The 115,343-nt window shown below is 43.8% G+C and carries 93 protein-coding genes, 9 tRNA genes and 6 rRNA genes (1 of these 108 cut by a window edge); 32 read left to right on the plus strand and 76 right to left on the minus strand.

The window, feature by feature from the left end; translation table 11 throughout:
* Both DXX94_RS09620 and DXX94_RS09625 read right to left on the minus strand, forming a co-directional pair.
* A protein-coding gene (locus DXX94_RS09620; protein WP_116015469.1) for a DUF2145 domain-containing protein crosses the window boundary here: on the minus strand, positions 1–565 show its 5' portion. The gene continues 206 nt to the left of window position 1, outside the view; only the first 565 of its 771 coding nucleotides appear in the window; the start codon lies at positions 563–565; the stop codon falls past the left edge of the window.
* An 81-nt stretch (positions 566–646) separates the two neighbouring features.
* Complete coding sequence (locus DXX94_RS09625) at positions 647–1,015, minus strand: hypothetical protein (protein ID WP_116015471.1); 369 nt, start codon at positions 1,013–1,015, stop codon at positions 647–649.
* Between the two features lie 136 nt (positions 1,016–1,151).
* Here DXX94_RS09625 and DXX94_RS09630 point away from each other — a divergent pair, with 136 nt between their 5' ends.
* Together DXX94_RS09630 and yiaA are read left to right on the plus strand one after the other, a co-directional pair.
* Positions 1,152–1,919, plus strand: a complete 768-nt coding sequence (locus DXX94_RS09630; protein WP_116015473.1) for a helix-turn-helix domain-containing protein — start codon at positions 1,152–1,154, stop codon at positions 1,917–1,919.
* 181 nt (positions 1,920–2,100) lie between these two features.
* Complete coding sequence (gene yiaA / locus DXX94_RS09635; protein WP_116015475.1) at positions 2,101–2,544, plus strand: inner membrane protein YiaA; 444 nt, start codon at positions 2,101–2,103, stop codon at positions 2,542–2,544.
* Positions 2,545–2,677: 133 nt separating this feature from the next.
* On the opposite strand, the gene DXX94_RS09640 is transcribed toward yiaA, so the two are convergent.
* From DXX94_RS09640 to DXX94_RS09705, 14 genes are all read right to left on the minus strand, one after another.
* Positions 2,678–3,097: a hypothetical protein gene (locus DXX94_RS09640; RefSeq protein WP_181901528.1), complete on the minus strand. Its 420-nt coding sequence runs from the start codon at positions 3,095–3,097 to the stop codon at positions 2,678–2,680.
* Positions 3,098–3,211: 114 nt separating this feature from the next.
* On the minus strand, positions 3,212–3,808 hold the full coding sequence (locus tag DXX94_RS09645; protein WP_116015479.1) for a substrate-binding domain-containing protein: 597 nt from the start codon (positions 3,806–3,808) through the stop codon (positions 3,212–3,214).
* 333 nt (positions 3,809–4,141) lie between these two features.
* Positions 4,142–4,390 carry a 30S ribosomal protein S17 gene (gene rpsQ / locus DXX94_RS09650; protein WP_115998809.1) on the minus strand — a complete coding sequence of 83 codons (249 nt, stop codon included), beginning with the start codon at positions 4,388–4,390 and terminating at the stop codon, positions 4,142–4,144.
* Positions 4,390–4,581 (minus strand): 50S ribosomal protein L29, encoded by a 192-nt coding sequence (gene rpmC / locus DXX94_RS09655; protein ID WP_115998808.1) that lies wholly within the window; start codon positions 4,579–4,581, stop codon positions 4,390–4,392. Before rpmC ends, rpsQ begins: the two co-directional genes overlap by 1 nt.
* Positions 4,581–4,994, minus strand: coding sequence for a 50S ribosomal protein L16 (gene rplP / locus DXX94_RS09660; RefSeq protein ID WP_115998807.1), 414 nt, complete (start codon positions 4,992–4,994; stop codon positions 4,581–4,583). The genes rpmC and rplP overlap by 1 nt, the downstream gene beginning before the upstream one ends.
* A 10-nt stretch (positions 4,995–5,004) precedes the next feature.
* Positions 5,005–5,697 (minus strand): 30S ribosomal protein S3, encoded by a 693-nt coding sequence (rpsC, locus tag DXX94_RS09665; protein ID WP_116015481.1) that lies wholly within the window; start codon positions 5,695–5,697, stop codon positions 5,005–5,007.
* A gap of 11 nt (positions 5,698–5,708) precedes the next feature.
* Complete coding sequence (gene rplV / locus DXX94_RS09670) at positions 5,709–6,041, minus strand: 50S ribosomal protein L22 (protein WP_115998805.1); 333 nt, start codon at positions 6,039–6,041, stop codon at positions 5,709–5,711.
* Positions 6,042–6,052: 11 nt separating this feature from the next.
* The gene (gene rpsS / locus DXX94_RS09675; RefSeq protein ID WP_115998804.1) at positions 6,053–6,331 is read right to left on the minus strand and encodes a 30S ribosomal protein S19; all 279 of its coding nucleotides are present in this window, start codon (positions 6,329–6,331) and stop codon (positions 6,053–6,055) included.
* Between the two features lie 31 nt (positions 6,332–6,362).
* On the minus strand, positions 6,363–7,187 hold the full coding sequence (gene rplB / locus DXX94_RS09680; protein ID WP_115998803.1) for a 50S ribosomal protein L2: 825 nt from the start codon (positions 7,185–7,187) through the stop codon (positions 6,363–6,365).
* 11 nt (positions 7,188–7,198) lie between these two features.
* Positions 7,199–7,501: a 50S ribosomal protein L23 gene (gene rplW, locus DXX94_RS09685; RefSeq protein ID WP_115998802.1), complete on the minus strand. Its 303-nt coding sequence runs from the start codon at positions 7,499–7,501 to the stop codon at positions 7,199–7,201.
* Positions 7,498–8,103, minus strand: a complete 606-nt coding sequence (gene rplD, locus DXX94_RS09690) for a 50S ribosomal protein L4 (RefSeq protein WP_115998801.1) — start codon at positions 8,101–8,103, stop codon at positions 7,498–7,500. The genes rplW and rplD overlap by 4 nt, the downstream gene beginning before the upstream one ends.
* 18 nt (positions 8,104–8,121) lie before the next feature.
* On the minus strand, positions 8,122–8,760 hold the full coding sequence (gene rplC / locus DXX94_RS09695; protein WP_115998800.1) for a 50S ribosomal protein L3: 639 nt from the start codon (positions 8,758–8,760) through the stop codon (positions 8,122–8,124).
* Positions 8,761–8,774: 14 nt separating this feature from the next.
* A complete protein-coding gene (rpsJ, locus tag DXX94_RS09700; protein ID WP_115998799.1) occupies positions 8,775–9,086 on the minus strand; it encodes a 30S ribosomal protein S10 in 312 nt (103 codons plus the stop codon).
* Positions 9,087–9,347: 261 nt separating this feature from the next.
* The gene (locus DXX94_RS09705; RefSeq protein WP_116015483.1) at positions 9,348–11,324 is read right to left on the minus strand and encodes a RecQ family ATP-dependent DNA helicase; all 1,977 of its coding nucleotides are present in this window, start codon (positions 11,322–11,324) and stop codon (positions 9,348–9,350) included.
* A 430-nt stretch (positions 11,325–11,754) separates the two neighbouring features.
* Here DXX94_RS09705 and fusA (DXX94_RS09710) point away from each other — a divergent pair, with 430 nt between their 5' ends.
* Both fusA (DXX94_RS09710) and DXX94_RS09715 read left to right on the plus strand, forming a co-directional pair.
* On the plus strand, positions 11,755–13,839 hold the full coding sequence (fusA, locus tag DXX94_RS09710; protein ID WP_116006517.1) for an elongation factor G: 2,085 nt from the start codon (positions 11,755–11,757) through the stop codon (positions 13,837–13,839).
* Between the two features lie 219 nt (positions 13,840–14,058).
* Entirely contained in the window at positions 14,059–14,535 is a 477-nt protein-coding gene (locus tag DXX94_RS09715) for a Crp/Fnr family transcriptional regulator (RefSeq protein WP_116015485.1), read from the plus strand.
* Positions 14,536–14,553: 18 nt separating this feature from the next.
* Here DXX94_RS09715 and DXX94_RS09720 read toward each other — a convergent pair whose 3' ends face one another.
* The 14 genes from DXX94_RS09720 to DXX94_RS09785 all read right to left on the minus strand — a co-directional run bounded on the left by DXX94_RS09720 (position 14,554) and on the right by DXX94_RS09785 (position 33,764).
* Positions 14,554–15,570: an energy transducer TonB gene (locus DXX94_RS09720; protein ID WP_147302265.1), complete on the minus strand. Its 1,017-nt coding sequence runs from the start codon at positions 15,568–15,570 to the stop codon at positions 14,554–14,556.
* 730 nt (positions 15,571–16,300) lie between these two features.
* Positions 16,301–17,485, minus strand: a complete 1,185-nt coding sequence (tuf, locus tag DXX94_RS09725) for an elongation factor Tu (protein ID WP_115998782.1) — start codon at positions 17,483–17,485, stop codon at positions 16,301–16,303.
* A gap of 171 nt (positions 17,486–17,656) precedes the next feature.
* Entirely contained in the window at positions 17,657–19,753 is a 2,097-nt protein-coding gene (gene fusA / locus DXX94_RS09730) for an elongation factor G (protein WP_116015489.1), read from the minus strand.
* Between the two features lie 198 nt (positions 19,754–19,951).
* Positions 19,952–20,425: a 30S ribosomal protein S7 gene (rpsG, locus tag DXX94_RS09735; protein ID WP_115998793.1), complete on the minus strand. Its 474-nt coding sequence runs from the start codon at positions 20,423–20,425 to the stop codon at positions 19,952–19,954.
* A gap of 76 nt (positions 20,426–20,501) precedes the next feature.
* Positions 20,502–20,876, minus strand: a complete 375-nt coding sequence (rpsL, locus tag DXX94_RS09740) for a 30S ribosomal protein S12 (RefSeq protein ID WP_116006511.1) — start codon at positions 20,874–20,876, stop codon at positions 20,502–20,504.
* A 414-nt stretch (positions 20,877–21,290) separates the two neighbouring features.
* A complete protein-coding gene (gene rpoC / locus DXX94_RS09745; RefSeq protein WP_116015491.1) occupies positions 21,291–25,526 on the minus strand; it encodes a DNA-directed RNA polymerase subunit beta' in 4,236 nt (1,411 codons plus the stop codon).
* Between the two features lie 102 nt (positions 25,527–25,628).
* Entirely contained in the window at positions 25,629–29,657 is a 4,029-nt protein-coding gene (gene rpoB / locus DXX94_RS09750) for a DNA-directed RNA polymerase subunit beta (protein WP_116015493.1), read from the minus strand.
* A gap of 344 nt (positions 29,658–30,001) precedes the next feature.
* Positions 30,002–30,370 carry a 50S ribosomal protein L7/L12 gene (rplL, locus tag DXX94_RS09755; protein WP_116015495.1) on the minus strand — a complete coding sequence of 123 codons (369 nt, stop codon included), beginning with the start codon at positions 30,368–30,370 and terminating at the stop codon, positions 30,002–30,004.
* Positions 30,371–30,454: 84 nt separating this feature from the next.
* Positions 30,455–30,949: a 50S ribosomal protein L10 gene (gene rplJ, locus DXX94_RS09760; protein WP_115998789.1), complete on the minus strand. Its 495-nt coding sequence runs from the start codon at positions 30,947–30,949 to the stop codon at positions 30,455–30,457.
* 354 nt (positions 30,950–31,303) lie between these two features.
* A complete protein-coding gene (gene rplA / locus DXX94_RS09765) occupies positions 31,304–31,999 on the minus strand; it encodes a 50S ribosomal protein L1 (protein ID WP_116015497.1) in 696 nt (231 codons plus the stop codon).
* Positions 32,000–32,003: 4 nt separating this feature from the next.
* A complete protein-coding gene (gene rplK, locus DXX94_RS09770) occupies positions 32,004–32,432 on the minus strand; it encodes a 50S ribosomal protein L11 (RefSeq protein WP_115998787.1) in 429 nt (142 codons plus the stop codon).
* A 208-nt stretch (positions 32,433–32,640) separates the two neighbouring features.
* Positions 32,641–33,219 carry a transcription termination/antitermination protein NusG gene (gene nusG / locus DXX94_RS09775; protein WP_115998786.1) on the minus strand — a complete coding sequence of 193 codons (579 nt, stop codon included), beginning with the start codon at positions 33,217–33,219 and terminating at the stop codon, positions 32,641–32,643.
* Positions 33,220–33,222: 3 nt separating this feature from the next.
* Complete coding sequence (gene secE, locus DXX94_RS09780; RefSeq protein ID WP_116015499.1) at positions 33,223–33,603, minus strand: preprotein translocase subunit SecE; 381 nt, start codon at positions 33,601–33,603, stop codon at positions 33,223–33,225.
* A gap of 84 nt (positions 33,604–33,687) precedes the next feature.
* Positions 33,688–33,764 (minus strand) — tRNA-Trp (locus DXX94_RS09785).
* A 267-nt stretch (positions 33,765–34,031) separates the two neighbouring features.
* Between DXX94_RS09785 and DXX94_RS09790 the strand changes: the two genes are divergently transcribed.
* The gene (locus DXX94_RS09790; RefSeq protein WP_116015501.1) at positions 34,032–34,655 is read left to right on the plus strand and encodes a YrbL family protein; all 624 of its coding nucleotides are present in this window, start codon (positions 34,032–34,034) and stop codon (positions 34,653–34,655) included.
* 75 nt (positions 34,656–34,730) lie between these two features.
* On the opposite strand, the gene DXX94_RS09795 is transcribed toward DXX94_RS09790, so the two are convergent.
* From DXX94_RS09795 to DXX94_RS09900, 22 genes are all read right to left on the minus strand, one after another.
* Positions 34,731–35,768 (minus strand): prolyl hydroxylase family protein, encoded by a 1,038-nt coding sequence (locus DXX94_RS09795; RefSeq protein ID WP_116015503.1) that lies wholly within the window; start codon positions 35,766–35,768, stop codon positions 34,731–34,733.
* Positions 35,769–36,214: 446 nt separating this feature from the next.
* Positions 36,215–37,399: an elongation factor Tu gene (gene tuf / locus DXX94_RS09800; protein ID WP_116015505.1), complete on the minus strand. Its 1,185-nt coding sequence runs from the start codon at positions 37,397–37,399 to the stop codon at positions 36,215–36,217.
* Between the two features lie 73 nt (positions 37,400–37,472).
* Positions 37,473–37,548: transfer RNA gene (locus DXX94_RS09805), tRNA-Thr, on the minus strand.
* A gap of 20 nt (positions 37,549–37,568) precedes the next feature.
* A tRNA-Gly gene (locus DXX94_RS09810) sits at positions 37,569–37,643 on the minus strand.
* A gap of 30 nt (positions 37,644–37,673) precedes the next feature.
* Positions 37,674–37,758: transfer RNA gene (locus DXX94_RS09815), tRNA-Tyr, on the minus strand.
* Between the two features lie 42 nt (positions 37,759–37,800).
* Positions 37,801–37,876, minus strand: a tRNA-Thr gene (locus tag DXX94_RS09820).
* A gap of 193 nt (positions 37,877–38,069) precedes the next feature.
* The gene (locus tag DXX94_RS09825) at positions 38,070–38,834 is read right to left on the minus strand and encodes a type III pantothenate kinase (RefSeq protein WP_181901529.1); all 765 of its coding nucleotides are present in this window, start codon (positions 38,832–38,834) and stop codon (positions 38,070–38,072) included.
* Complete coding sequence (gene birA / locus DXX94_RS09830) at positions 38,824–39,822, minus strand: bifunctional biotin--[acetyl-CoA-carboxylase] ligase/biotin operon repressor BirA (RefSeq protein WP_116015509.1); 999 nt, start codon at positions 39,820–39,822, stop codon at positions 38,824–38,826. Before birA ends, DXX94_RS09825 begins: the two co-directional genes overlap by 11 nt.
* Complete coding sequence (gene murB, locus DXX94_RS09835; protein WP_116015511.1) at positions 39,822–40,847, minus strand: UDP-N-acetylmuramate dehydrogenase; 1,026 nt, start codon at positions 40,845–40,847, stop codon at positions 39,822–39,824. Before murB ends, birA begins: the two co-directional genes overlap by 1 nt.
* A 113-nt stretch (positions 40,848–40,960) precedes the next feature.
* Positions 40,961–43,123 carry a GumC family protein gene (locus tag DXX94_RS09840; protein ID WP_116015513.1) on the minus strand — a complete coding sequence of 721 codons (2,163 nt, stop codon included), beginning with the start codon at positions 43,121–43,123 and terminating at the stop codon, positions 40,961–40,963.
* On the minus strand, positions 43,120–43,602 hold the full coding sequence (locus tag DXX94_RS09845) for a polysaccharide biosynthesis/export family protein (protein ID WP_116002254.1): 483 nt from the start codon (positions 43,600–43,602) through the stop codon (positions 43,120–43,122). Before DXX94_RS09845 ends, DXX94_RS09840 begins: the two co-directional genes overlap by 4 nt.
* Before the next feature lie 50 nt (positions 43,603–43,652).
* Entirely contained in the window at positions 43,653–44,849 is a 1,197-nt protein-coding gene (locus DXX94_RS09850; protein ID WP_116015515.1) for an outer membrane beta-barrel protein, read from the minus strand.
* Between the two features lie 387 nt (positions 44,850–45,236).
* A 5S ribosomal RNA gene (gene rrf, locus DXX94_RS09855) occupies positions 45,237–45,351 on the minus strand.
* A 129-nt stretch (positions 45,352–45,480) separates the two neighbouring features.
* Positions 45,481–48,356, minus strand: a 23S ribosomal RNA gene (locus tag DXX94_RS09860).
* Between the two features lie 400 nt (positions 48,357–48,756).
* A tRNA-Ala gene (locus DXX94_RS09865) sits at positions 48,757–48,832 on the minus strand.
* A gap of 43 nt (positions 48,833–48,875) precedes the next feature.
* Positions 48,876–48,952 (minus strand) — tRNA-Ile (locus DXX94_RS09870).
* Between the two features lie 107 nt (positions 48,953–49,059).
* A 16S ribosomal RNA gene (locus tag DXX94_RS09875) occupies positions 49,060–50,602 on the minus strand.
* A 421-nt stretch (positions 50,603–51,023) separates the two neighbouring features.
* Positions 51,024–51,138: ribosomal RNA gene (rrf, locus tag DXX94_RS09880) — 5S ribosomal RNA — on the minus strand.
* A gap of 179 nt (positions 51,139–51,317) precedes the next feature.
* A 23S ribosomal RNA gene (locus DXX94_RS09885) occupies positions 51,318–54,193 on the minus strand.
* 399 nt (positions 54,194–54,592) lie between these two features.
* A tRNA-Ala gene (locus DXX94_RS09890) sits at positions 54,593–54,668 on the minus strand.
* Between the two features lie 43 nt (positions 54,669–54,711).
* Positions 54,712–54,788 (minus strand) — tRNA-Ile (locus DXX94_RS09895).
* Positions 54,789–54,895: 107 nt separating this feature from the next.
* Positions 54,896–56,438 (minus strand): 16S ribosomal RNA (locus tag DXX94_RS09900).
* Together the 16S, 23S and 5S rRNA genes with 4 tRNA genes alongside form the textbook arrangement of a ribosomal RNA operon.
* A gap of 820 nt (positions 56,439–57,258) precedes the next feature.
* Between DXX94_RS09900 and DXX94_RS09905 the strand changes: the two genes are divergently transcribed.
* Positions 57,259–57,756: an RNA recognition motif domain-containing protein gene (locus DXX94_RS09905; protein ID WP_116015517.1), complete on the plus strand. Its 498-nt coding sequence runs from the start codon at positions 57,259–57,261 to the stop codon at positions 57,754–57,756.
* A gap of 97 nt (positions 57,757–57,853) precedes the next feature.
* On the opposite strand, the gene purD is transcribed toward DXX94_RS09905, so the two are convergent.
* The 6 genes from purD to prmA all read right to left on the minus strand — a co-directional run bounded on the left by purD (position 57,854) and on the right by prmA (position 64,564).
* Positions 57,854–59,140 carry a phosphoribosylamine--glycine ligase gene (gene purD / locus DXX94_RS09910; protein ID WP_116015519.1) on the minus strand — a complete coding sequence of 429 codons (1,287 nt, stop codon included), beginning with the start codon at positions 59,138–59,140 and terminating at the stop codon, positions 57,854–57,856.
* A gap of 123 nt (positions 59,141–59,263) precedes the next feature.
* Positions 59,264–60,094 carry a class I SAM-dependent methyltransferase gene (locus DXX94_RS09915; protein ID WP_181901603.1) on the minus strand — a complete coding sequence of 277 codons (831 nt, stop codon included), beginning with the start codon at positions 60,092–60,094 and terminating at the stop codon, positions 59,264–59,266.
* Between the two features lie 193 nt (positions 60,095–60,287).
* Positions 60,288–61,913 (minus strand): bifunctional phosphoribosylaminoimidazolecarboxamide formyltransferase/IMP cyclohydrolase, encoded by a 1,626-nt coding sequence (gene purH, locus DXX94_RS09920; RefSeq protein WP_116015523.1) that lies wholly within the window; start codon positions 61,911–61,913, stop codon positions 60,288–60,290.
* Between the two features lie 280 nt (positions 61,914–62,193).
* The gene (gene fis / locus DXX94_RS09925; RefSeq protein ID WP_115998772.1) at positions 62,194–62,490 is read right to left on the minus strand and encodes a DNA-binding transcriptional regulator Fis; all 297 of its coding nucleotides are present in this window, start codon (positions 62,488–62,490) and stop codon (positions 62,194–62,196) included.
* Positions 62,491–62,503: 13 nt separating this feature from the next.
* The gene (gene dusB / locus DXX94_RS09930; protein WP_116018439.1) at positions 62,504–63,472 is read right to left on the minus strand and encodes a tRNA dihydrouridine synthase DusB; all 969 of its coding nucleotides are present in this window, start codon (positions 63,470–63,472) and stop codon (positions 62,504–62,506) included.
* Positions 63,473–63,682: 210 nt separating this feature from the next.
* On the minus strand, positions 63,683–64,564 hold the full coding sequence (prmA, locus tag DXX94_RS09935) for a 50S ribosomal protein L11 methyltransferase (RefSeq protein ID WP_116015525.1): 882 nt from the start codon (positions 64,562–64,564) through the stop codon (positions 63,683–63,685).
* Between the two features lie 108 nt (positions 64,565–64,672).
* On the opposite strand from prmA, the gene DXX94_RS09940 reads away from it, so the two are divergent.
* The 3 genes from DXX94_RS09940 to DXX94_RS09950 all read left to right on the plus strand — a co-directional run bounded on the left by DXX94_RS09940 (position 64,673) and on the right by DXX94_RS09950 (position 68,050).
* Complete coding sequence (locus DXX94_RS09940; RefSeq protein WP_116015527.1) at positions 64,673–65,452, plus strand: substrate-binding periplasmic protein; 780 nt, start codon at positions 64,673–64,675, stop codon at positions 65,450–65,452.
* Positions 65,452–66,417: a siroheme synthase gene (locus DXX94_RS09945; RefSeq protein ID WP_115998769.1), complete on the plus strand. Its 966-nt coding sequence runs from the start codon at positions 65,452–65,454 to the stop codon at positions 66,415–66,417. The genes DXX94_RS09940 and DXX94_RS09945 overlap by 1 nt, the downstream gene beginning before the upstream one ends.
* A gap of 376 nt (positions 66,418–66,793) precedes the next feature.
* A complete protein-coding gene (locus tag DXX94_RS09950) occupies positions 66,794–68,050 on the plus strand; it encodes a hypothetical protein (RefSeq protein WP_115998768.1) in 1,257 nt (418 codons plus the stop codon).
* A 92-nt stretch (positions 68,051–68,142) separates the two neighbouring features.
* Here the strand turns inward: DXX94_RS09950 and DXX94_RS09955 are convergent, their stop codons facing one another.
* Positions 68,143–68,391, minus strand: coding sequence for a DUF6482 family protein (locus DXX94_RS09955; protein WP_115998767.1), 249 nt, complete (start codon positions 68,389–68,391; stop codon positions 68,143–68,145).
* Positions 68,392–68,568: 177 nt separating this feature from the next.
* Between DXX94_RS09955 and zur the strand changes: the two genes are divergently transcribed.
* From zur to DXX94_RS09975, 4 genes are all read left to right on the plus strand, one after another.
* Positions 68,569–69,003: a zinc uptake transcriptional repressor Zur gene (gene zur, locus DXX94_RS09960; RefSeq protein WP_116015529.1), complete on the plus strand. Its 435-nt coding sequence runs from the start codon at positions 68,569–68,571 to the stop codon at positions 69,001–69,003.
* Between the two features lie 187 nt (positions 69,004–69,190).
* The gene (locus tag DXX94_RS09965; RefSeq protein WP_116015531.1) at positions 69,191–71,557 is read left to right on the plus strand and encodes a M1 family metallopeptidase; all 2,367 of its coding nucleotides are present in this window, start codon (positions 69,191–69,193) and stop codon (positions 71,555–71,557) included.
* The gene (locus DXX94_RS09970; protein WP_116015533.1) at positions 71,538–72,062 is read left to right on the plus strand and encodes a DUF6702 family protein; all 525 of its coding nucleotides are present in this window, start codon (positions 71,538–71,540) and stop codon (positions 72,060–72,062) included. The genes DXX94_RS09965 and DXX94_RS09970 overlap by 20 nt, the downstream gene beginning before the upstream one ends.
* Before the next feature lie 75 nt (positions 72,063–72,137).
* Entirely contained in the window at positions 72,138–72,599 is a 462-nt protein-coding gene (locus DXX94_RS09975; RefSeq protein WP_115998763.1) for a chemotaxis protein CheX, read from the plus strand.
* Positions 72,600–72,694: 95 nt separating this feature from the next.
* Here DXX94_RS09975 and soxR read toward each other — a convergent pair whose 3' ends face one another.
* Positions 72,695–73,150 (minus strand): redox-sensitive transcriptional activator SoxR, encoded by a 456-nt coding sequence (gene soxR, locus DXX94_RS09980; RefSeq protein ID WP_116015535.1) that lies wholly within the window; start codon positions 73,148–73,150, stop codon positions 72,695–72,697.
* 379 nt (positions 73,151–73,529) lie between these two features.
* Here soxR and DXX94_RS09990 point away from each other — a divergent pair, with 379 nt between their 5' ends.
* The 4 genes from DXX94_RS09990 (at position 73,530) to DXX94_RS10005 (ending at position 75,767) form a co-directional block, all read left to right on the plus strand.
* A complete protein-coding gene (locus DXX94_RS09990) occupies positions 73,530–73,718 on the plus strand; it encodes a hypothetical protein (RefSeq protein ID WP_116015539.1) in 189 nt (62 codons plus the stop codon).
* A 63-nt stretch (positions 73,719–73,781) separates the two neighbouring features.
* On the plus strand, positions 73,782–74,201 hold the full coding sequence (locus DXX94_RS09995; protein ID WP_116015541.1) for a VOC family protein: 420 nt from the start codon (positions 73,782–73,784) through the stop codon (positions 74,199–74,201).
* 247 nt (positions 74,202–74,448) lie between these two features.
* Positions 74,449–75,330: a LysR substrate-binding domain-containing protein gene (locus DXX94_RS10000; RefSeq protein WP_116015543.1), complete on the plus strand. Its 882-nt coding sequence runs from the start codon at positions 74,449–74,451 to the stop codon at positions 75,328–75,330.
* 17 nt (positions 75,331–75,347) lie between these two features.
* Positions 75,348–75,767 (plus strand): secondary thiamine-phosphate synthase enzyme YjbQ, encoded by a 420-nt coding sequence (locus DXX94_RS10005; protein ID WP_116015545.1) that lies wholly within the window; start codon positions 75,348–75,350, stop codon positions 75,765–75,767.
* 9 nt (positions 75,768–75,776) lie between these two features.
* On the opposite strand, the gene alr is transcribed toward DXX94_RS10005, so the two are convergent.
* The 6 genes from alr to rpmE form a co-directional block, all read right to left on the minus strand.
* Entirely contained in the window at positions 75,777–76,877 is a 1,101-nt protein-coding gene (alr, locus tag DXX94_RS10010; protein ID WP_116015547.1) for an alanine racemase, read from the minus strand.
* Between the two features lie 5 nt (positions 76,878–76,882).
* Positions 76,883–78,313 carry a replicative DNA helicase gene (dnaB, locus tag DXX94_RS10015; protein ID WP_116015549.1) on the minus strand — a complete coding sequence of 477 codons (1,431 nt, stop codon included), beginning with the start codon at positions 78,311–78,313 and terminating at the stop codon, positions 76,883–76,885.
* Positions 78,314–78,438: 125 nt separating this feature from the next.
* A complete protein-coding gene (locus DXX94_RS10020) occupies positions 78,439–79,416 on the minus strand; it encodes a DUF4097 family beta strand repeat-containing protein (protein ID WP_116015551.1) in 978 nt (325 codons plus the stop codon).
* A gap of 129 nt (positions 79,417–79,545) precedes the next feature.
* A complete protein-coding gene (locus DXX94_RS10025) occupies positions 79,546–80,052 on the minus strand; it encodes a hypothetical protein (protein ID WP_258872141.1) in 507 nt (168 codons plus the stop codon).
* Positions 80,053–80,054: 2 nt separating this feature from the next.
* Positions 80,055–80,612: an RNA polymerase sigma factor gene (locus DXX94_RS10030; RefSeq protein ID WP_115998753.1), complete on the minus strand. Its 558-nt coding sequence runs from the start codon at positions 80,610–80,612 to the stop codon at positions 80,055–80,057.
* Positions 80,613–80,830: 218 nt separating this feature from the next.
* Complete coding sequence (rpmE, locus tag DXX94_RS10035) at positions 80,831–81,043, minus strand: 50S ribosomal protein L31 (RefSeq protein WP_116015555.1); 213 nt, start codon at positions 81,041–81,043, stop codon at positions 80,831–80,833.
* Between the two features lie 309 nt (positions 81,044–81,352).
* Here rpmE and priA point away from each other — a divergent pair, with 309 nt between their 5' ends.
* The 5 genes from priA to DXX94_RS10060 all read left to right on the plus strand — a co-directional run bounded on the left by priA (position 81,353) and on the right by DXX94_RS10060 (position 86,779).
* Positions 81,353–83,686 (plus strand): primosomal protein N', encoded by a 2,334-nt coding sequence (gene priA, locus DXX94_RS10040; RefSeq protein WP_258872142.1) that lies wholly within the window; start codon positions 81,353–81,355, stop codon positions 83,684–83,686.
* Positions 83,687–83,866: 180 nt separating this feature from the next.
* Positions 83,867–84,334, plus strand: a complete 468-nt coding sequence (locus tag DXX94_RS10045; RefSeq protein WP_258872143.1) for an SPOR domain-containing protein — start codon at positions 83,867–83,869, stop codon at positions 84,332–84,334.
* Between the two features lie 112 nt (positions 84,335–84,446).
* The gene (gene hslV / locus DXX94_RS10050) at positions 84,447–84,980 is read left to right on the plus strand and encodes an ATP-dependent protease subunit HslV (RefSeq protein WP_115998751.1); all 534 of its coding nucleotides are present in this window, start codon (positions 84,447–84,449) and stop codon (positions 84,978–84,980) included.
* A gap of 9 nt (positions 84,981–84,989) precedes the next feature.
* Entirely contained in the window at positions 84,990–86,318 is a 1,329-nt protein-coding gene (gene hslU / locus DXX94_RS10055; RefSeq protein ID WP_116015559.1) for an HslU--HslV peptidase ATPase subunit, read from the plus strand.
* Between the two features lie 44 nt (positions 86,319–86,362).
* Positions 86,363–86,779 (plus strand): gamma-butyrobetaine hydroxylase-like domain-containing protein, encoded by a 417-nt coding sequence (locus DXX94_RS10060; RefSeq protein WP_116015561.1) that lies wholly within the window; start codon positions 86,363–86,365, stop codon positions 86,777–86,779.
* Between the two features lie 8 nt (positions 86,780–86,787).
* Here the strand turns inward: DXX94_RS10060 and DXX94_RS10065 are convergent, their stop codons facing one another.
* Positions 86,788–88,647 (minus strand): methyl-accepting chemotaxis protein, encoded by a 1,860-nt coding sequence (locus DXX94_RS10065; RefSeq protein WP_116015563.1) that lies wholly within the window; start codon positions 88,645–88,647, stop codon positions 86,788–86,790.
* A gap of 317 nt (positions 88,648–88,964) precedes the next feature.
* Entirely contained in the window at positions 88,965–90,962 is a 1,998-nt protein-coding gene (locus tag DXX94_RS10070) for a putative bifunctional diguanylate cyclase/phosphodiesterase (protein WP_116015565.1), read from the minus strand.
* 178 nt (positions 90,963–91,140) lie between these two features.
* On the opposite strand from DXX94_RS10070, the gene rraA reads away from it, so the two are divergent.
* The gene (gene rraA / locus DXX94_RS10075; protein ID WP_115998746.1) at positions 91,141–91,626 is read left to right on the plus strand and encodes a ribonuclease E activity regulator RraA; all 486 of its coding nucleotides are present in this window, start codon (positions 91,141–91,143) and stop codon (positions 91,624–91,626) included.
* A 133-nt stretch (positions 91,627–91,759) separates the two neighbouring features.
* Here the strand turns inward: rraA and DXX94_RS10080 are convergent, their stop codons facing one another.
* Together DXX94_RS10080 and hutI are read right to left on the minus strand one after the other, a co-directional pair.
* Positions 91,760–93,988: an EAL domain-containing protein gene (locus DXX94_RS10080; RefSeq protein WP_116015567.1), complete on the minus strand. Its 2,229-nt coding sequence runs from the start codon at positions 93,986–93,988 to the stop codon at positions 91,760–91,762.
* 99 nt (positions 93,989–94,087) lie between these two features.
* Positions 94,088–95,317, minus strand: a complete 1,230-nt coding sequence (gene hutI, locus DXX94_RS10085) for an imidazolonepropionase (RefSeq protein ID WP_116015569.1) — start codon at positions 95,315–95,317, stop codon at positions 94,088–94,090.
* Between the two features lie 224 nt (positions 95,318–95,541).
* Here hutI and hutC point away from each other — a divergent pair, with 224 nt between their 5' ends.
* The 6 genes from hutC (at position 95,542) to DXX94_RS10115 (ending at position 103,054) form a co-directional block, all read left to right on the plus strand.
* Entirely contained in the window at positions 95,542–96,249 is a 708-nt protein-coding gene (gene hutC / locus DXX94_RS10090; protein WP_116015571.1) for a histidine utilization repressor, read from the plus strand.
* A 46-nt stretch (positions 96,250–96,295) separates the two neighbouring features.
* Positions 96,296–98,005: a urocanate hydratase gene (gene hutU, locus DXX94_RS10095; protein ID WP_116015573.1), complete on the plus strand. Its 1,710-nt coding sequence runs from the start codon at positions 96,296–96,298 to the stop codon at positions 98,003–98,005.
* Between the two features lie 170 nt (positions 98,006–98,175).
* Positions 98,176–99,720 carry a histidine ammonia-lyase gene (gene hutH / locus DXX94_RS10100; protein WP_116015575.1) on the plus strand — a complete coding sequence of 515 codons (1,545 nt, stop codon included), beginning with the start codon at positions 98,176–98,178 and terminating at the stop codon, positions 99,718–99,720.
* A 419-nt stretch (positions 99,721–100,139) separates the two neighbouring features.
* Positions 100,140–101,021: a flagellar motor protein MotB gene (locus DXX94_RS10105; RefSeq protein ID WP_115998741.1), complete on the plus strand. Its 882-nt coding sequence runs from the start codon at positions 100,140–100,142 to the stop codon at positions 101,019–101,021.
* An 83-nt stretch (positions 101,022–101,104) separates the two neighbouring features.
* Positions 101,105–101,890, plus strand: coding sequence for a MotA/TolQ/ExbB proton channel family protein (locus DXX94_RS10110; RefSeq protein ID WP_181901530.1), 786 nt, complete (start codon positions 101,105–101,107; stop codon positions 101,888–101,890).
* A gap of 426 nt (positions 101,891–102,316) precedes the next feature.
* Positions 102,317–103,054: a helix-turn-helix domain-containing protein gene (locus DXX94_RS10115; protein WP_116015577.1), complete on the plus strand. Its 738-nt coding sequence runs from the start codon at positions 102,317–102,319 to the stop codon at positions 103,052–103,054.
* Positions 103,055–103,176: 122 nt separating this feature from the next.
* Here the strand turns inward: DXX94_RS10115 and DXX94_RS10120 are convergent, their stop codons facing one another.
* The 3 genes from DXX94_RS10120 to DXX94_RS10130 all read right to left on the minus strand — a co-directional run bounded on the left by DXX94_RS10120 (position 103,177) and on the right by DXX94_RS10130 (position 105,421).
* Positions 103,177–103,473, minus strand: coding sequence for a hypothetical protein (locus DXX94_RS10120; RefSeq protein ID WP_147302266.1), 297 nt, complete (start codon positions 103,471–103,473; stop codon positions 103,177–103,179).
* A gap of 131 nt (positions 103,474–103,604) precedes the next feature.
* On the minus strand, positions 103,605–104,498 hold the full coding sequence (locus tag DXX94_RS10125; protein WP_116015581.1) for an NAD(P)-binding domain-containing protein: 894 nt from the start codon (positions 104,496–104,498) through the stop codon (positions 103,605–103,607).
* A 32-nt stretch (positions 104,499–104,530) separates the two neighbouring features.
* Entirely contained in the window at positions 104,531–105,421 is an 891-nt protein-coding gene (locus DXX94_RS10130; protein WP_116015583.1) for a bifunctional GNAT family N-acetyltransferase/hotdog fold thioesterase, read from the minus strand.
* A 40-nt stretch (positions 105,422–105,461) separates the two neighbouring features.
* On the opposite strand from DXX94_RS10130, the gene DXX94_RS10135 reads away from it, so the two are divergent.
* Positions 105,462–106,217 carry a hypothetical protein gene (locus tag DXX94_RS10135; RefSeq protein ID WP_116015585.1) on the plus strand — a complete coding sequence of 252 codons (756 nt, stop codon included), beginning with the start codon at positions 105,462–105,464 and terminating at the stop codon, positions 106,215–106,217.
* Positions 106,218–106,272: 55 nt separating this feature from the next.
* Here the strand turns inward: DXX94_RS10135 and DXX94_RS10140 are convergent, their stop codons facing one another.
* A complete protein-coding gene (locus DXX94_RS10140) occupies positions 106,273–109,380 on the minus strand; it encodes a response regulator (RefSeq protein ID WP_116015587.1) in 3,108 nt (1,035 codons plus the stop codon).
* A 274-nt stretch (positions 109,381–109,654) separates the two neighbouring features.
* On the opposite strand from DXX94_RS10140, the gene DXX94_RS10145 reads away from it, so the two are divergent.
* Both DXX94_RS10145 and DXX94_RS10150 read left to right on the plus strand, forming a co-directional pair.
* Positions 109,655–110,098 (plus strand): hypothetical protein, encoded by a 444-nt coding sequence (locus DXX94_RS10145; RefSeq protein ID WP_116015589.1) that lies wholly within the window; start codon positions 109,655–109,657, stop codon positions 110,096–110,098.
* The gene (locus DXX94_RS10150; protein WP_116015591.1) at positions 110,091–111,179 is read left to right on the plus strand and encodes a porin; all 1,089 of its coding nucleotides are present in this window, start codon (positions 110,091–110,093) and stop codon (positions 111,177–111,179) included. Before DXX94_RS10145 ends, DXX94_RS10150 begins: the two co-directional genes overlap by 8 nt.
* A 240-nt stretch (positions 111,180–111,419) precedes the next feature.
* On the opposite strand, the gene DXX94_RS10160 is transcribed toward DXX94_RS10150, so the two are convergent.
* A protein-coding gene (locus DXX94_RS10160; RefSeq protein ID WP_116013626.1) for an IS3 family transposase occupies positions 111,420–112,570 on the minus strand; the annotation gives its coding sequence in 2 pieces (ribosomal slippage) (positions 111,420–112,324 and positions 112,324–112,570; 1,152 coding nt in all).
* A 29-nt stretch (positions 112,571–112,599) separates the two neighbouring features.
* On the minus strand, positions 112,600–115,335 hold the full coding sequence (locus tag DXX94_RS10165) for a hypothetical protein (RefSeq protein ID WP_116015595.1): 2,736 nt from the start codon (positions 115,333–115,335) through the stop codon (positions 112,600–112,602).
* Positions 115,336–115,343 lie beyond the last annotated feature (8 nt).

Consider the following 115,343-nt stretch of genomic DNA (forward strand, 5'->3'; position numbering starts at 1 on the left):
GCTTGTCAGTCGTTTGGTAAATCGCAGCATTAATAATATCAAGCGTATGTTCGGTACAATTTTGATACTGACTGTTAAACGGATTCGCAATTAACGAATATTTAGGGTTATGTAGTAACTGATTCTTACCACTGGTAATAACTTCAATAATCTTGGTTTGCAGCTCAGGTGTCGGAATAATTATGCCGGCTTTTAGGTCGTAAGCACCCCAGAAAAAATCAACTGGGTAATCTGTTACCAATGCGCTTTCCCCACCATTTTCACCATCTTGATAAAGGTTGTGAATGGCATAACCATTTACCTTTTCACCATTATCTACAGTGATTTGGGAGTACACTGCAATTGCCGTATGAGTAAACTCAATGCCTTTTGGCAATTTCGATTGGGGCTGCCCAACTCTAGCAATAATAAAGGCTCTAGCACCTTGTTTGGCCGCATACTTTTCAACGTCTTTGGCAAACTTAGCGATTTGCTCAGGTTTAAATCTCGCTTCGGCGACTTGGTTGCTGCCAGCAAACGCGTTAAACGCCAATAACGTTAACACGACTAAAAATAAGTTTTTCATATCTGCTTCCTGCTACTCATAAATAATTGACGACTGCCTTTCACTACGGTTTCGTTAGGTAGACTCTACTAAACGAAGGCGTTATTGCTTTTTCATTGCTTCAGTGGGAGAACGATCAACGGTGATCGTGATTTCTGTGACTTCTAACTCCACTGGGTGGTGATGTTTGACGCTACGAGCACTGCTAGTTGCCGCGTCTGACATTCCCTCTGCCAGCTCAACACTCGCAACGCCTGCGCTAACCGCTACACTCCCCCCGACGAGCAATGGCACTGCCACTACTGCGCTGGCAACTTGCGCACTGCCAGCCGCACCATGGGAAAGCGCTAAAGCAGAGTGTTTACTTGCTTCACTACCATGATTAGTTGATGGCTCTGCATAAGCTGCAATAGGCGCTAGTAATGTAGTTGCTAATAATGCACAAACAGCTGAGTTGATTAATGTGTTCATCAGTTTTTCCTTAACAGTTGAATTGTTATTTAACTTAGTCGGAGGCGAGCGACCTGTAAATCCAGCTGTTTGATGTATTACTTAAAACAACTTAAAGTATTAAATTCTGATACTTCAGCGTGATATGGGACAAGGAATGAGCCAGATAAAACAGGTAACGGATACACTTAAGCTGCTACTCAAGCAACATAGTATTACCTATCGTCATATTGCTGACGTGCTAGATATGAGCGAGGCAAATATCAAACGCGTATTTGCAAATCACAGTTTTTCGCTCGAACGGCTAGAACAAATTTGCAATATCATCAACCTAACCCTGTCAGACCTTTTCGCTCTCTCAGCAAAGCAACAACAAGAAAAAATCACAGAGCTCACCTTTGAACAAGAACAGGAGCTTATCGACAACCCCAAACTCCTTTTAATGGCAGTACTAGTGAGAGACTACTGGAAGTTTGAGGAAATTATTGAGCACTATGATATCGAACTGCATGAAGCCATTCGGTTAATGGTAAAGTTGGATAAAATCAAATTGATTCAGCTATTACCTAATAACAACTACAAGTTGCTTATCGCTCAAGATTTTCGTTGGATTAGTAACGGGCCGTTAGAAAGGTTTATGGAAAAGGAAGTACTTAATCGCTTTATGGCCAGTAAGTTTGATAGCGAAGACTGCTTTCGCTTTTACCTACGTGGCCGTTATTCGCAAACGTCGATTGATATTATTCAACGGAAACTAAACCAATTAACCAAAGAAGCTGCCGAACTCAATATCGAAGACAGTAGCCTGCCACTCAACAAGCGTAAACATATGGGGATGCTCTTCGCCATGCGCCCATGGGAGCCATCGCTATTTGAACAGTTCAGAAAGCCAAGCCCAAGCCATAGCATGCCAAAACCGCTATAACTTAGCATTTAGCAACGCCCGAGCAGTTCATAAAGGGACTAAGTCTAGCTTATTGCTACTTGCAGTCTTATCAGCCTAGCCTTTGGAGATGCAGATTTACTTTTGTTCACTGGCAACCAACACTCATTGCCGTCAACACACGTGGTTTTAGCCAATTTAGAATAAATAAGGAGAAAAGAACATGAACGGAAAACCCACCAAAGCATTTGTTTTAGTATCTATCGCAATGTTAATTTCAGGTATAGCAAGTTTTTGTATCGGCTTACTAAACGCTCAAATGGAACTTAATGAAAAAGGCTACTACTTCGCTATTCTTATTTTTGGCCTGTTTTCCTTTGTCTCGCTACAAAAAACGGTGAGAGATAAATTGGAAGGTCAAACCATTTCAAAACCCTATGTGCTGATGTGCTGGGTAGCGGCAGCCGCCGCAATTGCTCTGCTAACTATAGGTTTAATAAATGCTGACTTACTGCTAAGTGAAAAAGGCTTTTATGCCATGGCTTATTTGCTCAGTGGATTCGCGGCGATTACTGTACAGAAAAATGTTAGGGATAGTATTGCTGTTTCATCACACGTAGCGACAGCAATTGAACAACAAGAGTCCGCAGAAGAACAATCGATATAGTCTACTGTAAATACTGACATTGCTTTGTTGCACGGTATACATCACAGCAACTAAGCGATTTTAATCTGACAAATCTAGCAAGGTTTTATAAAACCTTGCTAGTGAAGCGTTATAGATAAACTAACTAATTTATTCAAGTGCAGTTACCTTTGAGCAAAGCATTATCAGTTGATGGCTCTATAGGTAAAGGTAGGTAAGTTTGTGAGATAAATGTTTCTAGGCTAAAAAGTGCAGTTTCGGGATGCCTTTGAGAAAAGCGCGAGAAGTCTATTTTATGTAGGCTATCATCTACAAGGTTTTTCAAAAAGCGACTCATATTCCCTTCTAAACTCGATTGAAAAATGTCGATTACAACATTCATCTCGCAGGGCTGTATATCCTGTTGGTGATAGTCAGATAGCATGTCAAGTGCTTTAGCACCCAAAACGACATGTCCGCCCAATGAAACGTCGAGCGTAGAATTTAGGTTGGTTTCGTCCCAGTTCATTCCACCTACCGTTACAGGATAAGGTAAGTTTGCGTCTTGTACTGCTTCCAATGCACCAAAAGCCATAGGGTCATTAGCCGACCAAATTATATCGACACGGGCGCGTTGAAGAATGCCCTTTACCTTTATATATGCTTCGGCCTTTGACCAATTAGCAACTGGATAATCTATTAACCTGACCTACTTATGTGCTGATAAGACCTGCTGTAGACCATGCGCTCTTTCAATAGCCGCGGCAGAAGCAAAGTCCCCTCTCAAGGCAAGTAAATTTATTGATTCCGAGTTTTTATCATGCAAAGAAATCAACTCACTCAATAAATATTCACCTGCTTTCCTGTTATCTGGTACAACACTGCCAATTAGAGACTTTTGCTCTGACTCAGATAAGCTCTCACGCTCTTTATTGTTAAATCCATTTAATAGCGCAAAAACGGGAATTTCATGTTTAGCAAATAGTTTTAGTTGCGCTATCCCGCCCCCTTTTTCGTTAACGATAATGGCGTAATCAGGATTGTGCTCCAATGCTTTATTCGCTAATGACTTCATTTGAATATGATTCCTGTTAGCGAAAAGACTAATTAATTCAATATTCAAATCATCGGCAGCAGCTTGCATGATTTTACTGACATTCGACCAAAAGCGCCCAGTCTCATCTCCTTGAGCATGCCCTGGGTTGATGAATACAACTTTAAAGTCTTTTTTAATCTCTTGCGCTGCAGCTACAGGGCTGCAAAGTAAGAAGGATATAATTGAGTTCCAAAGGGTGTACCTTTTCATGACAAGAATCGTTTGTAGATCAGCCAGTAACGCGTTTGCTAATTGTTAACTATAGACCATCTATCTATAGGCTTCTGCTTGTCGCGATTACAAGCTCAATCGAGAGCGCTGCATTCGCCACTATGTTTAAGCCCCATTAATAAAATAAAGACGCTCAATAGTCACATATGAAAGTATTATCTTTTCAATAGGTTTTTCATTTTTATACAGACAATTGACGCTTAAGGGTTCTAATACATTATACAGCTATCAAAATGCCCAAAAACAAAAAGGCTCCGCTAAATAAATAGCAGAGCCTTTTAAGTGTCACTAAAGTGAACTAGAAAAAACTAATTAAGCTTTCTCTACTACGTCAACCAAAGTCCAAGACTTAGTCTTAGAGATTGGTGCACATTCACGAATAGTTACTACGTCGCCCGCGTTACATACGTTAGCTTCATCGTGTGCTTTCAACTTAGTTGAACGCGTAATGAATTTACCGTAGATAGGGTGTTTTACACGACGCTCAATCAACACTGTGATCGACTTGTCCATCTTGTCGCTAACTACGCGACCTTGTAATGTACGGATTTTATCAGTCATTACGCACCTGCCTTCTCAGTGATGATGGTTTTAACGCGTGCAATGTTGCGACGCACTGTACGTAGCATGTGTGTTTGAGCTAACTGGCCAGTACTTGCTTGCATACGTAAGTTAAATTGCTCACGTAGTAAGTTAAGTAATTCAGCATTAAGCTCTTCAATGCTTTTTTCTTTAAGTTCGTTAGCTTTCATTACATCACCGTTCTAGTTACGAAGGTTGTTTTGAACGGAAGTTTAGCTGCTGCAAGCTCGAAAGCTTCGCGTGCTAATTCCTCTGGAACACCTTCCATTTCATAAAGAACACGACCAGGTAGAATTTGACATACCCAGTATTCTACAGAACCTTTACCTTTACCCATACGAACCTCAAGAGGCTTCTTGGTAATTGGCTTGTCTGGGAATACACGGATCCAGATTTTACCTTGACGCTTAACGTGACGTGTCATTGCACGACGAGCTGCTTCGATTTGACGAGCTGTCATACGACCACGCTCAACAGATTTCAAACCGTAAGTACCGAAGCTAACTGTGCTACCAGTGTGTGCAAGACCACGGTTACGCAGTTTCATTTGCTTACGGAATTTAGTACGTTTTGGTTGTAACATTACTTAACTCCTACTTGCTCTTGCGGTTGTTGCGCTTCTTAGGCTTAGCTGGTGCTTCAACCTGTGCAGGCATACCACCGATAACTTCACCTTTGAAGATCCACACTTTGATACCGATAGTACCGTAAGTAGTTTCACCACGTGCAGTTGCGTAATCGATATCAGCACGTAAAGTGTGTAATGGTACACGGCCTTCACGGTACCACTCTGAACGAGCGATGTCCGCGCCGCCTAAACGACCACTAACTTCAACTTTGATACCTTTAGCACCTAAACGCATAGCGTTTTGTACGGCACGCTTCATCGCGCGACGGAACATAACACGACGCTCTAGTTGGCTAGCAATGCTGTCAGCAACTAGTTGTGCATCCATCTCTGGCTTACGTACTTCAGCAATGTTGATTTGCGCAGGTACACCAGCGATTTTAGATACGTGTACACGTAACTTTTCTACGTCTTCACCTTTCTTACCGATAACAACACCCGGACGAGCCGTGTGGATAGTTACGCGGATAGACTTAGCTGGACGCTCGATTACGATCTTCGATAACGAAGCACGCTTTAACTTTTCAGTTAAGTATTGACGTACTAAGTGATCACCATGAATGTTATCTGCAAACTCTTTAGTGCTTGCAAACCATGTAGACGCGAAAGGCTTGGTGATACCTAAGCGAATACCGGTAGGATGTACTTTTTGACCCATACTAATATCTCCTAGCTATCAGCTACAATCACAGTGATGTGACTAGTACGCTTAAGGATACGATCCGCGCGACCTTTCGCACGTGGCTTGATACGTTTCATCGTAGGACCATCGTCAACCATAATAGTTTTAACGAATAATTCATCGATGTCTGCACCTTCGTTGTGCTCTGCATTAGCGATCGCTGAGTTTAGAACTTTCTTAACTAAAACAGCAGCTGATTTGTTGCTGTATTCTAAGATTTCTAACGCTTTTTCAACGTGAAGACCACGGATTTGGTCTACCACTAAACGTGCTTTTTGCGCAGAACCACGGGCAAATTTATGTTTAGCAATTGCTTCCATTTAACTTCCCCTTACTTCTTCTTCGCTTTCTTGTCCGCAGCGTGACCGCGGTAAGTGCGAGTTGGTGCAAATTCACCTAATTTGTGACCGATCATTTCATCAGTTACAAATACAGGTACGTGTTGACGGCCATTATGGACAGCAATGGTCAATCCGATCATGTTAGGGATGATCATTGAACGACGAGACCAAGTCTTAATAGGTTTCTTGTTCCCGCTTTCCAGAGCTTTCTCTACCTTCGTCAACAAGTGTAGGTCAATAAATGGACCTTTCTTGAGAGAACGTGGCATGGTATTTCCTCTTATTTAATAACTAGTACTATTACTTAGTACGACGACGTACGATGAACTTATCAGTACGCTTGTTCTTACGAGTCTTGTAACCCTTAGTAGGTACACCCCAAGGTGATACTGGGTGACGACCACCTGAAGTACGACCTTCACCACCACCGTGCGGGTGATCAACCGGGTTCATCGCCACACCACGTACGGTAGGACGAACACCACGCCAGCGCGAAGCACCAGCTTTACCAAGAGAACGTAACATGTGCTCTGCGTTACCGATTTCACCTAAAGTTGCACGACATTCCGCTTCAACTTTACGCATTTCGCCTGAACGAAGACGTAGAGTTACGTAAGCGCCGTCTTTAGCAACTAATTGTGCATAAGTACCAGCAGCACGCGCGATTTGAGCACCTTTACCAGGCTTCAATTCGATTGCGTGGATTACACTACCTAGCGGCATGTTGCGAAGTGGCAACGTGTTACCTGCTTTGATAGGTGCATCTACACCAGACTGGATTGAATCGCCAGCTTGAACACCTTTAGGTGCTAAGATGTAACGACGCTCACCGTCTGCGTATAATACTAAAGCGATGTTTGCGCTGCGGTTTGGATCATATTCCAAACGCTCAACTTTTGCAGGGATACCGTCTTTAGTACGCTTAAAGTCAATTACGCGATAGTGATGCTTGTGACCACCACCAACGTGACGAACTGTAATACGACCAGTATTGTTACGACCGCCAGACTTAGAGTTTTTCTCTAAAAGTGGTGCGTAAGGCTTACCTTTGTACAAGTCCGGGTTAACCACTTTAACGACGTGGCGACGACCCGGAGAAGTTGGTTTACATTTAACTACAGCCATTTGTACTTCTCCTATGCTTCTGCGCCAACGAAGTCGATGTCGCTACCTTCAGCAAGAGTAACGTACGCTTTCTTCCAGTCGCTACGACGACCAAAACGAGCACCTGTACGCTTTGTTTTACCCTTGACATTTAGAGTACGAACACCATCAACTTTTACTTCGAAAAGTTGCTCAACAGCGGCTTTGATTTCAGCTTTTGTAGCAGTAGTAGCTACTTTGAAAACAACCGTGTTGTTTGCTTCAGCAGCCATTGTTGCTTTTTCAGAAATGTTTGGTGCCAATAGCACTTTCAACAAACGTTCTTCGCTTATCATGCTAACATCTCCTCAATTTGCTTAACCGCACCAGCAGTCATTAATACTTTTTCGAAACCAACTAAAGAAACTGGGTCGATGCCTTGTACGTCACGAACGTCAACTTTGTATAAGTTGCGAGCAGATAAGAATAAGTTCTCGTCTACTTCTGGTGTAACGATTAATACATCTTTAAGTTCTAAACCTTTAAGCTTAGCAACTAATTCTTTAGTTTTAGGTGTATCTACTGCGAAGTCGTTAACAACCACTAAACGGTCTTGACGAACTAACTCAGAAAGGATGCTTTGGATCGCACCGCGATACATCTTACGGTTTACTTTTTGGCTGTGGTCTTGAGGACGTGCAGCGAATGTTACGCCACCAGTTCTCCAGATTGGACCACGAGTTGTACCAGCACGTGCACGGCCAGTACCTTTTTGACGCCATGGCTTTTTACCACCGCCGCTAACTTCAGAACGGTTCTTTTGCTTAACAGTACCTTGACGAGCACCTGCTGCGTAAGCAACAACTACTTGGTGTACTAAAGCTTCGTTGAATTCACGACCGAACGTTGCTTCTGAAACTTCAACAGCGCCTGACGCGTCTTTTAATGCTAATTCCATCAAAATTCTCCTCAGACGTTAGGCTTTAACAGCTGGCTTGATGATTACGTCAGCGTTTACGTGACCCGGAACTGCACCTTTAATAAGAAGCAAGTTACGTTCAGCATCTACGCGAACTAACTCAAGGTTTTGCGTAGTAACTTTCGCAGCACCCATGTGACCAGACATTTTTTTGCCTTTAAATACGCGACCTGGTGTTTGACATTGACCGATTGAACCGTTTGAACGGTGAGACAATGAGTTACCGTGTGACATATCTTGAGTACGGAAATTCCAACGCTTGATACCGCCTTGGAAACCTTTACCCTTTGAAGTGCCTGTCACGTCTACTAATTTAGTATCGTTGAATAGCTCAACAGTGATTTCGCTACCAGTTGCTAATTCTGCACCTTCGCCTTCCGCTAAACGGAATTCCCATAAACCACGACCTGCTTCGATACCTGCTTTCGCAAAGTGACCAGCTGCTGGCTTGTTTACACGGTTAGCTTTTTTAGCACCAGTTGTAACTTGAATCGCTGAGTAACCATCGTTGTCTACAGTTTTTACCTGAGCAACACGGTTAGCTTCAACTTCTAGGACAGTTACTGGAGTTGAAACGCCATCTTCAGAGAAGATGCGAGTCATACCAACTTTACGTCCAACTAGACCTATAGTCATGTTAAAACCCCCTATTAACCCAAGCTAATTTGAACGTCGACACCAGCTGCTAAGTCTAAACGCATTAATGCATCAACAGTCTTTTCAGTTGGTTCTACGATATCAATTAAACGCTTGTGAGTACGAATCTCGTACTGGTCACGCGCATCTTTGTTAACGTGTGGAGAAATCAAAACAGTGAAACGCTCTTTGCGCGTTGGTAATGGAATAGGACCACGAACCTGTGCACCAGTGCGTTTAGCAGTGTCAACGATCTCTGCTGTAGATTGATCAATCAAACGATGATCGAACGCTTTCAAACGAATGCGAATTCTTTGATTTGACATTTATCAAATCCCCTAATAAAAGAACGAACAAAGTACAGCCCATCGCCTTCATAGTGATTGAAGGGGGGTGTACCGATTATTTCATTCGACTCCCAATCGGAGTCGCTGTATAGCAAGAATTACTTGGCTTTGGCCGAAACCAGAAACTAAATAATCTTTACATCTCACGTAGGCATTCGCCAACGTGGACGCGCATTATACTTAAACTGCTTAAAAGTGCAACACTTAATTTGAATGCCAGTTTCCGGTGAGCGAATAAAACTATGTGCTAAGTAAATGATTCAGTTTTTGTTTAACCTCGGCATAAGGCAATTGCTGACACAAACCAAAACCGCTCAGTGATTTAACTTTATGGCGACCGAAAAGTGGCACTGTCATGCCAGCGAGGAATCGACTTATCGTGGTGATTGAAATTGGTTGGTCAACTTTAGGGGATAAATGCGTTACCAATTCATTAGCCACAGCTTTGATCACGCTATCTTCTGGCCACATGCTTTGTGTAGATAGTGTAAGGTTTGCCACCTGACCTCGACAGACGCTGCAATGACCACACTGATCAGGCGCTTGGTTATCATCAAAGTAATTGGCGAGTTGCGCGGTTAAACAATCAGCAGAATTGAAAAACGCCACTAATCGGCTTAAACGCGCAATCTCTTTGCTTTCGTTACTGGCAAAGTAATCAGCCAAGTAGCCAGCTAATCCTTCATTATTTAAAGCCTGCTGATTAACCCGATAAACATCGGTCACTTGTTTGGTTTCGATAACGATTAAACCTTTATCGGCTAGATACTCAAGTGCCGTTAAAATACGTTTGCGATCACTACCGCTATGGTGGCTGATGGCATCAAAATCAGGCTGATACCAAACTTTTTTACCAGCAGAATAATCGAAAACGGTTTGTAAAAACTGCTGTCGCTCGCCCTCAAACATGGCGACGATTTCTTGCGCTGTGCTAACAAACTTAAACTTTACTTCCGCAAAGTAGCTATAACTCGCCTGCAGTACACCCGCTAGCTCAAGTTGCACTAATAAAGTTTTGAGTGGTAGCTGTTTAATATTACTGGCAGTCGATAATCGATGTAATTGTAAAGACCAATTACCATGTTCCTGCTCTTCGCGAATATCATTAAGTACATGTTCGATACCGGTTTGCTCGGGCGTGTCACCATAAACGAAGTTTTCCAATACGGTTAAACCATCAAGATTTGCTAGCACAATGCAATTGCTTGGCTGACCATCTCGCCCTGCACGACCAATTTCTTGGCTATAGTTTTCAATCGACTTGGGCAGGTCATAATGAATCACGAAGCGGATATCACTTTTATCCACCCCCATACCAAAGGCAATGGTGGCAACGACCACTTGAGTTTCCCCAGCCATAAACCGTTGCTGAATATCACTGCGTACTTCATTGTCTAATCCAGCATGATAAGCTTTAGCATTGATACCTTGCAGGATAAGAAAACTTGCCACCTGCTCGGCGGATTGTTGCAAGGTGACATAAACGACACCATTTACGAAACCATTGGGGTTTTGCCCTTTTGATTGCTGCTGTTGTTTCTGCTCCGCGACTACCTTTAACAATTGCGCCTGCTTTTGTTCCTCAACACAAGCAACCACAGATAAATCCAAGTTTTGGCGATAAAAGCCGGTTTGTACGATATGCTCAGGTGCGATGGCAAAGCGCTCTGCCATATCTTGTTTCACTTGTTTGGTTGCGGTTGCAGTTAATAGTAGCGTTAACGGAATATTTAGCTCTTTGGCGTAAGTGGGCAGCTTTAGATAGTCCGGACGAAAGTTATGCCCCCACTCGGAGACACAATGTGCTTCATCCACGACGAGCATAGAAATAGGTAAACGATGAATCAGTTGCCGAAAGCGTTCATTCTTAAAGCGTTCGACCGATACCATCAATATTTTGATTTCGCCGTTATTTAGCCCCTGCACTACACCTTGATGTTCTTCATAGCTTAGCGTTGAATCAATACTCGCAGCATTAATACCTTTACTGCGTAAAAATCCTAATTGGTCTTTCATTAACGCTAATAAAGGTGACACCACTAAAGTTAGGTGCGGTAAATGCAGTGCCGCTAATTGATAACATAAGGACTTACCCGAGCCGGTTGGAAATATCGCCAATGAAGAATTGCCAGCCAAAAGTTGCTGAACCACTTGCTCTTGCCCTGCCCTAAATTGGTCAAAGCCGAAATACTGTTGTAATGAGGGGGTTAAATTCATCACAAATTCCTTTTGCTATTGTTATGCGCAATTATTTTGCCGTGCTTAAACGCGACGTTCTTATTTTGCTCAGTTAATACTTGTGCCATTAAGCTTTTATCATTTTGGATATTGTAAGGGTGCATTGATGAAGTGATCATCCGATCAACCATACCTATATAAGCACATATTATAGGGTTAGTACTGAGCCACAGTGTTATCAGTTTAACGCAGTCCATAGCGTAAATAGTTAACTAATTACTATAACATTAGCTGAAACCTGGTTAGCACTTATTTACCTGCAAGAATACGCTAAATTGACACAGTTCAGTGACGAAAAGATTAATTTCAACTTTTTCTATGTTGGTTTTCGTTAAGTTCTGGTATACTCGCGCGGTTTTTAATCACTAACCCCTAATTGATTTTAATTAGGTACAAGCAGAGCAAGAAAATGGCAGATTTATCAAAATACAGAAATATTGGTATTTTCGCTCACGTTGATGCTGGTAAAACCACAACAACTGAACGAATTTTGAAACTTACAGGTATGATCCACAAGATCGGTGAAGTTCACGATGGTGAATCTACTACTGACTTCATGGAGCAAGAAGCTGAGCGTGGTATTACTATCCAGTCTGCTGCTGTTACTTGTGAGTGGAAAAAGCACCGTTTTAACGTAATCGACACCCCGGGTCACGTTGACTTCACAGTTGAAGTTTACCGTTCTCTTAAAGTTCTTGATGGTGGTATTGGTGTATTCTGTGGTTCTGGTGGTGTTGAGCCGCAATCAGAAACTAACTGGCGTTACGCGAACGAGTCAAAAGTTGCTCGTTTGATCTTCGTTAACAAGTTAGACCGTTTAGGTGCAAACTTCTTCCGCGTTAAAGACCAAGTGAAAAACGTACTTGGCGCTAACCCACTAGTTATGACTTTACCAATTGGTGAAGAAGATAACTTCGTTGGTGTTGTTGACGTATTAAGCCAAAAAGCTTACGTATGGGATGATTCAGGTCAACCAGAAAACTACGAAGTTCAAGACATTCCAGCAGACATGGTAGACCAAGCTGCTGAGTACCGTGAAATGTTAATCGAAACTGCACTAGAAGCAGACGATGACTTATTAATGGAATACATGGAAGGTGTTGAGCCTTCTGAAGAGCAAATCAAAGCCTGTATCCGTAAAGGTACAAACGAGTTATTGTTCTTCCCTACATACTGTGGTTCTGCGTTCAAGAACAAAGGTATGCAATTGCTTCTTGACGCTGTTGTTGACTACTTACCGTCACCAACTGAAGTACCACCTCAGCCATTAACTGATGAAGAAGGTGAGCCTACTGGTGAACACGCTATTGTTGACGCTGAAGAGCCGTTCCGTGCATTAGCATTCAAAATTATGGATGACCGTTTCGGTGCACTTACGTTCGTACGTGTATACTCTGGTCGCATCAAGAAAGGTGATACAGTACTTAACTCGTTCACTGGTAAAACTGAGCGTATCGGCCGTATGGTTGAGATGCAAGCGGAAGACCGTACTGAGCTTACTGAAGCACAAGCGGGTGACATTCTTGCTATCGTAGGTATGAAGAACGTTCAAACAGGTCACACATTATGTGATGTGAAACAACCTTGTACGCTTGAAGCGATGGTATTCCCAGAGCCAGTAATCTCAATCGCTGTTTCTCCAAAAGAGAAAGGTGGTGCTGAGAAGATGGGTATCGCGATCGGTAAGATGGTTGCAGAAGATCCAACGTTCCAAGTTGAAACTGACGAAGATTCAGGTGAAACCATCCTTAAAGGTATGGGTGAACTTCACTTAGACATCAAAGTTGACATCCTTAAGCGTACTTACGGTGTTGAACTAGAAGTTGGTAAGCCACAAGTAGCGTACCGTGAAACGATCACACAAGCGATTGAAGATTCTTACACGCATAAGAAACAATCTGGTGGTTCTGGTCAGTTCGGTAAGATCGACTACCGCATCAAGCCAGGTGAGCCAAACTCAGGCTTCACATTTAAGTCTACCGTTGTAGGTGGTAACGTTCCTAAGGAATTCTTCCCTGCAATCGAGAAAGGCTTTAAAGGAATGATGGATCAAGGTGTTCTAGCTGGCTTCCCAGTATTAGACGTTGAGATCGAATTATTCGACGGTGGTTTCCACGCAGTTGACTCGTCAGCAGTAGCGTTCGAAATCGCAGCGAAAGGCGCTTTCCGTCAATCAATTCCAAAAGCTGGTGCACAACTTCTTGAGCCAATCATGAAAGTTGACGTGTTCACGCCAGAAGACAACGTTGGTGACGTAATTGGTGACCTTAACCGTCGTCGCGGTATGATCAAAGACCAAGAAGCTGGTACTACTGGCGTTCGCATTAAAGCAGACGTTCCATTATCAGAAATGTTTGGTTACATCGGTCACTTACGCACAATCACTTCAGGTCGTGGTCAATTCTCTATGGAATTCAGCCACTACGCAGCAGCACCACAGAACGTTGCTGAAGAAGTTATCGCTGAAGTTAAAGCACGTAACGAAGCTAAGTAATTTAGTTTTTTAAAGTGTTTCGAAAAGCCTCGCTAATGCGGGGCTTTTTTATATCTGTTTTTCAACTACACAATGGAAGCCAGAAATTTCAATTAGCGCTGCTTCTGGCAATGTTATCTATTTTGGAATAGTAAAATTACACTCACTAATTAGCATAGCCATTGACTAATCAATTTAGCTCGGCAAAATAAGCTGCTAGTGATGTAATGGTTTAACGCTATGTTACCACTTAATAAAATTTCCAAACTAAAACTACTTGAGATAATTGGTCGCATAAATTTCTTTAAGGGCTTTACCATAGCGCAGCGTGAGTTACTGCTCCAAAAAAGTAAAGTCTATAACTGTAAGCCAAATCAATTTGTGCAATCTGAGTTAGATCACAACAGTCATTTCTATATCGTGCTATCCGGTGAAGTAGAAATACTTAAACAAGGAGGCTCTCAAGCGCTTGGTGTTATCAAAGCAGGTCAGTTTATAGGTGAAGGTAGCTTTATTAAGAAAAGGCCTAAAAGTGCTACTGCTAAAGCCTTAAACGAAGTTATTGTGCTTTGTATGGATCAAGACACCTTGCATGGCCTGCCACATGCTTTGAAGGGCAAATTTAAAGATGCCGTTATTGAAGGAATGGCAGAGCGAATTGTATACCTTAGCGGACAAATCCAAGATTTTCATCACAAGTACTCCCCTGAAAGCTGATCGCACTTAGCGATCACCCTAATCCAATATCTCGCCTAACTTAATATGCACAGCCCCGCTTTCAACTATAGTTAGCTCGGTGTCTTCCGTTGCTCGGATAAGCAAGCGACAATCAATTGCTGTTGAAGGAATTAATAGCATTTCTGTTATGGAAACATTTTCGACATGGTTTTTACAGCGAAGTTGGGCTTCCACATTATCACTAACTGTTTCTAGTTGAACTTCTCGCCTGGTGATAGCGTGATAAGCAGGAGACTCTTCACTGATAGAATAGCGCTTGGTTATTTCCTTGTGCTGCTCGATACTCTGCTGCACGCTATCATAATAAGACTGGTAAACCTGAGCAGATATCTCAATTCCTGATAAGGTTTTAAAGGAGTTAGCGACTTCCAGTGCAAGCCGATGATCTTGCTTGTAAAGTGCATAATCGAATAAGTTTTTTGTTGCCGTGTAAGCCGAGTGATTATCTAAGAAGTCTTTTAGCATCCAAGCATCAAACACGTGCTCGCCATAGCGAGGCCAATCCTTTGCCTGTGCATAAACAAAACTACTAATAAATGCGTAAAATGCTTGTTCAGTTAAGTTCTTCGTAGCTTGCTTTACGTTGTTCAACTCATGTTCTGCCTTAACGGCATTGTCTTTGACTAATGACTTAGTTTTCTCATATGACTGAGCAAAGCGAGGTGATATTCCATCGTTAGAGCCACTACTTAGCGCTTTGTCATAACGCCATAGTAGTCTTTGCTCACTATTGATAGGCTTATCATAAATTCTCGCTGGCTGGTAAGTTAGGTTTTTAAGCCATTGCTTTGCCACCCCCGAAATATCTCTAAAGTCACTTTTGTTCAAAACGACTATGTCAGTTGCTTTGCCTTCTTTATTGATAACAAAACTTATGTAAGCATACGATTCTACTCGAGACGCAAAGCTATCTTCACGATACTTTTTATTGGCATTCTCCAATAACTTGGCAGGGATAAAGACTTGCGAGGAGCAAGTAAAAGAAAAGAACAATAAACAAAGAACATAGCGCATTAATCATCATCCATGAGTAAAAGGTGCGACAAGCAAAACAATAGCCTACTTTACAGGTATCCTAACACCAGATAAAAAACTGGTTAAAATCAGTTTTTATTCTTCAAGCCTAGGCAATTGAACCAATATTGGCATTATTCCAACACTAGAACCTTGGTGTTTCTATGATTACGCTCTAATAATTGGCGTACACCTTTACAACCCCAAACGCAAAAGACTGCTCTTACGAGCTTTTCCGTTTTGTATTCTAGAGTCTAACGATATTAGTTGATGCATGTCTTAGATATAGCGATACAACACCAGCACCTAGCATCAGCGTATTCTTTCAGCCGCTTTAAATAGCACCACAGCTTTACTTTATCCTAAACGCAAAAAAGGCCGCTTGCGCGACCTTTCTCAACGTGTATTCTAGCATCTATCGATATTGGTTGATGCATGTCTCAGGTGCAGCGATACAACGCCAGCACCTAAATTGTCTGCTTTGGGTTCACCAAAAAATTTGCTAAACCCCAAACGCAAAAAAGGCCGCTTTCTCGACCTTCTCAACGTGTATTCTAGCATCTATCGATATTGGTTGATGCATGTCTCAGGTGCAGCGATACAACGCCAGCACCTAGCATCAGCGTATTATTTCAGCCGCTTTCAATAGCACCACAATTTACTAAACCCCAAACGCAAAAAAGGCCGCTTGCGCGACCTTTCTCAACGTGTATTCTAGAATCTATCGATATTAGTCGATGATTTTAGATACAACACCAGCACCTACTGTGCGGCCACCTTCACGGATAGCGAAGCGTAAACCTTCGTCCATCGCGATTGGGTTGATTAGCTCAACAACAAACTTCAAGTTGTCGCCAGGCATTACCATTTCTACACCTTCTGGAAGCTCTACAGCACCAGTGATGTCAGTTGTACGGAAGTAGAACTGTGGACGGTAGCCTTTGAAGAATGGCGTGTGACGGCCACCTTCGTCTTTAGTTAATACGTAAACTTCAGACTCGAACTTAGTGTGTGGAGTGATTGAACCAGGCTTAGCTAGTACCTGACCACGTTGTACTTCATCACGCTTAGTACCACGAAGAAGAACACCACAGTTCTCACCCGCACGACCTTCGTCTAGAAGCTTACGGAACATTTCAACACCAGTACAAGTAGTCGTCGTAGTTTCTTTGATACCTACGATTTCTACGTCGTCACCTACTGTGATGATACCACGCTCAACACGACCTGTTACTACAGTACCACGACCTTGGATTGAGAATACGTCTTCGATTGGTAAGATGAAGTCACCGTCGATTGCACGCTCTGGCTCTGGAATGTAAGTGTCTAACTGGTTAGCAAGCTCAAGGATTTTCTCTTCCCATTGTGCTTCACCGTTAAGTGCGCCTAATGCAGAACCTTGGATTACTGGTAAGTCGTCACCTGGGAAGTCGTATTCTGAAAGAAGTTCACGAACTTCCATCTCTACAAGCTCAAGTAGCTCTTCGTCGTCTACCATGTCACACTTGTTTAAGAATACGATGATGTAAGGTACACCTACTTGGCGAGAAAGAAGGATGTGCTCACGTGTTTGTGGCATAGGACCGTCAGTAGCAGCACATACTAAGATTGCACCGTCCATTTGAGCAGCACCAGTGATCATGTTTTTAACATAATCGGCGTGACCTGGACAGTCTACGTGTGCGTAGTGACGTGTTTCTGTGTCGTACTCGATGTGAGAAGTATTGATTGTAATACCACGCTCACGCTCTTCTGGAGCGTTATCGATTTGAGCGAAATCACGAACTTCACCACCGTGAGTTTTTGTTAATACTGCAGAGATAGCAGCTGTTAAAGTAGTTTTACCGTGGTCAACGTGGCCGATAGTACCAACGTTTACGTGCGGTTTCGAACGTTCAAATTTTTCTTTAGCCATTTTACATGTACCTTAAAGATTACCAATTAAATTTAATTTTTAGCACTTAGCGACTGTTGACCACTGAGCAGCAAGGCACTGATTGTAGAGAATGCGAATTCTCTTGTCAAAGCAATGCCAGTGCCTTGTGCACCACCACTAAAGTGCGAGAAAGTTCACCTTTAAAAAAGGCTAGCCCCCTCGGGATTCAATAACTGAGTCAGCTACTGCTTTTGGAGCCTCTGCATACTTAGAAAACTCCATAGAATAAGAGGCGCGACCTTGAGTTGCACTACGTAAATCAGTTGCGTAGCCAAACATCTCTGCCAATGGCACAAGCGCGTTAACGAGCTTCATACCAGCAGGGCCTTCGTCCATCCCATCGATCATGCCGCGACGACGGTTTAAATCGCCTACCACATCACCCATGTTCTCTTCTGGCGTTGTCACTTCTACTTTCATCATTGGCTCTAACAGTGCAGGATTGGCTTCCATTGCACCTTTCTTAAAGCCCATAGACGCAGCGATTTTAAACGCCATTTCGTTAGAGTCAACGTCGTGGAATGAACCATCGTATAACGTGACTTTAACACCAAGCAGCGGGTAGCCGGCTAATACGCCAGATTCCATCTGCTCTTTACAACCTTTTTCAACTGCTGGGATGTATTCTTTTGGAACCACACCACCAACAATCTCATTAACGAATTCGAAACCATCGCCTTCGATTGGTTCCATTTTCAACCAAACATGACCGAATTGACCACGGCCACCTGATTGGCGAACAAATTTGCCTTCAGCTTCAACCGTTGAACGAATGCTTTCACGGTAGGCAACTTGTGGCTTACCAACGTTACAATCAACTTTGAATTCACGCATCATGCGGTCGACAATGATATCTAAGTGTAGCTCACCCATACCAGAAATGATGGTTTGGCCTGACTCTTCATCTGTCTCTACGCGGAATGATGGATCTTCTGCCGCTAGCTTGCCTAACGCGATACCCATTTTCTCTTGGTCAGCCTTCGTTTTTGGCTCTACAGCAACAGAGATCACTGGCTCTGGGAATTCCATACGCTCTAACGTGATAATGTTGTTATTATCACAAAGTGTGTCACCAGTAGTGACATCTTTTAAGCCAATTGCTGCTGCGATATCGCCAGCGCGAACTTCTTTAATTTCTTGACGGTCATTTGAGTGCATTTGCACGATACGACCAAAGCGCTCTTTCTTACCTTTCACTGGGTTGTAAACACTGTCGCCAGTTTGAACAACACCAGAGTAGGTACGGAAGAAAGTTAATGTGCCCACAAATGGATCTGTGGCGATTTTAAATGCAAGCGCAGCAAATGGCGCATTGTCATCAGCTTCACGAACACCTTCAGACTCGTCTTCGTTGATACCTTTGATCGCTTCAACTTCGGTTGGTGCTGGTAAGTACTCAATTACGGCGTCAAGTACCGCTTGCACACCTTTGTTCTTAAACGCTGAGCCACAAGCACATAAGACGATTTCGTTAGCAAGTGTACGTTGGCGAAGACCAGCTTTAATTTCTTCCTCTGACAGATCACCTTCTTCTAGGTATTTCTCCATCAAGTCATCATTAGCTTCAGCCGCTTCTGAAACTAGGTTCTCACGCCATTCTTCGGCAAGTTCAACCATATCTGCTGGAATATCTTCATAAGTGAAGGTCATGCCTTGATCGGCTTCATTCCAGTTAATGGCTTTCATTTTCGCTAGGTCAACAACGCCAGTAAAATCTTCTTCACTGCCAATGGCAAGCTGCATAGGCACGGCATTGGCACCTAAGCGGTTTTTAATTTGATCAACAACATTTAGGAAGTTTGCGCCCATACGGTCCATCTTGTTGACGAATACCATACGTGGCACAGAGTATTTTTCCATTTGGCGCCAAACCGTCTCGGTTTGTGGTTGTACACCTGAAGACGCACATAGTACTAGTACTGCACCATCAAGCACACGTAATGAACGCTCTACTTCGATAGTGAAATCAACGTGACCCGGAGTATCAATGATGTTTACGCGGTGATCTTCAAATTGCGCATCCATACCTTTCCAGAAACAAGTGGTTGCAGCTGAGGTAATAGTAATACCACGCTCTTGCTCTTGTTCCATCCAGTCCATGGTTGCGGCACCATCGTGCACTTCACCGATTTTGTGAGATAGACCCGTGTAGAAAAGTACACGTTCTGTTGTTGTTGTTTTACCTGCGTCAACGTGAGCACAAATACCGATGTTACGGTAACGCTCAATAGGTGTTGTACGAGCCACTTATGTATCCTCTGTGCTAGGGCAACATTTAAACGATTAATGATCATCGCTAATGTGTTGCCTTAAACTAACTTTAAAAAGTACTCAATGCAGATAAACACTTTTGAAAATTAGTCGCCGGTAAAGACGTCAATAACTCCCTATGGGAAGTATAGAAAAGCGTAGTGACAATAAGATGTCACTACGCTTGCCTTTATATTACCAACGGTAATGTGCGAACGCTTTGTTCGCTTCGGCCATACGGTGAACGTCTTCACGTTTCTTAACCGCTGAACCTTTGTTCTCAGCTGCATCTAACATTTCGTTAGCTAGACGCTGAGCCATTGATTTTTCACCACGTTTACGAGCTGCTTCAACTAACCAACGCATGGCTAGCGCGTTACGACGTACTGGACGAACTTCAACTGGAACTTGGTAAGTAGAACCACCAACACGACGAGACTTAACTTCAACCGCTGGGCGGATGTTTTCTAGCGCTTCTTCGAAAAGGTCTAGATGTTCTTTCTCGTTGTTTTTTTCCGCTAAGATGTCTAGTGCACCATAAACGATTTTTTCTGCAACAGCTTTTTTACCATCAACCATAAGGATGTTGATGAATTTTGCTAATAGTTCATTACCGAACTTAGGATCTGGCAATATTTTACGTTGCCCTACGACGCGTCTTCTTGGCATCTTGAATTCTCCGTTTAATTCAGGGATTTCCCAAAATTGTTAAATGTTAAAATTTGGCCTTACTTCACGGAAACCGTTAAGATTTAGGGCGCTTAGCACCGTACTTAGAACGGCCTTGTCTACGATCGTTAACGCCTGAACAGTCAAGTGCGCCACGAACAGTGTGATAACGTACACCAGGTAAGTCTTTAACACGACCACCACGGATTAAGATTACGCTATGCTCTTGTAAGTTGTGACCTTCACCACCGATGTATGAAGTAACTTCAAAGCCGTTTGTTAAACGAACACGAGCTACTTTACGTAGTGCTGAGTTAGGTTTTTTAGGTGTAGTAGTATATACACGAGTACATACACCACGACGCTGTGGACAAGCTTGTAACGCAGGTACGTTACTTTTTTGTACTTGTCTGACACGTGGTTTACGTACCAATTGGTTAATAGTTGCCATTATAGCTCCTGATTAAGTTGAAACATGTGCGAACATCAGTAGTACCTACCAACTTCACACCCTCTTAAACGTGTAAAAATCAAACCTTTTAAAAACTACGCAACTAGGCACAGATTAAAAGGTCGCAGAATTCTAATGGTCAAGCTTTGAACTGTCAAGCAAAAAGCGATTAAGGATCCTTTTTGGTGATAATTAAGGATCTTTGGGGAAATGAATGGTGAATAAAGGGTGATAGGCAGTGCTTGAATTAGTTACGACTTAGCAACATCAGGCATCTTTTCATAAGCACGAGAAAGCGCATTTGAAATACTTGTAATACTTAAATAACCAAGCTTTGGTGTAAAAGAGATATTCACATATAAAAAAAGGCCGCTCAGTTGAGCGGCCTTTTCAATCATCATTCAGTGCTATGGTTTATAACACTGGATCGTTTTGATCGTTTGACTCTGCGTCTAAGTCAGCGTTTAGTGCGTCACTTAGTGCTTGTGCTGCTTCGTCAGCTGATACTGTTACTTCTTCTTCCATCGCCGCGTTACGCTTGCGCATACGGTCTTGGTGGTAAGCGTAACCTGTACCTGCTGGGATTAAGCGACCAACGATAACGTTCTCTTTCAGACCACGTAAACCGTCTTTCTTACCTGCTACAGCAGCTTCAGTAAGAACACGCGTTGTCTCTTGGAACGATGCCGCTGAGATAAATGATTCAGTTGCAAGTGATGCTTTAGTAATACCCATCATTTGCATCTCGTATTCAGCTGGTTGCTTGCCTGCGGCTTCAAGTTCACGGTTTGCGATGTTCACGCGTGCCACTTCAACTTGTTCACCTTTCAGGAATTCTGAATCACCACCATCAACGATTTCACACTTACGGATCATCTGACGAACGATAACTTCGATGTGCTTATCATTGATTTTTACACCTTGTAGACGGTAAACGTCTTGAACTTCGTTCACGATGTAGTTAGCAACATCTGCTACGCCACGTAGACGCAAGATATCATGTGGCGACTCTGGACCATCGGCAATAACTTCACCTTTCTGTACAGATTCACCTTCGAACACGTTAAGTTGACGCCACTTAGGAATCATCTCTTCGTATACTGTACCGTCAGGTTGCGTGATCAATAGACGACGCTTACCTTTCGTTTCTTTACCGAATCCAATAATACCAGTCTTCTCAGCAAGAATTGCAGGCTCTTTCGGCTTACGCGCTTCGAATAAGTCAGCAACACGCGGTAGACCACCGGTAATATCACGAGTCTTAGAAGACTCTTGTGGAATACGTGCTAATGCGTCACCGATACCAACTTCTGCACCATCTTCTAGGTTAACGATTGCGTTACCTGGTAAGAAGTATTGCGCTGGAATATCAGTACCTGCGATCATCACATCGTTACCTGCCGCATCAACTAGCTTAACCATTGGGCGCATTTCTTTACCCGCAGAGCTACGTTGGTTTGGATCAGTAACAACAGTGCTAGATAGACCCGTTAACTCATCCGTTTGACGCGTCATTGTTAAACCTTCGATTAGGTCAACAAATTTGATCTTACCTGCTACCTCAGTGATGATTGGATGCGTATGTGGATCCCAGTTTGCTACTGTTTCACCTGCTTCAATCGCTTCACCGTCTTTCTTCGCTAGTACAGCACCGTAAGGCACTTTGTAACGCTCTTTCTCACGACCTAACTCGTCAATAACTGTCAACTCAGAAGAACGTGAAGTAATAACTACGTGACCTTCAGAGTTACTAACGAACTTAGCGTTTTGCAGTTTAAGCGTGCCTGTGTTCTTCACTTGTACTGAGTTTTCTGCAGACGCTCGTGATGCCGCACCACCGATGTGGAACGTACGCATGGTTAGCTGTGTACCTGGCTCACCGATTGACTGCGCTGCAACAACACCAACCGCTTCACCTTGGTTGATCATATGACCACGTGCTAGGTCACGACCGTAACAGTGGGCACAGATACCAAAGTCTGTCGAACAAGTAATAATTGAACGTACTTTTACTTGGTCAACTGAGTGCTCTTCCAACACATCACATAATTTTTCATCAATTAGTGTGTTACGCGGTAGTAATACGTCTTCAGTACCTGGAATTAGTACATCTTCACAAACTACACGACCTAGTACACGCTCACGTAATGGTTCAACAACGTCACCACCTTCGATTAGTGGTGTCATGGTTAGACCGTCGTGTGTGCCACAATCATGCTCTGTTACAACTAAATCTTGTGCAACATCTACTAGACGACGTGTTAAGTAACCTGAGTTCGCTGTCTTAAGTGCGGTATCCGCTAGACCTTTACGAGCACCGTGAGTTGAGATGAAGTACTGAAGTACGTTTAGACCTTCACGGAAGTTCGCAGTAATTGGCGTTTCGATGATTGAACCATCTGGTTTTGCCATTAGACCACGCATACCCGCTAGCTGACGGATCTGAGCGGCACTACCACGAGCGCCCGAGTCAGCCATCATGAAGATAGAGTTGAATGAGTCTTGCTCTTCCATCTCACCGTCACGGTTTTCAACGCTTTCTTTCGATAAGTTGTCCATCATTGCTTTCGAAACTTTTTCGTTAGCTGATGACCAGATATCGATTACTTTGTTGTACTTCTCACCCGCAGTTACAAGACCTTGGTCGAACTGCTCTTGGATTTCAGCAACTTCTTCTTCCGCACCGTCGATGATAGTGTACTTCTCATCTGGGATAACCATGTCGTCGATACCAACAGACGCACCCGCGATCATCGCGTAGTGGAAACCTGTGTACATGATGTGGTCAGCAAAGATAACTGTCTCTTTCAGACCTAGGTTACGGTATGCATGGTTAATTAAGCGTGAAATTGGCTTTTTACCTAAAGGCTGGTCGATTAGCTCGAACGGTAAACCTTCAGGACAGATTTGCCATAAAATAGTACGACCAACAGTGGTGTCTTTTAACGTAGTTTGTGCAACTAACTCACCCGCTTCGTTGCGAACGTGTTCAGTGATACGCACTTTAACGCGAGCGTGAAGCTCAGCAACACCTGTACGGTACGCTTTTTCTGCTTCAGCAGCTGAAGCGAAAACCATACCTTCACCTAAACCGTTAACACGATCACGCGTTAGGTAGTAAAGACCTAATACAACGTCCTGTGAAGGAACGATGATTGGGTCACCATTCGCTGGTGATAATACGTTGTTCGTAGACATCATTAACGCACGCGCTTCTAATTGCGCTTCTAACGTTAACGGTACGTGAACCGCCATTTGGTCACCATCGAAGTCAGCGTTATACGCCGCACAAACTAATGGGTGTAAATGGATCGCCTTACCTTCGATAAGTACCGGCTCGAATGCTTGGATACCCAATCTGTGAAGTGTTGGCGCACGGTTAAGCATTACTGGATGTTCACGAATAACTTCGTCTAATACATCCCATACTTCTGCGCCTTCGCGCTCAACTAATTTCTTAGCCGCTTTAATCGTTGTTGCTAAACCACGTGCTTCTAATTTGCCGTAGATAAATGGCTTGAATAACTCAAGTGCCATTTTCTTCGGAAGACCACATTGGTGAAGACGTAACGTAGGACCTACAGTAATTACAGAACGACCTGAGTAGTCAACACGCTTACCAAGAAGGTTTTGACGGAAACGACCTTGCTTACCTTTGATCATGTCAGCAAGTGATTTCAATGGACGTTTGTTAGAACCCGTGATTGCACGACCACGACGACCGTTATCTAATAACGCATCAACAGACTCTTGAAGCATACGCTTCTCGTTACGTACGATGATGTCTGGTGCTACTAAATCAAGAAGACGCTTCAAACGGTTGTTACGGTTGATTACACGACGGTAAAGGTCGTTCAAATCAGACGTTGCGAAACGGCCGCCATCTAGTGGTACTAGTGGACGTAGATCTGGTGGAAGAATTGGCAGAACAGACATGATCATCCACTCTGGCTTGTTGCCAGACTGAGCGAATGCTTCCATTAACTTCAAGCGCTTAGTGATTTTCTTACGCTTAGTTTCTGAGCCGATTTCTGGTAACTCTTCACGCATTTGTGAAATTTCACCTTCCAAATCGATTTGTTGAAGAAGTGCTAATACCGCTTCAGCACCCATTTTCGCGTCGAACTCGTCACCGTGCTCTTCTAGTGCGTCTAGGTACTCTTCTTCTGTTAAGATTTGGCTCTTTTCAAGCGTTGTCATACCAGGTTCTGTTACTACGTATGATTCGAAGTAAAGAACACGCTCGATGTCACGTAATGTCATGTCTAAAAGAAGACCGATACGTGATGGTAATGATTTTAAGAACCAGATATGCGCTACTGGGCTTGCTAGTTCGATGTGACCCATACGCTCACGACGAACTTTAGTTAATGTAACTTCAACGCCACATTTTTCACAAATTACACCACGGTGCTTAAGGCGCTTGTACTTACCACAAAGACATTCGTAGTCTTTTACTGGGCCGAAAATACGGGCACAGAATAAACCGTCACGCTCTGGCTTGAACGTACGGTAGTTAATTGTTTCAGGCTTTTTTACTTCACCGAATGACCAAGAACGGATCAAGTCTGGTGATGCCAATCCGATGCGAATACCATCGAATTCTTCAGTTTGATTTTGTTGCTTAAGAAACTTAAGTAAATCTTTCACACTCTATCTCCTGTCGGAGTTAACCTTTTTAGAGGGGAATGACTCCCCTCCTCGTATGCTAACGGTAATGTTTATACCAGTCAGCTAGTAGCTCTTGGCCAGTTATTCTGCGTCCAACTCAATGTTGATACCTAAAGAGCGGATCTCTTTAAGTAATACATTGAATGATTCAGGCATACCTGGTTCCATACGGTGATCGCCGTCAACAAGGTTTTTGTACATTTTAGTACGACCGTTAACGTCATCCGACTTAACCGTAAGCATTTCTTGTAGCGTGTAGGCAGCACCGTATGCTTCAAGTGCCCATACCTCCATCTCACCGAAACGCTGACCACCGAACTGAGCTTTACCACCTAGTGGTTGCTGAGTTACTAGTGAGTAAGAACCAGTAGAACGGGCGTGCATCTTGTCGTCCACTAAGTGGTTTAGTTTCAGCATGTACATATAACCTACGGTTACAGGACGCTCAAACTTACGACCAGTACGACCGTCAGTTAGCGTGAATTGACCGCTTTCTGGCATGTCTGCTAACTTGAATAAGTCTTTAATTTCGCGCTCGCTCGCACCATCGAATACTGGTGTTGCGATTGGTAAACCTTCACGAAGGTTTTGCGCTAGACGCATGACTTCATCATCAGAGAAGTTGTCGATATCCACGTCTTGGCGAGATTCACCTAAGTTGTAAACTTCTTTTAGGAAGCTACGTAGTTTCTCAACTTTTTGTTGCGCCTTGATCATGCGATCAATCTTCTCACCGATACCGCGTGCCGCCATACCTAAGTGAGTTTCTAGGATCTGACCGATGTTCATACGCGACGGTACACCTAGTGGGTTAAGCACGATATCAACTGGTACACCGTTCTCGTCGTATGGCATATCTTCTACCGGTACAACGTTTGAGATAACACCCTTGTTACCGTGACGACCCGCCATTTTATCACCAGGCTGGATGCGACGTTTAACGGCTAAGTAAACCTTAACAATCTTAAGTACGCCTGGCGCTAAGTCATCACCTTGAGTGATTTTACGGCGCTTAGTTTCGTACTTCTTGTCGAATTCCGCTTTGATGGTTTCGTGCTGCTCAGCGATTTGCTCAAGCTCAGATTGCTGACCTTCATCGCTAAGGTTTTGTACCAACCACTTGTCGCGTGACATGCTGTTAAGCTCAGACTCGTTCATGCCAGCAGCTAGTAATAGCTTCTTAGCACGTGCGTAGATGCCGTCTTCTAAAATAGAGAACTCGTCACCTAAGTCTTTCTTAACTTCTTTCAGCTGCATTTCTTCAATTTCTAATGCACGCTTGTCTTTTTCTACACCGTCACGAGTGAAGATTTGTACATCGATGATAGTACCTGATACTGAGTTAGGTACACGTAAAGAGCTGTCTTTAACGTCAGCTGCTTTCTCACCGAAAATTGCACGTAAAAGTTTTTCTTCTGGCGTTAATTGCGTTTCACCTTTAGGCGTTACTTTACCTACTAAGATGTCACCGCCTTTTACTTCCGCACCAATGTAAACAACACCAGACTCATCTAGCTTGCTTAACGCTGACTCACCAACGTTTGGAATATCAGAAGTAATTTCTTCAGAGCCAAGCTTAGTATCACGAGCGATACAGCTTAATTCTTGAATGTGAATTGTCGTGAAACGGTCTTCTTGCGCAACGCGCTCAGAAAGCAACATCGAATCCTCGAAGTTGTAACCATTCCAAGGCATGAACGCCAAACGCATGTTTTGACCAAGAGCTAATTCACCCATGTCTGTTGATGGGCCGTCAGCTAACACGTCACCACGTACAACTGGGTCACCCATGTGAACGTTTGGACGTTGGTTAATACAAGTGTTTTGGTTAGAACGTGTGTACTTAGTTAAGTTGTAGATGTCGATACCCGCTTCACCTGGGATCATTTCGTCTTCGTTAACTTTTACAACGATTCGAGAAGCGTCAACGTAATCGATAACACCACCGCGCTTAGCAACGGCTGTTACACCAGAGTCAACCGCTACGATCTTCTCCATACCTGTACCAACAAGTGGCTTGTCCACTTTTAAGGTAGGTACAGCTTGGCGTTGCATGTTCGAGCCCATCAAGGCACGGTTAGCATCATCGTGCTCTAGGAATGGGATAAGTGATGCGGCAACAGAAACGATTTGCTGTGGCGATACGTCCATGTACTGAACTGTATCTTTCGACATTAGCGTGAATTCGTTTTTGTGGCGACACGGTACTAAGTCACTGGTTAAACGACCTGCTTCATCACGCTCAGCATTTGCCTGTGCGATTACATAGTTACCTTCTTCAATTGCAGATAGGTAATCTACTTCATCAGTTACTACGCCATCGACAATCTTACGGTATGGTGTTTCTAGGAAACCATAATCGTTAGTGCGCGCATAACATGATAATGAGTTAATTAGACCGATGTTTGGACCTTCCGGCGTTTCGATAGGACAAACACGACCGTAGTGCGTTGGGTGAACGTCACGTACTTCGAAGCCTGCACGCTCACGTGTTAAACCACCTGGGCCTAAGGCAGAAATACGACGCTTGTGCGTAACTTCTGATAACGGGTTGTTTTGGTCCATGAACTGTGAAAGTTGTGATGAACCGAAAAATTCTTTAACCGCAGCAGAAATAGGCTTAGCGTTGATTAAGTCTTGTGGCATTACCGCGTCTAAATCACCAAGTGATAAACGCTCACGTACTGCACGCTCAACACGTACTAGACCAACACGGAATTGGTTTTCTGCCATTTCACCTACTGAACGGATACGACGGTTACCTAAGTGATCGATATCATCCACTTCACCTTTACCATCGCGAATCGCGATTAAGGTTTTCATTACGCGGATAATATCGTCGTTTGATAACGTACCTTCACCAGTCGATTCTTTAAGACCAACACGACGGTTGAACTTCATACGACCAACGGTTGATAAGTCGTAACGCTCTAATGAGAAGAATAGGTTAGCAAATAAGCCTTCAGCTGCGTCTTTTGTTGGCGGCTCACCAGGACGCATCATACGGTAGATCTCAACTAACGCTTCTAAACGGTTAGTTGTGCTATCAATACGCACGGTATCTGACATGTATGAACCAACATCGAATTCATTCATGTAAAGCGTATTAAGTTGCTTGTGGCCTGCTTGGCTAAGGGCTGCTAATAGCTCTAGCGTGATTTCAGCATTTGCTTCCGCAATTACTTCACCTGTTGACTCGTCAACATAACCTTGAGATAACACTTTACCAACGATATATTCTGCTGGTACTTCAAGCTCAGTTATGTTTTCTTTACCTAAGGTGCGGATATGACGGGCAGTAATACGACGACCTTGTTCAACAAGTACATCACCATTTGGTAATTTCACGTCAAATGTTGCGGTTTCACCACGTAAACGCTCAGGCACAAGTTCCATGATTAACTTGTCGCCTTTGATTTCGTATGACGTTGTGTCGTAGAACATCGCTAGAATTTCTTCTGTTGAGTATTCCAATGCACGTAAAATAATCGATGCAGGTAACTTACGACGACGGTCAATACGAACGAATAAGTTGTCTTTCGGATCGAACTCAAAGTCTAACCAAGAACCACGGTAAGGAATTACACGTGCGTTGTATAACACTTTACCTGAAGAGTGCGTTTTACCTTTGTCGTGATCGAAGAATACGCCAGGTGAACGGTGTAACTGAGATACGATTACACGTTCTGTACCATTAATAACGAACGTACCGTTCTCTGTCATTAATGGGATTTCGCCCATGTAAACTTCTTGCTCTTTGATATCTTTTACGGTGCCAGCTGGTGCTTCTTTATCGTAAATTACCAAACGTAATTTTACGCGTAGCGGCGCTGAGTAAGTAACACCACGGATTTGACATTCTTTAACGTCAAATAATGGCTCACCTAAACGGTAGCTAACGTATTGTAATTCTGAACTACCAGAATATGCTTTGATCGGGAAAATTGAACGAAATGCGGCTTCTAAGCCGGTTTCGCCAGTAGGGTCAATATCAATGAACTTACGGAAAGATTCGAGTTGGATGGACAACAGGAATGGATAATCCATAACCTGTGCACTTTTACCAAAGTCCTTTCTAATTCGTTTCTTTTCAGAGTAGGAGTATCCCATGGGGTTCCTCAGCTAGCTGGGTTGTACCGAATCCACCTTAACTTTGTCGACTAAAGCTAAAATGGGCTTTTTGCTATGACATTAAATGCCAAGTTGATTAGGCACTTGCCTGAGTTTTATGGCAAATACTCAATCAACTTGGCTTAAGTCTAAATTTTTAGTTGTAGTGCAGGTTATAAAATAAGCTAACCTACAATACTGCACTGTTTCGCTTATAAAAAAAACCCTTTACTGGGATTAGCGTAAGGCTTTTTAAATTTTAGCGTTATTTAGCGCAAAAAGGCCGGTGACGTTTAAATCACCAGCCATTGCCTGATTAGGCAGCTAATCTGTCAAATGACAGATTACTTGATAGCAACAGTTGCGCCTGCTTCTTCAAGTAGCTTCTTAAGCTCTTCAGCTTCTGCCTTCTCAACACCTTCTTTAAGCGCTTTAGGAGCTGACTCAACAACTTCTTTTGCTTCTTTAAGGCCAAGACCTGTAGCACCACGAACAGCTTTGATTACAGCAACTTTGTTGCCACCGAAGCTTTCTAGGATTACGTCGAATTCAGTTTGCTCAGCAGCAGCACCGCCAGCATCACCACCAGCAGCAACAACAGCAGCTGCAGCAGTTACGCCGAACTTCTCTTCCATTGCTTCTACTAATTCAACAACTTCCATTACTGACATTTCAGCAATAGCGTTTAGGATATCGTCTTTAGAAATAGACATAATTCAATTTCCTACAAATAAAACAGTTTAAAACTGTTTGATAAATAACTATTAAAACAAAAACCGCGTATGTGTAATGTAAAATTACGCAGCTTCTGACTCTTTCTGATCGCGAACTGCTGCAATTGTACGAACAAGTTTGCCTGCAGATGCTTCTTTCATTGCGCTCATTAACTTAGCGATAGCTTCGTCGTATGTAGGTAACTTAGCTAACATAGCTACGTCTACTACATCACCTTCGTACGCTGCAGTTTTTAATTCAAAGATTTCGTTTTCTTTCGCGAAATCAGAGAAAATACGTGCAGCAGCACCTGGGTGCTCGCTAGAGAATGCGATTAGTGAAGGACCAACGAATGAATCTTTCAAACACTCGAATGGAGTACCTTCTACTGCGCGACGTGCTAAGGTGTTACGAACAACTTTCATCCATACACCGTTTTCACGTGCTTGCTTACGCAATGCAGTAATCGCTTCAACTGTTACACCGCGAGAATCGGCAACAACAGCTGACTGAGCGCCAGCGGCAGCTTCTTGAACTTCAGCAACAATTGCTTTTTTGTCATCAAGATTGATAGCCATTGGCTTTACTCCTGGTTCACCGGTTAAACCGGTAATTCATATCCCCTAAACCAATTAGTGATGTTATGACACATACCAATCCGTCTAGGCCATTACGGCGAGGACCAGAAATTTAAGGAAATTTCACGGTAATCACCATCTACGCAGGCATTAATTAAGAATACGTAAACCAGTTTAATACGCAGTATTTAACCGTTTCACTACTCACCTACGGTCTTTGACGGGACTGTTTGATTTAACCGACTTAACCCGTTTAAACGAGTTAATTTGGATAAGTCGCCCAGCTCCTACCAAAATAAAGGGGCAAAATTATAGTTCAATAATTCACCCCTGTAAAGTTTCAACTCAAGGAGATTATAAGTTTAGTGAACCTTGTTCAACTGAAACACCAGCACCCATAGTAGTAGATACTGAAATCTTCTTGATGAATTGACCTTTAGCGTTTGCCGGCTTAGCTTTCTTAAGCGCTTCCAACAATGCTTCTAAGTTCTCTTGTAACTTAGCGTCTTCGAAATCAACCTTACCGATAGTTGTATGGATGATGCCGTTTTTGTCGTTACGGTAACGGATTTGACCAGCTTTTGCGTTGTTAACCGCAGCAACTACGTCAGGAGTTACAGTACCAACTTTCGGGTTAGGCATAAGGCCACGTGGACCTAAGATTTGACCTAACTGACCAACTACGCGCATTGCATCAGGAGTTGCAATTACTACGTCGAAGTCCATTTGACCTGCTTTAACTTGCTCAGCAAGGTCTTCCATACCAACTACGTCAGCACCAGCTTCTTTCGCTTTGTCTGCGTTTGCACCTTGAGTGAAAACAGCAACGCGAACAGAACGACCAGTACCGTGTGGTAATACTGTAGCACCACGAACGTTTTGGTCTGATTTACGAGCATCGATGCCAAGGTTTACAGCAACGTCTACACTTTCGTTGAACTTAGCAGTAGCAAGTTCTTTAAGAAGAGTGATAGCTTCGTTGATTTCGTAATCTTTTAATACGTCTACTTTTTCACGGATAAGACGAGCGCGCTTTGATAATTTAGCCATTCGATTAACCCTCTACCACTAAGCCCATTGCACGAGCAGAACCCGCGATAGTACGTACAGCTGCGTCCATGTCGCCTGCTGTAAGATCTGGTTCTTTCATCTTAACGATTTCTTCAAGTTGAGCACGTGTAACAGTACCTACTTTTTCAGTGTTAGGACGACCTGAACCTGACTTGATACCAGCAGCTTTCTTAAGTAAGTAAGATGCAGGTGGAGTCTTAGTTTCGAACGTGAAAGAACGGTCATTGTATACAGTAATTACTACTGGAACTGGAGCGCCTTTGTCTAAAGAATCTGTTTTTGCGTTGAACGCTTTACAGAATTCCATGATGTTCACACCGTGTTGACCAAGAGCTGGACCAACTGGTGGTGACGGGTTAGCTGCACCAGCAGCTACTTGTAGCTTGATTAAAGCTTGGACTTTTTTAGCCATCTTTAAAAATACCTTTGTTATGGGTGGTTATCGCTAGTTCTTTCGAACACAACACATAGGAAATGTGTTAGCTCCCCGGTTAATAAATTTGCGTTTTTAGAACAAATTTTCATTCGCTCAAATAAAAACGGCAGCGGATTATAAATTAATCAACGCTGCCGTTTCAAGATCTTTTTGTGCGCTTATCGAAAAGCGCTATAAAATATGATTATTCGCTCTTCTCAACTTGGCCGAATTCCAAATCAACTGGTGTTGAACGACCAAAGATAAGTACCGATACCTTGATGCGGTTCTTCTCGTAGTCAAGCTCTTCAACCACACCGTTAAAGTCAGCAAATGGACCATCGATAACACGAACCACTTCACCCACTTCAAACAATGTTTTCGGCTTAGGTGCATCTGTTTCTTCAAGGCGCTGTAAAATGCGATCCGCTTCTTTTTTGGTGATTGGCATTGGGCGATCTGAAGTACCGCCAATAAAACCAAGTACACGTGGTACAGACTTCACTAAGTGCCACGCTTCTTCATCCATCGCCATTTCAACTAGAACATAGCCTGGGAAGAATTTACGTGCTGACTTACGCTTTTGACCAGCGCGCATTTCCACAACTTCTTCAGTAGGTACTAAGACCTGACCGAATTTATCTTCTAAGCCGTGAATTTCAATGTGCTCTAACAGTGTTTTTTGAACACGCGCTTCATAGCCTGAAAACGCTTGTACAACATACCAACGTAGTTTTGGTTTGTTTTCGCCAGTTACGCTTTCAGTTAACGTTTCTTCAGACATTCTCTATACCTGTAAACCAGTGATGAAACCTACTACCCAGAACAATACTGAGTCTAGACCCCATAACAATAATGACATAATAAGGGTAGCAACTAATACGATGCCTGTTGTTTGCACGGCTTCTTGACGTGTTGGCCAAACAACTTTGCGTACTTCTGTACGAGACTCTTTGGCAAAGGCAACAAAAGTGCGACCTTTTTCGGTTTGCATGGCAACTAGACCGGCAACAATAATCGCTGCAACAACGCCTACTGCGCGCAGCAGAACAGACTGCTCAGCAAAGTAAAAGTTACCGACAACGGCACCACCTAATAGCAGGAAGATTACGCCCCACTTTACTCCATCAAGAGAACCAGTTTCTTGGTTTTCTGCACTTGCATTCATAAATTCGACCTGTATTTTCCGTCTAGCTAGACAAACCAACCTTTGCAGTTGCAAAGGCTACAGTACAACCGTTGTACTTAAATTTGGCAGGGGTAGAGAGATTCGAACTCCCAACCGTCGGTTTTGGAGACCGCTGTTCTACCAATTGGAACTATACCCCTTCGTCTTTTAACGAACCTCATCTAGAGATTCTCAACCAAAATTTGGTTACACTTGTCGGGTGATTCTTAGTTTGTTTGGGAAAAATTAAGACTAACACGAGAAGTGAAGCGACATTATACTGAGTCAAGTATTTTACTCAAGCGATATTTGCCCAATGCCAATGCTTAATTTGAGAATAAAATATCGCTTGAATAGTATCGAGATCTTGATAATCCGCTAATTGCCCACACTTTCAAGACCATAATGACTAATTCTATTGATATACCGTGCTCATATTAGATAACACCTTATATTTCGCTCAAGGTACCACTCGAAAGTGCTATTTGCATCCTCGCGACCCTGATCTATGTGTGAAAATTCCATTGCAAAATCAACTAAAAAGGCAACGAGGAATATTGCGTAGTATCGAACGTGAAAATACTTACTACAAAAAACTAATCAAAAATAACATTTCATGGTCGCACTTATGCCAGTACCACGGCGATATAAAAACCAATTTAGGTACAGGTAGTATTTACCAAGTGATTCGCGATACCGATGGCGAAATCGCCAGTAACTTAGAACACTACTTACAGCAGAAAAACTTTATTCGCGACTATCAAAATCAGCTAATAATCGCACTAAGAGCATTATTCGCTTACATGGTAAACTATAGAATAGTGACAACATCACTGTTGCCCAGAAACATTGTACTTACCGGTGCGCCAAACAACTTTAAATTAACCGTAATCGACGACATCGGTAACTCGGAATGGCTTAAAGTTTCAGAGCTGACTACTGCGTTAACCATAAGGAAAATTAGGCGTAAATGGCATAAAATGCTCACTAATTTGCAAGCAAAATACGAAGGGCTACCTAAATCCCTAATTGATGATGTATTGAATACCTAAAAGTAAGAAAGCAATTAAAGCCAGATTGTATTTACACTCTACATTCACCCGTTGGCGAATACAGTTTAGTGCTTGCTAGCCACCTAGCAAGCAATTGCGAAGCCAAAAAGGTTTATCTCTAAACCAAAGCGTCATCACCCATTTTTCCCCCGACTCAACAGGAGCGCCGCGATGAATACTCTTTACCGCCCGCTCGCCGCTATCATCAACATTGCTAAAAGCGATAATTTGTCCTGTTTTCGGTGATAACGACAGTTTAGGCACTTTAAACTCAGTTTGTCCGCCAGTGAAATCATCGTTCAGGTTTAATATGCCTGTGGTTACCCGTTGGCCAAACTGTTGAAGTTGCTGCGTGATATTATCGTTATGTGGATAAATATGATCATAGTGCCAGTGATAATATTGGCCCGGCAGATAACGCAAGATCACCGGCGGCTCAGCAAAGCGGATATCAGTGCCAAGCATATTCGCGGTTAGGCGCTCCATAATCGCCAATTCAAGCGATACGTTAGGCAATGGCGTATAGAAATTACTGTTGTTGCGAATCGAGGTGTCTTTACTGCCAGCCCCTTGTGCACCAAACAAAGTGACATCTTTTAGCTGCGGCGCGACTTGCTGACGAACATTATTAAACAGGCTCTCAGGAAGCTTTGATATCGCGGTAGTAGCAACATCACTGTGACAGCTCGTTTCCCCCTGCCAGTTTACAATAGCGCAGACATAACCCAGTGTTCGACACAGTGTTTCTAGATCGAGCGATTCCGCTGCCACTGAGTTCGCTTTTAACACATCGTCTACAGATTTCTGGTCCACAGATTCAGGTGTATTATCGCCAAACAAGCTAGCAAGCTGCTCAGGAGAGATCAGTTGCCACTTCAGTGCATATGCACAAGCTAACACTTGCTCTTCAAATAAGGCAGGGCTTCTAACGGTATGAACAAACCATTCTAAAGCAAATTGCGGATCGCGATTGGCGATAGCTAGCACGGTTTTCTTTTGCAGATAACCGGCATTCTTTTCTTCTAAACATTCTAATAAGCACATAGCTCGCAAGCTTAAAGGAATTTCAGCAAGATAAACACCTAAAGATGATACTTGGATGATTAAGCTCAAGCTGTCGCTACCACCATATTCTTAAACCGACAAAGTCATATCACCTCTGCCAAATATTTTCGGCACAACTTTACTAAACCCCAAACGCAAAAGACTGCTCTTACGACCTTTTCCGTTTTGTATTCTAGAGTCTATCGATATTAGTTGATGCATCTCTTAGGTATAGCGATACAACGCCAGCACTTAGCATCAGCGTATTCTTTCAGCCGCTTTCAATAGCACCACAATTTACTAAACCCTAAACGTAAAAAAGGCCGCTTGCGCGACCTTCTCAACGTGTATTCTAGCATCTGTTGAGATTAGTCGATGCTTTTCTTAGGGATAGCGATACAACACCAGCACCTAATATCACCTGCTTTGTTGCTGCACAAATTTACTAAATCCCAAACGCAAAAAAGGCCGCTTTCGCGACCTTCTTCGTTGTGTATTCTAGAATCTATCGATGATTATTCGATGATTTTAGATACAACACCAGCACCTACTGTGCGGCCACCTTCACGGATAGCGAAGCGTAAACCTTCGTCCATCGCGATTGGGTTGATTAGCTCAACAACAAACTTCAAGTTGTCGCCAGGCATTACCATTTCTACACCTTCTGGAAGCTCTACAGCACCAGTGATGTCAGTTGTACGGAAGTAGAACTGTGGACGGTAGCCTTTGAAGAATGGCGTGTGACGGCCACCTTCGTCTTTAGTTAATACGTAAACTTCAGACTCGAACTTAGTGTGTGGGTTGATTGAACCAGGCTTACATAGTACTTGACCACGTTGTACTTCATCACGCTTAGTACCACGAAGAAGAACACCACAGTTCTCACCCGCACGACCTTCGTCAAGAAGCTTACGGAACATTTCAACACCAGTACAAGTAGTAGTTGTAGTTTCTTTGATACCTACGATTTCTACGTCGTCACCTACTGTGATGATACCACGCTCAACACGACCTGTTACTACAGTACCACGGCCTTGGATTGAGAATACGTCTTCGATTGGTAAGATGAAGTCACCATCGATTGCACGCTCTGGCTCTGGAATGTAAGTGTCTAAGTGGTTAGCAAGTTCTAATACTTTCTCTTCCCACTGTGCTTCACCGTTAAGTGCGCCTAATGCTGAACCAGCTACTACTGGTAAGTCGTCACCTGGGAAGTCGTATTCTGAAAGTAGTTCACGGATTTCCATTTCTACTAACTCAAGTAACTCTTCGTCATCTACCATGTCACATTTGTTCATGAATACGATGATGTAAGGTACACCTACTTGGCGAGAAAGAAGGATGTGCTCACGTGTTTGTGGCATTGGACCATCAGTCGCAGCACATACTAAGATTGCGCCGTCCATTTGTGCAGCACCAGTGATCATGTTTTTAACATAATCGGCGTGACCTGGACAGTCTACGTGTGCGTAGTGACGTGTTTCTGTGTCGTACTCGATGTGAGAAGTATTGATTGTAATACCACGCTCACGCTCTTCTGGAGCGTTATCGATTTGAGCGAAATCACGAACTTCACCACCGTGAGTTTTTGTTAATACTGCAGAGATAGCAGCTGTTAAAGTAGTTTTACCGTGGTCAACGTGTCCGATAGTACCAACGTTTACGTGCGGTTTCGAACGTTCAAATTTTTCTTTAGCCACTTTTAAATACCTCAAGGTAAATTAAGTTATAAATAAATTTAAAAGATAGCGAGGGAATAGAGGATCTAAGAACTGGTGCTAATAGGCAGATTCGAACTGCCGACCTCACCCTTACCAAGGGTGCGCTCTACCAACTGAGCTATATCAGCACACACATACTTACAAAGATTGGAGCGGGTGGCGGGAATCGAACCCGCTTCATTAGCTTGGAAGGCTAAGGTAATAGCCAGTATACGACACCCGCTTACTATAACCAGACTATCTCTGCAAAAAATGGTGGAGGGAGGTGGATTCGAACCACCGAAGGCGGAGCCGTCAGATTTACAGTCTGATCCCTTTGGCCACTCGGGAACCCCTCCAATAATCTTTTACTTTCTTCTTGCTGGCAAGAAGAAAATTAATGGTGCCGACTGCCGGAGTCGAACTGGCGACCTACTGATTACAAGTCAGTTGCTCTACCAACTGAGCTAAGTCGGCACTACATTAAGTGGTGCGCATTCTAGTGTAATGTTTTTGAGCTTGCAATAGCTGTTTTTAAAAAACTTACGATTTTGATTCGTTTGCTGCTTTTTTACGCGAAAGCTCTTACTAATAGACCTCTAACTCCACTAAACCAGCAATAACAGTGCAAAACCAGCAATAACAGTGCAAAGTTTTATCGCTTTGCCTTTTATTCACTCTCCGTTAAATAGCAACTTAAACCTTCAAAGACTAATAAAGGGTGGTAGCTGGTCGGAATATGCTGCTCTGCTAACATTTCAGCTAATCGGTGACCATTACCTCCAGTCATAATAACTTGATCAATTGAGGCACCCTGTTGCTCAGCAAGCTGAATTGCCTGTTGAATCAGTCCCAATGTTGATGCCCATGCTGCTTGCGCCAAGTTGTCATTGGTATTTTGGCCAAACGCTAGCTTTTCAATATCTAGTTGTTCACCTTGTACATTCGCGGTATTAGCTTGAATACTGGTAAACAAGGTTTCGATACCTGCCAGTATCCAACCCCCTTGGTGCTGCCCTGCTTTATCTAAGTAATCAATAGTGGTTGCTGTACCTGCATCTACAATAATGCAATTTTGGTTAGGAAAGCGTTTATGGGCACCAAGTACTGCTAGCCAGCGATCTACCCCTAGTTGCCGATGATTGTCATAACCATTAACGACACCAAAAGCTGTCACTGGTGAAGTAACTTGCAAACAAGGAATATGATTTTGCGCAGCCCATTGAGTTAAAAGATTTGAGAATCCTAGCTGAGCCACACTGGCAAAGACGATTTGCTCTACATCAAGCCAATGCTGGCTAAACCACTGGGCTAACAAACCTTGATTATCACAGTAGTTTACGGGTTGTAATTCCCCATTAATAACAAAGCAGTACTTGGTACGGGTATTACCGATATCAATTAGAAGCTGCTTAGCAATAGATTTATGACTCAAAGTTATTGCCTCGTAAACTCACTTCACCGCCATGTACAGGCTTTACTTGGCCATTTTGCTCAAACAACAAAGCGCCTTGAGCATTCACACCACGACAAATACCCTGTTGCTCTTTATCGCCAGTGATCAAGCGTACCGGCTGGTTTAGAAATAAATCCTGTTGATGCCAGTCAGCCAGCATAGTCTCTATGCCTTGCGATTCCTGTTGAGCCAATCGTTGGTTTAACGCAACAATTATTGCAACCGCTAATTGATTTCGGTCGATTTGTGACTCGGCTGATTGAGATAAATGACGCTGCAGATCTGTCCAAGGCTGATCAATATCATTTGCAGCTTGCTCTGGCATATTTAGATTTAAGCCAATGCCAATCACGCTATGACAAGCACCACTGGCCTGCCCTTCTAAATCAATTAAGATGCCGGCGAGTTTCACGCCATCTAGATAAACATCATTTGGCCATTTTAATTGCACTTGAACATTGTAAAGTGCATTGATTGCATCACTAATGGCAAGCGCAGTGAGTAAACTTAGGCCCATAGCAGACGACATACCATCCGCTAAATAACGATAGTAAGACAGATATAAGTGTGAGCCAAATGGTGAAATCCATTGACGACCACGACGACCGCGCCCTTGGCTTTGAAATTCAGCAATACAAGCCTGCCCCGGCTCTACTTGATTGGGTAACTTACGCAGCAAATAATCATTGGTTGAATCTATCAGCGTATGTACTTCTACACTATTGGTTGCTGAAAGCTGCTCAAGCGCATCGCTGATCGATACCTTATCCAACAACACTAATGGCTTGGCTAACTGATAACCTTTGCCGCGCACCTTAAAAATATCTAACCCCATTTGTTGCAGCACAGTCACTTGCTTAGAAATTGCCGCGCGTGACACGCTAAGCTCATCGGCAATATCTTGACCAGAGACAAATTTACCGCTGGCCAGTGCTTGGATCAGTTTTTCTCGAACAGATTTAGACATTAGCTGATACTATCAGTAAGTGAACACTCACCGCCTTTACCGATCAGCCTAACTTCAGGCTCTAGTTGCACAGCAAATTTTGCGAAGACTTTAGCAATCACTAGTAGCGCTAGCTGCGCTATATCTTCACCTGATGCTTGACCAAAATTAACGAGTACTAAAGCTTGCTTTTCATGTACCCCTGCATCACCTACTCGGTAACCTTTTAAGCCAACCTTTTCTATCAGCCAGCCAGCTGCAAGTTTTACTTGGTTATTGGGCTGTGTATAAAAAGGCATATCGGGGTAATCTTGCTGTAACTGTTCAAAATGCTTTGTATCAACTATGGGATTCTTAAAGAAGCTACCATTGTTTGGTAATTCAATAGGGTTAGGCAGCTTGCTATTTCGAATGTCAATTACCTTAACCATAATAGTCTTAGCGTCTACATTTTCAGGCAATGTATTTAATCCAGCGTAAGAGAGCACAGGTTGCCAATTTTTCGGTAGTGCTAGCGTGATTGAAGCTATAATACCCTTTCCTTTAAGCGCATGTTTGAAAACACTCTCACGGTAACCAAATAGGCACTCGGCTGCCGATAATGTTTGAAGCTGTTTTGTCGCAAAATCAAACCAAGTAACGCTATGGCAAAAGTCTGCTAACTCAACGCCATAAGCACCAATATTTTGTACAGGTGCTGCACCGACACTGCCAGGAATAAGCGCTAAGTTCTCTAACCCTGGCATACCATGAGTTACTGTGTATTCGACCAACTCATGCCAGTTTTCACCCGCACCAATGTTTAACACAAACTTATCTTGCTGCTCAGTCACCTCAATACCTTTTAGCTTTGGCTTTAACAAGGTTGGAGTGTTTGATTCGACAAATAAGGTATTACTACCCTCACCCAAAATATAAAAGGGCTCATCAGGAATAGTTAATTCAGCTAGCTCAGCCAGCGTGCTAATTTCGATTAATTTAGAGCAATGGCTATCTATTGCCATACTGTTGAGGTGCCGGACACTGCCAGCAAGCAGGTTGTGCATAAAGTGAAAGCTTCGTTATGTCGTGTTTTGAACCGATTTTGATACCTATGCAAACTACTGTGCAAACTACAATGCGAAATACTATGCAAGCTCGGTTAAATATTAGGAACAGGTTATGCCTGTTTACGTACCGGTAATTTTATTATGTTAGCACGCTCATTGTAATACTTATTCTGGTATCGGGAAGTGTCTATGCTTTCACTCTGATTAATCACTATCCCCTCAATGGGTGCTTTCACTTGGTTAAGCATTCTTAACCCAGAAGTAATTTGTTCACGTTTAGTTTTAGTACCATGCACCACATAAAGCACACTTTCCACCAAACGAGAGATAATCACAGCATCGCTCACCGCATTAACGGGTGGTGTCTCGATAATAATGCGATCGTAGAAATTACCAAACACTTTGATCAGCATATCAAAGCGCTTCATCGACAAAAATGCTAATGGGTTAGCAGGTGAGATACCTGAGGTTAGAATATCTAATTTGGCATGTTTGTCTCTAACAATGCACTCATTTATCTGGTGCGTTTTCGCCAATAAGTTTGATAAGCCCGGACGGAAAGGATCTAAGTTAAGGTTTTTAGCTACCGTTGGGTGACGCATATCGGCTTCTATCAGCAACACCTTTTCCATTTCGCTGTAAGAACGCGCAAGGTGAAGTGCCACAGTGGACTTGCCTTCATTCGGCACAGAAGATGTAACGGCAATCACCTTAGGTGGTTTTTTCTCGCTATTAAATAATAACGAGGTGCGCAATGTACGAACCGCCTCGACAAAGCGATTATCAGTGATGTACTTATCTTCACCTTTGTTGGTACGCTGTTTAAACCGAGGCAGTACCGCTAATACTGGCGCTTCATTAAAGCTTTCAAGTTTTCGTCGAGAATTTAAAGTATCAACCAATAACTCTCTCATCACAATGTAAATAGAAATAGCAATAAAAGAGAGCACAAAGCTGATAGCGACAAATAACGACTTGCGTGGTGAGAATGGTGACTTTGGAATAATGGCTTTATCCAGAAAACGTACGTAAAACGTTGCTGTGTAGTTGCCCATTGCGTCTGTTTCTTTTAAACGCACAAGGTAGCTATTATACAATTCTTTATTCGTTTCTACTTCACGCTGGAGTTGAGAGAATTGATTTTTTAGTCGGCTCAAACGAAGAAAGTCAGACTTGGCTTTCGCTAGACGCTGCTTAGTCGCCTTAACCTTTTCAATAGTCGTTAGATAATCTTTTTCTATTGACTGTACTCGTGTATTAATTTGCTCACGAATTCTTAATTGTAGTGTTGTTAATTCGGTATCTACCGCAATGCGTTTAGGATGCTTGGGGCCATAGCGGCGCGACAACTCAGACAATTTTCGACTAACTCGCTCTTCATTGCTTTTGAGCTGCAAGTAGGTGCTATTGGTATTAATCTCTTTAAGGCCAGCTAGCTTTTCTGGTTCATTGATATGCTTTTCAATGAATAGGTGCGTCACCTTCAAATCATCAAGTGCTTTCTCAGCCGCTATACTCTCCGCGGTTAAGGCGCCAATTTCATCACTTACAAGGCCTGAAATACCATTAACATCGACCAAACCTTCTGCTTCTATAAAGTTCTGTAAAGCAAGCTCAGAAGATTCTAGCTTTTTCCCTAGCTCTTCAAGTTGGTCAACAAGCCATTGCGAGGTATTTTCTTTGGTCGAGCTGTGTATCTCGTCTTGATACTCTAAATATGTTTGGCCGACCTGATTCGCCACCTGCATAGACAGCTCGGGGTAATAAGACTTGAAGGTTATTTTCACTAACTCTGTCGAAGCGATTGGGCTAATTGTCAGTTGCGTTCGAAATCGATCAACTACATCAGGCAGAGCTGGTATAGGTAACTTGCTAATATCTTGCTTAAGAAATGGCAGTTTCTCGTTAAATTTACTCACCCTAAATTCGGGGTGCTGCATTAAGTTAAGCTCTGATACAACACGTTCCGCAAACTTTCGAGAACGCAGTATTTCATATTGCGTTTTAATGAGCTCGTCAGACGCATTATTACTATTAAAGGCTTCGTTAATGGATAACGTATTGGCAGCTAAACTACTACCTATTTGTAAAATAGCACTGCTTTGATATTTAGGCTTTAATATACTGGCGTAAAAAGCAACAATCAGTGTGATTAATAAGGTAAGCGACAGTATCTGCCAACGGCGATTCCAAAGTGGGCTTAGCAACTCTTTAAGCGATACGTCATCATCACTAAAAGCATATGTTTGGGCAGTACTGTCTATATTGCTCAAAAGAAACTCTGCTCTATTTTAATGATATCATCAGGCAACACTATGGTCGCGATATCAGCGGTTATTGTTATTGTTTTTCCGTCAACTTCTCGCGTAATCTGCCATGCAGATTTTGATGCTCTAGCACTTAAACCTCCAGCAAGTGCCAACGCTTTATCCAATCTTAAATCGTCTTGATATGCATACCCACCAGGGCGCTTAACTTCGCCATGAATAAAGAAGGGGCGATATTCAACTATCGATACTGATACCTGCGGGTGAATTAAGTAATCCCCCTTTAAACCGTCCGTTATTCTTTTTTCGAGCGCTTCAGGCGTTATACCCAACACGTTAATATCATCCAAAAATGGAAATGATACAAGCCCAGATTTATTCACCTTAACCTCAGTACGCAGGTCAGGCTCATCATATACGGTGATAAGAATTTTATCTCCGGCTCCTAACTCATAATTAAATGAGCTAGCAACCGCAGTATACATAAAAACCGTACTCAACAACAAAATCAGTATGTTTTTTAGTCGCATAAGTATTAAATGTCGTAGCTCAAGCTTACACCGAATTGTTGACGTTCATAATCAAAAGGAGAAAAGTCACTGTTACTTTCTATATATTGATATCGACCAACTATTGTAAAACTTGAATTGAGTTGATAGCTCACACTTGAGCTAAGCTCTAGCTCTTTATCTAATCTGCTAGCGTCGCGTAGCAAAGTATCTTTACGCTCAAATTGAACTAACGTATTAAATTGCCAACGCTCATTAAATAAGTAAATTAAACTAGCTTGGTATGTGTCTGTTATCTTTGCTTCACTTTCTTGCTCGTTTTCTACCTCCGACTGCCTAGCTGTTATTAGCGATAAACGAAGACGCTCAGTCGGCCTCCAGTCATAACTACCTTGCCAAGCAAAATCCTGTTCTTTTCTATCAAGGTTCTCAAAGTCTACGGCTTGGTAGCCAAGTAAAATGGCTAAGCTACTCGCTTGGTTTGGTGTCCATTTTGCGCCGACTAACGCCCTAGCCTCAGTTCTGTCTGAAACACTGTTATTATCATAAGCAAAGTCATTGAAACCTAAATCAAAGGCCAAATACGATTTACCAGTGATAAGGTAATCAAGATCTAGTTGAGTAAATAGTCGCTGGTAATCATAAATATTAGTCACAGCTCTTCTCGTTGAATATTCACTTTGCTCTGAGCCAATAATCGCGTTAAAACGACTTACGCTATTTAGATTACCAATTTGATAGCCAAGATTAACTAACGTATTTTCTTTACTATCACCCTTGCTGAAAGTATTTGCTATACCTCTTGAAAGGCCTGTTCCTCGATATTCATAACGTTTATCAAACGATGAGGAAATAAACAGTCGATGTGCTGGCATCAGGCGATAAAAATATTTGCCCAGTAATGCCAAGTCTGTGTGATCGTCTTCCTCAAAGTCATCAAAAGTTTTGGTATCGATATTGGCGTAGCTTTGCAGCAAATAGTCATCATCATGAAATTGAGCAAAACCAAGGGCACTTAACGTATATGATGTCGTCGATTGCTTATCTTGTTTTTGATTAAGGAAGTTATCGATATGAACAGTTTCAAGCCCAAGCTCAATATCGAATTGATTACCTTCAACGAAGGGAAAGCTAAAATTAGAATCTGTTCGCTTGACGCTATCTGCAAAAGCAGGAAAAGTACCTAGTAAAGATATAGCTAAAAATGAATATAAGTACTGCATAATTTATTGTTTTATTTTCATTATGCGTTAATGGCTTGTTAAATGAAATGCTTTTCTAACCCGTATTTAGCTCCTCCTAGTCAATTGTACTTATGTATCAATTACTCTGTTTACTCTTTGCTCAGAGGCTAAATATCTAAGTTCGCTGTGCTCCTAGCTAAAAGGCTCAAAACAGTATTGATAAGCTAGCCTATATTAGGCAAGGGATCTCAATATCTGTTATTCCGGTCTTTTCTAATTCATGGGCACATTCTCTACATAGATGTTTGTCGAGTGCTAAGGTGGTGCTAAAAGGTTAATTTTACTGAGCTATGCTGCAGTAAAATTTTTAAAGGCTATAGATGCAAAAAACCCGTAGCGTTAGCTACGGGTTTCTCTTAATTAAGAGCCTAGCGATGACCTACTCTCACATGGGACCTCCCACACTACCATCGGCGCAGTTGCATTTCACTTCTGAGTTCGGCATGGGGTCAGGTGGTTCTACAACGCTATTGTCGCTAGGCGAAACTGTGATTTACCTGCTGCATAAGCAAGTAAATTCAATTCGGAATGCTGTATATATCTTGTTCAAGCACACGTTAGTACGTGATTTTCTTTATTCTGTCAGTCTACAAAACCATTTGGGTGTTGTATGGTTAAGCCTCACGGGCAATTAGTATCAGTTAGCTCAAGGCCTCACAACCCTTACACACCTGACCTATCAACGTCGTAGTCTCCAACGACCCTTCAGGGGACTTAAAGTCCCAGTGAGAACTCATCTCAAAGCCTGCTTCCCGCTTAGATGCTTTCAGCGGTTATCAGTTCCGAACGTAGCTACCCGGCAATGCTTCTGGCGAAACAACCGGAACACCAGAGGTTCGTCCACTCCGGTCCTCTCGTACTAGGAGCAGCCCTCTTCAATTCTCAAACGCCCACGGCAGATAGGGACCGAACTGTCTCACGACGTTCTAAACCCAGCTCGCGTACCACTTTAAATGGCGAACAGCCATACCCTTGGGACCGACTTCAGCCCCAGGATGTGATGAGCCGACATCGAGGTGCCAAACACCGCCGTCGATATGAACTCTTGGGCGGTATCAGCCTGTTATCCCCGGAGTACCTTTTATCCGTTGAGCGATGGCCCTTCCATACAGAACCACCGGATCACTATGACCTGCTTTCGCACCTGCTCGACGTGTCTGTCTCGCAGTTAAGCTGGCTTATGCCATTGCACTAACCGTACGATGTCCGACCGTACTTAGCCAACCTTCGTGCTCCTCCGTTACGCTTTGGGAGGAGACCGCCCCAGTCAAACTACCCACCAGACAGTGTCCCCAACCGAGATAATCGGCCTAGGTTAGAACATCACGCATACAAGGGTGGTATTTCAAGGTTGGCTCCACTCACACTGGCGTGCAAGTTTCAAAGCCTCCCACCTATCCTACACATGTAGGAGCAATGTTCACTGTCAAGCTATAGTAAAGGTTCACGGGGTCTTTCCGTCTAGCCGCGGGTATACGGCATCTTAACCGCAATTTCAATTTCACTGAGTCTCGGGTGGAGACAGTGTGGCCATGATTACGCCATTCGTGCAGGTCGGAACTTACCCGACAAGGAATTTCGCTACCTTAGGACCGTTATAGTTACGGCCGCCGTTTACCGGGGCTTCGATCATGAGCTTCGCAGAGCTAACCCAATCAATTAACCTTCCGGCACCGGGCAGGCGTCACACCGTATACGTCATCTTTCGATTTTGCACAGTGCTGTGTTTTTAATAAACAGTTCCAGCCACCTGGTTACTTCGACCGACCTCAGCTTAGGGAGCAAGTCCCATCACCAGAGCCGGCGTACCTTCTCCCGAAGTTACGGTACTATTTTGCCTAGTTCCTTCACCCGAGTTCTCTCAAGCGCCTTAGTATTCTCTACCTAACCACCTGTGTCGGTTTGGGGTACGGTTCCTTTATATCTATGCTTAGAAGCTTTTCCTGGAAGCAGGGCATCAACAACTTCAACTCCGTAGAGCCTCGTCTCGTATCTCAGCCTTAAGAACCCGGATTTGCCTAAGTTCTCAGCCTACATACTTTCACATGGACAACCAACGCCATGCTTGCTTAGCCTTCTCCGTCCCTCCATCGCAATATAAAGAAGTACAGAAATATTAATCTGTTTCCCATCGACTACACCTCTCGGTCTCGCCTTAGGGGCCGACTTACCCTGCCCTGATTAACATGGGACAGGAAACCTTGGTCTTTCGGCGAGGGGGTTTTTCACCCCCTTTATCGTTACTCATGTCAGCATTCGCACTTCTGATACCTCCAGCATGCTTCTCAACACACCTTCAACGGCTTACAGAACGCTCCCCTACCACTCAAACAAAGTTTGAATCCGCAGCTTCGGTGCATAGTTTAGCCCCGTTACATCTTCCGCGCAGACCGACTCGACTAGTGAGCTATTACGCTTTCTTTAAAGGATGGCTGCTTCTAAGCCAACCTCCTAGCTGTCTATGCCTTTCCACATCGTTTCCCACTTAACTATGACTTTGGGACCTTAGCTGGCGGTCTGGGTTGTTTCCCTCTTCACTACGGACGTTAGCACCCATAGTGTGTCTCCCGGATAGTACTCATTGGTATTCGGAGTTTGCAAAGGGTTGGTAAGTCGGGATGACCCCCTAGCCTTAACAGTGCTCTACCCCCAATGGTATTCGTCCGAGGCTCTACCTAAATAGATTTCGGGGAGAACCAGCTATCTCCCGGCTTGATTAGCCTTTCACTCCGACCCACAGGTCATCACCGCATTTTTCAACATACGTGTGTTCGGTCCTCCAGTTGGTGTTACCCAACCTTCAACCTGCCCATGGGTAGATCGCCGGGTTTCGGGTCTATACCCTGCAACTAAACGCGCAGTTAACACTCGCTTTCGCTACGGCTCCCCTAATCGGTTAACCTTGCTACAGAATATAAGTCGCTGACCCATTATACAAAAGGTACGCAGTCACCCGAAGGCTTCCACTGCTTGTACGTATACGGTTTCAGGTTCTATTTCACTCCCCTCACAGGGGTTCTTTTCGCCTTTCCCTCACGGTACTGGTTCACTATCGGTCAGTTAGGAGTATTTAGCCTTGGAGGATGGTCCCCCCATGTTCAGTCAACATTTCACGTGTGCCGACCTACTCGATTTCACTTATGTTTGTCTTCGTGTACGGGGCTATCACCCTGTATCGCCAAGCTTTCCAGCTTGTTCCACTAACGCCCATAAGCTTAAGGGCTAATTCCCGTTCGCTCGCCGCTACTAAGGAAATCTCGGTTGATTTCTTTTCCTCGGGGTACTTAGATGTTTCAGTTCTCCCGGTTCGCCTCATTAAGCTATGTATTCACTTAATGATAGTGGCTTATGCCACTGGGTTTCCCCATTCAGAAATCCTAGGTTATAACGGTTTTTATCACCTTACCTAGGCTTATCGCAGATTAACACGTCTTTCATCGCCTCTAACTGCCAAGGCATCCACCATATACGCTTAGTCACTTAACCATACAACCCCAAATAGTTTTACTTATTTAAGTCACCAAGAGACAAACCTCGATGCTAATGTATGACTGACATTTTCACGTACTCATTAACAATTCTCATAAAAGAACAGTAATGGAGTATGCTTGAATTAGATTGAAATAAGATAAGGAAAAATCTTATTTCAGGTTTGATTACTTTATTCATTAAAGAAAAGAGCGCGACACTCTTGTCTTACCTAAAGCAATCATTCGAATATTTTTCTTATGTAAAACAAGAAATATATTCGGGATATATATCAGCTTTCCAAATTGTTAAAGAACTCAATTTAAGGCACATTCGCTTAAATCGTGGTTTAAAAAACCAAACGTAAATTGTTCAATTGAACACCTTAAGTTTGGTTTCTCATTCTTATGCGAAGAAGTGGTGGAGCTAAGCAGGATCGAACTGCTGACCTCCTGCGTGCAAGGCAGGCGCTCTCCCAGCTGAGCTATAGCCCCTTTATTTTCTCAATAAAGAGTTAGGTCACATGTAGGCAGAACTTGGTAGGTCTGGGCAGACTTGAACTGCCGACCTCACCCTTATCAGGGGTGCGCTCTAACCAGCTGAGCTACAGACCTATTATCTCAATTAAGAGTCGTCCGAAGCTTACATGTTAGGACTTCTTCTACGTTCGTTATCAATGCAATGTGTGTGAACACTCAACATGTTGCGTTTTACTTCAAGATAAGGAGGTGATCCAACCCCAGGTTCCCCTAGGGTTACCTTGTTACGACTTCACCCCAGTCATGAATCACAAAGTGGTGACCGTCCTCCCGAAGGTTAAACTAGCCACTTCTTTTGCAACCCACTCCCATGGTGTGACGGGCGGTGTGTACAAGGCCCGGGAACGTATTCACCGCGACATTCTGATTCGCGATTACTAGCGATTCCGACTTCATGGAGTCGAGTTGCAGACTCCAATCCGGACTACGACGTACTTTCTGGGATTCGCTCCACCTCGCGGTCTCGCTGCCCTCTGTATACGCCATTGTAGCACGTGTGTAGCCCATCCCGTAAGGGCCATGATGACTTGACGTCGTCCCCACCTTCCTCCGGTTTATCACCGGCAGTCTCCTTAGAGTTCCCGCCATTACGCGCTGGCAAATAAGGATAGGGGTTGCGCTCGTTGCGGGACTTAACCCAACATTTCACAACACGAGCTGACGACAGCCATGCAGCACCTGTCTCAGAGTTCCCGAAGGCACTAATCTATCTCTAGAAAATTCTCTGGATGTCAAGGGATGGTAAGGTTCTTCGCGTTGCATCGAATTAAACCACATGCTCCACCGCTTGTGCGGGCCCCCGTCAATTCATTTGAGTTTTAACCTTGCGGCCGTACTCCCCAGGCGGTCAACTTAGCGCGTTAGCTACGCTACTCACGTTTCAAGAACACAAACAGCTAGTTGACATCGTTTACGGCGTGGACTACCAGGGTATCTAATCCTGTTCGCTCCCCACGCTTTCGTGCCTCAGCGTCAGTATCTGTCCAGGTGGCCGCCTTCGCCACTGATGTTCCTTCCAATCTCTACGCATTTCACCGCTACACTGGAAATTCCACCACCCTCTACAGTACTCTAGTCAAACAGTTCCAAATGCAGTTCCGAGGTTAAGCCCCGGGATTTCACATCTGGCTTATCAAACCGCCTACGCACGCTTTACGCCCAGTAATTCCGATTAACGCTCGCACCCTCCGTATTACCGCGGCTGCTGGCACGGAGTTAGCCGGTGCTTCTTCTGTCGCTAACGTCACAGCTAGCAGATATTACCTACTAACCTTTCCTCACGACTGAAAGTGCTTTACAACCCGAAGGCCTTCTTCACACACGCGGCATGGCTGCATCAGGGTTTCCCCCATTGTGCAATATTCCCCACTGCTGCCTCCCGTAGGAGTCTGGGCCGTGTCTCAGTCCCAGTGTGGCTGATCATCCTCTCAAACCAGCTAGAGATCGTCGCCTTGGTAGGCCTTTACCCCACCAACTAGCTAATCTCACTTGGGCTAATCTTTTGGCACGAGGCCCGAAGGTCCCCCGCTTTGGTCCGTAAACATTATGCGGTATTAGCAGTCGTTTCCAACTGTTGTCCCCCACCAAAAGGCATATTCCCAAGCATTACTCACCCGTCCGCCGCTCGACGCCAAAGGAGCAAGCTCCTCTTCGTTTCCGCTCGACTTGCATGTGTTAAGCCTGCCGCCAGCGTTCAATCTGAGCCATGATCAAACTCTTCAATTAAAATCGTTTGTGATGCCTAAGCATCGGCTCAATGAATTCTGTACAAATAAAACTTATATATTAAGTAGTTTTTGCATGAGTTCACTGAGTTAATTTTTGCTAAGACAAGCTTAGCTATATTTGTAAAATCAACATCATGTGAATGCTCACACAAATTGCATGATAACTAATTGTTAAAGAACTGAATCTTTCGATTCAAACAAAACATCGCACTCGTGTTTTGTGGTTGCTCTCTCGTTGAGAGCGGATGCGCATTTTACGCCCCCTAGTTTTGATGTCAACAACTTTTTGAAATTTAATTTCTAAGTAGTTAACTTCAAACTTTTATTGATTAGTATTTGAAACACTTAACTAATTACTAAGCAATAAAAGCTTTAATTAAAAAGCCCGACACCTCGTATCGGGCTTTTCTCAATTAAGTGCCTAGCGATGACCTACTCTCACATGGGACCTCCCACACTACCATCGGCGCAGTTGCATTTCACTTCTGAGTTCGGCATGGGGTCAGGTGGTTCTACAACGCTATTGTCGCTAGGCGAAGCTGTTATTTACCTGCTGCACAAGCAAGTAAATTCAATTCGGAATGCTGTATATATCATTTCAAGCACACGTTAGTACGTGAATTTCTTTATTCTGTCAGTCTTACAAACTCCATGGATGGAGTAAATCAGGTAACTGTCTGGAACAGTTACGTGAAAAACCATTTGGGTGTTGTATGGTTAAGCCTCACGGGCAATTAGTATCAGTTAGCTCAAGGCCTCACAACCCTTACACACCTGACCTATCAACGTCGTAGTCTCCAACGACCCTTCAGGGGACTTAAAGTCCCAGTGAGAACTCATCTCAAAGCCTGCTTCCCGCTTAGATGCTTTCAGCGGTTATCAGTTCCGAACGTAGCTACCCGGCAATGCTTCTGGCGAAACAACCGGAACACCAGAGGTTCGTCCACTCCGGTCCTCTCGTACTAGGAGCAGCCCTCTTCAATTCTCAAACGCCCACGGCAGATAGGGACCGAACTGTCTCACGACGTTCTAAACCCAGCTCGCGTACCACTTTAAATGGCGAACAGCCATACCCTTGGGACCGACTTCAGCCCCAGGATGTGATGAGCCGACATCGAGGTGCCAAACACCGCCGTCGATATGAACTCTTGGGCGGTATCAGCCTGTTATCCCCGGAGTACCTTTTATCCGTTGAGCGATGGCCCTTCCATACAGAACCACCGGATCACTATGACCTGCTTTCGCACCTGCTCGACGTGTCTGTCTCGCAGTTAAGCTGGCTTATGCCATTGCACTAACCGTACGATGTCCGACCGTACTTAGCCAACCTTCGTGCTCCTCCGTTACGCTTTGGGAGGAGACCGCCCCAGTCAAACTACCCACCAGACAGTGTCCCCAACCGAGATAATCGGCCTAGGTTAGAACATCACGCATACAAGGGTGGTATTTCAAGGTTGGCTCCACTCACACTGGCGTGCAAGTTTCAAAGCCTCCCACCTATCCTACACATGTAGGAGCAATGTTCACTGTCAAGCTATAGTAAAGGTTCACGGGGTCTTTCCGTCTAGCCGCGGGTATACGGCATCTTAACCGCAATTTCAATTTCACTGAGTCTCGGGTGGAGACAGTGTGGCCATGATTACGCCATTCGTGCAGGTCGGAACTTACCCGACAAGGAATTTCGCTACCTTAGGACCGTTATAGTTACGGCCGCCGTTTACCGGGGCTTCGATCATGAGCTTCGCAGAGCTAACCCAATCAATTAACCTTCCGGCACCGGGCAGGCGTCACACCGTATACGTCATCTTTCGATTTTGCACAGTGCTGTGTTTTTAATAAACAGTTCCAGCCACCTGGTTACTTCGACCGACCTCAGCTTAGGGAGCAAGTCCCATCACCAGAGCCGGCGTACCTTCTCCCGAAGTTACGGTACTATTTTGCCTAGTTCCTTCACCCGAGTTCTCTCAAGCGCCTTAGTATTCTCTACCTAACCACCTGTGTCGGTTTGGGGTACGGTTCCTTTATATCTATGCTTAGAAGCTTTTCCTGGAAGCAGGGCATCAACAACTTCAACTCCGTAGAGCCTCGTCTCGTATCTCAGCCTTAAGAACCCGGATTTGCCTAAGTTCTCAGCCTACATACTTTCACATGGACAACCAACGCCATGCTTGCTTAGCCTTCTCCGTCCCTCCATCGCAATATAAAGAAGTACAGAAATATTAATCTGTTTCCCATCGACTACACCTCTCGGTCTCGCCTTAGGGGCCGACTTACCCTGCCCTGATTAACATGGGACAGGAAACCTTGGTCTTTCGGCGAGGGGGTTTTTCACCCCCTTTATCGTTACTCATGTCAGCATTCGCACTTCTGATACCTCCAGCATGCTTCTCAACACACCTTCAACGGCTTACAGAACGCTCCCCTACCACTCAAACAAAGTTTGAATCCGCAGCTTCGGTGCATAGTTTAGCCCCGTTACATCTTCCGCGCAGACCGACTCGACTAGTGAGCTATTACGCTTTCTTTAAAGGATGGCTGCTTCTAAGCCAACCTCCTAGCTGTCTATGCCTTTCCACATCGTTTCCCACTTAACTATGACTTTGGGACCTTAGCTGGCGGTCTGGGTTGTTTCCCTCTTCACTACGGACGTTAGCACCCATAGTGTGTCTCCCGGATAGTACTCATTGGTATTCGGAGTTTGCAAAGGGTTGGTAAGTCGGGATGACCCCCTAGCCTTAACAGTGCTCTACCCCCAATGGTATTCGTCCGAGGCTCTACCTAAATAGATTTCGGGGAGAACCAGCTATCTCCCGGCTTGATTAGCCTTTCACTCCGACCCACAGGTCATCACCGCATTTTTCAACATACGTGTGTTCGGTCCTCCAGTTGGTGTTACCCAACCTTCAACCTGCCCATGGGTAGATCGCCGGGTTTCGGGTCTATACCCTGCAACTAAACGCGCAGTTAACACTCGCTTTCGCTACGGCTCCCCTAATCGGTTAACCTTGCTACAGAATATAAGTCGCTGACCCATTATACAAAAGGTACGCAGTCACCCGAAGGCTTCCACTGCTTGTACGTATACGGTTTCAGGTTCTATTTCACTCCCCTCACAGGGGTTCTTTTCGCCTTTCCCTCACGGTACTGGTTCACTATCGGTCAGTTAGGAGTATTTAGCCTTGGAGGATGGTCCCCCCATGTTCAGTCAACATTTCACGTGTGCCGACCTACTCGATTTCACTTATGTTTGTCTTCGTGTACGGGGCTATCACCCTGTATCGCCAAGCTTTCCAGCTTGTTCCACTAACGCCCATAAGCTTAAGGGCTAATTCCCGTTCGCTCGCCGCTACTAAGGAAATCTCGGTTGATTTCTTTTCCTCGGGGTACTTAGATGTTTCAGTTCTCCCGGTTCGCCTCATTAAGCTATGTATTCACTTAATGATAGTGGCTTATGCCACTGGGTTTCCCCATTCAGAAATCCTAGGTTATAACGGTTTTTATCACCTTACCTAGGCTTATCGCAGATTAACACGTCTTTCATCGCCTCTAACTGCCAAGGCATCCACCATATACGCTTAGTCACTTAACCATACAACCCCAAATAGTTTTCGTATTTAAGTCATCAAGAGACAAATCTTGATGCTAATGTATGACTGACATTTTCACGTACTCATTAACAATCCTTAAAAAAGAACAGTAATGGAGTATGCTTGAATTAGATTGAAATAAGATAAGGAAAAATCTTATTTCAGGTTTGATTACTTTATTCATTAAAGAAAAGAGCGCGACACTCTTGTCTTACCTAAAGCAATCATTCGAATATTTTTCTTATGTAAAACAAGAAATATATTCGGGATATATATCAGCTTTCCAAATTGTTAAAGAACTCAATTTAAGGCACATTCGCTTAAATCGTGGTTTAAAAAACCAAACGTAAATTGTTCAATTGAACACCTTAAGTTTGGTTTCTCATTCTTATGCGAAGAAGTGGTGGAGCTAAGCAGGATCGAACTGCTGACCTCCTGCGTGCAAGGCAGGCGCTCTCCCAGCTGAGCTATAGCCCCTTTATTTTCTCAATAAAGAGTTAGGTCACATGTAGGCAGAACTTGGTAGGTCTGGGCAGACTTGAACTGCCGACCTCACCCTTATCAGGGGTGCGCTCTAACCAGCTGAGCTACAGACCTATTATCTCAATTAAGAGTCGTCCGAAGCTTACATGTTAGGACTTCTTCTACGTTCGTTATCAATGCAATGTGTGTGAACACTCAACATGTTGCGTTTTACTTCAAGATAAGGAGGTGATCCAACCCCAGGTTCCCCTAGGGTTACCTTGTTACGACTTCACCCCAGTCATGAATCACAAAGTGGTGACCGTCCTCCCGAAGGTTAAACTAGCCACTTCTTTTGCAACCCACTCCCATGGTGTGACGGGCGGTGTGTACAAGGCCCGGGAACGTATTCACCGCGACATTCTGATTCGCGATTACTAGCGATTCCGACTTCATGGAGTCGAGTTGCAGACTCCAATCCGGACTACGACGTACTTTCTGGGATTCGCTCCACCTCGCGGTCTCGCTGCCCTCTGTATACGCCATTGTAGCACGTGTGTAGCCCATCCCGTAAGGGCCATGATGACTTGACGTCGTCCCCACCTTCCTCCGGTTTATCACCGGCAGTCTCCTTAGAGTTCCCGCCATTACGCGCTGGCAAATAAGGATAGGGGTTGCGCTCGTTGCGGGACTTAACCCAACATTTCACAACACGAGCTGACGACAGCCATGCAGCACCTGTCTCAGAGTTCCCGAAGGCACTAATCTATCTCTAGAAAATTCTCTGGATGTCAAGGGATGGTAAGGTTCTTCGCGTTGCATCGAATTAAACCACATGCTCCACCGCTTGTGCGGGCCCCCGTCAATTCATTTGAGTTTTAACCTTGCGGCCGTACTCCCCAGGCGGTCAACTTAGCGCGTTAGCTACGCTACTCACGTTTCAAGAACACAAACAGCTAGTTGACATCGTTTACGGCGTGGACTACCAGGGTATCTAATCCTGTTCGCTCCCCACGCTTTCGTGCCTCAGCGTCAGTATCTGTCCAGGTGGCCGCCTTCGCCACTGATGTTCCTTCCAATCTCTACGCATTTCACCGCTACACTGGAAATTCCACCACCCTCTACAGTACTCTAGTCAAACAGTTCCAAATGCAGTTCCGAGGTTAAGCCCCGGGATTTCACATCTGGCTTATCAAACCGCCTACGCACGCTTTACGCCCAGTAATTCCGATTAACGCTCGCACCCTCCGTATTACCGCGGCTGCTGGCACGGAGTTAGCCGGTGCTTCTTCTGTCGCTAACGTCACAGCTAGCAGATATTACCTACTAACCTTTCCTCACGACTGAAAGTGCTTTACAACCCGAAGGCCTTCTTCACACACGCGGCATGGCTGCATCAGGGTTTCCCCCATTGTGCAATATTCCCCACTGCTGCCTCCCGTAGGAGTCTGGGCCGTGTCTCAGTCCCAGTGTGGCTGATCATCCTCTCAAACCAGCTAGAGATCGTCGCCTTGGTAGGCCTTTACCCCACCAACTAGCTAATCTCACTTGGGCTAATCTTTTGGCACGAGGCCCGAAGGTCCCCCGCTTTGGTCCGTAAACATTATGCGGTATTAGCAGTCGTTTCCAACTGTTGTCCCCCACCAAAAGGCATATTCCCAAGCATTACTCACCCGTCCGCCGCTCGACGCCAAAGGAGCAAGCTCCTCTTCGTTTCCGCTCGACTTGCATGTGTTAAGCCTGCCGCCAGCGTTCAATCTGAGCCATGATCAAACTCTTCAATTAAAATCGTTTGTGATGCCTAAGCATCGGCTCAATGAATTCTGTACAACTCTTCATTTCACTTTTAAAAAGCGAGATAAAAAGTAAACTTAAAAAAGTATTTATGCATGAACTTCACTGAGTTAATTTTTGCTAAGACAAGCTTAGCTATATTTGTAAAATCAACATCATGTGAGTGCTCACACAAATTGCATGATAACTAATTGTTAAAGAACTGAATCTTTTGATTCAAACAAAACATCGCACTCGTGTTTTGTGGTTGCTCTCTCGTTGAGAGCGGATGCGCATTTTACGCCTCCTAGTTTTGATGTCAACAACTTTTTGAAAAAATCTTTAATTCATTTTTCTAAGTTATCTGACCCGTTTACTTAGCAAACTTGCTAACTAAACTTATCAAAACACTTCGTTGGGCTGCCCCGTGGAAGATGTGGCGCATTTTAGACACTTTGAGAAAAGGATCAAGCACTATTTTCAATTATTTTACCGTTCGCACACTTATTGTACAAAACCCGTGTTTTATTGGGTTTTAAAAAGGATCCTGCCTCTTAAACGCTGCTTTTATAACCTTTAGGGAATAAAAGGTAGATCCTTAATTCGAACATTAAAAATAAAACTTTTACTTCAAGGAATGTTTATAAATAACGAGTTACGCTGCCTTTCGCTTCTAAACATTTAATAATTACTAGAAAACAGGGCTGCACAAGCATTCCTCTGAGCAAAGAGATCGGTAGGCTTAATAACTTAAAGTTGCACTATCGATAAAGCTGGGTAACATAGCTTTGTATTTATACAATTTTTACAATAATAATTTCAGGTATAACTTATGAAGTCTTCTCAAGTCATTACAGCATTTGCTTTAGCTATTGTTATGGGGGTTATTGCTTTTCTGGTTGCCAATACACTCGGTAAGGAGGCACCTACTATTGCAGTAAGTGCAGCATTAGGTGCGTTGGTTGCAAATATTATCTCGTCATTACTTAATAAACAGAGTGCTAGCCAAAGCGCTGATGAGCAGGTTAACAATAATTCTGCTTCTGGTATTAATGGAGATATCAAAACGCTTTATGTTGGTAATTTACCTTACCGGGCGAATGAAGCAGCGGTCAGAACATTGTTCTCCGCGCATGGCGCAGTTCATTCTGTGCGTTTAATGAAAGATAAGCATACTGGTAAACGCAGAGGTTTTGGGTTTGTTGAAATGGCTGCCGCAGATACAGCAGGTGCGATTTCGGCGCTAAATGATTCAGAGTTTCAACAACGCACACTGAAAGTCAGAGAAGCGAAAGAGCGACCTGAAAGAACAGAGAGCAGCGTTCAATAGTACCTAAGCTTATTTAGCCTAGCGACACAAACCAATAAAGACAAAAAGCCCGGTATGAATAATCGGGCTTTTTATTGTTACATCTCTTTGTGCTTACTTAGTCTTGCTCTCTCGCGATTGCACGATATCCAATATCGGTTCTAAATTCGACCTTATCCCAGCTTATTTGGTGTAACAGTTCATACGCCGCCTTTTGCGCTGTTGTAACATCTTCACCTAATGCAGTTGCACATAACACGCGTCCGCCTGCAGTTAATACCTGGCCGTCTTTCAGGGCAGTGCCAGCATGAAACGTTTTACGATCGTTTGCTGTGTTGGTTGCCAAGCCTAAAATTACATCACCTTTGTTATAACTACCTGGGTAACCACCAGCGGCCAAAACCACCCCTACTGCAGCGCGAGGATCAAAGTCGATCTTCTTACCTGCTAATTCGCCCTGACAAGCTGCCGTACATAATTCAACAAGATCTGATTGCAAACGCATCATGATAGGTTGAGTTTCTGGATCACCAAAACGACAGTTATATTCAATTACTTTTGGCGTGCCATCCTCTGCGATCATTAAGCCTGCGTATAGAAAGCCAGTATATGGTGCATCTTCTTTTGCCATACCTTCTACTGTTGGCATGATCACTTCTTTCATAATGCGATCATGAATTGCTGGTGTAACCACAGGTGCTGGAGAGTATGCGCCCATACCACCTGTGTTTGGACCTTTGTCTTCGTTATATGCACGCTTATGATCTTGACTTGTAGCAAATGGCAATACGTTTTTACCGTCAACCATGACAATAAAGCTTGCTTCTTCACCTGTTAAGAATTCTTCGATTACTACGCGATGGCCAGCATCGCCAAAAGCGTTGCCTGCCAACATATCTTTAATCGCATCTTCCGCTTCTTCAAGTGTCATCGCAACGATTACACCTTTACCTGCCGCTAAGCCGTCAGCTTTAACCACAATAGGTGCACCTTGCTCACGAACATATGCTAACGCTGGCTCAATTTCCGTGAAATTAGCATAGGCTGCAGTTGGAATGTTGTGGCGCGCTAAGAAGTCTTTGGTGAATGCCTTTGAACCTTCCAATTGCGCCGCTTTAGCTGACGGACCAAAAATAATTAAACCTTCGGCCTGAAATGCATCAACTACACCATCAACTAATGGTTGCTCTGGGCCAACAATGGTTAGCGCAATATTATTTTGTTTAGCAAAAGTCACTAATGCTGGAATATCGCCAACTGAGATTGCAACATTTTCCAGTTTGTCTTCTGTACTGGTACCCGCATTACCCGGTGCGACAAATACTTTTTCGACTTTAGTAGATTGCGCCGCCTTCCATGCAAGGGCATGTTCACGACCACCACTGCCAATCACTAATACATTCATTGATAACTTTTCCTAACTAAAATAATAAAGAAGAGTAGTGAGTGTTTTATTAAATACTTTAAAGCTCAATACTCTTCTTAAAGAGTTAACCTTTACCAATATAAAGATCTACATTGTAAAGATTTACATTTTTACAAACTTCAGCGTCATACGGTCACTTTCACCGATCGCCAAGTACTTTTCTTTATCCTGCTCTTTTAAACGTAATACAGGTGGCAACGTCCAAACGCCTTTCGGGTGATCAGCAGTATCTTTCGGGTTAGCATTAACTTCGCTTTTCGCCGCTAATTTGAAACCTGCCTTTTCCGCTAAATCAATCGTCATTTGCTCAGGGAAGTAACCACTGCGCTTGTTGTCTTCCCATTTTTGGCTAGTTGGCATTCTGTGCTCAACAACACCTAGTACACCACCGCTTTTAAGTGCTTTATGTGCATCTTTAAAAACTTGCAGCACACCTTCTTCACCCCAGTTGTGTAGATTACGGAATGTTAGAACTAGGTCAGCTGTTCCTGCCGGAGCAATATCTGAGGCAACTCGTGGCGTGAAGTTAGTTAGCTCTACTTTGCTAAATACTTCATCACTCGCCATTTTTTGCTCTAAACGGCGACGAGATTTGCTGAAATAGTTATCTTCACCGGTATCTGGGTAGTGAGCACCGTAAAACTTACCGTTGGCTTTTAGCGCAGGAGCAAGAATTTCAGTGTACCAACCACCACCAGGTGCCATTTCTACTACGGTCATGTTTGGCTTAAAACCAAAGAAAGCTAATGTTTCTTTTGGATTACGGTAAGCATCACGCGCTTTGTTTTTGGCACTACGGTGATCGCCGTTAATTGCCTTCATTAGCTCAAAGCTAGTTGCGGCTTGTTTACCGTGAGATTCATGGGTATGTGCCATTGCTGGCAATGACGCCATGGTCAGTGAAATAAGTGAAGCGCTGAGTACTGTTTTTATTGTGTTCATAGTTCTTCCATAACGAGGGTTGTAAGTGATAATAACTAGACCCGTAAAGTTATAGCAGAATTCGTTAAAAGATTCAGTGAAGCTGGTTGCCACTTGTCGTTGGAAACCAGCACTTTAACTATTTCAGTTAGTTAGCTAACCAACTGAAATAGTTTATCGCCTTGAATTAAAGACGGATATGGCATTAATGACGGAAATGACGCATACCAGTAAATACCATCGCCATACCGTGCTCATCAGCTGCTGCGATAACTTCCTCATCACGCATCGAGCCGCCCGGTTGAATAACAGCAGTGATACCAGCCTCTGCTGCCGCATCAATGCCATCACGAAACGGGAAGAAAGCATCTGACGCCATCACTGATCCAGCGACCTCTAGATTTTCATCCGCCGCTTTAATACCAGCCACTTTCGCTGAGTAAACACGGCTCATTTGGCCTGCACCAACACCAATCGTCATTGAGTTTTTCACGTAAACAATGGCGTTTGATTTTACGTACTTAGCCACTTTCCAGCAGAATTTTAAATCGCGTAATTCTTCTGCTGACGGTTGACGCTTAGTGACAACTTTCAGCTCATCATCAGTAACACGGCCTTGGTCGCGATCTTGTACTAATAAACCACCGTTAACACGTTTGTAGTCTAACCCTGTGGTTTGTGACTGCCATTGACCACATTCAAGAACACGAACATTAGGCTTTGCGGCAACAATTTGCGCTGCAGCTTCTGACACTTTCGGTGCAATGATCACTTCAACAAACTGGCGAGAAATAATCGCTTCCGTGGTGTCAGCATCTAACTCGCGGTTAAAGGCAATAATGCCACCAAACGCTGAGGTTGGATCTGTGGTGTAAGCACTTTCGTAGGCAGCTAAAATATTATCGCCAATTGCGACACCACACGGGTTAGCATGTTTGACGATAACACACGCAGGCTCGTCGAATTCTTTCACACATTCTAACGCTGCATCTGTATCAGCGATGTTATTGTATGACAGTGCCTTACCTTGAATTTGTTTCGCGGTAGCAACTGATGCTTCTTCTGGCTGTGCTTCAACATAAAACGCCGCGTCTTGATGAGAGTTTTCGCCGTAACGCAAATCTTGCGCTTTAACGAATTGGCTATTGATGGTACGTGGAAATTTATTCTTGTTGTCAAAACCAACTTCGTTTTCGGCAGCATTGTCACGCTTTTCACAGTTTTTAGCGTACGCTGGCAATATTTGGCCAAAGTAGTTAGCGATCATGCCATCATAACTTGCCGTGTGTTCGTAAGCCGCAATCGCTAAATCAAAACGAGTTTGGTAAGTAAGCGAGTCACTATTAGCGTCCATTTCTGCTAATACGCGCTTGTAATCATGGGCGTTAACAATAATCGTCACGTCTTTGTGGTTCTTAGCTGCTGCGCGCACCATAGTCGGGCCACCGATATCAATGTTCTCAATGGCGTCTTCCAATGAACAGTCATCATTAGCGACGGTATTAGCAAATGGGTATAGGTTAACCACCACCATATCAATGGCATCGATGTTGTTTTCAACCATCACCGCTTCATCTGTGCCACGGCGCGCTAAAATACCGCCATGCACTTTCGGATGAAGGGTTTTAACACGGCCGTCCATAATTTCTGGGTGACCTGTGTAATCAGACACTTCCGTGACGTTAATACCATTGTCGGCAAGTAATTTTGCCGTGCCGCCAGTAGAGAGTAGTTCAACACCTTTTTGCGCAAGCGCTTGCGCGAACTCAACAATACCAGTTTTATCAGAAACACTTAGTAGTGCACGTTTGATTGGGCGTGGGGTATCCATTGCTATTTCTATTACCTGTATCTTTAGTGATGTAGTCTGGCCTGTGACATATATCCGTGGCAAAACCGATATTCATTTATCTTGTCTCGTGATAAACAACTAGTGGCTGTCGCTCCTGCGATTTAAATTCTACTTCTATTTCTTCTTACTTTCTTGCGCTCAGTGCGTTCACGTTTTTCGCTTTTTTAGTCTAGCAGTTTAAATGCTGACTGATTGGTTCACTTTTCCAAGTGCCAAAAACAAAGAAAGCACCCTAAGGTGCTTTCTCGATAATGCGATATTAGTTCATACCGTATTTTTTCAATTTCTTGCGAAGTGTACCGCGGTTGATACCTAGCAAGTTCGCTGCGCGGGTTTGGTTGCCGCGAGTGTAAGTCATTACTTCTTCTAGCATTGGCGCTTCGATTTCAGATAGTACTAATTCGTACATATCGTCGACATCATTACCGTTCAATTGTGATAAGTAGTTTTTGATAGCGATTTTCGCTTGAGTGCGCAGTGGTGACGCCTTCGTGGTTTGCTGCTGAATATCAGTTACATTGGTAATGAAAGGAGAAGAAATATTTTGTTCAAACATAAAGTTCAGACTCTTATCTAGTTAAGTTATCAAAATACATGTTTAACGCTTCGAGCTGTTCGCTAGTTGACTCGAGACCGTTAAAACTTGATCGAAAATTTTTACCCTGGTCGTGCGTTTGCATATACCAAGAGACATGTTTACGAGCGATTCTCACGCCCATGAAGTCACCATAAAATTGGTGTAAATCACGCACATGTCCCAATAATATTGAGCGCACTTCCTCCATTGAAGGCTCAGGTAGTACCTCACCTGTGTCGAGATAATGGTTAATCTCGCGAAAAATCCACGGCCTACCTTGGGCAGCGCGACCAACCATGATCGCATCTGCATTGGTGAATTCGAGTACTTCTGCAGCTTTTTGCGCAGAAGTAATATCACCATTTGCAACAACCGGAATCGAAATTGCTTTTTTAATTGCCTTAATCGTTTGGTACTCAGCATTGCCTTTATAAAAGTCACAGCGAGTTCGACCATGAACAGCTAACGATTGAATACCGTTGTGTTCAGCAATTTTGGCAATTTCAATACCATTGCGCGTGTTTTCACACCAACCCGTTCGTATTTTCAGCGTTACTGGCACATCCACCGCTTCGACTACAGCTTGAACGATTTGTTCAACTTGATCTGGGGCTTTAAGCAACGCCGAACCGGCGAGTTTTTTATTTACTTTTTTGGCCGGGCACCCCATATTGATGTCAATAATTTGGGCGCCGTTTTGCACATTAACCTGAGCTGCAAACGCCATCTCCTGAGGATCAGAACCAGCAATCTGAACCGAACGAATACCCGCTTCCGCGCTATGTACCATTCGCAACTTAGATTTTTCTGTATTCCAGACCTTAGGGTTCGCTGACACCATTTCAGATACCGCCAAACCAGCGCCCATCTGACAACATAATTGTCTAAACGGTTTGTCAGTAATGCCCGCCATTGGCGCAAGCATTGCCTTACTTTTTAGCTGGTAGCTGCCTATCTTCACTGCTGCTTTTTTGAGCTCTTGGTCAAAAGGGCGCACAGTTTACGTGTTTTTTTTAGGATTGAAAAGGATATAAATTGAACAAATTTTGTTTTTTTTTGATTTTTTAATATTGACTTTTAAGTTAATTTTCAAACGCGCAGAAAATGCACAAATGTTATCAACTTTGCACAAATTTCTGCTTGACTTTTTTCTGAAGTATCTGCTCTAATTTCAGCTACGCACCCCAGAAAGCCTGACCCACTCGTCTTGCACCTGAATTGGATCCATAGCGCACCACTGACCGTAAATCGTTTGTAATTCCGGCGCCTGATTTTCCAATACGCCAGAAAGTGCGAGTAAACCGTTGTCACCAACAAACTCGATTATCGTTGGCGCTAACTCTTTTAATGGGCCAGCCAGAATGTTGGCAACAACTACATCAGCTTTCAGGCTGGGTTGGTCTTTAGGTAAGTAAAGCTCAAGTCGATCTTCACAACCATTGCGTTTAGCATTTTCAAGACTGGCTTGCAGCGCTTGTGGGTCAATATCAATACCAATCACTTTTTTCGCGCCTAGTTTAAGCGCAGCCAGTGATAAAATGCCTGAGCCACAACCAAAGTCGACGACAGTTTTACCAGTGAGGTCTAAGCCATCTAGCCAGGTTAAACACAATGCTGTGGTTGGGTGAGTGCCCGTACCAAAGGCCAGGCCAGGGTCAAGCATCACGTTTACGGCTTCGGGATCCGGCACTTCACGCCAGCTTGGGCAAATCCATAAACGTTCACCAAATTTCATGGGGTGGAAATTATCCATCCACTCACGTTCCCAATCTTTGTCTTCTAATTGCTCGAGCTTATACGCCATCTCCGCTTTATCTGGGTGAATAGATTTAAGGTAACTAATGACCTTATCCATATCGTGAGCAGCATCAAACAAACCCATGACTACAGTATTAGCCCAGTAAATCACTTCATCACCCGGTAAAGGCTCGTAAATTGGCGTATCTTGCGCGTCAATAAAGGTAACGGCTTGCGCACCAGCAGCACTTAACCAGTCACTGTATTTTTCAGCCGTTTCTTCATTGGCTTGTAACCTTAATTGTATCCAAGGCATTGGGTATCTCTGTCAGAACATTTATACTAAAGTTTATCATTCATCGCCTGTAGAAAGTAATACTCTCTACTATCCCTTAACGATAATAGCCGTATATATAAGTAGGATATGATGGACAAATCAAAGCAAGGTTGGCCAATCGCCCTGATAGTTGCAGCAGCGTTTGCTTGCTTTTCTAGTTTAAGCTTTAGCCAACAACTTAAAGTGCAGATTGTGACTGAGCACTTAGCACCATTGCAGATAAATGTGCCGAACCAACCTCCCAGCGGGGCGATGGTAGAAATTGTTGAACGCCTTCTTAACGACAGTGAAATTGAAGGGGAAATCAAATTCTACCCTTGGGCTCGCGCTTATCAAATCGCACAGCAGCAAGCTAATACACTAATTTTCTCTATTGTTCGCACCCCCAACAGAGAAGGGAAATTTCACTGGCTGTTCCCCTTGGTAAACGATAGTGTGCACTTGGTGCGTTTAAAGTCGCGACCGGAACTAACTATTTCAACATTAGAACAAGCCAAACAGTACCGCATTGGCGTTCATCGCTCAGATATTATTCATCAATATTTGCAAGCTAAGGGGTTTACTGATGACCATAACATCTTGCTGAACTCCTCTTACGCCGCTGCGTGGCTGGCGCTCTTAGAAAGAAAGGTTGATTACATCACAGCAAATAAATTTATGTGGCAAGCGCAGCAACAAACAAGCCACGAGGCATTTCAAGCGGTAGAATCAGCTTTGATCTTAGATGACCTTCAACAAGGGCATTACCTTGCTGCCAGTTTGAATACCTCCCCTATCATCATTAAAAAATTGCAAAAAGCACTGGAAAAGTTAAAACAAAGCGGACAATATCTGGCGATATTACAGAAGTGGCAATTGGCTGATTAATGAAATATTTTCCCGTTTTTTTAGATGCACGTTTTATCCGCGCATTGGTCATTGGGGGTGGCGAAGTTGCCGCCCGTAAAATTGAATTGCTATTAAAGTCGACCACAAACATCACGGTAATGAGCAGCAAGCTCAATCCAACCGTGCAACGTTTAATTAAGGAACACGATTTAACATGGCTTGCGCACGCCTACGAGCCGGGTCATATGAACGACTTGTCAATGGTTATCGCCGCAACAGACGACCCACATGTCAATGCTGAAGTACAAGAAGAAGCAAGCAGCCTTGGCTTGTTAGTGAATGTCGTTGATCAACCAGACCTATGCTCATATATCACGCCAGCCATCATTGACCGCGATCCGATGATAGTGGCTATCTCAAGCTCAGGAAGCGCACCAATTCTAGTTAGAATGCTGCGCGAACAAATAGAACGCATTATGCCCGCCGCTTACGGCAAACTGGCAGATTTCTCATTCAAGTTTCGAGATCATGTCAAAGCACGTGTCAAAGGCTTGTCTAATCGCCGCCAATTTTGGGAAAACACATTGCGAGGCAGTATCGGTGAGAATATTTTATCGGGGCGAGTGACCGAAGCAGAGCAACAACTATTCACTAGCTTAAAAAGCGAAATACCACCACAGCAAGGCAGTATTACCTTTGTTCATACCATGACAGGTAACCCGGACAACATGACGTTAGCGATTCACAAAGCTTGTCAATTTGCAGACGCGGTGTTTTATGATGAGCAAGTTAATTTAGAACTACTGGAATATGTGCGTCGTGATGCGGAAAAGTACCCGCAATCGATAGCTTCTAGTATTAGTGTGAATTATCAGCACGCAATTGAACTAGCAGAACGGGGCAATCGCGTTATCTACTTTTTAGACGGCTATGAGCCGCTGCCTGCCAACAAAGCATTGCAGGAAAGCACCATACTCAAGCAAACGTTCGTGTGCGGCAGCTAACTCTTCTTACCTGTATTTCTCTACACTACACCTTAGCTACACATATCTTGATTTAAGCGTCTTAAACAGGCGCTTAGCCCTCGTTCAAATAAAGTCAATACACTGGCTTGCGAAAATGTAATTTATTGTTAACATAAGTTGCTTATACCAATTGAATTAATGAGTTGGATATTGATACCCAACTTAAATGATCGAACCGTCATTGAAATTGGTAGTAGTGATGAAAGCAACGTATCTCTTTTTGCTGACACGATAACAATAACGATAAAGCTGGAGCCGCCACGGCACGCAGCAAACTCAACAATTGATATAGACAAGCTAACAAGCTAGCAACATGGATCTGTATTATTAATGGACATCATACAGGGTTGAACAAATGAGTATTACTGTAGTTACTATTGCGGCGATTTTAGCCGTACTGACTATTTATTTTCTAATAAATAGCTATGCGCCACTGACCAACAAGATAAACAGCGCAATTGGTATCTCAAGTCGTTCTCGAGCACTTACCTATCTTATTGTTGGCCTTCTAGGCTATGTGCCACTTTATTACTACAACGACTTTGACAACAAGCTCAAGCTAGCAAACCAATATGGTTATGATAACTATCAAAGCTACCAGCAAGATTTGCAACGAGCAACCACGCATGATCTTGAGTTAACCAAGTACCAAGCCATTATGGTTAATGCTAAGCAAGCTGGGTTCGATGATTACCTAGCGTATCAGCAACACCTTGAAGCGCAGTCTTACGACTATCCAGATTATCAAAGCTATAAGCGTGATTTACAGCTAGCTAAAAGTTATGGCTTTCCACTTGAGGTTTATCGAGTAGCTAAAGAAGATGCGAGTGCCCAGAATTTTGAATACTTTGATGACTACTTGATCGCTCGTGAAAAAAACTCGCTGAAAAAGAAACTTACTTTGGTACCGAGTTCAGATGGTGATTTTACGATAGACAATGTGCCCTTAGGGGCAAAAAAGAACGAGTTATTATCGCTTATTGAAAACTGTAAAATTAGCCAAATGCCCGACTATAGTTTTCCGATCACCAAAACGCTGGCACCGCGAAAAGAAGCCTTGGTTGATCACTTCTTTCCAGAAACCTCTACTAACAGTAACTTTGGTTTAACCAACTACAATATGAACTTTTCGGTGATGCCAGGTTTAGATCTCAAAGCCATTACCAAGTATGAAATGAAATGTGATGAAGGCCGATATGATCTTTGGTTCCTAAATTCAGATAACACCTTAGTCTTCTATGAAAAAACCCTAAAAATGCCAAACGTCTACCAGTTTGATAGAACACTTGAGCGTCTTGAACGAATTTTTTGGGCAAAGTGCGACGACGAGTTTGAAATTGGCTTGGAAACTAGCTTTGAAGAGCATGGTACAAGAGCCGTGAAAAATATGTACTGCAAGAATTTCCAAGATTACATTATTGCCACCATAGTTGACGGCCCAATTATTACCGGAGTAAGACAAGAGCCGGATATCCATATAGGTTACCTCAGCCAGCGTCAATGGAAGAAATACATTAACAATCTACACTCGGTTAAAGGCAAACGCGGTATCACGCAGTTTTCACAAAACGATGGAAAGAACAAAACCAGAACGTTTGAAAGCCGCATCTAGCTTTAAGTAACGTTGTTTTTTCACTCGCAAGAGTCGCCACCGACAAAACAAAAGGCTGCACTAATAGCAGCCTTTCTTGTTACAGCCAAAAACTATTTCCAGCGCAGCGGCATAAGCAAAGGTTCAGCTGGTGCTTGCATGCCACACATCTCGTCGTAAGCACTCTGGTGCTCCAGCCATACTTGTTCAAAGCTGTGATCGCTAAAGTGTTCTCGAACACTGGTGATACTTTGAAAACGCAGCGGCCTGTTTTGTTTATCCAATACTAGGTGACTACTACTGCCATCTCGCTGCTCAGCAAGATACGTATTACCTTCAAGCGACTTGATCAGTAAATCCATCTCAGTTTCCTCACTAGGTTTTGATAGGTTTTGATTAGGTCATTACGCCGTTTAGTAATAAAAAGCCCAATGTGCCCATGATATTACTTGAATAGAATTTTCAAGACTTAATCCCTATGGTAGACTGGCCAACAAGCAACAACGCTAATCAACATTGCCAACAGTTTCACTAACATTATGAATTTAGAAGATTTAATCTCCCAAGCACAACAGGTATGTGAAAAACGCGGTGCTCGTTTAACGCGTGCACGTGCGGAAGTACTGAAACTATTGGCGCAGCACGACGGTGCCGTCGGTGCCTATGACTTATTAGCGCAATTACAAAAAACCGATCAAAGTGCCAAGCCAGCCACTATTTACCGTGCGTTGGACTTCCTAAGTAAGCAAGGGTTTGTGCATAAAATCGAATCGATTAATGCCTTTGTTATGTGTCACCACATCAGTGATTGTAACCACCCAGTTCAGTTGCTTATTTGTGATGAGTGTGGCCACGTTGAAGAAATTCAGTCAAATAACTTGGATCTTGCATTACGTGCAATGGCAGATGCCAGCGGCTTTGATATTAGCCATCAAATTGTTGAAGCACATGGCCGTTGCCAACGCTGTCATTAAACACAACGATTTAAAAAAAACCACATACCTTATCGTTACACTATAACAACTAGCCATTCATCCTAATTCTTATACGAATAGCCGCAATTACTAAATATTGCTATTCGTAAACGAATGTTTCTGTGATATAACCTCCCGCGTACAAAATTCTTGTAAATCCATATTCACAACAAACGCTGGAAGTTCTATGAAACAATTAGTGCAAAGCACCATTGTGTGTTTAACCGTTGTATTTTCCGGTGCTGCCATTGCTAAAGGCGCGCCATTCGACGATAAGTTCCGTCAATTAGACGAGCTGTTGCCAACACCTAATACCTACCGCACAGCGTCAGGTGCGCCAGGTCATCAATACTGGCAACAAGAAGTTGATTACGAAATCAATATTACCCTAGATGATGCAACCCAACGTTTAATGGGTTCAGAAACCTTAGACTACACAAACAACTCGCCAGACACGTTGCGTTATATTTGGATTCAGCTTGATCAAAACCGCATGAAACGCGGTGCTGACTACAAGCTAGCCAATGTTGCGCCAAAGAAAAAAGTGACCTACAAAGGTCTGCGCAACATTATTGAAACAGATGCTTTTGATGGTGGTTATGAAATCACAAAAGTCGCTGACAGTAATAACAAACCGCTTAAGCATGTGATCAATGGCACTATGATGCGTATTGACTTACCCAAGCCTTTAAAGCCAGGTAAAACTGTTGAGCTAAATATCGACTGGAACTACCAACTACACGAACAAAAAGTCTTAGGTGGCCGTTCAGGTTGGGAATACTTCAAAAAAGACGACAACTATTTGTACGAGCTAGCTCAATGGTTCCCACGTGCAGCGGCTTACTACGACGTGATGGGTTGGCAAAACAAGCAATTCTTGGGCAATGGTGAGTTTACCCTAGAGTTTGGTGACTACGATGTAAAAATTACCGTACCTGCTGATCACGTTGTTGCCGCAACCGGTGTCCTTCAAAACCCTAAGCAGGTGCTAACCAAAACACAACGTGAGCGCCTAGAGCAGGCAAAAACGGCTAAAAAGCCGGTACTTGTTATAACGCCTGAAGAAGCGTTGGCAAATGAAAAGTCACGTTCAGACAAAACGAAAACTTGGCACTTTAAAGCAGAGAACGTACGTGACTTTGCTTGGGCATCAAGCCGTAAGTTTATCTGGGATGCACAAGGCTATAAAGAAGGTGGCACAGACACCATGGCAATGTCGTTCTACCCGAACGAAGGTAACCCATTGTGGGAGCGCTATTCAACGGAAGCCATCATCCACACGATGGAGCAGTACAACAAGTACACCTTTGCTTACCCATACCCAGTCTCAATCTCAGTCAATGGTCCAGTGGGTGGTATGGAATACCCAATGATCACCTTTAATGGCCCACGCCCGACGTTGAACGAGGAAACCGGTGAGAAAACGTATTCTCGTCGCACTAAGTACGGCTTGATTGGCGTTATCATCCACGAGGTGGGTCACAACTACTTCCCGATGATTGTTAACTCTGACGAACGCCAATGGACATGGATGGATGAAGGCTTAAACACTTTCCTTCAATTTGTTGCTGAGCAAGCATGGGAAGAAAACTACCCATCTCGCCGTGGCCATGCAGCAGGCATGATCAGCTACATGAAAAGTACTAACCAAGTACCCATTATGACCAACTCAGAGTCAATTTTGCAGTTCGGTAACAATGCCTATGGTAAGCCAGCGGTTGCGCTAAATATCTTGCGCGAAAGCATTATGGGTCGTGAACTATTCGATTTCGCTTTCCGTGAATACGCTCAACGTTGGAAATTCAAACGTCCAACACCAGCTGATTTCTTCCGTACCATGGAAGATGCCTCAGGTATTGACCTTGACTGGTTCTGGCGCGGTTGGTTCTACACCACTGACCATGTAGACATCGCGATTGAAAATGTTTACCTGTACCGCCCTAACAGCCAAAACCCAGATATTGAAGAAGCTTGGGAACGTGCTCGTTACAATGAGCAACCAACCTTTATCAGCGACATGCTAAACGAAGGCAACTGGCGCCGTACTCACGACAAGCCGGAATTGTTAGACTTCTACAACGAACACGATAAGTTCACTGCAACTAACGCTGCGCGCAATAAGTACAATAAGACGCACAGCAAATTAGAGCAGTGGGAAAAAGACCTACTAGCAAACGACAGTAAGTTCTACATTATCGACTTCGCTAACAAAGGTGGCTTGGTAATGCCCATTATCTTGGATATTACCTATGCTGACGACAGCACAGAGCAAGTTCGCATTCCTGCTGAAATTTGGCGCAGAACCCCTGAAAAAGTATCGAAGCTATTGATTCGCGACAAAGAAATTAAAGCGATTGCGCTAGATCCAAACTGGGAAACAGCCGATGTTGATGTGAACAACAACTATTGGCCTGCACGCCCAATTCAATCGCGCTTTGATTTATTCAAACGCAAGAAAAAAGACATGATGCGCGACTACAATGAAGAGTTAAAACCAGTAGACGCAAAGTCAGGCAGCAATGAAGAAAAGCAAAATGACAACACAGCCAACTAAATCGTTTGGTCGTCAAATTGTCTTGTGGTTAACCGCCACTTTGATGATAGGAGTTGCAGCTTCGGCTGCAGCTCACAAATACTTTTTCGCTATCACTGATATTAATCATAATCAAAGCGCAAACAGTTTTGAGATTATTCATCAGCTAACCGCACACGACATTGAAAACACGATTGCCGAACAGCGCAATATCCACTTCAGCCCTGAGCTTCCTGAATACGAAGCTTTCATTCAAGAATACGTTGAAAACCACTTTCATCTACAGATGAACGATGCGCAAATTAAAACAAACTGGGTTGGTTTAGAAATAGTTCGCGATAAAATCGTCATTTATCAAGAAGCAAGTGCCAATCAATTTTTTGCGCCTTTGGTGGTAAAAAATCAACTACTCGTTGATACTTATCCCAAGCAAATCAATACAGTGAACTTTATTAGTGGCAAAGCAAAATTCAGCCTGACATTCAATAATTCACAGCGTATTGCTACAATTAACAACAATAACTAGTGCCCTATGTTAAATTTATGCTAAATTAGCAGCCAGATTATGCACTTGAGCCAACTTTAAGACCCGGTAATTTCCATGAATGTAGAGTTTATAAATCCTTTCTTATCTTCGATGTTAAACGTAATGTCTACGATGGCAATGATGGAGCTAACACCGGAAAAGCCTAAGCTAAAGCAAGGCGAAGTCGCTAAAGGTGACGTTTCGGGTTTAATTGGCATGGTGAGTGACCAAGCTAAAGGCTCACTATCGATAACCTTTGAAGCATCATTAGCCATTGCGACGATGAAAAATATGGTTGGTGAAGGCCCTGATGTAGTTAATGAAGAAATTACTGATTTAGTCGGTGAAATCACTAACATGGTCACTGGCGGCGCTAAGCGTATGCTAAGCGAAAAAGGTTTTGAGTTTGATATGGCCACACCTATGGTTGTATCAGGTAAAGACCACACCATCAACCACAAAGCAGAAGGCCCAATTGTTATTATTCCGTTGACCTCTGCACACGGTAAAGCGTTTATCGAATTTAGCTTTGACTAAATATCAATTTAGTATTGCTAACGCCTAAGTTAACGAAAAGCTCCTTGTGATAGGAGCTTTTTTTATACCTTAGCAAAAGCAAACACCTAGTCATTTTATTTTAGAGCCGCATCACGCTCTAAAATAACAGCTCCTTCACCTTCGCTGGCTAACGTATCTTCTGGGTTGTAAATTGGGCAGGAATTCAATGATAAACATCCGCAGCCTATGCAACCTGAGAGCGAATCCCGCAGCGTTTCTAAATAATGAATACGTGCGTTAAGCTGTGCTTGCCAGCTAGCAGCTAGCTTGTTCCAGTCTTCTTTGGTTGGCGTGCGATTATTTGGCAAACTGGCAAACGCTGCTTTGATATCAGCCAACGAGATGCCCATTCTTTGCGCCGCTTTGATAACAGAGATTCGCCTTAGTACATCCGCCTTATATCGACGCTGGTTACCATCATTTCGCCAACTTCTGATCAGCCCCTGGCGCTCGTAATAATGGAGTGTCGACACCTTCACACCGCAACGTTTAGCGACTCTGCCAACCGTCCAGTTCGCTTCTTCTAGCATATCAATCCCTCAACACAATCTAGGGCGTGTTGACCTTTCGAGATTGAATTTTGTTCAATCTAAACGCTTTCTGATCGCGGCGCTCGCTTTGTCGCATAGTCGTTCTATGTAAAAAGCGAGCAACAATGAGCAGGAAGCGTTTAGATGAACCCGCAGGGCAGCGCCTGTTTGAATTTTCTACTGTGTTGGCACTTATTTATAGAGAATGACTACACTACACAAGTGCCGCCTTGTATAAAACCCAAACAGACTGCTGCAAAAACAACCCTGAAAGATCAACACGCCCTAGATACTCTGCAAAAAAGTTTCAAAAAGTGCTTTACCTAAACCTAACTTGAGGTTTTAGCATGCTCATAACTTAATCACAAGGAGTAGCGAAATGACCTCTATTACACTGGCTAGTGAATCAATAGCGAATTGTGCCAATAGCGACAGTATTGATGTGCAAAATACTGATAGCGAAAGTAAAGCAGAGAGTAACAAGCCAACGGAATGCCAAACGCGCAAACAAGGTAAATTCATTCACGCATTAGCAGAGCTGCTAAGCAAAACAATGCAATACAAATAAGCCAAACTGAACCCAAACTTATACCAAATGAAAGCCGAACTTAAGCCAAAATAAGGAGCTAACATGCAGTTAGAACATGTCAATTTAGTCGTCAAAAACATTCCAGCCAGCCTGAAGTTCTATCAAGCTGCTTTCCCTCACTGGCGTGTTCGCAGCGAAGGTAGCGGCGAATGGTATGGTAAAGCGCGAAACTGGTTGCATTTTGGCGACGATTATCAATATTTGTCGTTTAGTGATCACGGTGAAGGAGAGCTTAGAGATAATACAGGTCATCTGGTTGGTCTCGCTCATTTCGGCTATCAAGTAAAAAATCTAGACGCTGTTATCGAGCGACTTACCGCCGCAGGCTTTGCCGTTGATAAAGTTGGCGCATCAAATCCCTTTCGCAAAAACGTGTACTTTATCGATCCGACAGGCTACGAGGTGGAGTTTATAGAATATCTCTCGGATATCCCTATCGAACGCAATAACAACCTGAGCTAAAAAAAGTTTATTGAGCGCCCAGCCGCTAGTCATCTATTTTGTTTACCAAGATGGCTAAGTGGCTAATCGCTTAACTGTATAACTGACTGGTAACACCTAAATCGAATACCTACCCGAATATCCTCCCAAAATAAAGCTAGCGCTAACTAAAAACAACTATGGACGTCTAGACATTTAGAAGCTTATAATAAATTTACTTCGCCAATCGGCCAAGTAAATTTTGATACACTATTTTCGGGAATGCTATATGATAGAGCTTAAGCATTTGCGCACCATCCGCGCAATTGATCAGCAAGGCAGCTTAACCAAAGCTGCAGAGCAGTTGGCGACAAGCCAATCGGCATTGTCGCACCAACTCAAAGAGCTAGAACACAAGCTAGCAACTAAATTAGTCACACGTGATAAACGTAAGCTCGACTTAACCACGCAAGGCAAATCAATTAAGTCACTAGCTGATGAAGTCTTACCAAAAATCGATGCCCTTGTTGCAACCCTAACTGAAAGGCCGCGAGCGCAGAGCTTATCATTAGGTTTTGCTTGCCATGCTTGCTTTCAATGGTTGATGCCCATTTGTCGGAATTTACAACAAGATTATCCGAGCCTAAGCTGGGATATACGGGATGATGTCTTCGAACAAGAGTGTGATTTAGATATTTTGTTTACCGACGAAGCCAGCACCGACAATCAAGTGATAGAAATTAAATTGGGGCAATTTGAGCAAGTGGCTGTAGTTAGTGAGCTTAATCCTTTGTCCTCAAAAGAGCTGCTAGTTGCCGAAGACTTTGCCAATCAAGTGCTGCTCACTTACCCAGTGGAGATTAGCCGTCTTGACATCTTTAACCAATTGCTGACACCTGCCAATGTTGTACCCGCCAAAACAAGGAAGGTGGCGAATTCTCACTCGATATTACAAATGATCCACGGCAATATTGGTGTTGCAGTTCTTCCTGATTGGTTAGTCAATGCCTACCAATACCAAACAGGCATACGAACAATACCTTTAGCGCCCGCAATTACAAAATCACTGTATATCCGCTTAAAGTCGGATATTGCTGAACTAAGCAGCGTAAATCAACTAGTGATTGCATCACGCGATAGATTCGCTACGCTTATGCAACCATTTCAATAACCGAATGAGCTAAGTCTATGTGGCAACAAGTTGAATTTTCTCTGTCTGCGAAAGCACGTGGCTTTCACTTAGTCACAAACGAGGTGGAACGACAATTACCAGCACTAGGTGGTATTCAGTGTGGCTTATTGCACTTATTCGTTAAGCATACGTCAGCTTCACTGACTATTAACGAAAATGCCGACCCAACCGTGCGCTCTGATATGGAAGCGCACTTTAATCAATTTGTGCCTGAAAATGCCCGCTATTATCAGCATAACTATGAGGGTGCTGACGATATGCCAGCTCATATTAAAGCCAGCACACTAGGTACCAGCGTTAGTATTCCGATCAGTAACGGGCGATTAAACTTAGGCACTTGGCAAGGTATTTATTTAGGTGAGCATCGAGATTATGGTGGCAGTCGGACACTCGTGGCGACTATCCAAGGTGAATGAGATTATTTGCTAGGAGGATACCGTCATGTTCACTCGGCGAGTGATATTACACAGTAGCTCGTAAGGAATGGTAGTTGCCCATTGAGCGATTTCTTCAATGCCTAAGCCTGCGCCCCACAAAGTGGCAATATCGCCGATGTTATCAGCACATTCGCCCTCAGCTGCGCCGCCTAAATCGACATTGATCATATCCATTGAGACGCGACCCACTAACGGCACGCGTCGGCCATTAAGCAATACCGGTGTACCGTTGGGCGCATGGCGGGGATAACCATCACCATAGCCTATGGCAATCACACCGATATAAGTGTCTTTTTCTGCGGTCCATGCTGCGCCATAACCAACCGACTCGCCTTTTTTAATAAAGCGTTTAGCGATTAGGCTAGACTTTAACGTCATTACCGGCTGAATATTAAGCTCGGCTGCAACTTTATCCTGCATAGGGCTCACGCCGTAAAGCATTAAGCCCGGTCTGACCCAGTCAAAGTGGGTATCAGGCCAAGCACAAATGGCGGCGGAATTTGCCAGTGTTTTTTGCCCTGCTAATACATCAGTTAACGAATTAAACAAACTAAGCTGTGTTGGCGTATGCTTACTTTCAACATCATCCGCACAGCTTAAATGGCTCATCAGCACAATATCATCTTGCACGTTAGGCGATTTTTTTAACGCCTGATAAAAGTCGTGAAACTGCTCAGGTTCCACACCAAGGCGGTGCATGCCCGTATCAACTTTTAACCACACTTTTACTGGCGTTTGCAAATCAGCCGCCAACAAAGCATCTAATTGCTCTTGGTTATGAATCACCGTATGAAGGTTATTCACATCCAGTACAGGTAGCTCTTGCGGGCTAAAAAAGCCTTCCATCAAGACTATCGGCTTAACCACGCCACAGGCTCTAAGCGCCAGCGCTTCATCTAAACGCGCAACACCGAATGCTCCTACTGCCTGCTCGGCCAGTGCTTCGGCAATACGCTCTAAGCCATGGCCATAAGCATTGGCTTTAAGCACTGCCAAAATTTGCGAGTGAGGGGCAAGTTTTTTGATTTGGGTGACATTATGGGCGAGCGCCTGCAAATCAATTGCAGCCGTTGCAGTGCGAACCGACATCGAGCTTAATCTTCTTCTAGTACGTGTGGACCAGCGTAATTATCAAAGCGTGACCATTGACCGTTAAAGGTTAGCGGCACACGACCGATTGGGCCATTACGCTGCTTACCAATAATGATTTCCGCCATGCCTTTAAACTCAGAATCGTCGTGATATACCTCGTCACGATAGATAAACATGATCAAGTCGGCATCTTGCTCGATTGAACCGGATTCACGTAAATCAGAGTTAACCGGGCGTTTGTCAGAGCGTTGCTCCAAACTACGGTTTAGCTGTGATAGCGCCACCACCGGAATTTCTAGCTCTTTCGCCAAGGCTTTAAGTGAGCGAGAGATTTCGGCAATTTCTAAGGTACGATTATCAGCAAACTGCGGCGCGCGCATCAATTGCAGGTAATCGATCATGATCATGCTTAAGCCGCCGTGATCTCGGGCTATACGGCGAGCACGTGAGCGCACTTCCGTAGGTGTTAAGCCTGCTTGATCGTCAATATACATTTTACCGCTTTCGATCATAGTACCCATGGTGGTGGACAAGCGCGCCCAATCTTCATCATCTAGCTGACCAGTACGTATTTTAGTTTGGTCAATGCGGCCTAGTGAGGCTAGCATCCTCATCATGATTTGCTCGGACGGCATCTCAAGACTAAAAATCAAGGCTGGCTTGTCTTCATGCATAGCCGCATGCTCAGCCAAGTTCATGGCGAAGGTCGTTTTACCCATCGATGGACGGGCAGCCACAATAATTAAATCAGACGCCTGTAAACCCGCCGTCATTTTATCCAGATCAGCAAAGCCAGTTGAAACCCCAGTCACACCGTCGTTACCTAGGCCACTAGCCTTTTCGATTTTATCAACGGTTTTTTCTAAGATTGGATGCAGCGCTTCTGGGCCTTCATTTTTGTTAGCGCGCGCTTCAGCAATGGCAAAAACTTTAGTTTCGGCAAAATCGAGTAGCTCGGCACTGTCGCGGCCTTGAGTATCAAAGCCAGCTTCAGAGATTTCATGGGCAACGCTAATAAGCTCGCGCGTCACCGCGCGTTCACGCACAATATCGGCATAAGCGGTGATGTTGGCTGCACTTGGCGTGTTGCGGATCATTTCCGCGATATAAACAAAGCCACCAGCATCATCCAGCTTTTGATCGTTTTCCAGCGATTCAGTTACAGTCACCAAATCAGCTGGTTCACCGCGCTCTACTAAGACACTGATGGTTTCAAATATCAGGCGATGACCACGACTGTAAAAGTCTTGTGCTACTACGTGCTCACCGACACGGTCGAAAGTTTCATTATCCAATAACAAGCCACCCAGCACTGATTGCTCAGCCTCGAGTGAGTGTGGCGGCATTTTCAGGTCTTCAACCTGTTGATCACGCTTAGCTTTTGAGCCCTGCGCACCACCTTTGGGAAATTGACTTGTCTTGGCTTCGGCCATGGTTACTACCTGCACATATGAAAAAGCAGCGACGAGCGCTACTTTTTGTAAGTTCTCTAAGATGGCTAATGTATCAAAAGGCTTGATGAAAATCAGCTTTAAACATTAGTAAGGATTGCGAATAATTACTTACTTCTCACCTTAATTTCACCGCTAACCACATTACCGCGTACTGTGCCTGTACCATTACCCGCGGTAAATGAAAGCTTAGAGCTTGGACCGTATTTTGCGCGCGTTGCTTTATCATTGGTAATACGGTTTACAATGTCGCCACCTGCGCTGGCATGAAGCCTAAAATCAGCATTAACGTCGTTTTCAAACGCTAATTCAATATCTGAGCTTACACCGGAGACTTTTACATCACCATGATGAAGCAATGTTAATGAGCCACTAGCATCACCGCTGACACTGGCAATGGCGAGTTCTTCCACTTCCCCTAATTCAAACTCAATATCACCAGAGACAACACTGAGTGACACTTGCTGTGCAGTTGAGCGTGTTTCTACATCACCACTCACCGCTTTTAAGCGTAAGCGACCAGAAGAGTCGCGATCATCAATTTTGCCGCTAATGGTCGATAAGCGAATTTTGCCCGCCAAATCACGGCTGTCGATATCGCCACTAACGGAACTTAGCTCAATATTATCTTTCAGCTCTTTAGCGACAATATCACCACTAACTGTTTTCACTTCAATATGGCTGTCGAGGTCTAATACTTCAACGTCACTCGATACCCCTTCAAAATTCATACTGAGCGATTTCGGCATGGCGACGGTAAAACGAGAGCCGCTGCTATTGTTGCTGTGACGCGTTGAGCGATACACCACTTTAACCCGCAGCATATTGCCGCTTTTTTCGAAAATAAAGCGATCTACTTTTTCGCCCAGTTCACCGCTGACACTGACTTCGTCGTCATCGTGACCAATAATTTTTACCGAGCCGCGCATATTCTCAATATTTACCAGCGACAGACCATCTGCTGATAACGTTTCATCAATGCGCTCGCCAGCATAAGCGTTAAAGGCAGTTGCGATACCTAGCACTAGGCCAACAGGTAGGCCAAGACGTGAAAATGCTGATGATAATAAGGTTGTACCTTTCATAACTACCTCTAAATTCTTTACTCTACTTTGCTAGTCTTTACGCTTGCAGGCGCAGGGCTACTCGACCTAACCTGTCTACGAACAATTTCTTTACCGTTGTGCGGTGGTTTGCCGCTATATCGTCTGCCACTATATTGCTTGCAATCGGGGCGTATACAAACGTTTTAATAAATCCAGCTCTTGCTGCTGTGTCCATTGCAGTAAATTCAATAAATCCGTGTTGTTTTCATCGTTTTCCAGCGCGGCAGCAATGCTTTTTCTCGCCTGCGCCAGCTTAGCCAACTCCACTTGCATCTCTGGTGATAACTGGGTTAAGTCTGGCTCACCAAAGCTGGTTAACATCAGCTGTTTTTGCTGGTCAAACTCTTGATTAAGTGATGCTACTAACCCCAGTTCAGCATTGCCTGACCCCTGCGGCACGACATTGATCCAAGTGAGTAATACCGCAGCAACTAAGCTGGCAGCCCATGCAAAAGGTACGACTTTGCTACGCTGTTTGTTGCCTTGCCCGCGCTGTGCTGTCATCTGCTGCGCCGCCAAAGCATTCTCTATACCTGGCCAAAGATCTCGTTGCGGGGCAATTTCTTTCGGCAGACTGTCTATTTTTTGCTGTAACTCTTGGTCTGACATACTCATTATCATTCCTCCAGCCATTCTTTTAATAAGGTTTTTGCTCTGTGGTACTGTGCTTTGCTGCTACCGACTGCCATATTCAACATTTTTCCGATTTCCTCATGGCGATAGCCTTCAACGGCAAATAACACAAACACTAGGCGGGCACGCTCAGGTAAACGCATAATATGCTTATCTAACTCTGATATTTCTGCCATTTCCTCACCCACTTCTTCAACCACTTGGTCTTCAATACTAAACACCCGTTGCAACCAGTTTTTATGCTTTCGCAAGTGGCTTAGTACTATGTTAGAGGCCACGCTGTGCAACCAAGTACTAAATTTGCTGTTGCCTTGGAAGTTGCCTATTTTTTGCCAGACCTGCACAAATACTTCCTGACAAACGTCCTCAGCACTGTCTTTATCTGCTAGCATGCGCCAGCATAAGCCGTACACCTTTTTATGATGCATTTCATACAGCTGATAGAACGCCTGCTGATCGCCGCCTTTTGATAGCGTGATAAGCTTTGCTTCTTCATCTTGTGTGAAGCGCTTGCTCGCTTCAATAACTTGATGACTATCCAATGAAAACTTCCGTTTATTCGCGATTGTTTGTTTAGCTTTTAGTAAGTTAGATGCAGTATGCCGCAAAAGGGTTTAAAAGGCAGGAATTAATTTTTGATCCAATATTGTAAAGGCTTGATGTAATTCGTTTTTAGCCTCTATATTTGACGGCGACAAGAAGTTTCAGGCACAAAAAAAGCGCCCTACTAGGCGCTTTCTTTTGCAAGAGTAAGTAAAACTTACTTCTTACCAAGCATACCGAAACGCTTGTTGAATTTGTCAACACGACCACCAGTTTCAGCAGCTTTTTGCTTACCAGTGTAGAATGGATGACATTCTGAACATACGTCTAGGTGTAAATCTTTAGCTACTGTTGAACGAGTAGTTATTACGTTGCCACAAGAACAGTTTGCTTTGATCTCAACGTAATTAGGGTGAATACCTTCTTTCATGGGAAACCTCTATATTAGGCCGTATCGCCACTTAGTCAGTTTTATTACCGCTAAGCACCATACGAGTTAGTTAAAAATAACGGTCGCGAATTGTAGGGGATCGTTGCGTCAACTGCAACCAAATTCACGCAAAATCGCTAATTTTTTAAACAATTTTAGCGCAATGAACGAGTAGTGTGATATTTGTTTTGTTTATTAGCGCTTGGCTAAGTATAAAGCTAAGCAAAAAATAAAGCGATTAAAGGCACTTGGCAGTTTGCCTACATCTAGTCACAATAGACAAATTATTGCCAACGCTAACCAAAGATCTTGTCTGAAAAGCACGTAAAAGATAACGCTGAGCAGAGCCCCGAAAGCCATGTCGAAAGCTACGCCGAAAGTCATGCCGACAATAACGCTAAGCTGCCACTAACGAATCCGTTAGCCAAGCCAGCGGCTGCAACTTGTTATATCGACATTGCTTTGCCGGTGCCTACTAGGCAACTTTATACCTATGCATTGCCGTCAGCACTCAATTTGCCAGCAATTCAAATCGGTGAGCGAGTTGTCGTCCCGTTTGCTGGCCGCCAATTAGTGGGAATTGTGCTGGCAACGAATACCAGTACAGCGCTGAGCGCAGACAAGATCAAAACCGTTATTAGCCGCGTATCTGAACAATATCCGCTACCGCCAAACTTAGTGACTTTTCTAACCACACTAAGCCAATACTATCACCACGCTATCGGTGATATTTTCCAGCAAGCATTGCCAGTATTATTACGACAGATTGAAGCGCCCGATCTAAGCTACCAAACCCGTTGGTTTGTCACTGAATCAAGTGAAGAGGAAGCGCTCAGTGCCATTGGTGCAAAAGCGAAAAAGCAACTAGAGCTTTATCAGGTTATTCGCCATAACCAAACGGGTACCAGCTGGCCAGAATTAAGAACCCTAGGTTTTGTTAAACAGCAATTAACCGCGCTGCAAAACAAAGCCTTAATCGAAGAAAAAGAGATAGTGCCAGCGCCGTTTCACTGGCATGAAAGTGACTTAAATCAAGATAACCGCCTTAAGCTCTCGCCAGAGCAGGCGATTGTCGTTTCCGCCCTCAACCAAAGTCATCAAGCCTTTAGCTGCCATTTGCTCGATGGCATTACCGGCAGTGGTAAAACAGAAGTGTACTTGCAGGCGATGGAGAAAACCTTAGCCAGCAATCAGCAAGTGCTGGTGATCGTGCCGGAAATTGGCCTAACCCCGCAAACCTTGTCACGTTTTGAGCATAGATTTAACGTGCCAATTTATTTGCACCACTCAGCACTCAATGACAAAGAGCGCTTAGATACCTGGCGAGCTGCTTACCGTGGTCATGCAGCCATCGTTATCGGTACGCGCTCAGCCATTTTCACCCCAGCTAATAAACTTGGGTTGATCATCGTTGATGAAGAGCACGACGCCTCGCTAAAACAGCAAGACAGCTTTCGCTACAACGGCCGAGATGCCGCGACTTTACGGGCACGTCAGCTCAATATTCCGATATTACTGGGCAGTGCCACGCCGAGTTTGGAAAGCTTGCAAAATGCCATGTCGCATAAGTTTCATTACCACCAGCTGAATAAACGCGCCGGTAACAGTGTGCAAGCCAGTATGAGCTTAGTGGATGTTAACCATGAGCACTTAACCGCCGGGGTGAGCGAAACAGTTAAACAAGCCATTGCTGATACGCTAAAGCGCAGGGAGCAAGTGCTGGTATTTTTAAATCGCCGTGGTTATGCGCCAGCGATTAATTGCCAAGAATGCCATTGGGTCGCTGATTGCCAGCGCTGCAATAAACCATTCACCCTGCATCAAAAAGATCAGCTACTCGTCTGTCATCACTGCGGTAATCAAAAGCGTATTGTTCATCAATGCCAGCAATGTGGTAGCACTCGTTTAGCCCCCGTTGGTCAAGGCACCGAGCAACTTGAGCAACACTTAGCCGACTGGTTTCCCGAGCATAGCGTGGTGCGCATTGACCGCGACTCAACAAGGCGCAAAGGCGAACTAACCAAATTGCTGCAAGCAATTCACAATAAAGAGCACGATATTTTGGTGGGTACACAAATGCTCGCCAAAGGTCACCATTTCCCAGATGTGACCTTAGTGGTGATCTTAAATGTTGATGGCGCCCTGTTTAGCTTTGATTTTCGCGCCGCTGAGCATATGGCGCAGCTGTTGGTGCAAGTAGCAGGCCGCGCAGGCCGTGCCAGTAAGCCGGGTAAAGTACTCATACAAAGTCAATATCCTCAGCACCCGCTGCTACAAGATTTAGTTAACAATGGCTATCGCCATTTTGCCCAGCAAACCTTGGCTGAGCGTAACTTTGCCCGCTTGCCACCGTTTGGCTATCAAGTACTGATCCGCGCAGAAGCGAAATACCCGTCTTATCCGTCGAAATTTTTAATGGCGGTCAGCCAACTAAGCCTTGACCATTGCCAATTAGTTGGCCCGATTCCCGCGACCATGGAGAAAAAAGCCGGTTACTATCGCTACCATTTAATTGTGCAAAGTGAGCAGCGTAAAACACTGCATCAAGCGATGCTGCAAGTGATTCCATTTTTGGAAAGTCATGAATTAACCAATAAAGTGCGCTGGTCAGTAGATGTAGATCCCCTAGATTTTAGTTGGTAACCCTTGTTTTTACTTGATTGGGACTTGCTTGCAGGCTTTTTTTTTCCGCTCATTTCGCTACAATAGCGGCTCTTGTTTACCGCAGTTTTATAATTTTTTATGGCACCACAGGATTACGTTTCCCGCTCGAACAATAAAAAGAAAAGCCCCTACAAAAAGCAACAGCCAGAGGCGACGGGAATGCCATTAAAAGTGAAGCTGATCACCTTATTCACTGTCTTAGCGATTGCTGGTGCCGGTTATTTTTTGTGGTTTTTAAAAGACGTTAAACCAATCGCCACCCCAACGCCACAAGCACCTGCGGTTAAAGCCACCAAAAAGCTACCTGAGCCGCCAGCTGAAAAATGGCAGTATATCGACAAGCTTAAGCAAGGCACGCAAATCGAAGGCGGCCACTATGAAGTGGAAGAAAAAGGCCCGTATAAAATGCAGTGTGGCTCGTTTAGAAAGCGCAGCCAAGCAGAAGCAATGAAAGCACAAATTGCCTTTAGCGGCTTAGTGGCGAAAGTGTCAGAAAGCACAGGTAAAAATGGTATTTGGTACAAGGTTGCCCTTGGCCCTTACCCACGCAAGCGTATGGCAGAAGCCGACAAGCACAAGCTTAAGCGCAATAATATTACCACCTGCCAAATTTGGCTGTGGAATTAGCCTCTTCAGTTAATTTCCATGACATAACTTGAAAATCTACTAAACACACCCATCTTATCAAACATGTTTATCGCGCTGCTGGTAACCAGCAGCCACAGGTTTGAGGTGTAGTGTGACTACAATTGTATCAGTTAGACGTAACGGTAAAGTTGCGATCGGTGGCGACGGCCAAGTTTCTTTAGGCAACACAGTAATGAAAGGCAACGCAAAAAAAGTGCGTCGCCTTTATCACGATAAAGTACTCGCTGGCTTTGCTGGCGGTACTGCCGATGCATTTACCTTATTCGAACGCTTTGAAAGCAAGCTGGAAATGCACCAAGGTCATTTAACCAAATCAGCGGTTGAACTGGCCAAAGACTGGCGCAGCGATCGCGCTCTACGCAAATTAGAAGCCATGCTAGTCGTTGCTGATGAAACCGCTTCTTTAATCATTACTGGTAACGGCGATGTGGTGCAGCCAGAGCACGACTTAATTGCTATTGGCAGTGGCGGCAACTATGCGCAAGCTGCGGCACTGGCACTGTTACAAAATACCGAATTATCTGCCCGCGACATCGTTGATAAGTCGCTCACTATTGCTGGCGATATTTGTGTGTTCACCAACCAGCATCACACCATCGACGAACTTGGCGCAGAAGAGAAGTAAGGAATTATCATGTCGAATATGACCCCACGTGAAATTGTTCATGAACTAGATAGCCATATTGTTGGCCAAGCAGACGCCAAACGCGCTGTTGCCATTGCTCTGCGTAACCGCTGGCGTCGTATGCAGCTTAATGAAGAGCTGCGCACTGAAGTAACACCAAAAAACATTTTGATGATCGGTCCAACGGGTGTTGGTAAAACCGAAATTGCCCGCCGTTTAGCTAAACTTGCTAACGCACCTTTTATCAAAGTGGAAGCGACCAAGTTCACCGAAGTCGGTTATGTTGGTAAAGAAGTAGAAACCATTATCCGCGACTTAACTGATATGGCCGTTAAGATGACCAAAGAGCAGGAAATGGAGCGCGTTAAGCACCTTGCCGAAGAAGCGGCAGAAGAGCGTGTACTTGATGTACTTATTCCAAATCCTCGCGATACCTTTGGCAACGAAGAAACCAGCGACAACAGCAGCACCCGTCAAGTGTTCCGCAAGAAATTGCGTGAAGGCAAGCTCGACGACAAAGAAATCGAAATTGATATCGCAGCACAACCTATGGGTGTTGAAATCATGGCGCCTCCGGGCATGGAAGACATGACCTCGCAGTTGCAAAGCATGTTCCAAAATATGTCGGGCGATAAAACCAAAAAACGTAAGCTGAAAATCAAAGATGCGTTTAAAGCCTTGCAGGAAGAAGAAGCCGCGAAAATTGTTAACCAAGACGATATCAAAACCAAAGCGCTAGAAGCGGTTGAGCAAAATGGTATTGTGTTCGTGGATGAGATCGACAAAATTTGTAAGCGTGGCGACAGCTCAGGCCCAGACGTTTCGCGCGAAGGTGTACAACGTGACTTACTGCCACTAGTTGAAGGTTCAACGGTGAGCACTAAGCACGGTATGGTCAAAACCGATCACATTCTGTTTATCGCCTCTGGTGCTTTCCAAATGGCAAAACCGTCTGACTTAATCCCAGAGCTACAAGGTCGCTTGCCAATTCGTGTTGAATTAAAAGCCCTAACCACTGAAGATTTCGTACGCATTTTAACTGAGCCAAATGCGTCATTAACCGAGCAATATATCGCGTTAATGAAAACTGAAGGCGTTGATGTAGAGTTCACTGAAGACGGTATTTCAGCGATTGCGAACGCGGCATGGCAAGTAAATGAGACGACTGAAAACATCGGTGCACGTCGCTTACATACCATGATGGAGCGCCTAATGGAGGAAATCTCATACAGCGCTAACGATCGCTCTGGTGAGAAAGTCGTGATTGATACTGCCTACGTAGAAAAAACGCTAAACGACGTAGTACAAAACGAAGATCTAAGCCGCTTTATTCTTTAAGCGGCTCACTGATACCTAGAGTTTGACTAGTACAGCATTCGATTATGTTAAGCATTGTAAAATTTCAGCTAAACCATCAGCACAAGCAACTAACAGTTGCGCTTTCGTCTAAATCTGACGAACAAGCGCTGACGGAAAGCTGGCAGTTTAGCTATGAATTTTTACGGGTGCTTGAAAGTAGCCAAGCCACCAGTGCTTTTGCTGCTAATGCCTCTGGCAACCCGAAAGGCAAAGCACCTGCGTTGGCGACGCATAAAAAAGATGTTGTGCTAACATGCATTGAAGCAGTCGGTAAACACGGTTACCGACTGCTTTTTGATGATGACTATCAAGTGATTTATTCTGAAGCTCAGTTTGCCCTATTTCACCAGCAAGCCGATCATTTATGGCAAGGTTATTTGCAGCACCTTAGCAGCAACGGCCATAGCCGCGATGCTATGATCGATATCAAGCAGCTTTAGCTGATCTTCTAAACAGTAAAGCGATTAACCTCTAATTGCAGTTTATGGGCTTGCTCTGATAGCTCATGGCTCATTTGTTCATTTTGCTGTGCCATTTGTCCTGACTGCTCAGCAACATCACGAATCAATACGACATGCTTATTCACTTCTGTCGCGACCGCACTTTGTTCTTTAATGGCCATCGCAATGGCAGTGTTCATTTCCATAATGGTTGAAACATCTTGAGTGATCTCGACCAGCATTTGCCCTGCCGAATCTGCCTTTGTGGAGCTTTCATCTCCTTGTACACGACAATCGGCCATGTGCTCAACAATTTGATGTGTGCGCTGTTGCAGTGAGGAAATAATCCCTTCAATCTCTTGCGTAGAATCTTGAGTACGGCTAGCAAGAGTTCTAACTTCATCGGCTACTACCGCAAAGCCTCGTCCTTGCTCGCCAGCACGTGCAGCTTCAATCGCCGCGTTTAATGCTAATAAGTTGGTTTGCTCTGCAATGCCGCGTATAACGTCAAGTACCGAACCTATGGTTTCACTGTCTTTTGCTAGCTCCTGCACTATCTGCTCAGAGTCTGCTAAGTTCTCTGATAATGCGCTAATTTGGCCTTTCGTGTGATCGACACCTAGCTTACCCTGCGACGCATTTTCATTGGTTAGCTCTGCCTTATGAGCCGCTTCTTGCGTGTTATTGGCTATTTCATCCACGGTTGCGACCATTTCAGTAACGGCTGTTGCTACCATATCGGTTTCTTGAATTTGTGAGGCGACACCTTGGTTAGTAACACTAATATTGTTTGCTACCTGCTGTGTCGCATCATTAAGCGTGGTCACTGACTGGTTTACTTCAACAATCAAGTTGCGAAAGTTTTGTACCATGGTTTCAAACACTTTTGCCATCTCAGACAATTCATCATTGCCACTGGCATCAATTTCTATGGTTAAATCGTTAGATTGTGAAATGGCCAACATCGATGTTTGTAAACGGCGAATAGAAGTAAGAACGCTCTTAGCGATATAGCTAGCGAAACCAATCGCCACAACTAATATGATGAAAAACGCGATAAAAGCGAGGCGTTCAACAAAGCTTGTGTACTGGGAAGCTTCATCAGAACTAATCGTGATTAAGCGCGCTAATATTTCGTCAACTCGATGAATTGTCGCACGCATTTCACCTTGAATACCTTGGTCTGGTGTTAAACCTAATTTACGCTGTTCATTAACCAAGTTTAAAAATGCAGATTGATAAGAGTTTAATAAGGTAACAATATTCGATTTTTTATCTTCATCAAAACCACTAGCGCGCACCGCCTCGACTAACTTTACAGTGTTGTTTTGTAAACGCGTTACGTACTTCTCATCCAAACGCAGCATAAAGTCTTTTTCGTTGCGACGTAGCTGCAACATACCGCTTAATAATTGGTAATCATCTTTACCAATTAAGGTTTCAACATCATGCACAGCACTGCGTAGCGAGCCGTGCAAGCCGTCTTTAGGATGCAAACCAATAGCCTGTTGAGTATTAGTGAGCTCGGTAAACGCTTGTTCATAATTTGCTATCACGCTCTTCATTGCTGTTGTTTCAGTATTATCCAAGCCCACACCCTGAAGTTCGTTAGCCAACGATTCAACTTCTGCTCTAAGCTGTTGCGCCGTGTTTTGGTACTTGTCAACGTAGGCCATATCTTTACGTGCAATGAAATCCTTTTCATGCCTGCGCAGCTGCAACACATGACTTTCAATTTTGCCTATATGACGGGCAACTTGAATATTTTTTTCTAGCGACGAAATTGTAAAAGTGAGTAGCCATAGCATAAAAAGCATGGCTACAACCGACAACGCGGTATTGAGCATTAATTTTCGTTTAATTAGCATCAATTATCCCCTGCTACGACAAATGGTAATAACTTTGTGAACTGAAAAGACACTGACTCTTCTAGTTTTCTTTCTTAATAATTGGATAAAATCGCGTGTTAAGCCAGAGGCTGGTATTTAACTGGCTGAATTCTAATAAGAATAGTAGATAAACTTTTGTTAACAATAATGCTAACTAATATTTACTTTAGCTACGTGATTTCAACAAGGTGTCTGCATTTGGTTATGCTAGTGAAGTTAGAAATAAGGATATTGATTTACATCAGATAACTTTCAAAAGAACGAGGTCATTAGCGGGCTGCGGCTAGATCTGTTTGCTAACGCTTAAAGTACTTAACTAAATCAGCTTCACAAATCGGCTTGCTAATAAAATAGCCTTGCACCGCATCACAATTAAGCGTGCGCAGAATATCGAGCTGAGTTTGCGTTTCTACGCCCTCTGCCAATACGCGTTTGCCTAACCCATGCGATAAACGCACCATAGATTTAACAATGGTTAGGTCTGAATCATTCTCAGCCATTTCATTAACAAAGCTGCGATCGATTTTAATTTTATCAATCGGTAAGTTACGCAAATACGCCAGTGATGAATAGCCAGTACCGAAATCATCAATCGATACTTTTATCCCCATGGTTTGCAGCTCAACAATGGTATCCATTGCTGACTGTAAATCCGTCATTACCACGTTTTCGGTAATTTCTAATTCAAGATAGTTTGGCGGAAGGTCATACCTAAGTAACAAAGTTTGAATTTTAGAAACGAATTTAGGGTCTTGGAATTCAACCGCAGTAATGTTTACCGCGACCGTTATCCAGCGATGATAAGCTTGGTGCCAACGTGCAATAGCACGACAAGCTTTATCCAACACATAGTTATCAAAAACACTATTAAGTGCCAATGCGTCAATATCAGGCAAGAAGCGATCAGGCGAAAGCAAGCCATCTGTTGGATGATTCCAGCGAATTAATGCTTCTACCCCTTCAAGTTTATTAGTCAATAAATTGAGCTGAGGTTGGAAATAGAGTTCAAATTCATCACGCTCCATTGCCAGCTTAATAGCTTTTTCCATCGCTAATAGATGACGACCTTGCACCTGCATATCGTCACTATACTGTTTGCTCGCTTCATTGCGTGATTCCGCATGGAAGAGTGCTAAGTTTGACAACTGCAATAAGGTTTCGGCCTTCTCCGCATGCTCTGGATAAAAGCTGTAACCAATGCTGCATTGCAACATAATATCTTGCCCATCATATTGATATGGGCGGGCAATTAATTCATGTAAATGGCTTAGGGCACGAGGAATTTGCTGGCGCTGCTCAAACTCGAATACATAAACAAAAGAATCACCGCTTAAACGGCCAACAATTTGCGGTTGAAACAAGCTATCACGCAAGCGGCGAGCAATTTCACCCAAAATAAAATCGCCCGTTTTTAAGCCATAAGTATCGTTAACAAACTTAAAACGTTTAATATCCAGTAAAAAGATACTCAATTTTTTACCGTTTAAGCCAGCCGTGCGCATTAGTTCTGGCATTTTCTCCATCACTTGCTCACGGTTTAACGAGCCGGTCAGTGAATCGTGACGACCAAGGTATTGTGCCTTATTCGTTGCAGATTTCGCTGTTGCCCGTTCAGCTCCTTGCATCCAAATTAGCATGCTAAAACCAATAACCGCATGTGAGCCAATATCAAAGAAATTGAAGAAGCGAATAACGTGACTAAACCATACCTCAGCTATCATCACCGTTGATAACATCGAAAATACAAAATAGCGAAGCCCATAAATTACAAACGAAATTTGCATAATGCGGCTTGAAACGTGGGCTGGCGGTGTTCGGTAGCTAAAAAATGCCATGCCAATGTAGGCAATACCAAACAGAAATTGAGGCACTGTTTCCCGCATAAAGAAGCGATCATAAACATGCCCATCGGCAAATGCGTAAATTAACGTTATCAGCCAAGCAAATAAAAAGCTTACCCCTGTTATTACAACTATATGCTTACGAGCTAAGCTTTTCTGGGTTTGGGCGATATACAAGCCGATCAAAAACAGGCAGACAAAAACAAAATAACTGCTCTGATAGATACCCTCTAACAATACTTGGCTAAGACTGGTTGGTGAAGATAAAACGGTATACGCCTTAACACACATGGCCAGCTGACTTGTGGTTAGCGCTTGTAAACTGAACTGCCAAAGCCTGACATGTTTACTACCGAATCCGCGATAAAATTGCCACAGTAAAAAGGAGAGAACGCCAAAGACAATTGCATTTGTCAGGTATAAAAATGTATTAGCAACTAACTGCTCGTTCATGAGCGCCTTGGCAAGAAAAACTACTTAGTTACTCATTTAATAGTGTTTTTTCTTTGATTTCAAGCAACAATCTTATTATAAACAAGACATTAACAATTGAGACTAGACGCGTTAACTCGCTATACTAAACTAACAATCAATAAGGCTACTCGCCGTTCCACCCAGTTGAGAGACCATTATGGAATATAACACTTCAGAGTTATGTAATATTTACGCCGATCTTATCGATGTGTTAGAACCAATTTTTAGTAACTATGGTGGCCGTAATTCATTTGGTGGCCAAGTAGTTACCCTTAAATGTTTTGAAAATAACGGACTAATTCGCGAAGTGCTAAGCCAAAACGGTGAAGGTAAAGTGCTTGTTATCGATGGTGGTGGCTCAACTCGTCGCGCGCTTATTGATATTGAAATTGCCGAATTGGCCGTGGAAAACAATTGGGAAGGTATTGTCTGTTATGGCAGTGTTCGCGATGTCGATGCCATTGAAGAGTTAGATTTAGGCATTCAAGGTCTAGTGTCTATTCCTGTTGGCGCAACCGATAGCGACGTGGGTGAAAGCGATTTGGCCATTAACTTTGCTGGTGTCACCTTCTTACCTGATGACCACATTTATGCCGACAATACCGGCGTGATTTTATCACCCGATCCGCTAGATATAGAATAGAGGCCAATCGAGTAAGTACTAACACAAATGACAACGAGGGCAGGAAAACAGCTCTCAAGTACTCGCCTCATAATCTACTCTCGCTCATAACTTACTTGAGCTCATAGCGTACTTGGGCTCATATGAATGAGTATTACATATTCAATGTGCTATTTCGAGTATGGGCTGACGGGTAGCGTTTAAACCAAGTTTCTGTCCAAGTCGCGATATCAGCTAATTGAATCGGTGGGCTCATCGCGTCGCCTTCAACCGCTTGACCACCCATAGCTCGGTAATGTTCTAACCCTTGTTTGCTGTTTACGTGGCTTCCGACAAACGATAGTTTCATAGTTCTTGCCAAGCTCACCAATGAGTTAACAATCGCCTTTTCTGCACTGCCGGCTTCAGCCAAACATAACGGTTCGCAACTAATGTTTACTTGGTCGACAGACAATTTACGAATATAGCGAAGCGATTCATAGCTGCCATCAAAGTCGGCAATACAAATTTTCACTTCTAGCGCTTTTAGTTGATCGATCAAGTTTTTAGCTTGCTCACATGCCGCCTGCATAACTGGTTCACTCATTTGAATAACCAGATATTTAGCCGAAATATTGTAGGTCGCGATTTGTTGTTCAATGAATTCCGCTAAATCAGGCTCCAACAGCTTTTCGCTTAATACTGGAATGCCTATTGGTTGATAAATATTTAGCTTTTTCAACTCAAAGAGTGCTTTAAAGGCATGTACGATCATTTTCTTTGACAGCGTGAATATTTCGCCACTTTGCTCGGCAACATCAATAAACTCCTCTAATGGCAGGTTTTCACCATTGTAATACCATGTCGCAACTTGGCTAAAACCGCGAATTTGGTGATTGCCTAAATCAATTTGTGGCAATAACTGACACTGTACTTTGTCCTGCTGAATATCGAGCTTTAGGTGCTCCATTCGCTGCAATTGTTGATCACTATGCAGCGCAACTTGTGCATCAAATTCTACCCATAGCGCATTGCGACGTTGGGCTTCCATCACAGCATCACCGGCATGCGCGATAACTTCAGCTAACGTTTGGCCATGCTCGTTGGTATAGGCAACACCGCAAGCTAGTTCAAAACGAAGGGAAAAGCTTTTAAAGCTCATCGCCGGAGGCACTGCGCCAGCTAATCGTCGACAAAGCTCGTCAACAACGATTTCTTTACTATGAGTTATTTTGTTCAAATCCACTGCCAGCATAAAGTGTAAGCTCGGTAACCGAGCAAGCTTGGCATTAATATCTGAAAAGTCGAAGTTCATCAGATAATTGAGTTCGGCGACTTCTCGCTTAAGGCAATATGCCAACTGGAGTAATAAGAGGTCTGAATTTTGATGGCCTAACACACGGTTCACGTCGGTGAAGTTTTTTGGCTTAACCACAACCACAGCAAAATCGGTTAGCTGGTTTTGGAAGCTTAGCTGCTCGAAGCGTAAAATTGCTTGTTGATATGAAGGTAAATTCGTAGCGGGGTCATGTGTGAAGCTAAAAATTTGTTCATCAGTGAGCTGTTTAGCATTCACTTCTTTTTGCTCACTAATGAGCTGGTAAATACGTTGCACCAACTCCCAATTCGAATTGATTAGCGCCCCACAAAAGCTTAACACAAAGCTAATAACTAACCATTCAAGCTCAACCTGAGCGTGCAAATAGAAGAAGATAACGCCGCAAAACATGCCCACCAGCAGCCATTGTCCGACCAGTCGAATAACATGCTCAGGTGCTATTTTTGCCATCATGGCAATTTGCACTGCGCCGGTAAACAACACCAACGCCACAAACGCGAGCCAACCAATGTAAGCATCAATACTCGGGATTAACCAAATGGTGCCAATATATATAACACTGGCGGCAATCAGTACCTTCTCACCCAATTTAACGTGGGCAAAATATTCGCTTTCATGATCCACAAACAGCATATTTGTACTCGCAAATGACCACAAATACACCAAGGCAATACTGGTGATAGCAAAGCTCAGCACCGCTGGTGCTTGATTGTCTGTTAAATAGTTTAATGAATAGAGAAAGCCAAGTGCGCTAAGCATTAACGCACTAAAGTACCACCATGGGTTAGGCACTAACCGACGCACCAGCAACACGACCAATAACATTGGCAGGCTAAGACCCAGTACAAAGGCAATATTAAAATCAATAAACGTAAATGAATGGGATATAACGCTTGCGCCATCAACTTCGGTGGCTAAAAGAGGTATACTAGCCGACGCAGAAAAGCTCAATAAACCCATAACGAAAAGCATTGACCACAGTTGGCAACAAAGTGAAACCAAAGAAGCAGGGGTAAGTTTTGCAACTAACCTTTGATAAACTGAACGACCACTTAACAAATCCATCTTCCATCAAACACTTAACTTAGCCTTGTCGATAAGTCTAGACTAATCAAATGCATTAAATTTGTACAGTGGTCATTCGGCTATGCCGTCTAGCTGTAATTATTTTACTTTTTCACCATTAATAAATAAGGCTGACAATGAGTTAACACCAAACTGATAGCAAAGTTCCGCTGGTTGGTTAATGTTCCACAGGGCGATATCGGCATCAAACCCTACTTTGAGCTGACCTTTGGAGTCAGCTAAGCCTAGCGCCTTAGCACCATGGCAAGTCACCCCAGCTAACGCTTCTGCAGGCGTTAAACGGAACAAAGTACACGCCATATTTAGCATTAAAGTTAGGGAAGAAAAGGGTGACGTCCCAGGGTTCACGTCAGTGGCAACAGCCATTGCAACTCCGTGCTTTCTCAGCAATTCTATGGGCGGTAATTGCGTTTCACGAAGAAAATAAAAGGCACCAGGTAATAGCACGGCCGTCATGCCAGCGTGTGCCATCGCTTCAACGCCCGCTTCGTCCAGAAACTCAACATGATCAGACGACAGCGCATCATAACTTGCTGCTAATTCACTTGCCCCTAAATTAGACAGCTGCTCTGCATGCACTTTTATCGCTAAGTTATGCTGTTTGGCTGCATCAAATACTTGTTTTGTTTGCGCTAACGTAAAACCCACACTTTCACAAAATACGTCAACGGCATCTGCTAAACCCTGCTGTGCGACTGCAGGCAGCATTTCATTGCAAACCAGCTCGATGTAGTCGTCTGCCCTGCCTTGAAATTCGACCGGTAAGGCGTGTGCACCGAGGAAGGTTCGTTGAACATTAACCGGAAACTGCTCAGCTAACTCGCCTGCTGTGCGTAACATTTTGATTTCTGTTTGAGTATCTAAGCCATAGCCAGATTTAATTTCTATGGTTGTTACACCTTGCTCGAAAAGCGCTGCTAGCCTTGGTTTACCTAACTCGACTAATTCTGCTTGCGAAGCGCTGCGCGTGGCGGCAACCGTTGACACAATACCGCCGCCAGCATTAGCAATTTCTTCGTAGCTTTTACCTTGTAAGCGCATTTCAAATTCGTTGGCACGGCTTCCACCAAACACCAAATGCGTATGACAGTCTATCAGCCCAGGTGTCAACCATTTGCCCTGACCATCAATGACGGTTAGCTGCTTAGCATCATAGCTTGGTAGATCAGCCATTGCGCCCAACCACGCTATTTTGCCATTCGCAATTGCTAATGCGCCGCCTTTAATCTCACCATAGCCGTTACCGCCCTCAGTCATGGTGGCGATGTTGACGTTTGTAATAAGTTGCTGCCAGTGGTTTGCTGTCATTATCTTTATATTCTCTTCATCAAAAGTTACGGCTGTTTGCTCAAAAGCCCATATGCCAAGTATATCTGTAACAGCGCTATCATTTATTCGAACTATAGTTGAACAATAAAATCGACACAATACTTGTATATACAAGCATTGTTATTTTTTTAAAAACATGAGATTGTATATACAAGTTAAATTTATCGACTACAGTACGTATCGTTATGGCGACCAGCAAAGGGATGACAACCACTAAGTTTGGCATCATCAAACAGTTTATTTTAAATAAGATCGAATCTGGCCAATGGCCGCAGCATGCCAAAGTACCGTCAGAAAATGAGCTAGCTGAACAATTTACTGTTAGCCGGATGACAGCTCGTCGCGCCTTACAAGAGTTGACCGAGCAAGGGGTGCTGGTGCGCTCGCAAGGAGCTGGCACCTTTGTCGCCACCTTCAAATCACAATCGTCGCTGTTAGAAATCAAGAATATCGCGGAAGAAGTGCAATCACGCGGACACGAATACCAAGCCAAACAACTGGTGCTGGAGTCGATTGGTGTTGATGAAGAAATCGCGATTCTGCTGGCCTGCCAACCAGGCGACAAGGTATTTTATTCTGAAGTACTGCACCTAGAAAACAACCAGCCTATTCAACTAGAGCAGCGCTATGTCAGCAGTGCCTTAGTCCCTAATTATTTGGCACAAGACTTTAACCAAATCACACCACACGAATTTTTATCATCGGTTGCGCCATTAACCGAAGCAACCCATGAAATTGAAGCTATATTGGCAAGCGAATCAGTTTGCCAACAATTAAACATTACTCATCACCAGCCGTGCCTTAGGGTTAGACGCCGTACTTGGGCGCGCCAAGGGGTGGTGAGTGTCGCTATTTTAACGTCGCCGGGCGATAAGTATCGCCTCGGCGGCCATATTGTTATTAACGATTAGCCAAGCGCTGATGTTGATAGCCATTACACATTTATAGGAGCAGACCATGTCAAATGATCCTCGCCTTGACCCTAGATTAGACAAGAGCCGCAAAATTAAAGCGGCAACTGGCAGCGAAATTACCGCAAAAAGCTGGTTAACCGAAGCAGCTAAGCGCATGCTAATGAACAACTTGGATGATGAAGTAGCTGAGCACCCACAATCACTTGTGGTTTACGGTGGTATTGGCCGTGCCGCTCGTAACTGGGAATGCTACGACAAGATTGTCGAAACCTTAGATCGTTTGGAAGACGATGAAACATTACTGGTGCAATCGGGCAAGCCGGTAGGTGTTTTTCGCACCCACAGCGATGCACCACGAGTATTGATTGCCAACTCTAACCTAGTACCAAACTGGGGCAATTGGGAGCACTTCAACGAGCTCGATAAGCAAGGCTTAATGATGTACGGCCAGATGACGGCGGGCTCTTGGGTTTACATTGGCTCACAAGGTATTGTTCAAGGTACTTACGAAACTTTTGTCGCGATGGCAAAACAACATTTTGGTGGGGACGCCAAAGGTAAGTGGGTACTTACTGGCGGCCTTGGTGGCATGGGTGGTGCACAGCCACTAGCTGCCACTATGGCCGGTTACAGCGCATTAGTGGTTGAGTGTGACGAGTCACGCATCGATTTTCGCTTAAAAACTCGCTACGTCGATAAAAAAGCAACAAGCTTAGACGAAGCGTTAGACATTATTAATACCGCATGTGCAAACGGTGAAGCTATCTCTGTTGGCTTACTTGGTAACGCCGCTGATGTTTTCCCTGAACTAGTAAAACGTGGTATCACGCCAGATGTAGTAACCGATCAAACCTCGGCACACGATCCACTGAACGGCTACTTACCACAAGGTTGGAGCATGGAACATGCTGCCGCAATGCGCCAGCAAGACGAAGCTGCGGTAGTCAAAGCGGCGAAGCAATCAATGGCAGTGCAAGTACAGGCGATGCTGGACTTACAAGCCGCCGGTGCTGCAACAACTGACTACGGTAACAACATTCGCCAAATGGCACTGGAAGAAGGCGTTGCCAATGCCTTTGATTTCCCGGGCTTTGTACCTGCCTATGTACGCCCATTATTCTGCGAAGGTATTGGCCCATTCCGCTGGGTTGCATTGTCAGGCGATCCAGAAGATATCTACAAAACCGACCAGAAAGTTAAAGAGCTGATCCCAGATAATCCACACTTACACAACTGGTTAGATATGGCGAAAGAGCGTATTGCGTTCCAAGGTTTACCAGCACGTATTTGTTGGGTTGGCTTAAAAGATCGCGCCCGCTTAGCGTTAGCCTTCAATGAAATGGTTAAAAATGGCGAGCTAAAAGCGCCAGTAGTGATTGGTCGCGATCACTTAGACTCTGGCTCAGTTGCCTCACCAAACCGCGAAACCGAAAGTATGTTAGATGGCTCAGACGCAGTTTCTGACTGGCCATTATTGAATGCTCTGCTATCAACCTCTGGCGGTGCTACTTGGGTTAGCTTACATCACGGTGGTGGTGTTGGCATGGGCTTTAGCCAACATGCTGGTGTGGTGATTGTGGCTGATGGCACTGACGAAGCAGCCACCCGTTTAGGTCGCGTTTTATGGAACGATCCGGGTACCGGTGTAATGCGTCATGCCGATGCTGGTTACGATATCGCCATCAAATGCGCGCAAGAGCAAGGCTTAGACTTGCCAATGATTGACGGTGCTAATGGCAAGCCACGCGCTTAACAGTCAACACTAAATAATCAGCACTTTTAAAAGCTGCAATATAAGCTTGATACTGAGGCTGATATCACGGCTGATGTAAAAAGTTATCTAGCTTGAGCAGCTCTGGCGGTCATCAATAAGATGCCGCCAGACTTGTTCATTTTTATCGCTACAGAATTAGAGGTAAGACAATGTCTGTCATTACTGAACTCAACATTATTCCCGGCCAACTGAGCTTGGCGCAATTACGTGCGGTTGCCAAATATGATGGCATCCACTACACCCTTGATGAATCGGCCTTTGACGCCATTAATCAAAGTGCCCAAGCGGTGCAAGAGGTGATTGAAAAAGACCAAGTGGTTTACGGCATCAACACTGGTTTTGGCTTACTGGCCAGCACTCGCATTAAAAAAGAAGAATTAGAACTGCTGCAAAAATCTATCGTGCTATCGCATTCATCAGGTTTTGGTGAATATATGGAAGATGCCACAGTACGCTTAATGATGGTGCTAAAAATCAACTCACTAGCCCGTGGTTTTTCAGGCATCCGCTTGCCTGTGATTCAAGCGCTAATCACCTTGCTTAATGCAGAAGTTTACCCTTGTGTGCCGAAAAAAGGCTCAGTTGGCGCTTCTGGCGATTTAGCACCACTTTCACATATGGTATTGCCGTTATTGGGCGAAGGTGAAATGTCTTACCAAGACCAAGTGATTCCAGCTGCCGAAGGTCTGAAAATCGCAGGTCTTGAGCCAGTTACCCTAGCAGCGAAAGAAGGCTTAGCGCTACTAAACGGCACACAAGCATCAACGGCATTTGCACTCGAAGGCTTGTTTTACGCAGAAGACTTATTTGCTGCTGGTGTTGCTATTGGCGCGATGTCAGTTGAAGCAGCAATGGGCTCACGCGCGCCGTTTGATGATCGTGTTCATCAAGTACGTGGACAAAAAGGTCAAATTGATGCGGCTCGTGCTTATCGCGAAATCTTAGGCGAGAGCTCTGAGATCGGCCAATCGCATATGGACTGTGAAAAAGTGCAAGACCCCTATTCACTGCGCTGTCAGCCGCAAGTGATGGGTGCGTGTTTAACACAAATTCGCCAAGCAGCGGAAGTGTTACATGTGGAAGCCAATGGCGTAACTGACAACCCGCTGGTATTTGCCAACGAAGGTGACTTTATCTCTGCTGGTAACTTCCACGCTGAGCCAGTGGCCATGGCGGCGGATAATTTAGCGCTAGCGATTGCCGAAATTGGCTCATTATCAGAGCGCCGTATGGCACTATTAATTGATGCTCACCTGAGCAAATTACCGGCATTCTTAGTAGAAAATGGCGGTGTGAATTCTGGTTTTATGATCGCGCAAGTAACCTCTGCGGCATTGGCGTCAGAAAATAAAACCCTTGCTCACCCAGCCTCGGTCGACAGCTTGCCAACTTCTGCCAACCAAGAAGACCATGTTTCCATGGCAGCCTTCGCGGGTCGTCGCTTAGCGGATATGGCAGAAAATACCAACGGCGTATTAGCGGTTGAGTTACTGGCAGCTGCACAAGGCTTAGACTTTAGAACGCCACTGAAAGGCTCTGACAAAGTCGAAGCGGCAAAAGCCATTATTCGCGAATATGTCCCTTACTATGATAAAGACAGATACTTCGCACCAGATATCGCGGAAGCTTCTGGCTGTATTGCGGAAGGTGATTTTAACCACTTGATCCCTGCTGATATTTTGCCAAGCTTCTAGCAATGCCGATGCTTTGCTAAGCCAAACTTAGTCGTTAGCAATAAAGCCGCTGGTAATTCATTACCAGCGGCTTTATTGTACTTTCGCTTTTTACTCTTTTACCTAGTACCACCGCACTTACAAAAACATAATAAAGCTCATAAGATAAGCTAGCTCGCTTTTCCTCCTAAACCTTTAAGCTAAGTCATTGAAGCTAAATCATTGAAGCTAAGCCATTGAACTAATGACTAAATCAATACGTTTGTCATACGGCTGTCGGCATTTTGTCGTAAAGTATTGGTTTACTTTTTTAGCCTGAACAACAAAATTGATTAAAATCAGATTAATGCGCTAACTGGTTGCCAGCTTAGCCACTTTCCCCTTATATTAATCGCCTCCACCTTGAGTAGGCTTTACAAGGAAAACGGACGCAGTAGTTCATGGAAATTCCCGAGTTATTACATCAACAAGATGATCAGCCCTCTGGCTCACCGGCATGGATGGCGACTTTTGCCGATCTGATGTCATTATTGATGTGCTTTTTTGTTTTGCTCTTGTCCTATTCTGAAATGGATGTGCTTAAGTTCAAGCAAATTGCTGGTTCAATGAAAATGGCCTTTGGTGTGCAAAATCAAATTGAGCTACAAGATATCCCCAAAGGTACCAGTATTATTGCGCAGGAATTTTCACCCGGCGAGCCAACTCCGTCGCCCATTAATACCATTACCCAACATACCATCGCTGCCACAGAGCAATCGCTAAAAGTAACGCCCGGCGATCAAGACGCCTCTGGGCTCAAACGAAAAGCTCAAGAAGAAGCGGCGAAGCGCGAGCAAGAGGCGCAGCTTAAACGTATTAATCAACAGCTCGCCCAATATATTGAAGACGGCGCGCTGGAAACCGAAGCTCTGGGCCAGCAAATTATTATTCGGATTAAAGAAAATGGCGCGTTTGCTTCTGGCTCTCCTTATCTGCAAGCTAAGTTTAAGCCAGTGGTGATGAAAATAGCCGAGACCATTGAAGCGATTCCGGGTCATATCAGCATTTCGGGCCATACCGACAATTTAGGTGTTGCAAGCGATATGTATGCCAGCAATTTTGATTTATCCGCTCAGCGGGCATTAGCGGTGGCTCACCAAATGGCAAAGTCAGACACCTTCGACTCTTCGCGAACATCAGTCACTGGTCACGGCAGTAATCGGCCACTGGTACCGAACTCAACGAAAGTAAATCGACGCAAGAACCGTCGTGTCGAAATCGCCATTTTACAAGGTGAAGCACTGACCACCGAGCGAATTAATTTACTCTCGGAAGCTCACTAGTATTCGATGATTAACGAGTTTGCTCGGCGTAGCAATTTTTTCAACTCAACGTTTATTCTCAGAATGACAAACAAGGAACTATTATGGATTTAGGTGCAGTTGGCGGCGTGTTACTGATTATTGTTGCCATCTTTTCCGGATTGTTTTTAGCCAATGCGCCGATGGACACCTATGTCAATGCGCCATCGATATTTATCGTTTTTGTCGGTACCTTTGGCGCGGTATTGCTTAGCCATCGACCCAAAACCTTTTTTAGCTCACTACAGAATATTCGCCATGCGTTTTCACTGACTACCACCAATGTCATTGAAACCATTGAAAGCTGTATTGAACTGGCCGATAAAACCCGTAAAGGGGGCTTTTTAGCGTTAGAAGAAAGCGATGTTGACGATCCTTTCCTAGCTAAAGCGAAAACCATGTTAGTCGACGGTCACTCAGAAGAAGCGGTAAATCTTGCACTGACCAAAGAAATATATCTGACCAAGGAGCGCAACCAGCAATCTATTAAAGTACTGCGCTCGTTTTCAGATATTGCGCCAGCGATGGGCATGATAGGTACGCTAATTGGCCTAGTGGATATGCTGATTGCCATGGAAGACCCTAAGTCAATTGGCCCAGCTATGGCGGTTGCCTTATTAACCACACTTTACGGTGCCTTAATTGCCAATGGTATTACTACGCCACTTGCCAATAAGTTATCTGAGCGTAGTGATGAAATATTAATGCATCAGTCATTGATCAAAGACGCAATATTAAAAATGATGGCGGGCGACAACCCACGGGTGATGTTTGATTACCTGCAAACTTATATTGATGAGAAGCTACGTCGCCCACAAGAGGCGGTTGCAGAAATAGTAAAAGAGGCATAAAAACAGGCGTAAGCTAGGCGATGTACACACTTTACTGCTGCTGTTTTGATTTTCATCAAAACTCGCAAGTTATTGTAAATTAAGCATTGTCATATCATTGTCGCTATAATGACGTAACGAATTCCTTTCTTTTCCTCTAGCTGAGCAGCAAGGTAGTAATCGGAAATTGATGTTGCTGCTTTGGAGTGTAAGTTATGCAAATTTCACCGGAAAGAATAGGGCGTGTTGAATTTTCGAGATTGAATTTTGTTCAATCTAAACACTTTCTGATCGCGGCGCTCGATTTGTCGCATAGTCGTTCTATGTAAAAACCGAGCAACAATGAGCAGGAAGTGTTTAGATGAACCCATAGGGCAGCGTCTGTTTGAACTTTCTACTGCGTTGCCACTTATTAATGGAGAATAACTACACGGCACAAGTGTCGCCTTGTATAAAGCTCAAACAGACTGCTGCAAAAACAACCCTGAAAACTCAATACGCCCTAGATATTTCCGCAAAGAAAATGGCTGGTCACAAGACGTACTGGCAAAAGCGTCTGGCTTAAGTTTACGAACCATTCAACGACTGGAAAAAGACGGTAACGCTTCAAGCGAAACCTTATTGTCGGTGGCCGCCGCCCTTAATAAACCACAAAACGAGCTACTTCATATTTCCGAACAAATTGAAACCTTATGGAAGTGGAGAAGTATTATGCAGAATGTTATCGCACTTATCGTGATTATTGGCGCTATCGGAATGTTGTTTGTGCTTGGCGGCGAACTGGGGATGTTTGCCGATCATTACAGTGCCTTGTTTTTAACCTTGTTTACCTATGCTTGTACGGTCGTTGCGTTTGGGCCACACGGTTTTATTAAATCGATTACGGGTTTGAAATATTTGTTTTCCGAAAATATTCCCGCCAGCAGTTATACCACTCACCTTGCTTATATCTATAAAAAACAGCTAGTGTTTACCTATGCCGGCTCATTTATCGCCTTTATTACGGGGGCTATTGCAATTCTCTCCAACCAAGCAAGTATCGAGTCGTTGGCGGCATTTAATACCGCTTGGGCAATATGTATTCTCATTGTGCTTTATGCCGCTATTGTCGCTGAAGGTGTATTTAGACCACTCATTGCTAAGCTCGATGCTACGCAGTTGATGGCTGAAATAAAGCCAAACTAAGTGACCTCAGGTTAAGTAACACTAGGTTTGGATAAGACAAAAAGTACAATAACAGGTAAAGGTTAGTTATGTGCCTGAGTCCTATGTCCCAAGCCTAGAACTATGTCTAGGAGCTAACACAGCTAATCTATTAACAAAAAACCAATCGAAAGAATCATTGAGATAGAGCATAAGATCAGCACAGGCTCACGAATTGCCATTTGCCCTTTGCGATAACAAGCAAGCGCTTGTTCAACTAGCGCATAAATCAGTAGGCTTAATGCGGCAGTAATAACATGAGTAGCAATTGTTCGAAGCTCGACTGCTTGCTGCCAAAAAAACGTAATACCATGTTCATTCACGTAGAACAGATTAAGTACGGATATATGAGCAAATATCACAAGAAAAAAGCAAGTGTAGCGAATTCGTTTAGTTTTCATCTGACGTTTAATTAGCGTTTGAGGTTAAACCGTCAAGCTAGGCCATTCGGTTAGTGTCGGTTTGCTTAAGTTAGCAATAGCTTAATAAAAGCAATTTGGTAATAAGCAGTGATTATATCAATTGCCTAGCATCACTGTGAATCAGAATCTAACCAAGCCAGTAAATCTGGCCACAGAAGTTGTTGACCTAGCTGCTGATACTTTTCCCCTGAGACGATTCGCAATAATTGCTCTTGCTCGTCACTAAAATTTGGGGGTGTTAGCTTCTGCTGCTGACAGGCTGCTTGATAGAATACTTCGCGACTTGGGTGATTTGAGCTGACCACGTTAAAAATGCCATTAATTTGCTGATGGCTAATCATCGTAATTATCGCGTTTACCACATCGGCTTGATGCACTAAATTGACTGGCGTGCGCGGGTTAGCTACCGCTTGTTTACCTGCCATAAAACGGGCAGGATGCCTTTTCGGGCCAACTAAACCGGCTAGTCGTAATACACACGCATTGCTAATACCCATCAACACCGCTTGCTCAGCTTGGTGCAACAATGCAACCTTTGGCGAACCAAGCATTAATGCGCTTTGCTCATCAACCTGCCCTGCTAACTCTTGATAAATACCCGTACTACTGAGCAGTATTACTCGTTCAATGCGATACTGCTTTGCCAAGTTCACAAGTTGTGTGACGTGATCTGGGTAGGCCATCGAACCTTGTTTAAACTGAGGCGTGATACAAATGACCATAGTGTCAATGTCTGCCAACCATTCATTATCGCTGATAGACTGATTGCTGGGTTCAGAGCTAGATTTAGAGCTAGGTTCAACGTTCGTTTCAGTGCTGGAACCAAAGCTCGCAAGCGGTAATTTTAGCAGCCTTGCTTGACAGCCAAGTACTGTAAGCTCGTCAATTTTGTCAGGATTAGTCGTAGTCGCTGTTACGCCAATATTCTTGTTGAGAAGTTTACGTGCCAAGGCTTGTCCAACCCAGCCACAACCAATAATAGCAACCTGCTGCTTACTCATCATATTTCAACTCTCTAATTGCATCTAAGTACAATTTAACTGCAATGGATAACAAACTTGCCGGTGAAAATCGCGGCGACTTTATCACCACTTAAGATATGCACCTCAACTTGCATCTTGGCTTTTTGTGCTGCCGCTAACGAAGTCAAATCACCACTAGCAAGTGAAGTGTGGGTATAGCCAACGCCAGCACCGGCGATAGGCGCTAAGTAACGAATATTGGCATCCGCTAATACAATATCGCCACTTAGCTCGTTCTCAATCAGTTTCATATAAACCCAGCCCCACCCAGTTAAGGTGGCCAAGGTATAAATACTTCCCGCAAACATCGTATCGTGAAGGTTTTTATTGAAGGCGACATCGCAATGGGTAAATAGTTGCTCACTGTTGTAGAAGCTCACTTGCAAGTTCATTGCTTTACTCATTGGAATAGTTTGACGCCAAATGTCGTTGAGTTGCACGCTAACATCAGTTGCATGCTCAACTGCTGGAGCCAAGGATTTTGTCATCAAATAATGCTGAATTTCGCCGTACAGCAAATGCGTTTTCTCAACGAGTTCATAGCCCAATTTACGATAGAAAGGGACGGCGTTTTCTCGTGCATTTAAGCTAATATGGGTAACGCCATGCTTACTTGCTTCTAACTCAAGCGCGTCAATAATTTTGCGCCCCAAGCCACTGCCTTGCTGATCGCTCGCAACCGCCATGTATCGAATTTGCGCTGAGGTTTGCGTGGTTTTATGCAGCCTACCAACTGCAATTATCTCGCCAGCGCTGTTTTCAACCAAGCGATGAATACTCTGGGCTTCAAGCGCATCTTGCTCGCTACCTTGAGGTTGCTGCCATGGAGCTCGAAGTTGTTGCCATCTAAATTGATAATAACGTTTAAACGCCGCTTTATTTTCAGGTGCTTTCACTAAATACATTGGTTATGCTTAATTTATTCCAATTTACGTGCGAAGGACTATGCCGCTTAGCCGTCACTTGCAACAAGGACAATTACTGTATTTTAAGCAAGCACCAGATGCAATCTCAGTCAGTGAAAATCGCCATTTTCGCTGGTTGGCATTCAATGACGTACTGCAAAGCGCGATGCGAAAACAAAGACCCCATTGGCTAACACTCCCTCATCAATGGCCTTTAATGTTACCCTGGCAACGCTATTCACCAAAACGTATTGTTGAGTTTGGTTTAGGAGGGGGAAATCACTTAAGGTTTTGTCGCTGGCTTTCACCTCAATTAGATTACCAAGTTGTAGAGAGTAATCGCACCGTGATTGAATTAAGCCAGACCTTCTTTGCGCTAGACCAGAGCGCAGCGAACCAAAAAATAGTTTGCCAAACCGCTCAGCAATGGCTGACTAATCAATCATTAGTCGATATCGACTGGCTAATTTTCGATATTTATCAAGCGCCAAAAGTAGGAGTTAATGCAACGCATAACACGTTACAGGCATTGATAGAAGAATTACCAGAACATACCCTGCTGTCGATAAACTTTACCGAGCCAACAAGCCAATCGCTGCGTTATTGGCAGCAGCTTTTCCACAAAAAAAAGCAGCATCGAATGGCTGCGTATGAGGTGCCGCATTATCAGAATGTGGTGGTGCATTTACTGCCCAAACAAGCCCCTAACATGGTAGACAAAGAATGCTACCTTACGTCCAGTTACCAAAAACGTTGGCAGCAATTCCATCAACAGTTTTATTTTGACTTGACCTAAAACAGTTTGCTCTTTTGAGTATAGGATGCGGGTATTTCTAGCGAAATAAACAGTATCAAACGGACGACATGAGATTTTCAATTTCACTGTAAAGCTTTTCACCCTTGACGGGTTTGGGCACATAGCCATTCATGCCAGAGTCAAAACAGCGCTGTATATCATCATCCACCACACTGGCAGTCAGGGCAATGATGGGTGTTGCTGTCAGCCCTTGTTGCTGCTCAAACTGCCTGACTTCAACACTTGCAGCAAAGCCATCTTTAACGGGCATCATAAGATCCATTAAGATGACATCAAAGTCCGGTGACTTTCGATAAAGCTCTAGTGCTTCTTCGCCATTGGCCGCCACTTGGTAATCATAGCCAGCTTTTTCTAACAGCAAAGAGGCGACTTTTTGATTAATAGGATTGTCTTCAACCAACAGTACATTAACGCCACGATTAACAATGTTCGCTACTTTTGAAGCCAGTGCGGGTTGCTCTTTTGATTTACGCTGGGCTTGCGACATTGCATGGTTAATGCGTTCGAACAAAATATCGCGCTTAAATGGTTTGGGTACAAAGTCATTCATGCCCGCGTCGTAACAACGTTCAATATCCTCTTCTAACACGCTTGCAGTTAAGGCAATAATTGGCGTTGCAGGCAGCTCATTATTTTGCTCATACAATCGGATTTCACGGGTTGTAGAAAAGCCGTCTTTCACGGGCATCATGCAGTCCATCAACACGACATCGTAATTTTTACCTTTGGTAAATAGCGTAATAGCTTGCTCGCCATCATCAGCAATATCGAACTGAAAACCAGCCGATGCGAGCTGTAAGCTCAACACTTTTTGATTTACGGGGTTGTCTTCAACTAATAAAACCGAACCGCTAGACAGTGTTTTTTTCTCGCTAGGAGCTTTGACGCCACCACTATTAATATATTGCTGACAGACCTCTAATGCTTTCACCAAACGATTACCCAATAACGGATAAGTCAACATTGCGGTAACTTGTTTACCGTAATCGATTTCAGCTTTGGTTAATTGGCGAACCAGGCAAATTGCTGCATTAGCATTGGCTAGCAGAGTCATATCATCACGAATAGAATTAGTGTCAGCCCCTTCACTCACTACATAAACAACAATCAGCTGAGTACTATTGGCAGTAGCCAGCAGTTTATCTAACGACTCTACTTGATAGCGCAAGGCAATTCCCATATACGCGAGAGAGTCTGACAATTGCTCTGTAATAGTCGCTTCTCGACAGACGACGGCAATATCAGCGAACGCTTGTTTGTTGTGGTACTGATAATGTTGTTCAATGCTTGCTAGCGCTAACGTAAAGTAAAATCGGCTGCCCTGTCCTTTCGATGAAACAAGCCCAAGCTCACCGCCCATTAACTCAACTAATTGACGACTGATCGCTAAACCTAGACCGGTGCCTTGAAATTGTCGCGTTATTGAAGCATCTTCTTGCGCAAATGGTTCAAAAATATGGCGCTGCTGTTGTTCATCAATTCCTATACCTGAATCTGCCACTGAAAAAGTAATCAGCGGGCAGCCATCTTTCTCACCCTGATAATTCATACTTACCGTGATATCGCCCTTATGGGTAAACTTAACGGCATTTGACAGCAAGTTCATCAATACTTGGCGAATGCGATGGTCGTCTGCATTTACCCGCGCAGGAATGCGATCATCCAACGCAAGTTTCAGTGTTAATGGCTTTTCTTTAATTTTCGGCGCAACAATCGCAGCCAAGTCATAAATCGTCTCGCGCAGTGCTGTCGAATGCAGGCTTAAGCACAATTTGCCCGACTCAATTTTTGAGAAGTCTAAAATATCGTTGATCAGCGCAAGCAATAGATGCGATGACGTTTCTATGGTGTCTAGGTAGTCTTTTTGAACAGCGCTTAATTGTGTAGTTGCGAGCACTTCTGACATGCCAATCACACCATTGAGAGGTGTGCGTATTTCGTGTGACATATTTGCTAAAAAGCTGCTTTTGGCTCTACTTGCTATTTCAGCTTCTTCTCGAGCAACTACCGCCTCATTTTTCGCGATCAGTAAACGTTGCTGACTTTCGTTGCGTTCAGCATTCAAACGTTCAACTTCCTTCGCAAAACTTGCTAATTCATCACGACCGTCAATTTGCTCTGAAAGCTTAGTGTCAGCTTTCCCCTCATTGGCCAAATAATCCAGTACCAAGGTAAGATTATGGATAATTCGCTGCCCTAAGCGAAGACCAGCAATTAACACAGCGAAAACCAAAAGTGTAATAGCGATGACAACGAATAATCGCTGCTGCTCAAAGGCAGTAACATGGCGCTCTACTTCCTGTAAAAGCTGCCCTGAAATTGCACCGGCAACCTCTTGGAATAAGGCTAAACGTGTTGCCAACGCCTGCTGACCGGCCATCATTTGCTCAGTTGAAATAAGTACGGCAGGCTCGCTTAACACTAACTCTCGAAATTGCTGGCTTTCCACAAAGGCAGGATTAGAAAAGGTGGTCAGCATTAGGTTAATTTGATCAGGCTCAGCATTAATCACCACAAAGCGCCCCATAAATAGTTCTTGTTGCTGGATCAGTGCTCTTATTTGTACCTTAAGCTCATCTTTAGTGAAGCTTGACGCCTTAGTTAACGCACTAAGCTGTTGGATTTGCCAAGCTTCTTCCGCTGACCAAAACAGTAACCAATTTAGCTGTACTAATGCTTTCAAGTGATTGTTGACACTAGCTGGCATCGCAACCAAAGTGCGCTCTTCCACCGATAGTAAGAGCTCTTGATAAACTTCAACATGCCAAACTATATTATCGATACGGCTTTCACTATCTTCACTATCAACAATTGCTTCTATGGTTTCACGATATTGTTCAATCAGAGGGTGAATTTCAGCAAATTCTTGTTCTAAACCTAACTGTTCGTTCAATTTGCCTGTAATCGAAATAATAGCGTCTGATTTACCGTTACTATTATCTGAACGCAATTGGTGGGAATTGGCATTAAGCTGCGCTAGTGAGTCTAGCTGGCGCGCCATATTTTCAGCACGTTTTAGTTGACTAACTTGCTGATTAATATTGATTACTTGATGACCAGCCAACAACACAATGGCGAACGCTGGGATGACTACCAAGCCCCAAATTTTATGCTTGATAGTAAGTCGATTCCATAACTTCAATGCAGGTGTCCTGTTACCTCAACATACGGCTGTGCTTAGAGCTTAGCCTATTTTAGCTAATTTATCTCAAGCCTACCGCTGAATTATTGTTGCAAACCATGATTTTCATCAACATCCGCTATTAATTTGTTTAGGATCATACGCTTGCTAATTCACAAATATCAGCTACCTTAATAATTATCGCAAGGAAAGATTTTGGTTCAGGATGCACCACAGACGTTTCAAACCTACCATTACAGCCCCACGTAAAGTATCAATCAGACCTAAGCAAATAATGTGCTTACTCTCTTGGTTATTCTGTACAGCGTTGATTATCCCGCAAACACTGCATGCCGCTGAAAACTACGCCATCATTACACTGAATAAAGACTTTAAAAAGCTCAGTAAAGGCAAAGCGAGAATGCTATATCGCGGCAAAGCTAAATCGCTGCAAGGTAAAAAAATAGAGCTTTCTGATTGGCCTAGTAATAACCAAACAAGAAACGAGTTCTATCAGCTCTTGTTAGGCAAAGACGCCGCACAAATGAGCGCCCATTGGGCTGGCTTGTCATTTTCCGGTAAAGCCAGACCGCCAAGAGAAATGAAAACTAGTTCACTGGATGAACTACTGCAATGGCTCTCACAGAAGCCAACACGCATCGGCTATGCCCCATTAGAATCTTTACCTGAAAGTGTGACCGTACTGTATGTGGTTAAAAAGGATAAAAATCATGAATAACAAGTTAATCGCAGCATTGTCAGCAGTGGCGATTAGCTTTGATGCTCTCGCCGCTATTGAAATTAATGACAACCTCAGCCTCAGCGGCTTTGGCTCAACATCAATCACTAGAAGTGATAATGAAACGCCCCTTATTATCAATCGCAATATCCTTGATGAAACCTGCTGGGATTGCGACACCACCTTTGGTTTACAACTCGATTATTACCAAGAATCTTTCAAAGCATCAGCGCAAGTCGTTAAACGTCCACAAGACAAGTGGCTTAATCCAGAAGTAGAGTGGGCGTATTTGGGTTATTCATTCGGCAACATTGAGGCGCGAGTAGGTCGACTTCGCCTGCCCGTTTTTCTGGCTTCTGAATATTACTACGTTGGCCATGCCTACCAAAGTGCTAGACCGCCCGAAGAAGTTTACAACTCTATATTAGGCATCACCGCGTATAACGGCGCTAATCTGGTCTGGAATTTTGACCTATATGATGAGTATCAAGTATCGTTCACTCCGTTTATTGCCTTCGATGATGACAATACCTTAGAAGTTACCAGCACATTTGACGTGGAAATTAATGTCAATGATATTCTCGGTGCCAACGCGCAACTTGAAGGCGACTATTTCCGCTGGAACTTTACTTACTTTGATGCTGAATATGATCAAAAATTTATCATTAAAAACCCAGCCCCAGGCACTCCACTTTTAGTGCTAGACCAGCCCGATCGTCGCTTTGAGTTGTATTCACTTGGCGCCGAATACAACTTAGGTAATTGGACGCTAACAGCAGAACGACAACTAGGCAACGTGCGCTCTACTTGGTATGCCATGGCGTCGTACCGAATTATGAAGCTATCGCCTTATGCGCTATATGGTGAGACAAAAACCAAACGCACCGACATAACCGACTTCGACGGTAAATCTGGCAGTAGCTTCGTCGCTGGCGTACGCTACGATCTCCGCCATAACTTATCTCTTAACCTTGAATGGCAGCAATTTAAGAGCTTTGGCAACCAACGCGGTTCATTTACCACAACACCGCAAGAGCCTGACGCACAAACCTACACCCTGATGTTTAATTTTGTGTTTTGAGCAAAACTTCGAATCCTTACCAAAAAAAAGGAGCGCATGGCTCCTTTTTCTAATCCCAATCGGTGAGGCATTAACTGCTTATAAAAAGCTAATGAACCAAAATCATCCCGACAAAGTTTACGCCCGAACTGGCTCTGAATCAGAGAAAGCAAAAGCGGAACAGAAAACCAAGCAATTCAATGTCGCTTGGGAAACGATTCAAAATAAGCTTAAGTAAAATAGTGAATCGACCAGACTACCCTAGACGTTTTCTTGATTCATAAAATAGGTTTTATCATAGTCAGTTGGAGACTGATTATTTAGATAACCATGTTTACGTTTGCTGTTATAAAACATTTCGATGTAATCGAAAATATCTTCCTTAGCTTTTTCTCTATTTTTGTATTTTCTTCGCTTGATCCGTTCACGTTTTAGCAACTGAAAGAAGCTCTCAGCAACAGCATTATCATGGCAGTTACCTCTACGACTCATACTGAGTGATAAATTATGCTCAGCAGCAAATCGTTGCCAGTCATAACCTGTAAATTGGCTGCCTTGATCGGAATGTATAATAACCGTTTGCTTAGGTTTTCTTCGCCATACAGCAGCGAGTAATGCACTTAAGACTAAATCAGTATGCATCATCGATTGCATCGACCAGCCAACGACTTGCCGAGAAAACAAGTCGATAACTACGGCTAAATAGAGAAAGCCTTCGTGCGTATCAATATAAGTGATATCAGTTACCCAAGCTTGATTTGGCTGTACTACATCAAACTGTCGTTTTAACTGGTTATCTGCGACCACAGAAGGCTTAGTGCCATAGTTGCCTTTGCGCTTCTTATAGCCGACTTGAGCTTGAATGCCTGATAACTGCATTAATCGATGAACTCTATTCTTTGAGCAAACTTCACCTAAATCCAACATATCACTTTGAATTTTGCGATAACCGTAAACGCAGCCGCTTTCAAGCCAAGACTGTTTGATTAAACCCGTTAAGCGCTTGTCATCCTTAGCTCGCTTGGATTCTGGCTTTTGCAACCAAGCATGAAAGCCACTGCGGTGAACTTGCAACGCTTGGCACATCAGCTTTATGGGGTATTGGTTGAGCCGAGACTTTATGAACGTGTACTTTTCTTTGACTCGCCCGCAAAGTACACGGCGGCTTCCTTTAATAGATCACGTTCTTGTTGAGTACGCTTTAGTTCTTTCTCAAGCGCTTTAATACGCTTTTCTTGCTCGGATAATTCTTGGTAGTGTTCGCTGTTACTGCCATAGCGTTTTAACCAGATATAAAGACTATTTGTCGAGATATCTAACCGTTCTGCAACGCTTGCAACGGAGTGACCTTTTTCAGTCACTTGCTTAACGGCCTGAACCTTAAATTCTTCGGGAAATCTTTTAGCGCTCATTCATCCTCCTAGGACACAAAGTTTACAACTTATTTGTGTCTAGGAAAATCTGGTCGATTCATACTCCCGTTAGAGCCTAGATCTAACGTTCCATTATTCTCAATTAAATTGTTATTAACTAAAGTGCCATTTCTAATTAACGTAGTATCTTTATTTGTTTTAATGGTACCGTCATTGATTATGCTTCCTTTAAAGTTCAGCGTACCTGATTGAACTTCAACGGTTCCGGTATTATTAAATGCAACACCCGCTTCAACGACACTTTCTCCATCACCTGCTGATTTGACAAATAAGCCTTCGTTATTGATGGTTCCTTTGCCTTGTCCCGCTTTTCCTTCAATTCGATTACAACTGCTTGGCCATGAGCATATGACATGTTCGGAATGCGTTCCTCCGATAATGTCACCATCACCATTTAGATCATATATAGAATCAGCTGTATTGTTAAAGGTTGAGGATTTATCATAACGGCTATTATATCGCTGATTGTAACTATTAAACGCTAAGTTTGAATCGCCTGATTGAGTGATAGTCCCTTCGTTCGTCAGCACTCCGCCATATTGAATTGTTTTGTTACCATCACCGATTAATTCGAAATCATCTGACTTATTTACAAAACCACTTCCTGTGATGTAACCTGACTTCCAAACAAGTTCGCCATTATTAATCGTTTCTCCATTACCGCCAATACTACCACCGTCAAGTTGTACCGCTGTATCAAAGTCTAGAGATAGCTTGCCACCAGATTGAGTCTTAAGACTACCCGTTACAATTATCTCTCCAATATCGCCCGTAAGCGATGTTTCCGTGCCTGACTTACCTTGAATGCCATTAATCAATAACGTGCCGTCACCCGTAAAATTAGCTGCACCATTGACACCTGTACCAACGTCAATACTTGAATTAGTGCCAACCGAGTAATTAGCGTTGTGGTCGTTACCTCGAATTACGCCCGAAGTGTTATCTGCATAAACATAATTGCTATTATCTCGGCTACCGCCATTTAGATTGAGTGCAGTGATTTCTCTGGCTGTATACTGTCCGCCATCACCATTAGCTACATTAATGGTTAATGTACCCGACTGAACTTCAACGGTTCCGGAATTATTAAATGCAACACCCGCTTCAACGACACTTTTTCCATCACCTGCTGATTTAACAAATAAGCCTTCGTTATTGATGGTTCCTTTGCCTTGTCCCGCTTTTCCTTCAATTCGATTACAACTGCTTGGCCATGAGCATATGACATGTTCGGAATGCGTTCCTCCGATAATGTCACCATCACCATTTAGATCATATATAGAATCAGCTGTATTGTTAAAGGTTGAGGATTTATCATAACGGCTATTATATCGCTGATTGTAACTATTAAACGCTAAGTTTGAATCGCCTGATTGAGTGATAGTCCCTTCGTTCGTCAGCACTCCGCCATATTGAATTGTTTTGTTACCATCACCGATTAATTCGAAATCATCTGACTTATTTACAAAACCACTTCCTGTGATATAACCTGACTTCCAAACCAATTCACCGTTGTTAATGGTTTCACCGCTACCGCCAATTGAGCCGCCATCTAAAATTACTGTGTTATTGAAATCGATGTTAAGTTTTTCACCACTCTTTGATAACAAACTACTAACAACTGAAGTTTGGTATAATTCTGAGTGTTGACGCATAGCACCTGTTAGTTGGTTATACTCTTTAGCCGTATCATATGTTTCTAACATTTCCTCTTTAGTCGGAAATGTCTCATTTAACTGGTTAGCATATGCCACAAGCTGTTCTGCAGCTTCTTTTTGCGTAAATATATTGCCCGATATAGATACAGTAATTAAATCACCTATACTTGCGTCTCCCCAGTTTTCTAAGGTTTCAATGATGTCATTGACGGCTTCACGTTTGTGTTCTAATCGACGTTCAATATACGCTTCAAGCTCTTCACGACTCAGCTCAGGATTTTTTGCTATTTCCACCAAATCAGCATTAATACCCGACAATACTTCGACTTCTTTGGCAAAGCTATTTACTTGAGAATTAATTGAATCTGATAGTGAGCCTGTTACTAACTCTACACCTGCCACTGTCAGTTTTGCTAAACCTAACATGCTAGCAACACCCGTAGAGCTCAGGGCTTTACTGCTATTGGAAGCTATCAGAGCAGGAACTGCTGTATGTGAATAGCGCTCAATATCAGAAGCGGATAACTCCCCGTTGGCAGCTTTAGTTATTAACACGCCACCTTCATATACAAGTAGAGCTGTACCCAAATAATCAGTAGACTGTTTTTTTAAATCATCGAGGCTAGCTGTACGATCTAACGCCTGTTTTTGCGCTACATAAGCTAACTCACTAGCATTATCTTTATGTTTTATTGCTAATGCGATTTGATCATCGATTTCTTTTAATTTACTAGCTTGGCTTCCCATCAGCTGATTAACGTACTTTTGGGCTTCTAGCTCTACGATAGCCGCTCTTGCATCTTTAAGGTCATCGAGTGTACTACCAGCACGAAGTTTAGAGTGAACAAACTCCAACGTCTTATTAAAGTTTAAAATTTCAAACTCAACATGAGATAAAGCTCCAACCACAGGATGCGTTAAAACCTCATCAACATCTTCAAAGTTTTTTTGAATATAACTTTGGTCATTAGATTGAATAATTATTGTTTTAACATCAGTAGAATCAATTTCATTAGCAAAAGTAATTAATGGCGATAAAATGGCAATACAGATGAACGCACGAACACTAAGTACAGAAGAAAACATCAAAGTCC

It is taken from the genome of Thalassotalea euphylliae (assembly GCF_003390375.1).
In the GTDB taxonomy this organism is placed as follows: Bacteria; Pseudomonadota; Gammaproteobacteria; order Enterobacterales; family Alteromonadaceae; genus Thalassotalea_F; species Thalassotalea_F euphylliae_A.

What these genes read in the sequence shown, in the direction of transcription:
- rplB (WP_115998803.1), bottom strand. Translation starts at nt 7,187, where the DNA reads ATGGCTGTAGTTAAATGTAAACCAACTTCTCCGGGTCGTCGCCACGTC.
- DXX94_RS10110 (WP_181901530.1), top strand. Translation starts at nt 101,105, where the DNA reads ATGGATTTAGGTGCAGTTGGCGGCGTGTTACTGATTATTGTTGCCATC.
- birA (WP_116015509.1), bottom strand. Translation starts at nt 39,822, where the DNA reads ATGTCTAAATCTGTTCGAGAAAAACTGATCCAAGCACTGGCCAGCGGT.
- DXX94_RS09720 (WP_147302265.1), bottom strand. Translation starts at nt 15,570, where the DNA reads ATGCGCTATGTTCTTTGTTTATTGTTCTTTTCTTTTACTTGCTCCTCG.
- DXX94_RS10045 (WP_258872143.1), top strand. Translation starts at nt 83,867, where the DNA reads ATGCCATTAAAAGTGAAGCTGATCACCTTATTCACTGTCTTAGCGATT.
- DXX94_RS09990 (WP_116015539.1), top strand. Translation starts at nt 73,530, where the DNA reads ATGACCTCTATTACACTGGCTAGTGAATCAATAGCGAATTGTGCCAAT.
- DXX94_RS10130 (WP_116015583.1), bottom strand. Translation starts at nt 105,421, where the DNA reads ATGTATTTAGTGAAAGCACCTGAAAATAAAGCGGCGTTTAAACGTTAT.
- DXX94_RS10125 (WP_116015581.1), bottom strand. Translation starts at nt 104,498, where the DNA reads ATGATGAGTAAGCAGCAGGTTGCTATTATTGGTTGTGGCTGGGTTGGA.
- DXX94_RS09905 (WP_116015517.1), top strand. Translation starts at nt 57,259, where the DNA reads ATGAAGTCTTCTCAAGTCATTACAGCATTTGCTTTAGCTATTGTTATG.
- DXX94_RS09945 (WP_115998769.1), top strand. Translation starts at nt 65,452, where the DNA reads ATGAAATATTTTCCCGTTTTTTTAGATGCACGTTTTATCCGCGCATTG.
- rplP (WP_115998807.1), bottom strand. Translation starts at nt 4,994, where the DNA reads ATGTTACAACCAAAACGTACTAAATTCCGTAAGCAAATGAAACTGCGT.
- DXX94_RS10165 (WP_116015595.1), bottom strand. Translation starts at nt 115,335, where the DNA reads ATGTTTTCTTCTGTACTTAGTGTTCGTGCGTTCATCTGTATTGCCATT.
- DXX94_RS10150 (WP_116015591.1), top strand. Translation starts at nt 110,091, where the DNA reads ATGAATAACAAGTTAATCGCAGCATTGTCAGCAGTGGCGATTAGCTTT.
- DXX94_RS09940 (WP_116015527.1), top strand. Translation starts at nt 64,673, where the DNA reads ATGATGGACAAATCAAAGCAAGGTTGGCCAATCGCCCTGATAGTTGCA.
- DXX94_RS09715 (WP_116015485.1), top strand. Translation starts at nt 14,059, where the DNA reads ATGTTACCACTTAATAAAATTTCCAAACTAAAACTACTTGAGATAATT.
- rpsC (WP_116015481.1), bottom strand. Translation starts at nt 5,697, where the DNA reads ATGGGTCAAAAAGTACATCCTACCGGTATTCGCTTAGGTATCACCAAG.
- fis (WP_115998772.1), bottom strand. Translation starts at nt 62,490, where the DNA reads ATGTTTGAACAAAATATTTCTTCTCCTTTCATTACCAATGTAACTGAT.
- DXX94_RS09850 (WP_116015515.1), bottom strand. Translation starts at nt 44,849, where the DNA reads ATGCAGTACTTATATTCATTTTTAGCTATATCTTTACTAGGTACTTTT.
- alr (WP_116015547.1), bottom strand. Translation starts at nt 76,877, where the DNA reads ATGTCGGTTCGCACTGCAACGGCTGCAATTGATTTGCAGGCGCTCGCC.
- DXX94_RS10105 (WP_115998741.1), top strand. Translation starts at nt 100,140, where the DNA reads ATGGAAATTCCCGAGTTATTACATCAACAAGATGATCAGCCCTCTGGC.
- rpoB (WP_116015493.1), bottom strand. Translation starts at nt 29,657, where the DNA reads ATGGGATACTCCTACTCTGAAAAGAAACGAATTAGAAAGGACTTTGGT.
- rplD (WP_115998801.1), bottom strand. Translation starts at nt 8,103, where the DNA reads ATGGAATTAGCATTAAAAGACGCGTCAGGCGCTGTTGAAGTTTCAGAA.
- DXX94_RS10070 (WP_116015565.1), bottom strand. Translation starts at nt 90,962, where the DNA reads ATGAACGAGCAGTTAGTTGCTAATACATTTTTATACCTGACAAATGCA.
- tuf (WP_115998782.1), bottom strand. Translation starts at nt 17,485, where the DNA reads ATGGCTAAAGAAAAATTTGAACGTTCGAAACCGCACGTAAACGTTGGT.
- hutU (WP_116015573.1), top strand. Translation starts at nt 96,296, where the DNA reads ATGTCAAATGATCCTCGCCTTGACCCTAGATTAGACAAGAGCCGCAAA.
- hutH (WP_116015575.1), top strand. Translation starts at nt 98,176, where the DNA reads ATGTCTGTCATTACTGAACTCAACATTATTCCCGGCCAACTGAGCTTG.
- rpsQ (WP_115998809.1), bottom strand. Translation starts at nt 4,390, where the DNA reads ATGACTGATAAAATCCGTACATTACAAGGTCGCGTAGTTAGCGACAAG.
- DXX94_RS09645 (WP_116015479.1), bottom strand. Translation starts at nt 3,808, where the DNA reads ATGAAAAGGTACACCCTTTGGAACTCAATTATATCCTTCTTACTTTGC.
- rplC (WP_115998800.1), bottom strand. Translation starts at nt 8,760, where the DNA reads ATGACTATAGGTCTAGTTGGACGTAAAGTTGGTATGACTCGCATCTTC.
- DXX94_RS09950 (WP_115998768.1), top strand. Translation starts at nt 66,794, where the DNA reads ATGAGTATTACTGTAGTTACTATTGCGGCGATTTTAGCCGTACTGACT.
- DXX94_RS09625 (WP_116015471.1), bottom strand. Translation starts at nt 1,015, where the DNA reads ATGAACACATTAATCAACTCAGCTGTTTGTGCATTATTAGCAACTACA.
- rpsJ (WP_115998799.1), bottom strand. Translation starts at nt 9,086, where the DNA reads ATGTCAAATCAAAGAATTCGCATTCGTTTGAAAGCGTTCGATCATCGT.
- yiaA (WP_116015475.1), top strand. Translation starts at nt 2,101, where the DNA reads ATGAACGGAAAACCCACCAAAGCATTTGTTTTAGTATCTATCGCAATG.
- DXX94_RS10065 (WP_116015563.1), bottom strand. Translation starts at nt 88,647, where the DNA reads ATGCTAATTAAACGAAAATTAATGCTCAATACCGCGTTGTCGGTTGTA.
- DXX94_RS10135 (WP_116015585.1), top strand. Translation starts at nt 105,462, where the DNA reads ATGCCGCTTAGCCGTCACTTGCAACAAGGACAATTACTGTATTTTAAG.
- rplJ (WP_115998789.1), bottom strand. Translation starts at nt 30,949, where the DNA reads ATGGCTATCAATCTTGATGACAAAAAAGCAATTGTTGCTGAAGTTCAA.
- soxR (WP_116015535.1), bottom strand. Translation starts at nt 73,150, where the DNA reads ATGCTAGAAGAAGCGAACTGGACGGTTGGCAGAGTCGCTAAACGTTGC.
- hslU (WP_116015559.1), top strand. Translation starts at nt 84,990, where the DNA reads ATGTCGAATATGACCCCACGTGAAATTGTTCATGAACTAGATAGCCAT.
- DXX94_RS09630 (WP_116015473.1), top strand. Translation starts at nt 1,152, where the DNA reads ATGAGCCAGATAAAACAGGTAACGGATACACTTAAGCTGCTACTCAAG.
- DXX94_RS10025 (WP_258872141.1), bottom strand. Translation starts at nt 80,052, where the DNA reads ATGAGTATGTCAGACCAAGAGTTACAGCAAAAAATAGACAGTCTGCCG.
- rraA (WP_115998746.1), top strand. Translation starts at nt 91,141, where the DNA reads ATGGAATATAACACTTCAGAGTTATGTAATATTTACGCCGATCTTATC.
- rpsS (WP_115998804.1), bottom strand. Translation starts at nt 6,331, where the DNA reads ATGCCACGTTCTCTCAAGAAAGGTCCATTTATTGACCTACACTTGTTG.
- DXX94_RS09975 (WP_115998763.1), top strand. Translation starts at nt 72,138, where the DNA reads ATGAATGTAGAGTTTATAAATCCTTTCTTATCTTCGATGTTAAACGTA.
- rplW (WP_115998802.1), bottom strand. Translation starts at nt 7,501, where the DNA reads ATGATAAGCGAAGAACGTTTGTTGAAAGTGCTATTGGCACCAAACATT.
- DXX94_RS09640 (WP_181901528.1), bottom strand. Translation starts at nt 3,097, where the DNA reads ATGGCTTTTGGTGCATTGGAAGCAGTACAAGACGCAAACTTACCTTAT.
- DXX94_RS09705 (WP_116015483.1), bottom strand. Translation starts at nt 11,324, where the DNA reads ATGAATTTAACCCCCTCATTACAACAGTATTTCGGCTTTGACCAATTT.
- murB (WP_116015511.1), bottom strand. Translation starts at nt 40,847, where the DNA reads ATGCACAACCTGCTTGCTGGCAGTGTCCGGCACCTCAACAGTATGGCA.
- DXX94_RS09995 (WP_116015541.1), top strand. Translation starts at nt 73,782, where the DNA reads ATGCAGTTAGAACATGTCAATTTAGTCGTCAAAAACATTCCAGCCAGC.
- zur (WP_116015529.1), top strand. Translation starts at nt 68,569, where the DNA reads ATGAATTTAGAAGATTTAATCTCCCAAGCACAACAGGTATGTGAAAAA.
- DXX94_RS10120 (WP_147302266.1), bottom strand. Translation starts at nt 103,473, where the DNA reads ATGAAAACTAAACGAATTCGCTACACTTGCTTTTTTCTTGTGATATTT.
- fusA (WP_116006517.1), top strand. Translation starts at nt 11,755, where the DNA reads ATGGCAGATTTATCAAAATACAGAAATATTGGTATTTTCGCTCACGTT.
- DXX94_RS10060 (WP_116015561.1), top strand. Translation starts at nt 86,363, where the DNA reads ATGTTAAGCATTGTAAAATTTCAGCTAAACCATCAGCACAAGCAACTA.
- rplL (WP_116015495.1), bottom strand. Translation starts at nt 30,370, where the DNA reads ATGTCTATTTCTAAAGACGATATCCTAAACGCTATTGCTGAAATGTCA.
- secE (WP_116015499.1), bottom strand. Translation starts at nt 33,603, where the DNA reads ATGAATGCAAGTGCAGAAAACCAAGAAACTGGTTCTCTTGATGGAGTA.
- DXX94_RS10020 (WP_116015551.1), bottom strand. Translation starts at nt 79,416, where the DNA reads ATGAAAGGTACAACCTTATTATCATCAGCATTTTCACGTCTTGGCCTA.
- rpsG (WP_115998793.1), bottom strand. Translation starts at nt 20,425, where the DNA reads ATGCCAAGAAGACGCGTCGTAGGGCAACGTAAAATATTGCCAGATCCT.
- dnaB (WP_116015549.1), bottom strand. Translation starts at nt 78,313, where the DNA reads ATGGCCGAAGCCAAGACAAGTCAATTTCCCAAAGGTGGTGCGCAGGGC.
- DXX94_RS09955 (WP_115998767.1), bottom strand. Translation starts at nt 68,391, where the DNA reads ATGGATTTACTGATCAAGTCGCTTGAAGGTAATACGTATCTTGCTGAG.
- rpmC (WP_115998808.1), bottom strand. Translation starts at nt 4,581, where the DNA reads ATGAAAGCTAACGAACTTAAAGAAAAAAGCATTGAAGAGCTTAATGCT.
- DXX94_RS10000 (WP_116015543.1), top strand. Translation starts at nt 74,449, where the DNA reads ATGATAGAGCTTAAGCATTTGCGCACCATCCGCGCAATTGATCAGCAA.
- rpsL (WP_116006511.1), bottom strand. Translation starts at nt 20,876, where the DNA reads ATGGCAACTATTAACCAATTGGTACGTAAACCACGTGTCAGACAAGTA.
- rplA (WP_116015497.1), bottom strand. Translation starts at nt 31,999, where the DNA reads ATGGCTAAATTATCAAAGCGCGCTCGTCTTATCCGTGAAAAAGTAGAC.
- DXX94_RS10005 (WP_116015545.1), top strand. Translation starts at nt 75,348, where the DNA reads ATGTGGCAACAAGTTGAATTTTCTCTGTCTGCGAAAGCACGTGGCTTT.
- hutC (WP_116015571.1), top strand. Translation starts at nt 95,542, where the DNA reads ATGACAACCACTAAGTTTGGCATCATCAAACAGTTTATTTTAAATAAG.
- purD (WP_116015519.1), bottom strand. Translation starts at nt 59,140, where the DNA reads ATGAATGTATTAGTGATTGGCAGTGGTGGTCGTGAACATGCCCTTGCA.
- DXX94_RS10080 (WP_116015567.1), bottom strand. Translation starts at nt 93,988, where the DNA reads ATGGATTTGTTAAGTGGTCGTTCAGTTTATCAAAGGTTAGTTGCAAAA.
- rplV (WP_115998805.1), bottom strand. Translation starts at nt 6,041, where the DNA reads ATGGAAGCAATTGCTAAACATAAATTTGCCCGTGGTTCTGCGCAAAAA.
- rplK (WP_115998787.1), bottom strand. Translation starts at nt 32,432, where the DNA reads ATGGCTAAAAAAGTCCAAGCTTTAATCAAGCTACAAGTAGCTGCTGGT.
- DXX94_RS09965 (WP_116015531.1), top strand. Translation starts at nt 69,191, where the DNA reads ATGAAACAATTAGTGCAAAGCACCATTGTGTGTTTAACCGTTGTATTT.
- prmA (WP_116015525.1), bottom strand. Translation starts at nt 64,564, where the DNA reads ATGCCTTGGATACAATTAAGGTTACAAGCCAATGAAGAAACGGCTGAA.
- DXX94_RS10145 (WP_116015589.1), top strand. Translation starts at nt 109,655, where the DNA reads ATGTGCTTACTCTCTTGGTTATTCTGTACAGCGTTGATTATCCCGCAA.
- nusG (WP_115998786.1), bottom strand. Translation starts at nt 33,219, where the DNA reads ATGTCTGAAGAAACGTTAACTGAAAGCGTAACTGGCGAAAACAAACCA.
- rpmE (WP_116015555.1), bottom strand. Translation starts at nt 81,043, where the DNA reads ATGAAAGAAGGTATTCACCCTAATTACGTTGAGATCAAAGCAAACTGT.
- DXX94_RS09845 (WP_116002254.1), bottom strand. Translation starts at nt 43,602, where the DNA reads ATGTATACTGCGGTTGCTAGCTCATTTAATTATGAGTTAGGAGCCGGA.
- hutI (WP_116015569.1), bottom strand. Translation starts at nt 95,317, where the DNA reads ATGACAGCAAACCACTGGCAGCAACTTATTACAAACGTCAACATCGCC.
- DXX94_RS09970 (WP_116015533.1), top strand. Translation starts at nt 71,538, where the DNA reads ATGACAACACAGCCAACTAAATCGTTTGGTCGTCAAATTGTCTTGTGG.
- purH (WP_116015523.1), bottom strand. Translation starts at nt 61,913, where the DNA reads ATGGATACCCCACGCCCAATCAAACGTGCACTACTAAGTGTTTCTGAT.